This is a genomic window from Segetibacter sp. 3557_3 (assembly GCF_004354985.1).
Taxonomy (GTDB): domain Bacteria; phylum Bacteroidota; class Bacteroidia; order Chitinophagales; family Chitinophagaceae; genus Segetibacter.
On the sequence record NZ_SMSK01000005.1, the window covers coordinates 1 to 115,343 of the forward strand.

Genomic DNA, 115,343 nt, shown 5'->3' on the forward strand with positions numbered 1-115,343 from the left:
TGTGCTTTTTAACTTATCAACTTAGCACTAAAATGCTTAATATATAGAGGCGAAAACAACCAAAATATCATTTTCCTTTCAGTGGTGCAGCGTAATCTCATCATTGAAGAGTGCGACGCAACGGCTGCCACATTAAAATCCATCCGCCCGGCTCCAAAAAAAGCGCTTTACCCGGGGCACAAAAGCCTTCTGTAGCAATTAGAATAAATGATTGCTCACCTTCACCCTGGTAAGTTGACGTACCAATTATCACAGCATTTTAAAACACTTGCTACAAAGCAAATGAACTTGTTGTTTTTGTCCTGCTTTTAGTCGTTATTGTACTACTGATCTTGCCACTTACTCCTTATATGATATGAAATTCTACCAGCTCTGCCTGTTCGCACTTGCCACTCTTTTTTTCAATTCCATTCCACAACAAACCCACGCACTTGGTGGAAATGTAAATTCACATGATCCTTCAACCCTGATCAAAGAGGGTAACACCTATTGGCAATTCACTACCGGGGATGGGATCTATGCTGCCTATTCAAACAACCTTTTCAGTTGGACAGCGGGTACGAAAACAGTATTCCCAAGAAACACCTGGCCAGCCTGGATCAACAATTATGTTCCGGCGTTCGCGGGTAATTTCTGGGCCCCAGATGTCATCTACATGAATGGCAAGTATTATATCTATTATTCCTGTTCCACCTTTGGTTCTTCTACTTCGGTGATAGGGGTTGCTACCTGTTCTACCCTGGACCAAAATTCGCCGAATTATGTATGGGCAGATGAAGGCATGGTTGTTTCTTCATCCGCCAGCTCGAATGTAAACGCTATTGATCCCCACATTTTTAAGGATAGTGATGGCCGGGTTTACCTGAGCTATGGCTCTTTTTCTGACGGGTTGGGGGTAGTTGAATTGGATGCAGAATCAGGAAAAGTAAAAACCGGCGCAACCCTATTCAGGGTAGCCGGCGGCAGCGGGTCTGCATGGGAAGCGCCTGCCATCATAAAGGAAGGAAACTATTACTACCTGTTTGCAAACAGGGCAAGTTGTTGCAACGGCGCAAACAGCACTTATTACCTCGTTGTGGGCCGTTCAACAAGCCCCACCGGCCCTTACTTAGATAAGAACGGGATTAACCTGCGTGGCAACAGCAGCACAGGTGGTGGCACAAGCGTACTCACCAGCAGTGGACGGTATATCGGACCGGGCCATTTCGGCCTGTTAAAAGATAATGGCCGGAACATCGTCTCCATGCATTACTACGACGGAAATCAAAATGGTAACGCCAAACTCGATCTTGCAGAACTTAAATTTACTGCTGATGGTTGGCCACTGATCACCAGGGACCTGCTACCGGCTGGCAGGTATAAAATATCGAGTAAGCTTAGCGCATTGGTTTGGGAGGCGCAAGGCTGCACCGGTACTGCCGGGCAACCACTCGTGCAAAATACATGGACCAACGATCTTTGCCAGCAATGGGACCTGACCCCGGTTGGCGATGGTTATTATAAAATCAGCAATGCCGTAGGTAACCAATCGATCGACGTTCCCTCGTGTAACTCCGCTAATGGTACCCGGCTTCAAACATGGACCTGGTTAGACAATAACTGCCAGAAGATGAAGATTGAACAAATGGCAAACGGTTCTTACGTTTTTACTAGCCTGGCAAACTTTACAGCCGCCAGGGTGGTTGAGGTTCCGAATGCTACCCATAGCCCAAATACCCAGTTGGCACTACAAAACTTCAACGCGGGATTGGGTCAGCAATGGGACCTGGAGCTTTTAAATGTTCCGCAGGCATTAACCGCAACAACACTTACCGATACAAGCTTTGTCGCACGATGGAACACCATACCTGGCGTTGGCAACTTTTTCTTAGATGTTTCAACTACCCCGGGCTTTACCAGTAATTCGCTTACCACAATTGCCGGGTGGAATTTTGAAAATGGATCAAATGTTTCGAATAGCGGTACCGCAGAAAATATTGGTAAGCCAATAACGGCCAGCGGTACTTCAACAAGTGTTTATGCTGCCCCGGGCAATGGTGGATCAACCGCACAGGCAACTGGCTGGGATGCGGGCAACGGGATTAAGTACTGGGAGGTAAACTTTAGTACGTTGAAGTATTATAATTTAAAAGTGTCGTCGAAACAGCGGAGCAACAGTACAGGTCCGCGGCACTTTAAACTGCAATACAAGATCGGCAGCAATGGCACGTATACCGATATTCCGGGTGGGTATATTTCTACATTTGATAATTACACTTTTGGAAGTTTAACATCGGTCGTATTACCAGTAGCATGCGAAAATCAACCCAATGTGTTCTTACGCTGGTTGATGAATACGAATACGAGTGTTGGTAACAGTACAGTGGCTGCAACCGGTCAGTCACACATCGACGACATCATGATAAACGGTAACGAGGGAAGCTTTGTAGACGGGTATGAGGGTTTTGCACTAACGGATACCAGTACTGTTGTAAAACCGATAACCCCAGGTATAACTTACTATTATCGCGTCCGCTCTGCTTACCAGGATTTTGTTTCCGCTTACTCCAATGTTGTTATGGTTACTCCGAATATTGCATTACCCGTAACCTTCACTTCCATTAAAGCATACAAAACGAATAACGATATACAAGTGGAGTGGAGCGTTTCTAATGAAATAAACATAGCCCATTATGAACTTGAAAAGTCGTTAGACGGGCAAAACTTTTTGGTTGCAACCACACAAAAGCCAGGAAACGGTTCGCGAACAACGAATTATAGATGGACAGATTTTAATGCGTCGAATGGTATTCATTATTACCGGGTAAGGGCAGTTGAACAATCGAACAGGCTCAAGCTAACCCCGGTGGTGAAAGTGAACATTAACGACCTAAAAAGTGGTATTGCGGTATATCCTAACCCCATAGCCGGCCGCGCACTTACCATCAGGTTTACAAATAAACCAAGGGGCGGTTATGAGGTATCGCTTGTCAATGGCTCAGGCCAGCGGATACAAACAGAAAAGCTTCAACATGATGGCCGTACTGCAATCTATAACCTGGACTTGCCAGCGACTGTACCGGCCGGAGTATATCAACTTGTAATTACCAGGGGTACTACGAGCAGCGCTGAAACCATTATTCTTAATAAGTAAAAGACCTTGGTTTTATTTTCCTTCGAGGTGTCGACGTCTTGCTGGTATAGGCGTCGACTTAGTTCCCTGAAGAACGACTGTAAATACAATCTGAACCCCGTCGGTGGCCTTATCAGCGTGTGAACAGCACAGTGGATACGCTTCGGCCTTCCTCCACCGGCCTTATGAAATTGGCCCGCGGGGTTAAGACATGTGAGCAACAGGCCCTGGACATCATCAGACTGACACGACACTACGCGTCCTGAGGTCTTTACCGCAGTTCGAGAATTTTAGCTGCCCAGTCGGTAGCTGCAGGATTTTTTCCATCGGGAAATTGGGGTGTCTTGAAAGTTCCTTTACCATCCGCCCTGGTGGTAGTCGTTTGCAACCACTGGCCGGTCCTCGGGTCATACCATTTGAAACTGTACGTGCTATTTGGTTTAAACCCGCTGATCTCGGGTAACACCGCCTTGTTCTCAAAGTAGATGAGGGCGAAATCCCGCTCCGGTGTACACATCATCAGCGACCACCCGTCCAGGCCGCGAACAGAACTGTTTTCGGCTTTTTGCGGAAGAAGGTGTTGGTGGTAGGGCTGCAGGTTTTGGTACCGGGCGCCTTCTGATAGTACAAAAGCTTTCAAATGTTGCATCTGCGCACCGGACTTGTAGCGCAACGCGTCCCATATGTGTGGACGCGCCCCGGCCGGCTCACCTGTACTGGTAATATCGTAAGCAGCCGTGCCATGTACATGGCCCGACAATCCACCAGAAAGCACAGAGCCATACATTTGCGCCCGGGCGAAATAGTTGTCGCGATCGGAGTTGGCTGGCGGGGTCTCGCCTCCCGGCTTGTTGATCTCGTGGTTCCAGCCGGTATAATACGGTTCAAAATTGATGGCCGGGTATGCTGGCTTCAGGTTGAACAACGAGTCCATCGGACCATAAAAACCATTGTCGCGGGGTTTATTGCCGACGCTGTGCATGTTTAGCCAAGGCACCGCCTCACCATGGCCAAAGGTGATGTAAGTAGAATGATCAATCAGGCTGGTGTGCATTTGTCCGAATGGCGGTGGACCATAAGTTTTCAGGTGATAAGTCAGCGCGTCATTAAACTGCTTTGCCGTCAGGCTAAACTCCTTTGGTATCCAATCGAGGTGAATGCCACTGAACACGAAGTTTTGTGCGCCATAGCGGGAGATGATGTATTGTACATAGCGCGCAAAGCTCTCGTTGAATTTAAAGTAAGCGTTCCATGATGGCCCCGCATCCCTGCGTACGGTTTCCAGCAGGGGCACAAAACCCTGTGCACTCATGTATTCCATCTTTTTGTCCAGGCTCCTGAAATAGGCCGGGTTGATCCGGTCGAAATCAGAAAGGCCCTTCCGTTTTTCGGAAAGCGCAAAAGGTAGATTTCCGGACTCATCGCGCATATTTTTGGCCGTAAAGGAGCCCCAATAACTTAGGCCGCCTGAGGCGTCGGTGCCCTGCCCTTTGCTGACGTCGTAGCCAAATTTTTCCCAGGCATTGCGCAGGAATATGCCGTTCTCATCGGGATAGGTGCTTGGATTTAAATCGGCCTCCCAGTTGGGAAAGGAGGAAATCATGCTCACCGAGTTAAACCCCTGGTTTTTGCGGTATTGGACAGCATCTTCAAACCCAATACCGGGACCGGGCACGTAACCGGCTGAGGTGGTGGCATTGCGAAACGGTAGCCGCCAGGTGCTGCCAGCCAGCCAGGTGTCGCCAACCATAAAATATGGGCTGCCATCCGCGTATTGTAATGCATGCCCGTTGGGGGTAGCATGCACAAAGCCCCGGCGGTTCGGGTTTTCCAGCTTTTCTTTGTCTGTCCAGGCAATCGCGGTAAATTCCCCGGTTTGGTTATTAAGGCCTTTATCATCACGATGGTTCGATCCGCTGCTCCAGGTCCACCTCCCGGGTTTAGTGGCTACAAGCCGCACCTTAAACGTATCGCCGCCATCCCAGAACGCGTAAATCCGTTTGCCAAATTGGGGTCCCGTAAGTTCTACCCAGCACGACACCTCTTCGTAATGATTTTTATACCTGTTGGCTGCTTTGAAGGTGAGTTCTTTCATCTCCCATACATGCAGCGGGCTAGACGGTTGCTGCGCTTTTAACTGCAGGCAACCTAAGTGTAAAAAGAGGATCCAAAAAAGAAGAGGCAGCAACCGTTTGTTGTTCATAAGAAAATTATTGCGCATGAAATGTAACGAGAATAATGATGCCTATCATCAGTCCCCATCTGAAAACGATTGCAGTTTTTCCAGGGGTTTAGGCATTGGATAGTGTTAACGGCTATTTTTACAGAATGCCTTAGTCGCTCGTCATCGCACACATCCCTTAATGGAGACCCCGGGACGACGAAGATTCGCAAAACAGAAATAAAAAGTAAATGCTGAAGCCACAGTAGTACTAAAATTTAATCAGGGAACAAAGAAAGGAATGGGCTGTTTCATTCCTTTCTTGAATTTTCTTTGCCCGCCTGTACCGAATGGTACATTCGGGCGGGGTTACTTTCTTTGCATTAAGGCAAATGCGAAGCATTGGCAACATGTCGAATAAATTTTAGCGTTGCCGAACTTCGTTTCATCGAGACCATTGAAAAACCTTGTTCCGAGATAAAGAAAGTGACAACGACAGCACTTAAAGGTGTTTAATATCTATATCGGTTCCATATAGCGCGAAAGACAATGGCCTTAAATTACCAATTTTGACTCCTGTCTTTGACGCAGGTTGGGTAGTAAGTAAAAGTTTCTGTCCTACTTTGCGTAACGCCTACTTTTGTTTCTCCTAATGATCCTTGCATGAATTACTTTAAATCTTGTCTACCCGTTCTCCTGTTGCTGCTTATTACACCTACCGTGGGTGATGCCCAGTTTTTAGATGAGTTTGATAAGCAGGAAGTGGATAAAGCTTGGCAGCCCTTTACTGGTGACGGAACACCTACACTGAAAGTGATCCAGAGGGACGGCTATGCCACTATGCATGTAGATGGGTCTACCGACAAGCACAATGTGTACTGGACGTTTATCAAACGAAACATTGCTACTGATGTAGACATGAAACGGCTGAAAGATCCGGATTATGAATTGCGGGTAGAGGCAAAGGTGCGTATTCATAATGCCCCACGAAGGGTGAATTTTATGGTGAACACCCAACGAACAAAGGACTACCACATCGACCTGCTGGAGTTTGATTTGCCGGACACTAACTGGCATGTCATCAGTATGACAACCAACAAGATAGATGCGGTTCCGGGTGATCAGTTGAATGTACAATTCTGTGTAACGGATTTTGGACCGCGGCAATACGAAGTTGACCTCGACTACTATAAGGCCGATATCGTTAATGTAAAAACCGCTGGCCCGGATAAAGGTCCCGCGGTACCTTATCATCCCACGATGCCTGCTACCAGCACTTTTTCGAACCATCTTGACGTTACCCATGATGCCCTGGTCAATTCCGATTTCCCGGGATTAAATTTAAACGACTGGCGGGTGAAGGAAAAAGATGGTGAAGCAAGAATATTAAGTCTTAATGCTAACCAATGGGCGGTGTTAAGGTGGGACTTCGGAAAGCTTAAAAACGCAAAGGCTGAAGGAGCCGGTGTATTTGAATTTACCACCTATTCGGCCGCGTCGGGTGGCAACTATGCGCAGGCATATGAACCGGGTTTAGCCGAGGAGTTTCCAAGGGTGCGGGTCATTGAAATCCTGGGTGGCGACCCCATCTGGGAACAAGGCAAAGTGACCTACAACACCCTGATGCAGGGCAAAGACTATCACCTGGTCTTTAATGAGCAGATGATTTTTGATACCAAAATGGAGGAGGCTCCGGGCAGCAAAAATAATATCACCATTTCGAAACACGTATTACAGCGCCTGTTGGATGGTACGACAAATGGCTTGCTCATTCGTCCCTTAGGCGCTATTGATGCCTCGTTTTATGCCTCGGAAGACAAGCGTAACCGGGGACCAAAACTGCACTTTAATGTAAAGCGGTAAATGGGTATGGGGTATTGGGGAGGAAGTTGATAGGTTGATTAGTTGATCAGTTGATAGGTTGAGTTTCGTCCTGCCGGGGTGTCCTGGTACCATGACCGATGATTTCCTGCACCACACGCCAACTCTCTGGTAAATGGTATGACTTTCTGTTACTGTACGAGAACTTGGCTCTAGGCCCCGATCTTATCCCGCTCAATAAATCCTAAACTGGCAAGGAATATGGACAGCAAACTTTTAAATCATTTTACCCGGTTTAGGCCTTTGTCAATCGAAGAAGTTGAGGCTATAGATGAAACCATGCGCTACCAGGAATATGGCAAAGGAACAATTCTACTTAAAGAAGCCTAGGTTTCCAGTGAAACCTATTTTGTTTTATCCGGCATCGTTCGACAGTACTACCTGCTCGACGGGGTGGAGAAAACCAGCGACTTTTTTTCTGACGAACAATGGGTGGTATCCTTAAATCACATCAATCTAAATTATCCCTCGCCTTATTATTTTGAATGTTGCACGGATTGTTCCTTATTAGTTGGCAACAGTCAGAAAGGAGAAGCTTTATATAAACGATTTCCAAATCTGGAAACAATCTCAAGAAAACTAATGGAAAAGGTGTTTATAGAACAGCAGGAAAAAATAGAAGCTTTTACCATTAACACCCCGACACTTCGGTATCAAAACTTATTAAAATCAAGACCTGATTTATTTCAGAGGATACCACAATATCAGATGCAAGTTACATTGGTGTTACACCGGAGTCACTTAGCAGGATCAGTAAAAGAATGTCTAAGCAACATTAAACATTGATCCTCCTGCCATTTGTCGAACTTTTTAATATTTACCCCTTTAATCAGTAGCCATAAAACCATTAGCACTTCTCCGGGCAAGGTATATTCACTCAGGATTACAGGTGTACCAGGAATTAGAAAAAACACCAGGAAGTCAACCAGGTATCCCAGGCAAGTAACAATTAACAAAATGCCGATGACCTTTGGTATATACGTTAATTTAATAACTAAATACCCCATGGGTAGTAATCAAAGTCCAAAGAATATTCCGGCAACCTGGAGACCATATTGGTGTAAATCTAAGGAGATCGAAACCATGGCAGAAATTTGACCGGATGTAAATGAAGGTGATAATTGGGGGTACTTCAATAATAGTAAAACTGCAACATTATTCAGTTTGTTGACCATAGTAATAGGCGCTACCATTAAAGTGAAAAGGACTATCCATTTTGCATGGCGCTTATCAACGGGTTTGAGTACACGGTAAATGTATACTGCGGCGGCGATGGTTACCAGCGCACAAAGCATAGCACTGACTGTACTCAAACGGAATATAAACTCATTGGCTAAAATGTTCGACACGGTTTTTTCAGCATCTCCGGCAACGACCAGCGTTTTCGGAATATAGACAATCCCAAAAACTCCGAGTGGAATTTGGAGCAGGTAAATAAATCCTGCTGTTCTTGCTGTTGTTTTAATAGAAGGTATTTTGTTCATTTAATTATCTTTTGAGAAACTGGTGATCCTGTTCGATGACGAAACTACTTCGCTCTTTTCCTGATCTCGTTGACTTCGGGTAAGAAATTATGTTATTGCGCAAACGAGGGAGCCAGCTCTCTGTATTGTTTCGGAGAAGAACCAGGGCGCCCAACAATCACCCAGACAGGTCTGGCATTTGGAAAATTTGTCCTGCTGGGAATTGCTTTTACAACCCTATCAAGCGCGAGGGAAACCACGGGTTTTATTTCTAATAAGCAAAGGAAAGCTGATAGAAAACCGGAGGAGGATACTAACTGCCAATAGTGTATCAATGCCTTTTGATTAAGCTTGTGCACAGCTCTATTATCTAGGTATAGCTATTTTATTCAAAGAGTGCGACCGTCCGATAAATGGTGGGCATTGCGCAACGATGCTAAACGGCATGTAGTTTTGCCAGGCACCCAAAAACCATTAACAAAAAGACATTGTTTAGTGTATTGGTAAAATCCGGCTCTTAAAAACCATAAACCAAGATTTATAAAAATTCCGGTTGAAACTTGCGTCTTTTTTGAACAACTACCGTTTATATAATTAAAGGGCTTAGAATGGAAGATAAAGTAAGGGAAATCTGGGAGCGTTTTGATAAGCAGCTTAAGGGATATATCTGCACAAAGATGAACAACAACAATGAATGCCTGGACGTGTTGCAGGATGTTTACTTAAAGATCATTAAGAATATTGACCGGATAAGCGCCGTTGAAGATATGCCTTCCTATCTTAACCGGCTGGCCTCTAATGCGGTTGCGGACCATTACCGTCAGATATCCAGAAAACCGGTGCTAAGTTCCGGCGACGTAAACAACCTGGTCATAATAGATGAGGTAAGGGAAGAGGAGGAAGTGGTTAAGAACTGCTGCCTGCAATGTTTAGAACCTGGCATCGATACACTTCCGGAGAAATATAAAGCAGCTTTTATGCTGAGCGAAATCGAAGGCATACCACAACGAGAGGTGGCTGAAAAACTTGGAATAACGCTTTCAGGGGCAAAATCGAGGGTGCAAAGAGCAAGAGAAAAACTGAGGGAAGAAGTGCTCAAATGCTGCTCCAAACAGTCTCCTGAAAACGATGCTCGTTTAACTTAAGCAACACTAAAAATTTAAATACAAGAAAATGGCTTTAGAATTCACGGACGCAAATTTCCAGTCCAACGTGCTGGAAAGCGACAAGTTATCAGTGGTAGATTTTTGGGCAGAATGGTGTGGTCCATGCCGGGCAATTGGACCTGTAATTGACGACCTTTCCAAACAGTACGAAGGAAAAGTGAATGTGGGTAAGTTAAACCTTGACTACAACCCGGAGGTTAGCATCAAATACGGGGTTACGTCTATCCCGGCAATCCTGTTTATAAAAAACGGACAGGTGGTCGACAAACTCATGGGCGCACAGCCAAAGGCAAATTTTGTAAAGAAGATAGAAGCACATCTATGAGTGCTGGCGGACAACCGTAGGATGGCAGGAAAAGTGGAACCGACTCATGCATCCCTTAAGCAAGTTTGAAGGACTCTGCACTCCGTCATGCCGGGGTCTTATATACAGTCTTTTGTATACCCAGCGATCCCGGCACGCCTGTCTCCCTTGTAGACCTGGAGCCCCTTTTACAGCCCTTTGTACAGCGTAGAGCCCTGGCATTCCAGCCCATAGAAATCAGCGATGCCCAACATAAAATGATGCAGATAGGGAGCCCCGGAAAGGTGGTGCGCTCCGACCAAGCGTTTACATCCCTGGTGGATCTAGTGAACCTGGTTGATATATTGATTTATTCCCCACTTTTCAGGAAACAAATAACGGATATGCGCTTTGGGCTTGTCGAACTTCTGCTTGATCCTGGTGTTTCCAACCAGTAGTTCAGGCATCTTAACCCTCAGGTATTTGTCGGTTTCACAAAAGCAATTTTGCAGGTCTATAAGTTGTGGAGGTCGCCCGAACAGGTTTCTAAAATCCGTAAACCCGTACCGTTGTTGATATCCATCAAAATTGTCCTGGGTGTATCTGATACAGTCCTCGAATGAAGAGGATCCCATATCATAAAAACACTTTTTTATACCCCGGATTGCACCAATCCCGGCTTTTACAAACGAGTTTTCGCTGAAGTTGATAACTGAAGAATAGTTAAAGTCAATCGCATATTGGTACGCCAGGAATGGGCCGATGAAAGAACACTGCAGGAGGATATGGTATACTTCTTCCAATGATTTTGACAGAACAATTCTTTCGAACCCCCTTCCGAGCAACAGTTCATGCTCTACCATTCGTAGCCATTTTTCATGCTTGCGTCGATAAATGTTGTAACTACTGTGAGAACCTGTCATCATGTAGGCAGGACTAAAAATGGCGACTTCTTTTATCCGCTCGTCTAATAAGCCGGTGATCAGGTCAACATTGAAGGTTTTGGTGCTTATTTCTCCAAGCTTGCTTTCAAGGTATTGCCAGGTATTAATGTTATTAAAGATCTTAAAGACGATAATCCTAAGCAGGTTATCCACATCAGAAAACTGCCGTTCTTTGCTGGCAATCACGTGTTGGATCAGGTATTGGCTAACCCGGTCCAATGCGCGATAAACATTGGTGAACTTATAGCTGGCAAGAATAGGATCAGTGGTCAGATTGCTTTCTGAACCCTCGTATCTTCTCCAGAAGATGTTCATTCTTTCCTGTATAAAGTAGAAGTAGTATCGATAGGTTTCATCTCTAAGTTTCATAGCGCATTGGTTCATGAATTCGACGATCTTCATTTACTACCATCTCCAATCGATCAAGCCGGGCAGACCTTCATGCAAACAAAATAAAGCCCACTCCCACTAACGCGGTCAGGTTCCTGCAGGTAATGCTCGGAACGCATTTGCAGGTTGTTTTCACCTTTCCTGATTATTTTAGAGGTGCAAGTAAGGCGTTAAACGTGATCCTCAGCGTGCCTGGCGGTAAGTTGGCACAAAGTTTCGTAATTTTCACGTTTATAAAACACCTACAACTCCTAAGGATAGAGCAAGATTTAAACAGTGTATGAACAGAACATCCCTCGCTGACATCGTACCCATTGTACAGGTTGATGATGAAGAGCAGTTAATTGAAGCAGTTAGTATATTGAAGCATTGCCAGGTGATTGCACTTGATACTGAGTTTGATAATATGCGGACAAAATATGGAATGAACCTCGAACTCATTCAAATATTTGATGGAGACAAAGTATACCTGATAAGAGTATGTTTAATCAAGCATATTACCGTACTCAAAACAATTATCGAGGATAGTAATATTATAAAATTAGTATACTCCGCGAGCGAAGATATCCAGGCTCTGAAGAGCTGCGGATTATCCCTTCAGGGTTTATATGACCTGCAAGTGGCATCGAAACTGGCGGGATTTGAGTCAGGTTCTTTTATAAAGATCATTAAAGAATTAATTGGCGTAACATTAACCAAGGATGAACAAAAATCCAATTGGCGTGCAAAAAAGTTAAGTGATAAGCAGATGGCGTACGCTGCTAATGATGTGATTTATAATTTCAAACTCTATACCATTATAAAAAAGGTAATTTATGCGGATCAAAAAGAAGAAATTTTAAATGAAAAGAATACAGCCATTGAAAAAACACCACCCAACAAATTAGCACCTAAATTAAAACCAAAGTACAGAGACCTTAATATAGCGACGAACGGTAAGTTCTTCAAGCTTTTAGAACTAAGAGATCAACTGGCAAAGAAGAGGAACGTTCCTCCATACTATATTTTTGATGAGGATCTAGTTGCAGAGCTTGCAAGGTCCGGCGACACTTTTGAATGTATTTCTTCTTTTAGGAACTGCCCTGGAACTTACAAAAGCGATTCACAGGAAAAAAGCTTCATCAATCGCGAGATAAAAAATATCTTAACGAGCTGAAATTTCAGCTCGTTTTTGCTGCCTAGAAATGTTGTTCATACTTCAAAACACCTGCAAAGTACTACTCACGAAACCTTACCCTCTGTTTGCAGGTCATCCCTATTGGCTAAGCCTTAGGTGCATCCTACAGATAAGATCTGAATAACTTGTGATGTTTAAAAGTTATAATCATCATCCACGAAAGTGCGTACATATTACTCGTAAACGACGTCTCATTGGCAACAGCACCAACAGCAGTAGATGCTGAATTTATGAACGACTTACGTCGATATCATAGATGTCCTTGAGCATCCCGGCTACTTTGCCTTCCGGGTTTAATGGCTTCACCTTATTCATTTTTACTTTACGATAGGTGATTGACCACCGTCTGTCCCGATGTTGAACATTGCCGTCGATCACGTCTTTTTTCCTGGGCGGTATGGCGTGTTTCCATTTATAGCGAACCTCATCCTGCATGACATATAAGGAACGTCGCGGAACCTCGATATCTACCACCTCCGTACCTTTAAGAAACCGCATAATACAACCACTGCCGAGGTTGATACCACAGATCTGGTTATCATAGTAATTCCTGTCTTTATGCGGCCTGATGCCTTGTCCCGGTTGATATTCATTGATGATAACCTGGTCGGGTTGAACAACCACTATCTGGCGCTCTACGATCTGCGCTGAAAGTTGTTGAATGAGTGGCGGCATCGGAACAGGATAGGCCACCAAATCGTACGGTTTTTCGAGTTCATTTCTGTAACCGTAGTATTGCAGTCTTCTGTCATAGTCAACAACCCATTTCTGACCATCTATTTCGGCCATTAATGCTGCTTCCATTTCTTCAGTTATAAAATCCCTGTGCAGTATAAATCCAGGTACTGTTGCTTCCATATGTTAATGATTGATCATTTGTAAAACGAAAGTGCCCAAGAAAGGTTCAGATAGTAAAATCATTCCAGCTTCCGGATGATGTTGGAGCCAAGATCTGCGGAGGCCTGAAATAGGTAAGGAATATTAAGCCCTGGACATTAACAGGCGAGACGGCAGCAAGGCGCATTTAGGGAGATCTTTCCGACCAGAGCCCGGATGCGCTACCCAATTAGCTATCTGCTTACCGATCAGCATCCGGGCTCCTCTAATGCCATTGTTCCTGATTTGTTCGGCCCGTGCTTTACGCCAGCAAGTTTTGTGGTTGCTGTTGTGCGTGCGCGGTCGTTCAGCAAACGAATTGCCTGTGTAAACAATATAATTTCAAATTGGTGGGCCAGGGAGGATACCGTTATTCTGGGGAGTCAGACTAATAATTTAACTGAGTCGCCAAGACGAGAAGCAGAAGAAGATACAAACGAGATTCCAGGAACGAGACGTAGAGTTACTGCTAAGGCTGAAGCACGATCAATTATTAACATAGCATGCGTCTATAGCACCAGCCCGAAACCATTGCAAATTAAATCGGCGAGGTTGTATTTGCAGGTGAATGGTCAACCATAATCAACCAAAGCAAATGGTCTTTCTTGAGCTTAGAAGTTGTTCAAAATTTGATTAAGGCGCCACGGGTTTAATATTCTGATTAAGTCGAAATAAATTGTTTGGGTCATATTTGCTCTTCAAAGCCGTTAAGCGGGAATAATTTTTACCATAGGCTTCTTTCACGCGGTCTTCACCTTCTACTCCTAAAACATTTACATACACTTTATGGCTTGAATAAGGTTGCATAGCCTCCCAGAAATTTCGCGTCCAGCTTATATGTGTTTCATCTTCTTCCCTGTTCACCCAATTAGAGCCAATTACAAGATCAAATTGCGGCAGGCGATGCGGAAAGGCAGTGCCACCTTCAGGTTCACGGCTTGAGGCCCCGCCGTAATACTCCAGTAGAACTAATGAGAATGGAGATGGCATAACAGCCGCATTAGAAATAATAAGATCAATCGACTTGTCAGATAAGTCTTCCACAAAGGTTGATTTCCAATAATAACGATTTCCATGAGGTGCAGCAGCGTCAAGGAGAGTTTGCATTTGAGTATAAGGTATAGGCCCCATCAAATCTGCGAGTGGGGATCCAAACTCACGAAGAGGCTTCAAGACAGCTTCCCCTTGCTTAAGGTCACCGGTATAGCATCCTACAAAGGCTACTACGGGTAGCCCATCAGGGGAGGTCATCAAACCGGTGTACAACGTCAGTTCTTCCGGTGCGGTTTTCATAAACTCACGATGAAACTGAATGACCTCTTTGGCATGGTCCCTTCGATGAATAATCATGCCTCCTAACACAGTATTAACCCTGTGCATTCGAAACTTCATAGATGTCACGATTCCAAAGTTTCCACCGCCGCCACGAATGCCCCAAAACAAGTCAGAATTCTCATCTACACTGGCTTTCAAAAGAACTCCTTCGGCACTTACAACCTCTGCTCCAATAAGATTGTCACAGCTTAACCCATGCTTCCGGACTAGCCAGCCAACACCGCCACCTAATGTGAGGCCAGCCACACCGGTAGCGGAAATAACTCCACCTGTAGTAGCTAAACCGTGTCTTTGCGCTGCTGCATCAAAATCGCCCCAGGTAGCTCCAGTTTCTACAACCGCAATCTGATCCTCAGAATCCACCTTGACGGATTTCATAAGTGAAAGGTCGATCATGATACCGCCCTCACACACTGCATTACCCGTAATATTATGCCCGCCCCCTCTAACTGATAACAACAAGTTATGCTCCCGGGCGAAGTTTACACTGTGGATAACATCCTGTGCATTTTTGCAACGTGCAATCAGAGCGGGGTGCCTATCAATCATGCCGTTCCAAATCTTCCGAGTCTCATGGTACCCCTGGTCAGCAGGAAGAAGCAAGTCTCCAACTAACCCTTGGCTGAAATCATGTACCAGTTGATGGTTGACTTTGCCGCCTGAAATGATGGTATTAGTTTCCATGATTTTAGCTTTTAATAATTTCGAGAATAACTTTAGAGAAGCCGAGTACTGGATTAATGTTTTAGACCTGGTGGAGGCAGGTCGACTTATTCTTCGGTTTTGTAGTCACGCTAAGCCACAGCACATGTCTTCAGCTGCAGTTCTCAATTTTCAAGCAGCACCACTTAATTTTCACGGGCTTTTCTTTTCATTACTCGCAGGTGTCATTCACTAAAATTTCGAGTGACTGTTTAAGCATTTTAACGCTGGAAACACTGTGTCCCGATCGATATATTAACAAGGTAGTTAAGGTACTCATTAGATACGGCAATGTCAAATTGCTATTAATCTACTTATCTTCTTGTATACTGTTGTTTCGTCGTCGGGTATGGATTTCCTTTCTCTATTAACCACATGGTGCATGAAGTGTTCTAAAACTTACTATTAGCTATCGGGTAATCAATGTGGTTTAGTTAAGCAATGTTTTTTGGACCAAGCCCTAGATTTCAATTGGAGATCGTTGCGCCGTGCCCCGGATTTATTGTTGGGTGGCACTCCCGTCCGAACGGCTTCAGCTGGGAGGCTTGTACTGTTTACCATTACTGGGCAAGTTGAGCCAGCAAGGGGCTTAACTAAACGACATCAATCGGGCAACGTCTCAACTTCGAGATGATTACCTGTAAGAAAATCCGCCTCAGAAATTTCCAGCAGACTGGCAAACATTTGGCGATTGAGCCGTCATTTCGACTTGTGAAAAAATCTAAGTTGAAAACTCGGACAAACCTAATAAGAACAACCAGAGATCAGGGGGTGGTATTCATAAAAGCTGACGAGCTTCAATCCTCCAAGGAACCTCTTTTGCTCAGACGAATTTAAATACGCCAGCCTTCACACAAACTGGAATACAGCAACAGCAACGAGTACTTTTAACCTTAGCATTATTTCAATACCCGAGGTAATAATAATCCATAGAACAACAGTGGCAAATAAGTACAACCGTTATCCGGGATATTTATGATTTAGTATTTCTAATCTTGTCCGCTCCATACGCTCCAATCATTATACAGGTGGCGTTCGTATTCGTGTTTACAATTTCAGGCATGATTGACGCATCTGCTATTCTTAACCCATCGACTCCGTATACCCTTAAGTCTGGCTCCACAACAGACATCTCGTCTATGCCCATTTTACACGTCCCAACCGGATGAAACATGGTACTGGCTGTGCTTCGGATACGTTCGATCATTTGCTGCTCCGATTTCAGTTCAGGCCCGCTATCGCTTCTTAACCTTAGAAAAGCTAACGTACCTGCCAATTCCGTTGTCAATTTATAACCTTCAATTAATGTCCTTAGATCTTCCTCGTTTTGAAGGTAATTGGCTCTGATAAGAGGAGGTTGCAAAGGATTGGTTGATTGTAAGGAAATAGCGCCTCTGCTTTTAGGCTTGGCTACAATCGGAATAAACATGAAAGAAGATGTGTTGTTGCTACCGGGCCACTGGTGAAACAAAAATTGGAGATCGGGTGCGAGGTGACGCGGCGCTTTACTTGTATAAACAAATAAACCGGACCACTCTGGATCAGTATTATTGACCTGCGCCAATTTAGAACGGTAAGAAATAGAACTTTGGACGTGGTCTTGTAAATTTTGCCCTACGCCCGGAAGGTCTACTTTTACCTTAATTCTCAAAGAACGTAAATGGTCCACAGGACCAATACCGGAGAGCATAAGTAACTTTGGTGTATCAACTGCACCGGTACAGATAATTACTTCTCTTTGTGTGTTCACCTCACTTAGCTTTCCATCCAGCAGGTACTCAACTCCCGTAACCCGTTTTCTGGAGAATAAAAGACGTGTGACCTGTGCAGATGTGATTATTACCAGGTTCGGCCGGGAAACAACTGGTTTTAGAAAAGCAGTGGCAGCACTTTGCCGTTTCCCATCTTTTACCGTCAGAGGGCAAAGTCCTGCTCCATTTTCCTGCTGTAGGCCGTTCAGGTCCCAATTTGGACCATTATACCCAAGTTCCATAGCTGCCTGAACAAACGGGGTGCAAGGTCCCTCCGGACAAGTTTTTCTTGAAATGTGTAATGGTCCATCTTTACCGTAAGAATTGGAGTTTGTATAGGGATAGTTTTCTAATTGAGTAAAGTATGGAAATACCTCTTTATGAGTCCAGCCTTTATTGCCTAAAGCAGCCCAACGGTCATAATCACTGAAATGCCCTCTCAGGTAAATCATCGCATTGATGGCACTGCTTCCTCCGAGCACTTTGCCACGTGGCCAATCAATCTTACGATTGTTCAGAAATGGTTCCTCTTGAGTTGCATACTGCCAGTCTACTTCCGTGCCCTTAAGTGATAGCCATTGGCCCGGTTGGTGAATTTCAGGTTTTGTATCACGTGCACCAGCTTCTAAAAGCAAAACTTTTACGGAAGGGTCTTCAGTTAATTTGTTCGCTATCACACACCCACTTGAACCTGCCCCGATAATGATGTAATCATAGTTGTTCTTTTTATTGCTGTCTGCCTCAACGCCGGCATAAGAAGAAATGGCATATCCAATGCTAAGTATCGAGCCGGTTTTAATAAAGTCGCGGCGGGTGCTAATTTTTGGATTGAAGAAGTTTGACGTAGGCATAGCACAAGTATTAGTCCAGAAGAAACTGGTTTCCGCTTTATTATCAAGAACACTGGATAAAGCAGAATTGGAGGCATTTCCCTTTCCGTTTACATAGAATTACAAACCACGCTATGAATATCCGCGTCTCTGTTGATATAACAATTTACTGCTAAACTTCACTGGTAGCTGTTTCTTTTGGCCGAAGCTTAGGTGGGCGAATATTATAGGGGTAACAGCTTTCAGTTTGTCTTTTTCACCGCCGCTGCAAAGTTGGTGCAATTGTCTTCATCTAGTTTTCCGGTAGCTTTTCCAAGACCAGTTTCATAGAACGTCCGTCATCTATTTTGGTGAGATGAAGCAGTTGTTCCTTTATATAGAACTTCATCTTTTCGATAACCTTCACACCATTCCTAACGACATTTGCAGTAATGAGACTATCCCTATCACTGACAATGTATGTTCCTACACCATCTTGCTTAGTGTCGTGCAATAATTCATAATGTCCATCTTTTCCAAATATGAATATACCGTCGCCAGCCATACCTAAAAGCAGTGCTATAAGCTCCTTTGCCTGCGCTTTATCCATAGGTGAACTAAACACCGGCGACAACGAAACAGAGTCTTTTTTAAAATTGTAGTACATCTCTTCATCGGCAATGGATACAATTTTCCACCTCCCATGTATAGAACGACCCTGTTGAGCATCAACAATTATCGAAAATAAACTCAACAGGAGAACAAAGAGTATACGCATCATTTTGTTTATGCATTTTGGTGGGACACCCGGAAGAACTAAACTACAAAAATGATTTTATAAACCAAATACCGGCTGCCAACTACTTTGGCGCAAAAAATCTAATTAAGCCATCTTGTAATCGGGGCATTGCTGGCCAAATCCTAATTTATTAAATCACCAGCGCCTTCATTTCGGTGTGATGAAATCAGGCGTGCTAAGGGCTTTCAACTTGCGATGATTTTTTAGAAGAATTGAAAAGATGTTTAGCATATATACGGTGCAAACTGGCGATATTCATACCTAATTAAAGACAATTTTTATTTTAAACAATAAAAATGAAGTAAGTCCTAATAAATTGAATCGGCGGTGAGAGGCATGTAAAATCAGTGAATTTCCAGCCATTTTCAAATCGGCTAAGCTGCTTAATAATATATTATGCCGAGATGTATAAATTGGGAAATGTTCAAAATGACTGGTCATAAAACATGTTACCTAGTTTACTGTCATAGCTGCTAACGTAACATTAAAATGAGTGAAGACTAACAATAGCATTCCACATCTGGCCCGAATTGCAATTAAAATAAGATCGCATAAATATGCTATTGTTTCATGGTTTAAATAAAGCGAAATTTACTACCTGTTTAATGCTGATCATTTATTCATACTCCGGATCATTTTGCATATATCCAGTTTCGCTAAAAAGGAGCATTCTCTCCAGAATCTAAGATTGTAGGTAGTCAATCTATAAGAAGATAATGTCCGTTGGGCAGAGATTACTCATTACCAGGCAAGCTATCCTTGCTATAGTTGTTTACAATAAAATTGCTAGCCATGAAAGTATTGATCAACAAACAACCATCAAGAGATCAGCATTTTGAAAGGTGTATCGTCATCCTTTTAAATGTTAACTCACCTCCTGCTTTTACCGTCGTTTATTAAATTATGAAGGCTTTATTAAATTTTCTTTTGAAAATGCATAATGAGCTTTTCAACCCTATTCGTAAATAACCCTTTAGAATAATTTTACTGTTTTGGATTAAACATTATTGCTATAGCAAAACGCTTGCAAGAAACATGCAAACTCCTTTGATTGCAAAAACGCTAAATCATACAGTTTGAGTAGTCATTAATATTTTACGCTAAAGCAGTTGAATAAATTATAGCGTTATAAACAACCTTAAAAAATCCCTTATGAAACAAATTATTTTTATTGGTGCAATTGCCCTCGCAGGCTTGTTCCATGTTAGCACTCCAACCGCTCAAAACATCCATTTTGTAGGCACCCCGACTATCAACGACCTCGGAACCCAACTTGAGTTTTGTGGCAAGCTTGCCGGACTCGGAAATAACGCACTGGTCACAGTGACGCTGAGTACAACGGCTGAAACAACTTCAATCTGCACAAATCCGGGCGGCAAAGTGGCACCCGGGCAAACAAAGACTGAAACTGTAGTAACTAGTGGAACATTCGAGTCTGACAAGAACGGCAGTGTTACGTTCTGCTTAACAACAGACACTCCAACCCCTGGAAAATGCCCGAATGCCAGGTGGACCGGTACTGTGACAGACGTGACGTTTAGCAATACAAGCATCTCCGTCAATGGACAGGTGATCGATTAGTTTTCATAGTCATCCCGTACATTTTTAAAGCTGGGCGATGGTTTAGGGAGTACCCTGACCCATCGCCTACTTAGTTTAATCAGGAAATCCAAATACTAAACCCTTTTGGAAGGAAAGTTTTTAATACTGGTAACTACATTGCTCAATCTTAGTTTTGCAAGAAATATCCAGGGAAATTGAGGAACCTTAACTGGTAGCACTACTGAGCTGTTTTTCATTTCTCACCTCTTAACCGCAGGTTACCTCTGTGCTCATTACCAACCCCTTATCTGTAAAGTGCCCTAAAATAAAATAAGGATTACAGCGACTGTAATCCTTATTATGTGATCCGGATTGGATTCGAACCAATGACCCACAGCTTAGAAGGCTGTTGCTCTATCCAACTGAGCTACCAGACCAGTAATATAAAGTTAATCGAAACATGCAAAAAGCTTCGCAGTACTGACCTGCCGGTACAAAACCCGCATCGGCTGATCCAACATTAACTTTCAAACGGTGGCAAAAGTAATTTTTAATTAGTTTGCATCCAAACGAAATACACCTGTATGGATGTAAGAATTGAACCCGGATGGAAGGACCTCTTAAAAAACGAGTTCTCAAAACCCTACTTCCAGCAGGCTACCACCTTTATAAAAATGGAAAAGGCCCAGGGCAAAACCATTTATCCACCTGGTGGACTCATCTTTAACGCTTTCGAAAATACCCCGGTCGACATACTTAAGGTCGTACTCCTCGGCCAGGATCCTTACCACGGTCCCGGCCAGGCACATGGACTTAGCTTTTCCGTACCGGATGGTGTTAACCCCCCACCCTCTTTGGTGAATATTTTCAAAGAATTAAATACCGACATCGGTATGCCCATACCCAAGACCGGCAACCTGACGTCCTGGGCAAAACAAGGTGTTTTGCTGCTGAACTCGGTACTTACCGTACGCGCCAACGAAGCCGGAAGCCACGCCAAAAGTGGTTGGATGGAATTTACTGATGCCGTGATCCGGAAAATTTCCGACGAAAAAGAAGGGATCGTTTTCCTGCTCTGGGGCAAATTCGCCCAGGAAAAACAGGTGCTGATCGACGAAACCAAACACCACGTGCTGAAGGCCGCACACCCATCGCCCTTTAGCGCCGACAAAGGCTTCTTTGGCTGCAAACATTTTAGCAAGACAAACGAGCTACTTATGAAGGATGGTCGCGATCCGATTAACTGGAGCCTCTCGTAACCCAGGTTGTATGCGGTTGGTCTCTTCTGTATTTGATCGGCCGCGTAAAGGTTTGCCGTACAAGTGTGCGACGCAAGAATTTTGAGCAGCGTTCTGCCGCCGGGTTCATAAAAAAATTTCACCCCTCCAACCAGCTGAGCTTAATGACAACGGGAAAAAAGATACTGGGAATACTGTTTGCCACATGGGCACTGATCGTATTTGTGATTACCCTGCTCGTAATCGTTATTCCCATTTGCCTGACTTTTTTGATTAAGGAACCGCTCGGAACGGAGATCTTCCGGCAGATTTCGAAAGGATGGATGATCGTTTGGTTGAACCTGGTGGGTTGCCCCTTACGCATTAAGGGGAAAGCACAATTCAAAAAGGGCGAAACCTATATTGTTACCTGTAACCATAACTCGTTTATGGACGTACCGGTCACGACACCCTTTATACCGGGTCCCAATAAAACGATCGCTAAAAGGTCAATCTCAAAGGTTCCGCTTTTTGGCTGGATCTATACCCGCGGCGCCGTGCTGGTTGACCGCGACAGCGATGAAAGCAGGCGTAAAAGCTACGAGGATATGAAAAAAACCCTTGCTGACGGACTTCATATGACGGTATACCCGGAAGGCACCCGTAACAAAACCGCTGATCCGCTGAAATCTTTTTACGACGGTGCCTTCAAACTCGCGCTCGACACCAACAAGGAGATCATCCCTACCCTGCTCTTTAATACCCGGACCGTAATGCCACAGGGCCATGGCTTTTACTTTTGGCCGCACCGGCTGGAGATGCACTTTCTACCAGCGGTAGATCCGGCCCAATTTGATACTGCCCGCGATTTGAAGGAGCACGTTTTCCGCATTATGTGGGACTACTACTCGGCTAATGTAAAAAGTCAAAATTAAGGAGTAAGAAGCACCACTGCATGCGTTTAGGTGACGATACGTGGGGCTCGGAGATTCGCAGGTGACAACACCTGCGGGGGCAGCGCGAGAAGCAGGTGACAACACCTGCGGGGGCAATGAAAGTCGCAGGTGACAACACCTGCGCGGGCGGAGGAGTTCTAACGTGACAAAACCTGCGGAGGCAATGAAAGTCGCAGGTGACAAAACCTGCGGGGGCAAATACCTGGGGCTCGGGAAATTCGCAGGTGACAACACCTGCGGGAGCAGCGCGAGAAGCAGGTGACAACACCTGCTGGGCAAATGGATCCCTCCAATCCCCGGCATCCGTGTGCCACAATAATCTACATCGAAGAAAAGGTTCTTGCCCTGTTGATCTTCAGGTCGCGGAGAATACCAGATTTTGGATTGATGGATACATTGAAAGAACGATAAAGACCGATCGGGGTAAGGTTGATCGACATCTGCCAGCAGTGCATTTCACGCGAAATAAACATGGTCAAAGTCTGTATCGAACTTGTGCGGAAATCATAATAGGTACTGCCACCCATCTTCCACCTTGGCGTTAAACTGAAATCACCATTGACACTGATGTTGGAATTAATTTCAGTTGTAAAGCGGCTGAAGTCGACCGACAAGAGCCGGTTGAAGTTTAAAGAATACGACAAGGATACGGACCACGGTATATTGAAATCGGTATATTCAGCAGGATTGCTGCGCACATAATCCAGTTGCCGTTGCTGCTCATCAGGAGTCATGAACTGGTCCTGTGGCAGGCGTTGCTCATCGGTACGGCCGTCTTTGCTTTTGCTCCTGAACTGGGTAGACATCGCGATACTGCCGCCAGTGATCCTTCCGGGTCTGAACCGGCCGCTGTTCCAAAGAAGTTCCTTGCTGCGGAAGCCCTGCGCCGTGGTTCCGTATGGATCCAATACCGCGTTTGCCGTGATGTTGATCTTTTCAAACAGGTTGCTTCGCAGGTATAAGCTAAACGGCGAAAGTTGAAAGCTATCGGCCATTAAGTTGTAGGCACTGCTAAAGCCAAAACCGTCGATCAACCTGACCTTACGACTGGCACCCGCCGCAGTGTCTTTAGTGTCACGCACCTTCATTTCTAGCGTATTGTCGATACCAAACGATACACCACCAAAAATACGTTCGCCCGTGCTGATGGCACCCGTGATATCAGAGAAGTACTGGTAGGTGTTCAGGGTGTCGTTTACTTTTACAAGCGAATAATTTCGCCTGTTTAAATCGGGCTTATAGTTTAAGCTCACCGTTGGACGAACCTCGTGCCGGATCGCTTGTACTTTACTGGTTTTTTTAAACTGGTAGGTTCCGAATATGCGGGTGTTGGCCGAAAGGCTAAAGTTCATATCACGCTCCATATAAAATCCACGGGTCGTGCGCAAAGCTCCTGTTTTAGCAGTATCATCATAATACCGCTGAAAAGCCTGGCCATACCAGCGTTCACTGTACGAAACACCTGGAGCCACCTGCACGGGGCCGAGTTGCGGCAGCGATAGCGTGATAGGAATATTGTGTGTTGCACTCCATTGTGCCGTATCGAGTAAACGCTTTAACAGGGGCCTGCCAAAAATGGAGTCTGAACCATAAAAAGAAAATTGGTTCTCCAGGCTACCGGTATATCCAATTCCCAGTTTCTCATACCACTTTGGGGTACCCACCTGCTCTTCTTTTTGAAAAGGGTAAAACGTTACCGCATTAAAGGCCACCGAAGGCAATCGAAGATTGATCAGTCCCGTATTACTGTTTTGATCGTGGTTTGCGCTTAGTGTCAGGTTATATTTTCCGCGCCAGTCTTTGCTATAAGTAATCGATGATGAAAGCTGGTTTTGAAAGTTCTGGTAACTGTTGTTTGGTACCAGCCGGTTAAATTTGGTACTACCTGCATTTACGTTTGCCGAAAAGCTGGATCCCGGCCGCGACTTTGCATCGCGGGTATGGTTCCAGCTGATCTGAAACCCATTCACCGTATTGAACTCTTCCTTCGAACCCAGCCCTGTATTGAGTGAACGTGTTCTTTGCAGCGCAAGATTTAATCCACCCGTGTAACGATAACGCTTCATATACCTTGGAGAAACATTAAGGTTCCACCCGCCATAGCTGTAAATATTGGAACGGACCGTAACATCAAGATTGTCGTTAACCACTTTATAATATCCAAGCCCTTCTATACCTAATCCAAAACTTTCGTTTGAAGCAAACGACGGAGGCAGTACTCCCGAATGCCTGCCCCGGCTCAGCGGGTAAATGCCAAACGGTATACCGATCGGCACAGGCACCCCTTCAAACTCGGGAAACGCAGGACCCGATACAGCAAGCTTCTTGTTTACAATTTTCATCTTCCGCGTGCGAAAGGCAAAGTGCGGGGTATCCAGGTTACACGTAGTAAAGCGACCATGCCAGGCAAACAATTCATCATTGTTGATCTTTTTCACACGCTCTGCAAAAACAAACATCTCGCCTTCCTGCAGGTAACTGCTCTTAGTGAGCCCCTTTTGTGTTTTCAGGTTGTAAACAATCGTATCGCTAAAACTCGTCATACCACCTTGCACAAGCTTTGGTTTATCCATCGGGTTGCCAAGGGTATCCTTGTCGCCATAGGCAAACACCAGTTGTTTTTCCTGTTCAAGTTTAATGGTTGCTGCGGTTAATTCAAGGTCACTATACTTCGTATTGGCTTTGCCGTATAAAATGAATTGCCTTGTGGGAATAATTAGTACACCACTGTCGCTGGCGGCATAAGTTACAGGTGCATCCAGTGTGTCTTTGGAAACCTTAAAATTAAGCGTATCAATCATCCGGATTTTACCGGTATCCCTTCGCGCAGATGTATCAGCCGTGGAGCGGACGCTGGTATCTATACGGGAGGTATCAATTAAACGTCTTGTGGTGTCAACCAAACGGGGGGAAGCAGCGTCTATTGTAGGTTGGGTATTGGTTCGGCCGGTAGTTGTTGTTCGTCGTGCAGGTAAAGTAGCAATAGCATTTTGTTCATCTGGCAATGGATATTTCCCGCGTTCATACCTGGCGTTTAATGAGAACGTTATTATGAAAACATTGAGAATTACCAACCCGGCTGAAAACCAATTTGCCCTAACTTTACAACGATTACTCATAAGTAGTAAAACAAAAATAGAGCTTTAGCGCTTTATGATTTGTGAAGATACCCTTAATAGAACTTGAATATGCCCAAAAAAAACTTAGTCGCAATACTTTGTATTTTATTTATTACTTGTTTAACATCTTTCAACAAACCCACTGATCCTGAGACACAAAAAGCATCAATAAAGCAACAAAAAGAAGCTCTTAAAACAATCATTATCGACGCCGGGCACGGTTACCCCGACGGAGGTGCTCATGGCAAATACAGCAACGAGGCCGACATTACCCTGGCCGTGGCAAACCAGCTCAACGAAAGACTTAAACAGGTACTTCCCGACTGCAAAATCATCATGACGCGTACAACGCCAAACCTGCCCGACGGCAATACCGACAGGAACAAGGCGAACCGTTACCGGGCACAAATGGCAAACGATAATCATGGCGATCTCTTTATTGCCATACACGTAAATTCTTTAAAGGAGCGTTACGAAAGAAGAATTGAAGGTTACCGCCAGGAAACCTATTATGTTTATACCGGCAAAAAAAAGAACCGGAAAAAAGTTGCAAAAACCCGTTCGGTACCAATCTATAAGTCATACAAATTGTCGTGTAATCGCAAGGGTACCGAAACATACATCTGGGCGGTAGGCAAAAACGATCAGAAGAAAAGTTCGGTTGGTTCGAAAGACGACCAGGATGATATGTTTGGCGAGCAGGCCGACTCCAGTTTTTCCTATTTCGATACGCCTGAAGCAAAGATCCTCGCTTCTCTGCGTACAAAACGGTATTTCGACAGAAGCCGTTTGATGGCTTCCTTAGTTGAAGAAGAATTTAAAAAAGAGGGACGCCCGAGTTATGGGGTAAAACAACGTGATCACGCCGGCATCTGGGTACTACAGGCAACCAACATGCCCAGCATACTGGTAGAAACTGGTTTTATTTGTGATCCCGAAGAAGAAGATTATTTAAACAGCGAGAAAGGAGTAAACGAAGTTTCCTACGCCATCATGCGCGCAGTGCTTCGGTACAAATCTGCCATGGATAATTCCCCGCTCCCTCCTGCCGACAGTTCGTTCACCCGGTAATCAATAACCGCGATAATAGAAAAATATGTCAGGTCAACCCAATACTACGAATTCGTTCAGCAGTAGCCGGAAGATTACATTTTTAGTGATCGTTCCGGCGTTATTGATGATGTGTTTCCAGTCAGCTGATCTTTATGGCTCCAAAACGCCGTCGCAGCGTCCACGCTTAAAAAAGATTATTGTCGATGCGGGTCATGGCGGACACGATGGTGGAGCATCCGGCCGGTTCTCTAAAGAAAAAGATGTTTCTCTTGCGGTTTCCCTGAAACTGGCTAAGATGCTCCAGGAGGAACTTCCGGATATAGAGGTTGTGCTCACCCGGACCAGCGATATTTTTCATAGTCCTGTTACAAAGGCCAACATCGCCAACAACAACAAAGGCGACCTATTTATCTCTATACATTGCAATGCCGCCCCACCGGTTCGTCATTCCGAGTTAACCGGCTACCGTACCGAAACCTACTATACCGGCAAAGGCCGAAAAAAGAAAAAGCATACCCGTAAGGTTCCGGTATACCGCACCTGGACGACACCCAGCCAATCTAAAGGAACAGAAACTTACATATGGGGTGCTCACAAAACGGACCTTAAGGAAAAAGCCATGCGCGAAAACGAGGCGCTTTACCTCGATAGTGCCACCGCAAACTTTGTAAAAGACTTCGACCCCAATTCACCCGAAAAGATGATCCTGTATTCGCTGAAGACCCAGCAATACTTTAACCGCAGTGCAAACCTCGCGCTAACCGTTGAAGACGAGTTTAAAAAGGTTGGTCGTATCAGCCGCCAGGCACAACAACGGCAGGTGGGCATATGGGTGTTGCAAGCGGTCGCTATGCCGAGTATCCTGGTAGAAACGGGATTTATTACCAACCCCGAAGAAGAGGCTTACCTGAACAGCGAAGATGGTCAGTTTGAAATTGTTCGTTGTATTGCCCAGGCGGTTAAACGTTATAAGTTTTCGTTGGATAATCAAAAGATCAATCCTGCAAACTCAATAACCACCAGCAGGTGATCTTTCGCCTTTAACCAAGAAAGTATGCACCCCGGTAAAAAGAACAGGCTCCTTTAACGATGTTTTTTTGGTGACGAGCTTTTTTTTCTACCCTCAACATCGTTGTGTCACTCACTTCTACGGCAGTGCTTGCCGCGGCAGGGATAGCTCCTGCTTCACGTATTTATTAGGCCACTCATAGGCCAGTTTAAACCATGAAAATTGAAAGCACATTGCCCCCGTTTCAATCAGTACAAGTGACCGCAAATTACCATGCTCAAAAGCTCGTTGCTCCAGGGGCTCTAAACCGGCACTATTTATCCGTACTTTTGTTCACACCCTGTTGGTGGCTTAGTTTTTTAAGCTACAGTCTTTTACAAAAGTTTTATTCATGAAAATCAATAATGAGACGAAAGTTGGTGCCTTAACGGCCATCGCGATCACTTTACTTATACTCGGATTTAATTTCCTCAAGGGCAAAAGCCTGTTCAAAAGCGGCAACTTCATCTACGCTAAATATAAGGACACCAAAGGATTAATGGTTTCAAACCCGGTTTTCATAAACGGACTGCAGGTTGGTGCAGTTTACGAGCTGGAGGAAGCAAACAAAAACCTCGATACCATTATTGTTGCGATCAAGATGAGTAAGGACCTGAACATACCCAATAATTCGCTTGCAAGCATTAACCAAAATCCATTAGGTGGCAGTTCGGTGGAGATCAGCCTGGGCAACAACAAAACTTACCTTAAATCAGGCGATACCGTTTATACGGTGGATAACCCAGGTTTGCTGGGCGACCTTTCACATAAAGTAACCCCGGTAATTGACCAGGTAAAGGTTACCATTCAAACGCTCGACTCGGTAATGCGTAACATCAACAGCATTTTCGATCCGTACACCAAAAACAATATGCAGAATACGGTGGCGAACTTCAATACCATCACCCGCAGTCTCGTTGCTTCAGCCAATACATTGCAAAAGATCCTGGGTACAGAAGGCGGAATGCTTGCTGCCTCACTTGGTAATGTAAATGCAGTAACTGCCAACCTCGCCAGCAACAACGAGCGAATAACGTCTACCCTTACCAACCTCGAAACTGCCAGTTCCAGTTTTTCAAAAGCCGATATCAAAGGCACACTCGACCAAATGCAAACTGCTGTTGCCACACTTCAGGCAAGCATAGCAAAGATGGATAGCAAAGAGGGAACACTTGGACTTTTGTTAAATGATAAACAAATCTATACGAACCTTGCAAACACTACCCGCAGTCTTAATACCTTGATGGATGATATCCGCATCAACCCAAAACGGTATGTAAGCATCTCTATCTTTGGAGGTAAAGCCAAGGCTCAGCCACTTACTGCTCCGGTAACGGTTATGGATACGGCCATCGTTAAAGCCAATGAAGTACCAAGTACAAATTAAGCGTCTTTTCTTCCTTTTTCTTGCGGCTCTTTCTGCTACTGCTTTGCGTGCACAGGTAACTGTAGCAAATGATAGCACCTCCAAAAAGCTGGAGATTCTCAAGGCTAACCGCTATACCTTTCAGAAACTCGACTCGGTTGGAAACTTTGTTTCCGTTGCAGGAAATGTGGAACTCAGGCAGGATAAAACCTTGTTTTATTGTGATAGCGCGGTCCTCGACCAGGTCAACAATGTTTTCGAGGCATTTGGCAACATCCACATCAACGACGCCGATAGTATACATACCTACTCCCAATATCTCAAGTACTACGGTAAGGATAAGAAAGCTATTCTCAGGCGTAAAGTAAAGCTTACTGACGGAAAGGGAGTGCTTACCACCGACGAGCTTGACTATAATACCCTGACCAAGATTGGCACTTATGTAAAGGGTGGCAAGGTCGTTAATGGCAAAACCGTACTAACCAGCCAGGAAGGCTATTATTATGGCGACACCCGTGATGTAATCTTCAAGAAAAAGGTTGTATTAATTGACCCTGAGTACCGGGTAGTTACCGACACACTCCTTTACAACACCTATACAGAGATTTCCAGGTTCGTGGTGCCAACTAAAATCACCAGCGGCCAGCGAACGGTTACTACCTCCGAAGGCTACTACGACCTAAAAAACAAGAAAGCCGTTTTCGGCAAGCGTCCAAAGATTGAAGACAAGGATTACACATTGATCGCAAATGATATTGCCTTCGACGAAGCATCAGGCTATGGCGAAGCCCAGGGCAATGCGGTATACAATAGCAAGGATACGGCGGGCGCCTATACGATCATTGCAAACAACATGAAATCGAATAATCGAACTGGCGCCATCCTCGCAACCCAGAAGCCGTTGATGATTATCAAACAAGGTACGGACAGCATCTACGTTAGTGCCGACACGCTCTATTCCGGCAAATTGACCGAGCTCCAAAAAACAAGGCAGGTTCCAAATATATTTGTCGACACCGCTACCGTTTCCGATAGCTCACCGGCCCCCGACACTACCCAGGAAATTGGTCTCGTCAAAAGGGCCAACAACATCAAAAAGGCCGACAGCACCGTCGCGCCAAAACCCGCCAGGGCAAAAGGTGACTCAAGTGGCAATCGATTTTTTGAGGCATATTTTAATGTAAAGATCTTTTCCGACAGCATGCAGGCCATCGGCGATAGCATGTTCTATTCGTTCCAGGACTCAGCCTTCAGGCTGTTTAAAAATCCTGTTGTATGGGCGCAGGGCAACCAGGTTACCGGTGATACCATATACCTGTTCACGCGCAACCGCAAGCCAGATCATTTCAGGGTTTATGAGAATGGCCTGGCAGTAAGCAAGATCGATCAGCAATTCTACAACCAGGTTAAGGGCAACTTCATCAACGGTTACTTCAACCAGGGAAACATCAACTTCATGAAAGCCAAAGGAAGCGCTGAAAACATCTACTATGGCGTAGACGACCAGGGTGCATTTTTTGGCGTCAACCGCTCCACCTCCGATGTTATCAATATATACTTCGCCGACAGGAAACCTTCCCGTGTCGTTTTCATCAATAATCTCCAGGGTACGGTAACCCCTATCAAACAATCGAATCCCGAAGAAATGAAACTTCGTGGTTTCAAGTGGCTCGAAGACAGGCGACCTAAATCAAGGTCAGATTTATTTGGAAGCTAAGGGTTAATCCGTACTATTGTAACCGGTTTTACTATTACGTCCCGGGCTTACGCCTGCCTTAAGCTAACACCAGCTTGAACATGCTGTTCTTTGATCCTGTACAAGGTAACATCCTTGCAGGCGCAACGTATTTGCTTTCGCTTTAGTCATAGTTTACAGTCCATCCAACAATTCTTCAAGCCATAAGGTGCCTGCTTTCCAAGCAGCGTAACCACAATCTTTTATGTCTCGAGGTTAACATTTTATTATAATTTTCGCTTTACAAACTTTACGCACATGAGGAAAATCTGGCTTTTGCTTTTCATTGGTGTCATGCTATTGACATCCCTTCTCACTTATGCCCAGGAAAAAACCGTAACGGGAACAATTGTCTCACAGGAAAACGGAACTCCGATGGAAGGTGTTACGGTTGTAAATACCAAAACAACCCGGAGCACGCTTTCAACCAACACCGGGGCTTTTAGCATTCGTGCATCAGCTGGCGATGTACTTCGTTTTAGCTATGTCAGCTTTCAGTCAACCGACGTTAAAGTATCCACTTCAAATGTCATCAGCGTTAAACTCGCCAAAGCCGATCGAGAGCTCGACCAGGTGGTTGTAACCTCACTGGGTATTAAAAAAGCCAGGCGTGAACTTGGCTATGGAGTAACAGAAATTAAAGGAGACGAAGTTGCAGGCACACAAAGAGACAACTTCCTGATGTCACTCGCCGGACGGGTTCCCGGTGCTAACATTACTGCAACCAGCGGTATGCCCGGTTCATCAGTGAGCATTAATTTACGGGGCGTCACATCGCTCACCAGCAACAATAATCCCCTGTTTGTAATCGATGGAGTACCCATCGATAATAAAACGCTTGGCGCAAATGCACTGATCACCCAAACCGAAAACAGGACCATCGACTTTGCTAACCGGATCAGCGACATCAACCCTGACGATATCGAATCAATTACGGTTTTAAAGGGTCCTGAAGCCTCTGCCCTTTATGGCCTCGATGCAGGAAATGGGGTCATCCTCATCACCACGAAAAAAGGTAGAGCAGGCACCGGCCGTTTAAATTACAGCTCAAACTTTACGGTTGAAAAAGTACAGAACCTTCCTCAGCTACAGCGTGTTTACGATCAGGGTTTGAACGGGGTAACAGATAACAATGTGATTACCTACTTTGGTCCGAAATACGCGCCGAATACCCAGTTCTTCGACAACCTGAACAGCTTTTTTCAAACAGGTAAGGCGCAACGCCACAACCTCAGTTTAGAAGGTGGTTCCGATAATACCACATATCGTTTCTCAGGCGCATATGCAACAAGAGACGGAGTGATTCCTACGACTAAATACGACCGTTTGAATCTTGGTCTTAGTGGCACACAAAAAGTTGGCAGGATACTAAACCTGGAAACAAACCTCCAGTACATCAATACAAAAAACAGCAAGGTGTCAAAGGGTAATAATAGCTTCCTGCTTGGATTGATGCAGTGGCCCTCCGATGTTGATGTAACAGATTACCTTACTCCTGGTGGAACCCGCAAGAAGTTTACTACCCTTGGTACAGAGATCGAAAACCCCTTCTTCGACGTAAATAAAAATAAGTTGTACGACGAGAGCAACCGCTTTACCGGGAACTTTAGTCTTACCGCATTTGTTGCTCCCTGGCTAACCTTAACCAGCCGCATCGGGCTTGACAACTATACCACCAGCTACAGCGTTTTGTACCACCCGGAGTCGGTTCGTGGTACCTCCCTTGGTGGTTCACTCGACCAGGCGGCCGACAATACACGGCTGTTTACGGCTACTTATTTTGCAACCGCAAGAAAGACCTTTCTTAAAGATAAGCTGGTAGCGACAGCAAGGATCGGTGGCTCCAATTACGACTACCGCACCAATGTACTCGCAACTCGCGGCATCGGCTTCCTCGATCCAAACTTCAACTCTTTAAACAATACCACCACAACTTCACAGCGGTCAAAAGTTTCTCTTACCAACATCCGCAGGGTTAGTGTACTTGGTGAAGCTACACTTGGTTACGACAACGCAATATTTTATACCTATTCAGCAAGAAACGACTGGTCATCCACCCTGCCGTTTAAAAACAACAGCTTTTTCTACGATGCGCATACGTTGAGTGTCGTATTTACCGAGTTCGATAAAAAGAAGGAAATATTTGGAAACACTTTGAGCTACGGAAAATTGAGGTTTGCTTATTCAGGTGTTGGTAAAGATGCACCTCCCTTTAAAGTAAGCCCGGCTTATGAAGCACAAACAACAACCGGCGGTGGATTTTCTTATGGTTTTACCGGGCCAAACCCGAACCTGATCCCTGAGCACATCACATCATTTGAAGTAGGTACTGAGTTGAGCTTTTTCAAAAGCAGGCTTACCCTCGACGTCGCTTACTATAAAAAAACCAGTATCAACCAGATCCTTCGTGATTTGAGAGGCAGCTATGCTACAGGGTTTATTCTTGCAACCGTAAATGGCGGAGAACTCTACAACAAGGGTGTTGAAGCAACATTATCTGCAATCCCTGTTTCAAACAAAAATTTCAGGTGGAACACTTCAGTGAACTTTAATAAGATCAACAGCAAACTGGTTAGACTTTCAGATCAGATTCCGGAATTTTATGACTCCGATACCTGGCTTTATCGCGACGTTAGAAATGGTGTTCGCGTAGGTGGACCATTAACTACCTTCAGCGGACAAACCTTCCAGGTAAATAATGCCGGCCAGGTGCTGATTAATCCCTCAACTGGTTTGCCTACGGGTGAGTCGCTTTGGAAAATTGTTGGCGACCGAAACCCCGACTTCTTAATGGGCTTCAACAACTCATTTACTTACAAAGACCTTTCCTTAAGCTTCCTGCTCGACCTACGTAAAGGCGGCGACGTGTATAATGCTACTGAGTCTTACATGTACCGCAATGGCTTAAGCCTTAAAACCCTTGATCGTGAAACACCAAGGATCTTTGATGGCGTACTTAGAGATGGGTTGGAAAACACAGCGACACCTACAAAAAACAACATCCAGATCATCCCATACTTCAATAGCGTAAACTTTTACCAGACCGGCGCCGCAGATGAGATGTTTATTGAGCACGACATCAACTGGCTTCGTTTGAGAGATGTTACCCTCAGCTATAATATTTCAAAGAAGCTGCTTGAGAAAACACGTTTCATCAGAACTGGCAGAATCTTCTTTACTGCTACAGACCTGTTTATGATCACCAACTACACCGGTGGCGATCCTGGAGTAAATGGAACCAGTGCAGCGCAAGGTGGAAGCGGTGGCTCTGGCTTTGACTACGGAAACCTTCCTCTTCCCCGGGTGTACAACCTTGGTCTTAACGTATCATTCTAAAAATTGCAATTCGATCATGAGAAAAATACTTTCTATTATATTGGTTTCACTGGCGATGCTGTCAGGCCTGACCAGTTGTAAAAAATACCTTGACGTAAACAACGACCCGAATAATCCTACCCAGGTTGAAGCGGCTCTGCTCCTCACCCCAATCCTCCAGAACTACTCCCAAAGTGTACAGGTTGATAATCGTTACATGGGCCGCTACGTACAGATGTGGCAATACGGATCAACCTCGGGCGACCAATGGGACCAGCATGGATATGTAAGGAATACCGACAGGGGTTCCGCAATGTTTCGGGCCGTTTATTGGAGAGGTGGCTATAACCTGATCAATATGATTAAGGATGCAATAGCAAATGAGAAATGGGACTATGCCGGAGTGGGTTATGCACTTAAGGCATATGGTTACCAAACCATCACCGACATTCATGGTGAGATTATCCTTAACGAGGCTTTTACACCAGGTAAAACTTCGTTCCGCTACGATAAGCAGGAGGATGTTTACATGGCAGTACGCAGGTTTTGCGATACGGCCTTGATGTACTTAAACAAAACTGACGGAAAAGTGTCGACCCAATCACTTGGAAGGGGCGACCAGGTCTATAAAGGCGACCGCACAAAATGGATCAAGTTTGTATACGCTGTACTTGCAAGAAACTATAATCACCTGAGCAAGAAATCTGCACTCTATAAGCCTGACTCCGTAATCTACTTTGCCGACAGGGCTTTTGCAAGTAATGCAGATGATGCAATGACGCCCTCTGAAGGTGCTTCTGGTGCAGATGCAAGTCCATTTGGACAATCACGTGCAACGATCGCCAGCGAAGAAGCTTTTTCCGCAATGGGCCAAAGCAGGTATGCCATCGCACTTATGGACAGCACCCTGTTTGGTGGTGTAAAAGTTACTGATCCGAGATTACCATTGATGTTGTATCCAAGTACCGACGGTGTTTATCGCGGACTTAACCCGGCCAGGGGTGTTACTGAAATCACCGTTGTTGCGCAACGTGTTCCGAATATGTATGGTTTGGTTATGGGAACCCTGCCAACACTTACCCAGCCTGGAAAGTACCTTTGGAGAAATGACGCCCCTGTTCCAATGATGACCTATGCAGAAATGCAGTTTATTATTGCTGAAGCTGCTTTTAGAAGCAACCAGCCTCAACTTGCATACGAAGCTTATAAGAAAGGCATATCCGCCAGCCTTGACTTTGTAGGCACAATACCCGGATACTCAAAAACGGGGTATACACCAGGAAGCGGTACTTCATTGATTACAGCAGCCCAAAAAACAGCCTACACAACAAATCCCGCAATTGTTCCCGCCTCCGCTGCTGAACTCACGTTGAGTAAGATCATGATGCAGAAATGGATCGCATTGTACGGCTGGGGAGCACATGAAGTATGGGTTGATATGAGAAGAAACGATTACGATCCTGCGATTTACAATGGCTTTAATGTACCCAACCCGCTGTTTACCGACAACAATACAAAAGTGGTACAAAGGCTGCGTCCACGATACAATTCTGAATACATCTGGAACATCGAGGCTTTAACGGAAATCGGCGGAATGAATGCCGACTTTCATACGCTCCCCGTTTGGTTCGCATTGCCTTAATCACTTAAACAATAACATAATGAGAATATTAATAGCTGCAATAATAATTACACTTGCTTTCACTGCCTGCGAAAAAGGTGATGGTTACGTGGATCCGTCGCTGCCCTCGGTAGGCGCAAAGGTTAAGTTTATCAACACTTCATTTAATGCACCGGGTGTTATCTTCTACGGCAAGGATACGACCTTTAAATTTTCGGCGGCCCTGGTTGCAACAGGTGGCATATTACAGGGAACTGCAGTAGGTTCCACCTACCCTTCTAACGATTATGCGGTTCTTCAGCCCTACGACGATGTTTTAAAAGTAAGGGTACCAACAAACGCTACGGTTTCTCCGGGAGCAACCATCGATGTTGGCAGGTTGAGTGTAACCGAAGGCAGGAACTACTCAGTTTTCCTGGTAGACTCTTTCCCGGTGCTTAGCACTGTAGTCGTAAATGACAGCCTGGTTAATTTCAACCAGATCGCCGACTCAAGTTTTAGAGCACGGTTTGTAAACCTGGTCTACGGTATTCCCGCCGGGCTTTCAGTCGACGTTTACTCGAAAAACCAAAATGCAATCATCTTCAGCAATGTTCCGTACAAAGGATCAACGGGATTCAGGGAGATGAAGGTATACTCCACCCAGGACGAAATTGAACTACGTTTAGCAGGAACCCCGATCGTTTTGGCAAAATTGCTTCAGACACCCGTTCAAAAAAGAACATATACCTGGTTTGCCCGGGGAAGGTTTGGATCAACTGTTACAACAACCGCCCCGCTGATAACCTTTTATACCAACCAGTAAGCCGCAAATTACCTGCTTAGGCCTAGAACAAGGCACGGCAACCCGGTATCACCAAAATATCTTTAAGAAAGAGCCGCCTAAAAAGGTGGCTCTTTTTTTTGTTGTACTCTGCCAAGCTGTCACATACCATCAATTTTGCTTATTTTTGCGCTCCAAAATCTGGTTTGATGGAAATAGCGGAAATAAGTTCAAAGGTGCACAATGAAGCGCGGCAGGGAGAGGTATTAGCACCTGCAATTCAGGAGGAGAAGCTTTACCGGAAGAAATTTATGATCGAGAGTTATGGCTGCGCCATGAACTTTGCTGATAGTGAAATAGTTGCTTCAATTCTCAATAAAGAAGGTTATGGCGCCACCAAAATTCTTGAAGAGGCCGATATCGTTCTGTTAAATACCTGTTCGATAAGGGAGAAGGCAGAACAAACCATTCGCAAACGCCTTACAGAATTTAAAAAAGCCAAACTTGCCAAACGGAGTATGCTGGTGGGCGTATTGGGTTGTATGGCCGAACGCCTGAAAGGCAAGTTGCTCGAAGAAGAAAAATTGGTGGATCTTGTAATTGGTCCCGACGCCTATCGAACACTACCCTTACTTATCGAAGAAGCGGAAACCGGCCAAAAAGCCGTAAACGTGCTGCTCAGCCGCGACGAAACATATGCGGATATTGCCCCGGTCAGGTTAGATAGCAATGGCATAACAGCTTTTGTAAGCATTATGCGCGGGTGTAACAACATGTGCAGTTTTTGTGTCGTTCCATTTACACGTGGCCGCGAACGAAGCAGGGATGCTGCTTCAATTGTGCACGAATGCACCGAACTATTCAACCAGGGATATCGCGAGGTTACCCTGCTCGGCCAAAACGTTGACAGCTACTTCTGGACTGCCCTGTCCAATGAACCCGCCGCAGACAAACTTTCCGAGGTCACTTTTGCAGGCCTGCTCGAAAAGGTCGCCCTGATCAGTCCCCTACTAAGGGTAAGATTTAGCACATCTCACCCGAAAGATATTACTGACGAGGTTTTGTTTACCATGGCCAGGTATGAAAACATCTGCAAGTACATTCACCTACCGGTACAAAGCGGAAGCACCCGTGTTTTACAACTCATGAACCGCACCTATACACGAGAGTGGTATATGGCTAAAGTAAACCGCATCCGCGAGATCCTTCCCGATTGCAGCATCAGCAGCGACGTAATTGCCGGCTTTTGCACGGAAACGGAAGAAGACCACCAGGATACCCTTAGCATACTGCAGTTCAGCGGTTACGATATGAGCTATATGTTCTTCTACAGCGAACGGCCCGGAACGCTTGCAGCACGCAGGTACCTCGACGACGTGCCGCTGGATGTCAAAAAAAGACGGCTTGATGAAATCGTAAAGCTGCAAAACAGGCTCTCTATGGAAAGCAATATCCGCGATATTGGGAGAACCTTTAAAGTTCTGATCGAAGGCAACTCCAGGAAAAGTGAAAGCGATTGGTCCGGGCGTAGTAGTCAAAACAAAGTGGTTGTTTTTCCCAAAAACGATCGTCCGCTTACCAAAGGCAATTACGTTACGGTAAAAGTGAAGAAAGTTACCGGCGCAACACTGATTGGCGAGATCACCAGTGTGGTAGAAGAATCAATTTAGGAATTGGAAAAAGAAGAATTGAATGGAAATACAATCAATAAAAAACAGGTTCGGGATCATTGGAAACAGCGCCGCCCTTAACCATGCACTAAATGTAGCGGTCCAGGTAGCCAACACCGACCTGAGTGTTCTTATCGTGGGTGAAAGTGGGGTTGGTAAAGAGGTTTTTTCACAGATCATTCATGCACTCTCAGCACGCAAACACAATCCTTTTATAGCCGTTAACTGCGGCGCAATTCCCGAAGGAACAATCGACTCCGAGCTTTTTGGCCACGAAAAAGGTTCCTTCACCGGTGCGGTAGATAGCCGTAAAGGTTACTTCGAAACAGTAAGTGGTGGAACAATCTTTCTGGATGAAATTGGAGAAATGCCTTTAGGCACCCAGGCCAGGCTTTTGCGCGTACTGGAAACGGGAGAGTTTATCAGGGTGGGTTCCTCCAAAGTACAAAAAACCGATGTTCGGGTAATCGCTGCAACAAACCGGGAGTTACTGGAGTTTACGCAGAACGGTAAATTCAGGGAGGACCTTTATTACCGTTTAAGCACGGTTCCAATCCGGGTGCCACCCCTTCGCGACCGTCCCGAAGATATTCCTATTCTTTTCAGGAAATTCGTAGTTGACTTCGCTGAAAGGTATAAAACCACACCTGTTCAACTGGATGAAGACTCAAGAAACCTGCTGGTATCTTACCCCTGGAAAGGAAATGTTCGCGAGCTGAAAAACATTGCCGAACAAATTTCTGTGCTCAGTACCGAAAAGCACATTGGCACCGAGCAACTCAGGCGTTTTCTGCCCGAGACCAACCAAAACCGGCTTCCTGTGCTTGCGCATGCGGGAACCCCGACAGGTGGCTCAAATGAATTCGCAAATGAACGCGAGATCCTCTACAAGCTCTTTTTCGACATGAAGAAAGACGTAACGGAACTCAAAAAAATGTTTGTCGAAATATTGCAGAACCCTTCGTCTACCACATCCGCTGCCGCTTTTGCCAGGGAAAGCCTGCTAAACGACTATGGCGCCACAAATGGCGAACACGCTGCTCCTCCCACACCCGCACTGGCGCATCCAACTGTTGTCAATAATCAACCCGTCATCTATCACCATGATGATATCCACCATCATGAAGAAGTTGAAGAGTCGCTGAACATCATGGACAAGGAGAAAGAACTCATCATTAAAGCTTTGAAAAAACATAAGGGCAAACGAAAAGACGCCTCTTCAGACCTGGGAATCAGTGAAAGAACCTTGTACCGTAAATTGAAGGAGTACGACATAGATGAATAAGCCTGGTTTTCGGGTGTACATTGCTTTTACATACAGGATACATTGCGGAAGCACGCACCGCTGAAGATTTCGCGTTGGCTCCTCTTGCGGTTGCAAACCTGCTGCTTCCTAAAAATGATATAATACTTGCAAACCGTTCGCGATTACCACGATAATGCCGCAACTTTGATCTCCATGAAGTCATACAGAAGCTTTGTTTTGGTAGCCACCTGCCTGTGTATTGTCCTCGGCTCATGCCGGGTTTATTCTTTTAAAGACGTAACGATACCCCCGGAAGTTAAGACCATCAAGATCGGCTTTATTGAAAACAAGGCGCGGTATGTTAACCCGCAGCTGAGCCCAAGGCTGACGGATCGTTTACAGCAAAAAATTGTAAACCAAACCCGGCTCACCCGAACCAACAGCGACGACGCCCACTACCAGATCAGCGGATACGTGTCAGACTATTCTGTTTCTACTGCCGGTATATCCAATCAACAATCTGCCACAAACCGGCTTACCGTTGGTGTTCACCTCGTATTTAGAAATACTCTAACCAACAAAACGGAAGAATTCGACCTTTCCCGAAACTTCGACTTCAACGCAAACCTCTCACTTACCCAGGCCGAAGCATCACTGAACGAAGAAATTATAAAGAACGTCACCGACGAAATATTCAACCGCATCTTCTCCAATTGGTAAGCGAAGTCGTATTTTCACGCCATGAACCTATCCCTTCAAAAGGCCTTACATCTTGTTACCCAACAACAGGATATTAATAAGGTAACTGCAGAGGATCTTCAACAACTCTCCCGGGAATACCCTTACTTCTCACTACCACACCTGCTGCTTTGCCGTAAACTCAAAGAAAGCTCCGAAGAGGGATTTTTACAACAGGCCCGCAAGACCGCGGTGTATATCAACGACCCTTTTTGGCTGCACTATCAACTGTATTCCGTGGAGGCTGCCGATGAGCTTAGCAGCCCGGAGTTCACTGAAGAACCAGTGCAGCATCCTGCCCAGCAAGCATCACCAGCAAATGCAGGATTGGCTGAGGAAACTGATGTCGCCACTCTAACCGAAGCACCTTCGTTTATCAGCGAACCCGCTTTAGTCCATTCCGAAGAACCATCACCAGCAAATACCGGATTGATAAATCAGCCTGGTCCCGCTTTGGAGGATGAGGATCAGCAAATTCCTGATGAACTTCATCCCGAACCAGAGGTGATACAGGAGGAAATTGCAAGTGGTGAAACAATACCCTACTCCGACCAGCCGGATACTACAGCACCAGGAGAAGAAGCTGCTGGCAGCCTGGCTGCTGCTGATGAAATCAGTGCAGAGGTCCCAAAACCCGTAAGTGTTTCAGAAGAGGAGCTTGCGGCTGATGAACAATTGCTGCTTGAAATCACCCACCACGAAGAACCCGCAACCCTTCCGGCCGAATCAGATGAGAACAGGGGAGCCAAGGCCCCCGCTGAACCCGACCTTGAACGCCAGGTTGCTGCAGGTCTCGAGGGGCATACAACGTTTTCAAAAGACATTGAAGCAAGAACAAAAGCCCTCATCAACCCACACCAGGCGGCAAACGACGGCGGTATTCCCTTTGAACCTTACCATACGATCGACTACTTTGCTTCCCAGGGAATACAGCTCGTGCTCGACGCCAACCCCGACGACAAACTGGGTAAACAATTAAAAAAGTTTACACAGTGGTTGAAACATATGAAACGGCTCGGTCCCGAAGATGCACTTGAAACCGTAAAAGACAACCACCTCGAAACAACCATTCAGAAGATTGCTGACACGTCCAATACCCCCCGCGATGTCGTAACTGAAACCATGGCACAGGTACTCGTTAAACAAGGCAAAACCGAGCAGGCGCTACAGCTCTACGACAAATTAAGTTTTTTAAATCCTGACAAAAGCGCTTACTTTGCCGCCAAAATACAAACACTTAAAGGTTCCTGAGATGACAATTCTTTTCCTGATTCTGATCGTTCTTTGTGCTGCCGTACTCGGCTTTATCATACTGGTTCAAAATCCAAAAGGTGGTGGCTTATCCGGCAACGTTGCTGGTCTCAGCAACCAGTTTATGGGTGTTAAACAAACAACGGACGTACTTGAAAAAGGGACCTGGATTTTTGCTAGTGTAATTGCTGTATTATGCCTCGTATCATCACTTTTCCTGCAAGGCGACGCTGATGATAACGCGAATCCACTTAATAAAATCAACACCAGCCAGGGAACAACAGCTCCACGTCCCGCTGCTCCGGCCTCGGGTACTCCTGCACCTGCGCCTGTACGTTAGGCTCAAAGGTTGATATAACTTAACTTACCGACCCTGTCTTTAATAGCGACAGGGTTTTTTTATTTATTTTGAGCTTTGTATATGAAAAAGATCATCCTGGTACTGTTACTCTTAATCATCATCGGGGCTGGCATTTTTGCGTGGTTCATACTTGGTAGTGGTACTGCTTTTAGCGAGAAAAACCGGTACCTGTATATCGGCACCGGGAAAGCTACCAAAGATGCGGTCATGGATAGTTTACGCACCAACAACTTGTTGAGCAGTCCCGGCATGTTCGAGTGGGTCGCCAACCGGCTCAAAGTTTGGGACAAGGTTAAGCCCGGCCGCTTCGAAATTAAGAAGGGACAAAGCGTGCTTGGCATTGCACGCATGATTCGCAACAACCAGCAATCACCCGTAAACTTTACCATTCTTAAGCTTAGGGTTAAGGAGGACCTTGCAAAACTGATTGACAGGTACTTCGAAACCGATTCTACCAGGGTGATGAGCTTCCTGAATAACCCGGATAGTCTTGCTCGCCTGGATGTAGACAGCAATACGCTTATGACCATCGTTATCCCAAACACCTATACCCTTTTGTGGACAACCCCCGTAAACAAGATACTCGGTCGGCTTAAAACCGAACAGCAAGCTTTCTGGAAGAAAAATGGACGCCGCGAGAAAGCCGAACAACAGGGTCTTACCCCATTACAGGTTTATACCATTGCCTCCATAGTAGAAGAAGAAACCAACAAAAACGACGAAAAAGGAAACATTGCCAGCGTATACATCAACCGGCTGGATAAGGGTATGCCGCTTGGCGCCGACCCAACAGTCAAATTTGCCCTGAAAGACTTCGCCCTGAAACGAATTTATCACAAGCACCTTGATGTAGCCTCACCCTATAATACTTATCGCAATACCGGCCTGCCTCCCGGCCCGATTTGCACCCCTTCGCCAAAAACAATCGACGAAGTACTCAAGGCGCCAAAAACAGACTACCTCTTTTTTGTAGCCAGAAGCGACTTCTCAGGCTATCACACCTTTGCAAGCAATTTTGCCGACCATCGTAAATATGCAGCCGAGTACCAGAGGGCACTTGATGAATATATGCAGCGGAAGCAAAAACCATAGCCTTTGTGACCAAACTGGAACGTATCATATTACGGTCAACTCCTGTTGCTTTTATCATTTTTAAAAGCAAGCAAATCATCTTACCAGGCTTCTATGGTGTTCCCTTATACGACGTATTCGTATTTTTTTTCAAGCAGGTACAACGTGTAGGGCTGTCCGACCGTGCTTCCGCCATAGCTTTCAATTTCCTGATGGCTATTCCTGCAGTACTGATTTGCTTTTGTACAATTTTGCCCTGGTTACCCATATCAAAACAATTTACCGCAGAGCTACTACGGCTTACCCGTACCATTACCCAAAACGTTGACATCTACATTTGGGTACAAAAATTCATTAGCGACTTCATACTTACGCCAAGGGTCGGACTATTGTCCTTTAGCTTCCTGCTCTTTGTTTTTTACGCCTCAAACGCTATGCTTGGGGTATTACGCACTTTCGACAAGTCCATATATCAACACGCCCGGAAAGAGAACTTCCTTGTAAAAAGATGGAAGGCGCTGAAAATGACCATGATCATGTTCGGACTAGTGATTGGGGTTATCTTGTTGCTGATCGGTCAAAGTATCCTTTTCGAGAAATTACTTAAATGGTTTCACATCAAAGGCGAAGCAGTTGGCTGGATCAAGCTGCTCCGCTGGGTCATTACCTTTAGCCTTTTCTTTTACAGCATTACATTCATTTACAAGTATGGAACCGCAGTAAAGAAGCGGTGGCATACATTTTCGCCGGGTGCAATTCTTTCAACCGCACTTACAATTCTTACCACCTACTTCTTTTCCATTTGGGTCAACCAGTTTGGAAACTACAATGAAGTTTATGGCTCTATTGGCACCCTGCTCATCCTTATGCTGTTGGTGTACCTCAACTCGCTTATCCTGCTAATCGGGTTCGAACTTAATGTCAGCATTACCTATCTCAAAGCCGAAGCCGATGAGCGGCGGCAAAAAGAATTAAGCGGTTTGATTCAGAAGGACGATAGCCGTACCTTGAATCATCTAAAAAAATAAACATGAGAACCTTATCCATTTGCCTTTTGGTTGCATTGTTTACAGCTCCTGCCATAGCGCAGCAATTCACCGCTTTGAAACCCGGTGCAAAAGTTCCGCTTGCCGACGTTAAAATGAAGGCCGTAGACGGAAAAGAATTTTCCATTAAAGATGCCATGGGCAAAAATGGTGTGCTCGTAATGTTTAGTTGCAATACCTGCCCGGTAGTGAAGAAATACCAGGGTCGTACGCTACAGGCCATCCGCACAGCGGAGGAAAATGGTATAGGGGTACTGATTGTAAATGCGAATGAAGCCAACCGGAATAGCGACGACTCGTTTGAAGCAATGAAGCAATATGCCAAAGCACAGGGCTACCAAAATGCGCCCTATGTTGTAGATACCAAATCCGCACTAGCCAATGCTTTTGGCGCTACCCGTACGCCGGAATGTTTCCTGTTTAATGCAAAGCAGGAGCTTGTTTATCATGGTGCAATCGACGACAACCAGGAGGCAGCTGATGCACAGCGTAATCATCTCGCTATTGCAATGACGGAGGTAAAATCCGGTCGCGACGTTGCTGTAAAACAAACCCGGTCCGTAGGCTGCGGCATCAAACGCGCCGAATAGCTTCCTACTTTTTCCTTTTTTGAATTTTGGATTTTGAATTTTGAATTTTTTACGGGCAGTCTTCTTCAAACCCTTGCCGGGCAGCGTCAGCGGCTATTCGTTGCTACTCCGCCACAAGCGCCAACACACAGCGGCCTCAGCGGGGTATCCACTTCTATCCGCCTGCCGTGAACTTTATCTCATTATTGGGCTTTAATCCCGCAGTTAAAGACTGACCAGTTTATTAAAAGCAAAAATCTACATCAAGACAAAGTGTCCCCTCGATTGCTAAAATGAACCCCACTATGGGCTTGTAATAGTTTTGATTACCCGGTTCAGGGGTACATTTTTTGAAGAAGAACGGTATGAAGCTTCCTCCGCCGCTTATACCGGGAACCGACCTGCTCAATGCAATCATCGAAACCCCCGCGGGCAGCCGGAACAAATATGTTTACGATCCCGAACTCGGGATCATACGTCTCAAGAAGGTGCTGCCTGTAGGCATGGTGTACCCTTTTGATTTTGGATTCGTTCCCGGAACCCGCTCAGGCGATGGAGATCCGTTAGACATACTCGTCCTGATGGATGAAGCCGTTTACCCGGGATGCCTCGTGCAGGCAAGCGTACTGGGTATGATTTGCGCAGAACAAACGTCGGCGGATGGCAGTATCGTGAACAACGACCGGGTGATTGCAGTAGCTAATGAGAGCCTGATTTACAGCAACATCACCGGGCTTGAACACCTTGCGGAAAACGTTCTGAATGAAATCATCTCCTTTTTCAAAAATGTACACCAACATGATGGTATCGACTTTCGGCCGCAGCGCTTACTGGAGCAAAATGAAGCGCTGGCTATGATCAGGAAGATGGCTGCTGGTTAACCCTGTTTAAAACTGGATCCGGCAGAACATCAAACGGTGGCCCCATAGTAAAGTTGCTTTCAACAGATTACTCATCAACACCCGAAAACACCACTACAAAATCGACAGATGATCAACCCACAATTACAAAAATTACTAAGCAAGAAATATGAGCCATCAACAATGGTGGACCTGACTTTCAAGGGAAACGATCTGTCGTTTAAAACAGACGAAGATGGCAATCCTATTTTGTTGTTTATTGGAAAAAGAACAGCTGCTGGCACTGTAAAGGGCGAACGTTATGCGCGAACGCTAAAGCGGGATCCGGAGGGCAAAGTCATCAAAGATCATTGGGAGCAAAAAGGAAAAGCAACCTGATGGCGTACTGAGGCCAGGCAAGTCAATAAACATCTACGATGCTGAATAGCGGACTACAAGAGCTTTTTGAGCTCAAGCTCAAAGCCTTTTTCTGTTAATTGTTGATTGTAAAGCTGGTAGTATTTTTTGCTGTTGTTTACAAAAATACTCGCCGGGATTGCCCCTTGCCAGTTTTTGTCGATAATCGGAATGAACTTATCTGCATTGGTTTCGTTCAGGTACAGCACCTTCGATTTGTAACCTTTCGACTTTACAAACGCCGGCAGGGTTTTCTGGTATGCGTCGGGGAAATCCAGGCTTACCAACACCAGCCTTACCGGTGCACCAGCCTTTTCAACACCGCTCTCAAAATACGGTATCTCACGTATACATGGCCCGCACCACGAGGCCCAAAAATTTACAATCATCGGACCGGTGCTTGTGTCAATCATCTTTTTAACGTCTGCCGCACTTATTTTTGGAATGCTGTTTTTCGATTGCGCAATCACCGAAAATGAACTGAGCACAAGCATTGCAATAAGAATAGAATTTTTCATAATGGTTCATTTAGATGATCCTTGTCTTTAAACCCCCATTCATTCAACAAGGACTCCCTGAAGTCCTTTGGCAACGACGGTCTCTCGTAATGCCCCGCAGCCTTCTTCTGGCGGGAAGCCTCGTAGATGGATACGGCACAAGCTACCGAAATGTTTAAACTCCTGATGATACCATATTGCGGTATGATAAAATTTCCATCTGCCACCTGCCGAACCTCTTCACTTACACCGCTATGTTCGTTCCCAAAAACCAGTGCGACCGACTTTGTAAAATCAATGTCGTATAAGCTAACTGAATTGCCTTCGAGATGTGTAGTCAGTATTTTGTCGTATTTGCTCCTGAGCGCCTCCATACACGAAGCTGTATCCGTAAACTGGTGAACGGTGAGCCATTTGTTGGCACTGCTGCTACTGCGAAAGCCCCACTTCTTATGTGGTGGAATCCGGGTATTCAAAATGTACATTTCCTGTATGCCCACTGCATCACAGCTGCGCATTACCGCCGAAACATTGTGCGGATCAAATACGTTCTCCAGCAAAACCGTAAGGTTGTTTTGCCGTTGGTTTAAAACCGTTAAAAGTTTGTTTCTGCGCTCTGGAGTCATCTTATAAATCGAGGAACAAAAATGCATTAGCCCGGTCAACTATCCCAAAAAAGTTTAAAACCAGGCTGTACTTTCCATAAAGAGATTGAATTATATTTAATGTTTACAACCCTCAAACCCGATAAGGATCCATGAAATACCCCCGCCTAAAAAATTTCATCAACGGCAATTTTATCGAATCCGCGTCGGATCGCAAACTGGAGGTGATCTCTCCTGGCGATGGCACTTTGCTTACAGAAGTTCCTCTATCAGATGCCGCAGATCTTAATGATGCCGTAAGCGGGGCAAAGGCAGCATTTCAACATTGGTCAAAGACCCCGATCAAAGAAAGGGTGCAGGTATTCTTTAAGTACAAATACCTTTTGGAACAGCACCTGCAGGAACTTGCCGCGCTGTGCTCCGAAGAAAACGGGAAAACGATTGGTGAGTCAATCGCTGAAATTGAAAAGTGCATAGAGCTCACCGAATTTGCCTGTTCGTTACCACAGCTCGTTACCGGCGAGCTCCTTGAGGTCAGCCGTGGTGTTGAATGCCGGACTGAACACGTTCCCCTTGGCGTTGTTGCTTCAATCGTGCCTTTCAACTTTCCCAGCATGGTACCTAATTGGACCATTCCGAATGCCATTGCACTGGGCAATTGCATGATCATCAAACCGTCGGAGAAAGTACCCATTAGTTGTGGCCGGCTGGCTGAACTCCTAACCGAAGCAGGGTTGCCCCCCGGCGTATTCAGCATCGTGCACGGCGACGAGGAGATTGTCGGGGGCATCTGTGATCACCCCGGTATAGAAGCCGTTTCTTTTGTCGGATCAACAAGAGTTGCCAGGTTGGTTTATCAACGTGCAACCAGTAATTACAAAAGATGCCTGGCATTAGGGGGTGCAAAGAATCACCTCATGGTTATGCCCGACGCTATCCCTGGGATGACGGCACAAAATGTGGCCGCCAGTATGAGCGGTTGTGCGGGACAGCGTTGTATGGCGGCCTCAGCAATGGTTGGGGTTGGCAACGTGGACCATATCATTGAAAAAATCTGCGAAGAGGCGCGCAAGATCATTCCCGGTGAAAACCTGGGCGCAGTAATTAATAAGGCATCCAAAGAAAGGATCGAACAATACATCACAGAAGCCGAAGAACAGGGTGCGAAAGTATTGGTAGACGGCCGCGGAACAAAGGTGGAAGGCAAAGAAAACGGAACCTATGTTGGACCAACCGTTATTGACAGGGTAACACCAGGCATGTCGGTAGCCAAAGAAGAAATTTTCGGACCGGTGATTAGCATCATGCGAACAAATACCGTGGATGAAGCACTTGCTATTGAAAACGCTAATCCATATGGCAATGCCGCGTCGGTGTTTACCCAAAACGGTGGCGTAGCCCGGTATATCATAGAGAGGGCCAGTGCCGGAATGGTTGGCGTAAATGTAGGTGTGCCGGTACCAAGAGAGCCGTTTAGCTTTGGCGGCTGGAATGAAAGCAAGTTTGGCGTTGGTGATATTACCGGTAAAAGCTCTATTGAATTCTGGACGAAGCTTAAGAAAAGTACCATTAAGTGGAACGCCGAAGCAGGGGTGAATTGGATGAGCTGAGGAAAAGAGTGAGGAGTTATGAGTTAAGAGTGATGAATTAAGAGTGATGAATTGAGCATTACCAGTGTCCCTGTCATCTCGAAGCACGATGGATCTCTGTAGCAAGTGATGAGTATGTTAAATGCTAAATGATGAAGGTTAGATGTTCCTGTCACCGCGAGGAATGAGGAATCTCTGCAATAAGTGGAAAGACATGACGCATGAGCTATGATAAAAGTTGAAGCATTGTCGTTTATCAGGGCCAGGTTTTTCATTGCTGCTTGAAAATATACCGTACAAGTGAGTGACACAACCGGAGCCGGGTAGAGATATGTCGCCGGGAACATAAAAAAAGTTGAATCCTTGGCATCTCTATTTTAGACGAGCAATATCAGCTATAATGGCAAATACCCGTTTTCACTCTCGATTTCTAACTTTTGATTTTTGACTTTCGATTTTTGACTTTTGAATTTTGACTTTACACTTTTTGCCCCGGTAATCCTTAAATCAACCAACATGAGTTTACTCGATTCAGTTATAGACCGGAAAACAGAAACCGAAGAGATCATACAGGATAATCTCGATTATACCTTGTTCTCCTGGAGTAAGCAAAAGGGTATCAATCCGATTGCCGTAAAGTACGGCGAAGGGGTTTACCTGTACGATTACGATGGTAAACGATACCTTGATTTTTCATCGGGGTTGATGAACGTGAACATCGGGCATGGCAACCAGCGCATAACCCGTGCAGTAGCCGACCAGATGCAACAGGTAGCGTATGTTACCCCTTCATGCGTTACCCGGGTTCGTGGAGAACTGGGGAAGAAACTTGCGTCAATTTGCCCGGGAGATCTGAACAAAGCATTTTTCACCTTGTGCGGTGCAACGTCCATTGAAAACGCGATTAAACTTGCACGGGTATATACGGGCAGGCATAAGATCATCAGTCGCTACCAGTCTTACCATGGATCAACTTATGGGGTAATGTCTGCCGGCGGCGATCCGCGCAAGCTGCCCGCCGATGCACAGCAGGCGCCTAATTTTGTGTACATTGATATTCCGTACTTGTATCGTTGGAACTATGGTATCGAAAATTTACTAAAGGACGCGGTCGCGCAGTTGGAAAGAACAATCGCGTACGAAGGTCCGGGCAATATTGCAGCCATCTTGCTGGAAGGCGAGTCAGGCTCTTCCGGGTGCCTGCAATACCCTGAAGGTTATCTTGCAGCGGTGCGCGTCATTTGCGACCAGCAAGGTATTCTGCTGATTATCGACGAGGTGATGAGTGGCTTTGGCAGAACCGGCAAATGGTTTGGTTTTGAAAACCATAACATCGTTCCCGATATGATTGCAATGGCAAAGGGAGTTACTTCGGGCTACCTGCCATTCGGCTGCCTGATGGTTACTGACAAGATCGCCGCAAAGTACGACGACATCATGTTGCCACTCGGTCTTACTTACAGCGCTCACCCGGTAAGTTGTGCCGCTGCCCTCGAAACACTTGCCATTTATGAAGACGAAAACCTGATTGGCAATGCGCATGCAATGGGCAAATACATTGATGTGCGACTGGAAGAGATGAAAGTTAAACATCCCAGCATAGGCGACTGCCGCAATACGGGTTTACTTGGGTGCATAGAGCTTGTAAAAAACAGGCAGACAAAAGAGCCCTTTGCTCCCTTTAACGCCAAACCGCATGAAATGGAGGTGATGAATAAGGTTGCTGCAAAAATCAGGGAACTCGGCATGTATACATTCGTGCGGTGGAGTTATGTATTTGTTGCTCCTCCCCTGTGTATTACGCGTGAACAGATTGACGAAGGGCTGGCGATTATCGGTGAGGCACTAAAGATTGCAGATGGCGAAGTGGTATAGAACACGGATTAGGAAGACTTATGTTGGACGTTGTATGCTACATCCTGAATGTATGCAAACCCTGTAAAAGCTGAGGAAAAACAGCCTTTACGCCTCGGTTCGTATCGCTTAAAATAACACCCTAACTTGTTTCAAATGTTTCCGGGGAGCCAATATAGTAATCCGATCAAAGAAGGACAACATACCCCTGAATAAAGTTCGTTTATCACACGACTTATAAATTCAAAACACTCAATGTCAACCGCGTCTCCTAAGTCGTCATTACTTTACAGCGAAGACCTTGCACCCGTGCCGGTGCATAAACGTACGTGGACGACATGGAACTATGCCGCCTTATGGATCAGTATGAGTCTTTGCATACCGACTTATATGCTGGCGAGTTCGCTTATCGGTGGCGGGATGAACTGGTGGCAGGCAATTCTTACCATCTTTCTTGGCAATACCATTGTACTTATTCCAATGATCCTGAACGGGCATGCAGGTGCCAAATACGGGATCCCATTTCCGGTGTTTGCACGGGCAAGCTTTGGTGTACGGGGCGCAAACATACCAGCTTTGCTTCGGGCGATTGTTGCCTGCGGCTGGTTTGGCATACAAGCATGGATCGGTGGATATGCTACCTACCTGATGGTGCGGCTTTGGATCCCTGCCATCGACAGTTTACCCCAGGTGTTTCCTACCTCATGGACCCTCCAGACGGGACCGGCCATTTGCTTTTTCTTATTCTGGTTGCTGAACATGTTTGTCGTTTACCTTGGTGTGGAAAGCATTAAGAAGCTGCTACTTTTCAAAGCCTTTTTTTTACCAGTGGCCGCACTTGCCCTGTTGTTCTGGGCAATCAGCGCGGGCAAGGGCCTTGGCCCGATCCTTAATCAGCCTTCGAAGTTTGCCACCCACAACGCTTTCTGGAACTTCTTCTTTCCCGCACTTACGGGTATGGTTGGCTTCTGGGCGACGCTCTCGCTGAACATTCCCGACTTTACCCGCTACGCCAAAAGCCAGAAGGCACAGATCAACGGACAGATCATTGGCCTGCCCCCATCCATGACTTTGTTTTCATTTATCGGGGTGGTAGTTACTTCGGCCACCGTCATCATTTATGGCGAAACCATCTGGGACCCGCTTGTGCTTGCAGGCAGGTTCGAAGGCAAGTTGCTGGTAAGCGTTGCCATGATTGCAGTTGCGATCTCTACCCTTGCCACGAACATCGCTGCCAACATTGTGAGCCCCGCAAACGACTTTGCAAACCTCGCACCGCAAAAGATCAACTTTAGAACAGGAGGTTATATCACCGGTATCATTGGTATACTCATCTTCCCCTGGAAGTTGATTGCTGATCCAAGCGGATATATATTCACCTGGCTGGTCGGTTACTCCAGCCTATTGGGACCGATTGGCGGGATCATGATCGCGGACTATTATTTCATCCGCAAACAACAATTGGTTGTGGATGAACTCTACCAGCTGGATGGCCTTTATACTTTCACCCGGGGGTTAAACTATAAAGCCGTAATCGCATTGCTGCTTGGTATCCTGCCCAATGTGCCCGGCTTTCTTGCAACGGTTCAACTTGTATATCCCGATTCCATCTGGTCCTGGGTACTCAACATATATCACTATGCATGGTTTGCCGGCTTTCTTGTGTCGGGCCTGGTATACTACCTGCTCATGAAGGGTACACCGGTAACACGGCCAACTGTGCACGTGAGCAAAAATTTCTCAACTGAATTGGGGTAAAAAACGATTACTTGTCCCTAGTCATTTCGGCTTACTCAGGATACTATCGAAAGTGGACACCCACCAACATAAACAAAGGCATAGCTTTCAGCACATGAAAACGATCATCAAAAACGGGAGGATCATTACAGCAGGGGCAGACTTCATCGCCGACATCCTCATCAGCGGAGAGGTCATACAGGCAATCGGGAAAGATCTTGACGATACCGTGGATCACCTGATTGATGCGTCTGGCTTGTTAGTATTCCCCGGTGGTATAGATCCGCATGTACACCTTGAGATGCCCTTCATGGGTACTTTCAGCAGTGACACTTACGAGTCGGGCACAAAGGCCGCACTATATGGCGGTACTACCACCGTTATTGACTTCATCCTGCAAAAACAGGGAAACTCACTGCGGTCGGCCTTTGATGAATGGAGCGGCCGGGCCACCGGTAATGCCGTGGGAGATTATAGCTTTCATATGGCCGTGACCGACTATAATGACAGCACCCGTCCCGAGATCAGGGAAATGATCGAAGAGGGGATCACCAGCTTTAAAACGTTTATGGCCTACAAAGGCGCATTAATGATCGACGATCGCCAGATGATTGGGCTTATGGACGAAGTAAAGCAACAGGGCGGCATGGTAACCGTACATGCAACGAACGGCGACATGATTGATTACCTGGTGCAGAAACACCGGTCTGAAGGCAAGCTATCGCCATTATACCACTACCTGTCGCAACCTGAAGTTACCGAAGCCGAAGCCTCAGAACGGTTTGCCGATATGACCAACTATACCGGCTGCCCAGGGTACATTGTTCACCTTACCTGCGAAGGGGCCTTAAACGCTGTTCGGAATGCTACCCGGCGAAACCAACGGGTATTTGTTGAAACCTGTCTTCAATACCTGCTCCTCGACGCTTCGCTGTACGAACAGGATTTCGACGGGGCCAAATGGGTAATGTCGCCCCCGCTACGCGAAAAAAAGGACCAGGCAACACTTTGGGCCGGCCTTAACCAGGGGCTGGTGCAGGTAGTTGGAACGGATCACTGCCCTTTTACCTGGGAACAGAAGCTTATGGGTAGAGACGATTTTTCTAAAATTCCAAATGGACACCCTGCTATCGAACACCGGATGGAACTCCTGTACAGCGAAGGCGTACATGCAGGAAAAATCAGCCTGAATAAATACGTGGAAGTAACAAGTACCAATGCAGCTAAGATCTTTGGTATGTTCCCGAAAAAAGGAACAATTGGTATCGGCTCCGATGCCGACCTGGTGTTGTTTGATCCAAATGAACAACATACCTTATCAGTACAGAGCCATCATATGAACACCAACTATTCTGCTTACGAAGGCTGGCAAGTTACCGGTAAAGTAAAAAGGGTATTGCTAAGGGGAAAAGAAGTGATCCGGGACAATGAATGCCTGGTACAGAAGGGCTATGGAAGATTTATAAAGCGGGAAAGGGTGAATGGAATAGTTTAAGAGAGTTATGAGTTGTGAGTTAAGAATTATGAGTCAATGTCGTTTAGTTAAGTCGTTTGTCGATGGATTTGCTCCATAGAGCTGTTGAGTACAAGCCTGCCCCGCTGGAGCCATTCGAACGGTTGTTGCACTAAAGCCCGACTTCCCAGCAGGTGGGCAATGGCTCTACAATTTAAAACTCTCAGTCAGGTCGAAAAATTACTTCAGTAATCGACAACCATAATCTGCTTATATGCAAGCCATACATGAGTTTCTCGTAAACCGTATATTCTAAAAGAAAGTGGAACTTTGACCTGTGAAAGATCAAGCTGAAATATTGTTCACAATTAAGACCCTGGTAACAGCGGAACTTCAGGATGCCAGACTATACCTTTTTGGAAGTCAGGCTACCGGGATCATAAATGACGAGAGTGATTGGGACATCCTGGTTATCACATCAGCACCGGTTACTAAGGATTTGAAATCCCGGCTTCATTCTATAGTTTACCCGGTAAGTCGCGCTATTTTCTCGTATATTGATTTAGTGGTTGTCAATGAAAAAGATTGGGCGGAAGATCCTGCTTATTATGGATTAAGCTTATCGATTAATAATAGCTCCAGGAGGATATGAACAGAAAAGCAGAAGCGATTGAGCTAAAGTTAACGAAAGCGAAATCACTGCTTTCCGAAATAGACGGGCTGATGAATATGAGGTTTTACACAACAGCTATCAGCCGCTTATATTACAGCTGCTATCACGCTACAAGAGCATTGTTGCTTACCATTGACCTCGTACCGAAAACCCATAAAGGTGTATCTAAGATGTTGCATGAACATTTTGTGAACAAAGACTTGTTTAACATTGATCATGCAGCCTTTTACAACAACTTAATGCATGAACGAATTGATGATGATTATAATGATCACATGATCTCCGATGAGAACGAAGTCATTGCTTTCATTGATCCAACAAAAGCGTACGTTGCCTATATCGAAACCCTGATTCATGCATACTTAAGTGCACCTGATACACCTGGCACATTCAATAAAGAATAAGTGTATAACTTAAAGATGTGCTTGTTAGACGGCTATTATCCGCCGTTTCAAGCAACGGACATCATACTTCCGTTTCCTCATCGTAGAAAACGCTAATCGGGGATTTATTATCTACTTAACTAACTAAAATGTCACGACACATCAAATCTGGCCTTATTCAAATGAGCCTGCCGCTTTCGGAAGGTGAAGGATCAATTGAAGAGATCAAAGAAGCAATGGTGCAAAAACACATTCCGCTTATTGAAGAAGCCGGGCAGCAAGGTGTGCAGATATTGTGTTTGCAGGAGATTTTTAATACCCCCTATTTCTGCCCGGGGCAGGACAAAGCGTGGTATGCTTCAGCCGAAACGGTACCCGGTTTTACCACAGAACGATTGGCGGAATATGCCCGAAAGTACAATATGGTGATTATCGTACCCGTGTACGAAAAAGAACAGCCCGGCGTATTGTACAATACAGCTGCAGTAATTGATGCCAACGGTTCATACCTCGGTAAATACCGGAAGAATCATATCCCGCATACCTCAGGCTTTTGGGAAAAGTTTTTCTTTAAACCCGGTAACTTAGGGTATCCGGTATTCCAAACAAGATACGCGAAGGTCGGCGTTTACATTTGTTACGACCGGCACTTTCCCGATGGTGCCAGGGTATTGGGTCTAAACGGGGCCGAAATCGTGTACAATCCATCTGCCACGGTGGCCGGTTTGAGTCAATACCTTTGGAAACTGGAACAGCCTGCACATGCAGCCGCAAATGGATACTTTATGGGATGTATTAACCGTGTTGGAGAAGAGAAACCCTGGAACCTGGGAAAATTCTATGGCAGTTCTTATTTCGTTGATCCGCGCGGTCAGATCATCGCGCAAGCTTCGGAAGACAGGGATGAACTACTGGTCACCGAATTTGATCTGGACATGATTGAAGAAGTAAGGAATACCTGGCAATTTTTCCGGGACAGGCGACCGGAAACGTATGGCAAACTGGTAGAACTGTAACCCGGCTACCAGGTGTTTAAATTGTTATGACAATGGATAGTGGACATGCGAAACTTGACAATGTAAGATTAGCGAGGAACCTGGATGTAAAAACAACTGACCTGGAAGATGGCCTCGGCGGTAAAGCTTCGATCTCTGAGGAAGGCATTCCTTACGTGATACTCGAATTCATTAACAACTCGGTGCACCCCCTGGTAAATGTCTCCCGGGTTTACCTGGCAAATGGAAATGAATGGCCCGGCCTCTCCCCCGCCGAGCTACTCAACTACCTCGGCAGGCCGGTAGCAGGGCAATTTGTGACAAAAAAGGTAAAACCATACCTGCTGGAAGATAAAAACGGAGAACTGGTTTTATCCGCTACTTATACCACCTTTGTTTTACCAGTCGAAAATGAGTTAGCACTCTTTGCCGAACTGGGCTATACGATTGTAGATAATAATGGAAGTGTACTTGTGCCGGCGAAGCGGAATCCTTTGCCGGAATGAGTAACTCATATACGAACAACCCACTCCCCGGGAGAACTTCAGTCGATATAACCGTATTCCGGAGAAAAAACTAAACCCAATGATCACAAACAACCGTCTCACCGGGGACCAATATGCGGTCAATTTTGCCGATATCCATCCACCTTTCGAAACGCATGATGCCGCCCTTGTAGAAGCCGACCGGTGCCTGTTTTGTTACGACGCACCTTGTATGAAGATGTGCCCGACAAGTATCAATATACCAAAATTCATTAAGCAGATTTCCACGGAAAATATAAAGGGTTCGGCGACGACAATCTTTTCTTCGAACATTTTTGGTGCAGGCTGCGGTAAAGTTTGCCCGGTAGAAAAACTGTGCGAAGGCGCCTGTGTGTACAACCTCATGGATGAAGAGGCGATCCCGATTGCCAAACTACAACGGTATGCTACTGAGCGGGCCATCCATGACAAATGGCCCTTATTCAAAAGAAAACCGTCAACTGGTAAAAAGGTTGCGATCATCGGTGCTGGTCCTGCGGGCCTGAGTTGTGCACACGTGCTCAGTCGTGAAGGAATAGATGTAACTATTTATGAAAAGGAAAGTAAAGGCGGCGGACTTATGACCTACGGCATTGCTGCATATAAGGTCACCCCGGAATTCTGTAACGACGAGGTGGAATATATTCTTTCTATCGGTGGCATTCGGGTGAAGTACAACCGTGAGCTTGGCAAAAACGTGTCGCTGGAAAAACTTCAATCCAAATATGATGCGGTCTACCTCGGAATGGGTGTCGGACTTACCCGCACGCTGGCGATCAAGGGAGAAGAATTGGAAGGAGTTGTTGATGCCATCGATTTTATTTACCAGTTGCGCGACAAAGGTTTCAGCAGCGTTCCCGTCGGTGATAAGGTTGCCGTCATTGGCTTGGGTATGACTGCCATTGATGCCGCCACCCAGGCGAAGCGATTGGGCGCTTCAGAAGTTAGCATTGTCTATCGCCGCACCCACGCCGAAATGCCCTGTACCCAGCACGAACTCGATATTGCACTGCTGGATGGTTGCAAAATCAACTGGCTATCTGCGCCTAAAGAGATCCTTGGCAAAAGGGGAAAGGTTACAGGCCTGGTTTGCAGCGTTATGGAGCTTGGCAAGCCGGATGCTTCGGAAAGGCGGTCACCGGTGGAAACAAATGAAACCTTTACCATCGAGGTCGACATGGTCATCAAAGCAACCGGCCAGATCCCCTTTGTTGATCTCGTAATGCAAAACGGGTTGGAAAACGATAAAGGAAAAGTGCGCATTTCCGACAACGGAAGAACGAACCTAGCCAAAGTATTTGCCGGCGGCGATTGCGTCAACGGCGGCAAAGAAGTTGTCGACGCCGTGCAGGCCGGCAAAGACGGCGCACGAGGAATTCTTGAATTTCTAGGCATTCCAGCCAGCAACGTGGAACCGACTTATAATGCGAGCACGGTCTCTCCCCAAAAGGGGAATCTGCCCGACATTAAACTCCTGCGCCTGTAACGGTTTTCATGTTAAATGTTGTATGTTAAATGTTGAATTGGAACCCCGGAACAAATGCCAACTTTCTTTTACAACAACAATTAACAATGAAGACAGAAAACAAAATTCTGGAATTGACATTTGAATTCTCTCTTCAAATTATCCAGCTGTATAAGGAGCTATTAGGTAATAAAGAATTTGTTATGTCGAAAAAACTATTAAGAAGCGGAACCAGTATTGGAGCTAATGTAGAAGAAGCGAATGCAGCACAATCGAAAAGAGAATTTATTAGTAAAATGTCCATTGCGTCAAAAGAAGCCCGGGAGACGAGGTATTGGCTCAAGCTTTTAAATGCAAGCAAGCTCGTGGACTTAAGCTATACTAATCATCTGAACCAGGTCGAACACATCATCAATATACTTACCAAAATCGTAAAAACGACACAGGACTCTATGGGTGCAGTTAAAGAGTAGTAACGTAATCTGCCAGTGACTCAGGGGCAACGTCAACCTATACTAGGCATAAACAATCATTCAACATTTAACATACAACATTCAACATAATAATATGTCACTCGCAACCAACTTTCTCGGCATCCACTCTCCCAACCCTTATTGGCTGGCGAGTGCACCGCCTACAGATAAAAAAATCAATGTGCTGCGTGCGCTTGAAGCAGGTTGGGGCGGCATAGTTTGGAAAACCCTCGGTTCACAGGTAAAAAATGTGTCGAGCCGTTACTCGGCGGTGAACTTTAACGGAACCAGGGTAATGGGCTTCAACAACATCGAGCTCATCAGCGACCGCCCGCTGGATATCAACCTCAAAGAAATACGTGAGGTGCTAAAGGAGTTCCCCGACCGCGCAATGATTGTTTCGCTTATGGCCGATAACGACCGTAAGAGCTGGCACGAACTGATCAAAAAAGTTGAAGACACGGGTGCACACGGGCTCGAGCTCAACTTCGGTTGTCCGCATGGGATGACGGAACGTGGCATGGGCGCCGCCGTGGGCCAGGACCCCGAAATTGCGCGGATGGTGGTAGAATGGGTGATGGAAGCAGCAACGATCCCGGTTATCACAAAGCTTACACCCAATGTTCACAGCGTTGTTCCTGCAGGCAAGGCGGTTGTAGAAGCAGGCACCAACGCGCTTTCGCTCATCAATACCATTCAGTCGGTCACCGGCATCGATCTCGACACCTTTGTCCCGAACCCCTATGTTGCAGGCAAAAGCGTTTTCGGGGGCTACTGTGGCCCCGCTGTAAAACCGATTGCACTAAAGTTTCTTGCAACAATCAGCCAGAACCCGGTTACCCGAAAAGTTCCTGTTTCGGGTATCGGTGGTATCAGCACGTGGAAAGATGCGGTCGAGTTTATGCTATTGGGCAGTACCAGCGTACAGGTGTGCACTGCCGCTATGAAACATGGCTTTCGCATCATCGAAGACCTTTGCGATGGCATGCGCAACTGGATGGAAGAAAAAGGTTTTGAAACCACGACGGACTTCATCGGCAAAAGCGTTCCAACCCTTACGCAATGGGAAGACCTCGACATCAACTATCACCACATCGCCAACATCAACCAGGACAAGTGTATTCACTGCGGCCTTTGCTATATCGCCTGCGAAGATGCTTCTCACCAGTCGATAGCGCTCGAGTACGGCAAGCCATATAACAAGTACACCATCAAAGAAGAGGAATGTGTAGGCTGCAACCTATGCCAGTTGATTTGCCCGGTTACCAACTGTATAACTATGGTCGAGCACAGGGTAGCACCCGAATATCTAAACTGGAAAGACTACCAACAGCTGGGTTTGCCATTGAATGATCACTAAGACCGAAGCGACAAAAGCATTTACGATGATGTTAACCCCGGAGGTTGAATATATGTGAATGCTTAACTGGGATACGCCCTTGTTAACATTTGTGTTATTGACTCTTCGTCGTGGCTTTGCTGAAAAGCGTACAATATTTGCAGGGTTCGCTGAAGAAAGTACAAGACATGAAGCGGTACAAAGGTTCTGGCAACGTGGGTGTATACGCCTACGATGTGGTGCCCAATGGCATTATCCTCCAATTTGTCGACGGCAGCAAATACCTGTACGATAGCAGCGCACCCGGAAAAACCCACATCAGGGAGATGCTGCGATTAGCAGAAAAGGGACAAGGACTAACGACCTATATCAACCAGCACGTAAGAGGCAACTATAAAACCAGGCTCAACTGATTGCCTGCCGAACGTGGTGCACATTGATAAGACAATGACAGCGACGCAGCGCCTTCTTCATGGTGTCACAAACGATACGTACAATTAATCTCCCCTCGTACAACCCGGGATTAAGTGGGCGGTTGTCCGATCCCGTAATTATCAGCAACAAGACTCCTGGCTTCCACTGCTCCACAATCTCTTTCAAACACCATAATCAGCGATTCATCTACACTGGCTTACTGTCCTTTACTGCTTCCAGATCTTCAGGCACATAGTGCTCCTTAGTACGAACGGGAGTACCTGATTTTTTTCCCATGCGCATTTGCAGCACATCTACCAGGAAGGCAAAGCCCATGGAAAAGTAGATGTATCCTTTCGGTATATGAAAGTCAAGCCCTTCTGCAATAAGCGAAACACCAATCAACAGCAGGAAACTCAGCGCAAGCATTTTAAAAGCAGGATGATTATTTACAAACCTGCTGATGGGTTCAGCAGCAAATAGCATGATACCCACAGTTACAATTACGGCGGTATACATGATCCATAATTCGTCGACCATGCCAACAGCAGTAATGATAGAGTCAATGGAAAAAACGAGGTCGAGCAAGAGGATCTGAAAAATCACACTTTTGAATGAGGTTGCTTTGATCTGTTTGGAAGTATCACCCTCCTCGCCTTCCATTTTATGGTGGATCTCGGTGGAACTTTTATAAATCAGGAATAGTCCACCACCAATTAAGATAAGGTCCTTGCCGGAGATTCCGATTGAAAACACGGTAAACAGGTTCCCTTGTAATTGTAAGATCAATGAGATTAACCCGAGCAAACCCAAGCGCAAAAACATAGCAAGGATCAACCCCATTATCCGCGCCTTTCTCTGCTGGTGAACAGGCAGCCTGTTTGCAACGATAGAAATGAAAATCACATTATCAAGACCCAATACTACTTCAAGCAGTATCAGGGTAATTAGCGGCACCAACCATTCCATAGAATTGATATTTATTGAGCAACGTAGGTAAAATAATCAAGGAAACTGTTTTGGATTAAAATTCTGTGCCACTACTCCATCGCTGGCAGGGGAAAGAATGCCTGGCAATTGGGGGACGCGCCCGTAAAAATGGTTGCAACAACCCGTTGAGCTGTCAACGGATAATATCAGGCGTTGCGGAACCAACGTAATTTGTATGCAGATCCGGGAAGATGGTTACAAGGAGAGATCATCAATGGTTAGCATAAAAAAGGCTGCTCTTTTAACAAGGGCAGCCTTTGAAGCATGCGTAGCTGATCTAATAAGGCAAATACTAACTTACCAGTTTGCTGGTTTAAAATAAGTACCCTGTGAGCTTGCTTGTTGATCGAACTTAATTACCATCCACTTTTGACCATTGCTATCTGTTTCGGTTGACCAGTAGAATGTTGTTGGTTTAAGTTCCTCTTTCTTTACCGGCCGATTGAAATTACTGCCGCTTGCACAGGAGTAAAATCCCCTGAAGTTTCCACTTTGCGGGTACATAGTAAAGGATTGGTTTGCATGGTCGAACTTGACCGTTCCCTTATAAGTGGTAAATCCCTCCGTTGAGCACGTTCCGGTAAAAGTCTTAATAACCTGAAAAAATTCCATATCGCCATTTTTTTGAAAACTAAAAGCAGTGGAGCGGGTATATGGATTGCCCAGGTATTGTTTACCATCATACGACCACCAGTTCGACATGGCAAACGTACCATTCTGCCATTTACCGGTTAATTCATTTGGCACCTCGCTTTTTGGGGTGTTTGGGATCAGCACATCTTCAGCGCCATCGGTTTTTTCGCACGCTGTAAGTAATACAACAACTAGAAAAGCAGTAAAAACTAAATTCGATTTCATGATATGATTTATTTCGATTGATTGATGGTGCAAAGCTGCACCGGGCAGCGGTGGTTTGAAATAAGTCAACGTATGAAATGATATTTGAAGCATACCAGGTGAACATATGATTTAATGGATTGAAACTATTCTCACGTATTTCTCCTGTTTACCATCCCTATAGTGCCAGATCACTTTACGACGTGTCCGCAGGCTGAACTTCAATAGGTCCCTTACCCCAATTTCTTTTTGCACGATGGCATAGATATTTACGCGCTTGTTTATTCGCCATTGTGGAGTCACTGAAATCATGAAGCCATGTTGCCAAAAACAGCCGTTCACCTTACATCGATTCTCGATAATGATTTTTACAAGTTTACCATGCAGTGTGCGGTTGCGCAATTGTTTCCTAATGCAAAAGCCAGATATGCTTTTATTAATCGTGGCAACCACGACTTTCCACCAGGGTTTGGGATTGCACTAAGGCAGGCGGTTGATGCAATTGCTACTTTGAGGCTTTGCAAAGAAGAAAAACAATTTTTACTGTCAAACTGCCCCTATTTATCTCCCGTCTATCTCGACCTTCTTGAAGGTTATCAATACGATCCAACAGAAGTTGACATCAGGCAGGAAGGAACCAATTTGCAGATACATGTGGAAGGCTACTGGTACCGCGCCATCTTGTGGGAAGTGCCGCTGCTGGCGCTTGTTTCTGAACTTTATTACGAGCTAAACGACCTGCCACGGGACCCTGACGAAGAGGTAAGCAAACGCACAGCGAATAAAATTATCAGCTATAACAAGCTTGGTGTAACCATCGCCGAGTTTGGAACACGGAGAAGGCATTCCTATAAAGTTCACCGGCTCGTAATGGAAGCGTTGAAGCAACATCGTGGTGAAAGTTTTGTGGGAACAAGCAATGTACATTTTTCCATGTTATACCAGATGAAACCGATAGGAACCCATGCACATGAATGGTTTATGTTTCATGCTGCTAAATATGGGTTTAAACTGGCCAATGCATTAGGGCTGGAAAACTGGGTTGAGGTATATCGCGGAGATCTTGGCATTGCCTTATCCGACACGTATACCACGGATGTGTTCTTTAGATCATTCGACAAAAAGTTTGGGAAGCTCTTTGATGGGGTAAGGCACGATAGCGGTGATCCACTGAGTTTTGCCACTAAAACGATTGAGCATTACAAAAGGCTTGGCATCAACCCGCTCTCTAAAACCATCATATTTTCAGATGCACTGAATTACGGGAAGGTAATCCCTATCGCGGAATTCTGTAAAGGGAAAATAGGGTTTTCATTTGGCATCGGCACCAACTTTACCAACGACGCTGGTGTTAAACCCATGAACATTGTTATGAAACTTGTTGAAGCATTTCCTGAAAAGAATACCTGGATACCAGTCGTAAAGTTATCCGACGAGACTGGAAAATATACCGGCGATCCCGCCATGATCGGTCTTGCGAAACAACTCCTTCAACTAACCTGATTAGTAATCGACAGAGTAGAAAACACTTGAGTGAACAATGGGTTTGTTAATGTGAAATTTTTCATTAATGCCGGCAATGATTTCTGCTATCCATTTCGGGGAGTATGGCGAGATGTAAATTTTATCAATCAACACGTTGAGATCGGCATTGATAAATACACCGGAATAAATACCCTGTTCTTCCCAACAAATCTCTTCATCGTCTTCATCAGAAATTACATAACAACAGCGAACCTCGTTTTCATATTCGTAAAGCGACCGTTTTCTTAGAAATGGGATAAGCGAATTGCCAAAGGGAATAGGTTCGGCCTTTTCGTCGTAGTAATTAACCTTGCCGATGTGGATGGACTTGTCAGTTGACTTAAACGCCTCAATCAGCCGCTTGCAGGTAGTTTGAATAGCCACACCATAGTTGCCTTTGGCATAGATGTTCCACATGGCATAGTTCTCGGCATTGTTGCAGTGCCAACTGTTGATCGTTACCGAGTTCCGCATAGCATTGTGTTCCGTGGCAAGCCGCTCCACCTCTTCCCGGGCAATCGCCGCAGTATGGTGGTGTACCTCCGCCAGTGTTTTTCTGCGAAGCTCCTGGTAAATCTGGTTTTTACTCTTTTTTGTGATCATGCCTTCAAAGGGATCCTCGAACCTGTCGGCACGATTGAAAAACAGTTTCTGCTTCAAAAGCAAGTCAAGGTACCTTGGAATATCCTGGTAACGCCACAGCATTGTATTTTCTTCCGGCAAGTCAAATTCAGGGTGTTGTTCAAACATAATCTCCGCTCTTTACACACCCTGTTAAGTCTAAATCACGTGCCAACCATTAAAGATAATCCTGATATTTTGATGAGGAGTATTGCAGACATGTTCCACATTAAGCGCTTACCACCAAACCGGGCAAAAAGCTTTACTAAGGCGTTGTAGCACAACCGGATTGCAAATCCTATTTGGCGCTTTAACAAAAGCTGCCAAATTCATTATTGGACCTGTTTTCAGAACCAGAGAAACAAAACCCCAAACCGCTGCAATGCTGCAAGTATTTTTTTGCTTACAATCTTACCTAAAAATGTGGTCAGGCACGTTTTACTGGACAGGGCTGTAAACTTTAGGTCCAGTACAGGATTTTAGCTTTCGGAAACCGGGTACCGATTTCCCGGTAGAAAAACGACTTTAGTTGCGCCATCATTTCATTTGTATACACGTATTTGCTTCCGCCAAACTTGTTTCGTTTTACCGAGCGGGTCTCTTCATCCATCTCGAGCTTCGTATTCGGGTACCAACCCAATAACACTTCTTTGGAACCTGGCGTAAAGCGATGTGTGATGAGTTCAAACGTAAGATCGGTATCAAAGTCGAGCTGCTGCTGCAACTGGTCGAACATTTCGGTGTAAGCCGATTGCCAACCTTCGATGGGCATTATAGGCGCGAGTACCACACCTATGGGATAGGCACCACCCCCTTGTGCACGCGGCAGCGCAAGCTTTCGCAAAGCAGTAATCCGTTGGCCAATGGTTGTTGTTCCACCTTCGAGCCGGCGAGAAATGATTGGTGCATTTAAGCTTAACCGCCAGCGCGTATGACCATTGTGCTCAAGGTGGAGCAGTGGGTCAACAGCATCGAACTTGGTTGTAAACCGGAGATGGCAGTCGCTTTGCTTTCCAAAAAAGCTGATTGCCTGGGCGAGACTTCCCGTAAGGTGTTCAATACCCAGCGGATCGGTGTAACAGCTTGCTTCAAACGAGGTCACCTTACCGGAAAGCCGGTAATTGACCGTCTGCTGTAAAATGAGCGGAAGGTTTGCAAAGACCCTGATAGCAGGTGGTCCCTGTAGACTTCCGGCGAGGTAGCAATACTGGCAATGCGCAGGGCATCCTTCGGCAACATTAAACTGGAAATCTGCAGAAGGCGGTATCGGCCGAAACTTGAAAGCTGAAGGGGGCGCCTGTACAATGGCCAGGGTATTTTTGGCAATCTTATAGGTCTCCCGTTCGGTTGCCCCACGTAATCCGGTGATACGATTTGTTTTAAGCAACTCAACAGGAAGATTCAAATTCGATACGCGTTCCAGGATGGCTTTGCCAAAAGGTTCTTCGAGGGCTCCGGGCGTAAACAAAACGCGCTCAGGGAGCCAAAGTTTACCAGGCTTTTCTACCGGGTGCGACAGGTTGGTGGTGGTTATCTGCAGGTCATCTGTTAGCATATCATAATAACAACAGGCGCTATATAATGGTTATAAAAACAGGCTGCTGAATTGCCAAAAGCACGTTAAGAGTTAAGCGTTATGAATTAAGAATTTATGAGTCCATGTCAACTAGTTAAGAAATTTCTTTTGAACCCGACTGTAGTATTTCGATTGGAAATCGTTGCGTCGCACTCTTGTGCGGCATAGCATTACTGAACGAAACAGTTAAACACATGGCTATACTAAACGACATTGATTAGGCTAACGGTTTAGAATGCACATTGAAAGTAAAATGGCCAGAATGCTGAACTACAAGTAAAGGGTGATATATGGATGAGCTGTATCAACAAATAACTATCCGTAATAACACACAACAGGCTTTAAAGACGCGAGATCAAGGTTCACCCATTTAGCGAAAACTAATATTTACTGGCCGTTTCGCGTTAACCTGCATGAACATTATTAAACGTATGCAAAGGAGACCAAAGATGCCCCTTACTTCGCCGGTGAAGTGATCCCGAACGATCGGGACGATGATGCCATTTGAAAACCACTGCTGGTACCCAAAAAAGATCGAAAAGATGTGGGTACAAGGGAGGTATATACAACGAGGAACGTAAAGCGAGAGCTGAGAGATGGGATATGGGTTATGAGACGTGAAGTGCGCAGGTCTTCCAAGTTTTGCATTGTTCCGTGAGAGGTGTAGTTATTTTGCCAGGCTGGTGAATATTGAACGGTTGTTGTCCGATGATCCTTTTTATAAGTCCATCAATCAACCACGGATCAATCTTTCAACTTCTCAACGAATCAACTCCTAAACTTGAACGAATTGAATGCAATAAACCTTGCTGCCCAACGCGTTGCGGTACAAGAGCGCGACGCAAGGATGTTGATTTCTGAGAAACTGCCGGGAGCAAAAAAAAGCCGGCACCCGAGGTATGCCGGCCTGAAATCAAACAAAACAAACTTATGCTTTCCAATCCTGGTGTGCCTGTATGGCTACACCGGTAAGGTCGATGATTGAATTGGTCATGATGGCCATTTGAACATGGTCGCCAAAGCCCATGATCACCGAACGGTAGCCGGCATTTCCGGAGTTGTAGATACCATTTTTAGAATAAAAGATCACTCCATCGTTGGTAACCGAATAGTTATCGTAACCCGCCCGTTCTTTTTTCATGACCTCGCTGATTGCATTCGGCAGGATCAATTCGGTATAATGAAGTCTCCTGAAGAAGTCGGCCATTTCGAGTGTGCTCATCACCCACCCTTGTCCGCCGGAAGTGAGCGTGAGGTCGCCTACATTGAACCCTTTATCGGCTCCTTTTGGAAACGCATAATACAAAGCCGGGTTTGCCTGGGCATTGGCACAATCTACTGTTCCGAATGCATTTTCCAGCTTGCTCAGCACCGACTTGTGACAATAATGTTTGTATGCGTTGGCAAACTCACTTGCCTGCTGCCCCTCCTTGATCAACAATGAAAAAATGCTTTCGTTGCTGCCGATTGATGTAACCGGGTAACACATCATTTTAGGGATGATCAGGCGAAGCAGCGCAAAATTATTGTTGTCGTACATTCTGCCTTTATTTGCCAACGAAATCCCGCCTGCAATTATCGATTTTAGGGACTGGTAACTGCAATTGTTTCCACCCGTACGAATGCCACTGCTGTGTGTAAGCAACTCGCGAAAACTGATGGTATCGATATTGGCTCCACGGCTCCAATGCTCAGGTAAAAATGGTGCTACCTTCATGTTGAGCGCGGTTGAAATGTCGTTGGAAAAGGTCCGCAAAGCATTCATGCAGGCTGCAGCCGTAATGGTTTTACTTACGCTTGCAATGCTGTATTTGTCAACCATGGTCATGTTACGTGCGGGTGCATCCTGCGCCTGACGGCTCTGGCCACCACTACGGCTGGCCTTGTAGCTGTTTTTGTAAGAGAGCACAAAGGAGTACCCGATCACCTTGCCTTTTAGTTTGTTTTCCAGGATGGTTGCAAGTTTTTCAAAATCAAGAACGGGGGCAAGGGTTTGTGTGGCCAGTTGCTCAGATAATTGGAACTGTTCGCGTGTTGGCATCCTGAAGCTGCTTTTTGCTTCGAGTTCGGTAGTATCCATCACTAAACTTTCGGGAGTGCCGGTTTCGGCAGTTGCAGTTAAGGTCATTGTAGTTATTTTTTAAGTTTTTAATTGATTTGGGGTGAGATTTAATCCCGGTGTAAGATGCGACCCAACAATGCGGTTTACAAGTTCGATTAGCGTTCGGTAAGTGTGCGTTTACTATCGGTACGATGTACTTGCTTCCCTATCCTCTTACCTGTTATTCGGGTGCCGTAACCCGCGTTCTTCTTGCCTGATTATAGCCAGGCGAAATGAATTATCCGTGTGCCTGGCATGACCAACAACATGCCTCTACATTGATGCTTAGTTGTATGGTATGGTTCTTTAGTTTTGCATAACATGCTGTAAGAGCATGATTCCCCTATGGCTAATAATTTACAACCAGGTAGTTGCCCCCGCATTGTAGTGGTGGGTGGTGGGTTCGGCGGACTTGAGCTTGCAAAGCATTTACGAAGCAAAAAGGTTGAAGTGATCCTGGTTGATCGCCATAATTACCACACTTTTCAGCCGCTTCTTTACCAGGTGGCCACTGGCGCCCTCGAAGCGGAAACCATTGCCTTTCCCATCCGGCGGATTTTTCAGCACCATCGCAACCTGAACTTCCGGCTCGCCGATGTACGAAAAATCAACCCCGAGAAAAATACCATCGACACGAGTATCGGGGAGATCGCATATGATTACCTGGTGTTGGCGACCGGTGCTTCCACCAACTTTTTTGGCGACAAGTTGCTGGAACATTTTACCATGGGAATGAAAACCATTCCTGAGGCGCTTAACCTTCGGAGCATGATCCTGCAAAGCCTGGAGTGTGCGGTAACGGAGAAAGACCCGGTAGAAAAAGAGGAGCTCATGACCTTTGTAATTGTTGGTGGAGGTCCGACGGGTGCTGAACTGGCGGGTGCACTGGCAGAGCTCAAAAACCATACACTCCGAAAAGACTACCCGAGCCTTGACCCAAACGATATGCGTGTGTTTATTGTTGAAAGCAAGCCGGGTGTACTAAAGGTGATGTCGGAAGAAGCTTCGCGAAAGGCGCAGGAATACCTTGAAGAACTTGGGGTAGTTATCTACAGCGGCGTCAGGGTAAAAAGTTTCGACGGCGAAAACCTTGTAATCAATAATGGCATGACCATTAAAACCAGGAATGTACTGTGGGCGGCCGGGGTTGCAGGCGATTACCCAGAGGGGATTTCTCCCGATGTTGTTGTAGGTGGAAACAGGTTGCAAACCGATGAAATCAACCGGGTAAAAGGCTACGATAACATTTTTGCGATCGGCGACGTAGCCTCAGTGGTCAGCCCGGAAACACCCGACGGTCACCCGGGGGTAGCCCAGGTAGCCATTCAACAAGGCAAGCACCTGGCAGGCAACCTGCTGGCGCTGATTGAAAACCGGCCCACGAAACCGTTCAGGTACAACGACAAGGGTTCTATGGCAACCATCGGACGCAATAAAGCTGTGGCAGATATTGGCAGGTTTAAAACCCAGGGCTTCAGGGCATGGGTACTCTGGTGTTTTGTTCACCTGTTTTCACTCATTGGCGGAAGAAACAAACTGGCTGTTTTCACGGGCTGGATCACCCGGTATTTTACCTATAACAGCTCATCACGAATTATCATCCGTCCGTTCAGCCGGGAACTGATGCGGGAGGATACTGCTGCCAAATAACAGTTGATCAACCATCCGCAAATTTTGGAACCATGTAGATTAAGCGTGAGACCGCCTGACCGAATCCGGCTTTTATATTTTTTGGCATTTACGACAGGGAAGCTGCAGCCTATACTGAATTGTGCTATCCTAACCATTTATAGCACCATTTCCCGGGTAAGCAACACCGTTGAGTAACCCTGGCAAATTATTTATTATTTACCGTAATGATCCTGACATCCCCTGTAAATGAAAGTATTACTGCTCCTGTTTACTACTTTGCTATTTGGCTGTAACCAGCAAAGCGCCCGGCAACGTGGCACACAATTAAATAGCGTACCGGATCCACATACATTGACTGATCCCTCAGCTGCTGTTGTCAGGCACCTAAACCTGGAGCTAGCTGTTGATTTTGCAACAAAAGAACTTACCGGCAAGGCCAGTTGGGTTATCGAAAACCTGTCGAACAGCAAAGAGATTGTCTTTGATACAAAAAATCTTTCCATTCAGAAAGTCACGATTGGCAAGGAAGAACATGACGTGAAGTTTGCCCTTGATAAACAGGATTCCATTTTGGGTTCGGCTTTACGCGTGCCTGTTGAAGCAACGACAACGATCATAAATATCTATTATAACACCCAGCCTAACGCAGGTGCACTGCAGTGGTTAGCACCACAACAAACAGCAGGCAAACAACACCCTTTCCTGCTTACCCAATCTCAACCAATCCTCGCCCGGTCGTGGATCCCTTGCCAGGATGGACCAGGGATAAGGTTTACTTATAACGCCACCGTTCGCGTTCCACCAGCATTGATGGCTGTAATGAGTGCAGAAAACAAACAACAAAGGTCAGATAGCGGGATTTACTATTTCAAACAAACTAAAGCAATCCCGTCTTACCTGCTTGCACTGGCAGTTGGTGATCTTGCTTTTCAGCCGATCGATAGCCGCACCGGTGTTTACGCCGAACCTGTTACGTTAAAAAAAGCAGCTTATGAATTTGCCGATATGGGCAAGATGGTAACAACGGCAGAAAAGTTATACGGACCATACCGTTGGGGCAGGTACGATGTGCTGGTATTACCGCCGAGCTTTCCTTATGGCGGAATGGAAAATCCAAATCTCACCTTCTTAACCCCCACAGTAATTGCCGGAGACCGATCCTTGGTGAGCGTTGTCGCGCATGAGCTGGCACATAGCTGGAGCGGCAACCTGGTAACCAATGCCACCTGGAACGATATGTGGTTAAATGAAGGATTTACAACCTATTTTGAACGCCGGATTGTAGAGGAAGTTTATGGTGTAGAGGAGGCGAAGATGCAGGAGGTATTGGGGCGGCAGTCGCTCTCTGCAGAGCTGGCGGACAAAGGTGCGAGCAATAAAGACACAAAACTGAAAGGGGAGCTCGCAGGGCGTGATCCCGACGCAGCCATTGGTGACATTGCCTATGAAAAAGGATATGCCTTTATCCGTACCATTGAAGAAGCCGTAGGTAGAAACAAACTGGACACCTTTCTCAGGCAATACTTCGATAAAAACGCCTTTCAGTCTCAAACCACAGAACAATTCCTGGTTAGTCTCAAAAGTGAACTTCTTGATAATAGTAAGACTCTTGCAGATTCTATACGGATCAACGATTGGGTGTACCAACCAGGGATCCCCAACAACGCACCTGCCGTGGGTTCAAACGCTTTCAGGAAAATAGATAGTCTTGTGTTCAAATTTCGTGATCAACCCTTAACTGAACTCAGGCAAAATGTTACCTCAACAAACGAAAAACTTTACCTGATCAGCCGTCTTCCCGTTGACCTGATTCCGCAAGAGCTGATTGCGCTCGACAAGGCATTTGCTTTTACCAATTCGGGTAATGCTGAAATTCAGACAGCATGGTATGTAGTTGCCATAAAACATGGATACAGGGCTGCCTACCCGGCCATCGAAAAATTTCTTACCCGGGTTGGCCGCCGGAAGTTCCTGGTGCCAATATATACGGAACTCATAAAAACAGCTGAAGGTAAAACCTGGGCTAAGGAGGTTTACAAACGCGCCAGGCCAAACTATCACCCTGTTGCTTACAACACCATTGACGCACTGTTGAGGTAAACCTTTGGTGGCATGGTTATTTGAAGGTACACCTATATCATTGTAAACCATTTAAATTACAACTATGGCAACGAACCAGCAAGACAACTTAAACAACATCAAAGAGGACCTTTCTGATGGCGCCTCTAACATAGGAAATGATCTTGATCGCACAGCAAACCGGGTTGGTGCGCATGGCAATGATGCCATCGACGATTTGAAAGATAATACCCGTGAGGTAAGAAGTGATCTTAGGAATGATGCCAATGACTTTGCTGATGATGCAAGAGACGTAAAACACGATATCGGCAATCGTACAGGCGATCTCGCAGATGATGCAAGACACGGTGCCCATGAGGTTAAAGAAGAAGGGGAAAGTTTATGGGAGCGGATTAAGGATAAAGCGGAAGACATCGGGGAAAGCATTAAGGATAAAGCGGAAGATATTACCGACAGCATCAAAAGAAAATTCGATTAAACAGGGGCCCGCACTTCGCGGGCTTTTTTGTTTTACATGAGTTTCCTTATTTTGATCTTTGATCGGCCTTATATTTACCCCATTCACCATTGTTAACCCTTTTTACATCACATGAAATACAGGTTGTTGTCAGGTAAGGAAAAACTTTCGTCCATCGGTCTTGGCTGTATGAGCATGAGCCATGGCTATGGAGTGCCCAACGATGAAGAGTCTATTGCAACATTGCACTATGCCCTTGACCTCGGCATCAACTTTTGGGATACTGCGGATTTTTACGGGAATGGTAAAAACGAAGCGCTGGTATCAGGGGTTCTTACAACCAATCGCAACAAAATATTTATTGCTACTAAATTTGGATTCAAGCAAAACCCGGATGGTACCGTTGGTTTTGATGGTTCTCCGGCATACATGAAAACCGCCGTGGAGGCAAGTTTGAAACGGCTGAAAGTAGAAGTAATCGATCTGTATTACGCGCACAGGATTGACCCAAATGTTACCGTGGAGGATATGGTTGGGGCAATGGCTGAACTTGTACAACAAGGAAAGGTTCGCTATCTCGGACTATCAGAAGCTTCGGCTAATTCAATCAAAAGAGCACATGCCGTACACCCGATCAGTGCACTCCAAAGTGAGTACTCAGTGCCTGAGATCCTACCGTTATGCAAAGAACTCGGGATTACATTCGTTCCCTTTAGTCCCCTTGCTCGTGGCCTTATGACCAACACATTGAATGTTTCGGAACTTCCCGATAATGATTTTCGTAAGGCACTTCCAAGATACCAGCAACAATACCAGGAAAACAACCAAAACCTCACACGCGCCTTTGCGCAATTGGCCGCTGAAAAAGGTTGCAGCCCGGCACAGCTTGCACTCGCCTGGCTACTTGCACAAGGTGATAACATCGTCCCTATCCCGGGCACAAAAAAACGGGACAAGCTTAAAGACAATGCCGGCTGTGTTGATGTGAACTTATCTGAAGAGGATCTCCGGGATATTGAACGTGTGATAGCTCAGTATCCAAATACCGGCGATCGCTATAATGAAGCAAATCTTAAGTGGGTAGACAAAAACTAGAAGAGGCTCCTTCTTGCACCGGTTGCAAGTGCAAACGTTCGAAAAAGCTTTCTTCATCCATTTCAACTACCTCGCCGGGTGCAAGTTTGCCAAGCACCAGGTCTTCGATTCCTACCCTGATCAGGCGTTTACACTGGTGACCTACTGCTGCAACCATCTTTCTCACCTGGTGATATTTTCCTTCAGTCAGCGTGATCAGGATCCAGGAAAAGGGCGGATACAATTTAAGGCCTGATTGCTCCTGGTAGTATTCGCCCGGGTTTACAATGATCTGTACAGCTGCTGGCGCCGTTGTATAATCGCCTCCACCTTTAACACGGATAGTAACCCCTTTTCTTAAAAGCTCGACAGACTCTTCTTCAATCACTTTTTTTACCTGGACCAGGTAAGTGCGCTTATGGGGTTGTTCACTCTCGAAAAGCAACCTGGTGATGCGCTTGTCGGTCGTAAGTAACAACAGCCCCTCGGAGTTAATATCCAGCCTGCCAACTGCATGGGTGCCCTCCGGAAATGGAAACGCCAAATCGCAGAGCAACCTCACTTTGTGGGAACTTACAAATTGCGAAACCATATTGTAAGGCTTGTTAACCACGAAATATTGGTGCATAGTACGCTGATGTTAATAGACGACCTGGTATGTGTTGCTCTGTTTAGCCCAGCTTGCTTAACCTGAATGGCTGCCATAATGGTAAGAGCAGGATTGTTCATCACCTATTGTACTTATAAATTTAAGTACGTATTAATGATCATGCCATTGTTGTACTGAAAAACGTTTTTGCCGCCTACTTCCCTGCCCAGCTGTACGGTCTGGTTCAGAAAACCTGCCTCAACCCTGAATTTTGTCCCCGCTTTATAACCGGCCAAAATACCTACCCGGTTTTGATCAAACACGTTTTCACCAATATTTTCCCCAAAGCCGATAAATATTTCGTCGTACAAAGCTGCATAGAACTTGCCTTTAATGGGTACATCGAGCCTGGGCATATACCTTAGCCTGTTTAAATAAATGTATTCGTTTGCTTTTTCGCTTGTGGGTGCATTTAACCGGCCAACCCATCGCTGTTCAAGCCGCAAACGGTGTAACAAGGATGCTTTTCCAAGAGGAGCATTTATGACAACCTGCTCATATATCCTGTGTTCGGGAAAGCGTTTGGGCACGGCAGCAATCGGGTATTCACCATAGGCGAACGTTTCAATCCAGCCATAGCCAACATGGAAAGTTACATTAGGGTTTAGCTTGTAGTTTAAGCCTACACGAAGCAGGCTTTGCTGCCAATCTTTCACCAACTTATTCCTCCGCCACTGGTATTCAATATGCCCACTAACCTTGTCGTTGATCCTGGGAGTTATGGTTGTGGTATACCAGCCGATTGTGTTATGATCACTCAACCGTCCTTGTGCGTTTGAAAGGTTCGCAACCATCAGCAACACAAAACCTAAAATAAAATTCTTCATAGTTTATCGCGTATTAGTTCGTTTAAGCTTGAACTTACAAAATGATACCAGGCTACATGATGGCTGATCTACATCAGTGAGCAATCATGTATTAATGTGGTTTAGTTAAGGCCTTGCTGGCTTAGTTGACCAGCAATGTTATACAGTAAAAGTGTGCGACCCATCAATAGTTTTGGGGCATGGCGCAACGATTTACAATTAAAAAACCTGCGGCTTGGTCCAATAAAAACCGCTTAACCAAACGACATTGAATCGTGTATTGTGAATACCTGTTTGCATTTGCACATCACGTGAAAACCACACAGAACCTTAGTTTAAACTGGGATCAATAACCGGCGCAGATTGTTCGTTAAATTCATTTGCCGAATAGTCCCGGATAACATTGTACAGTGTGTCTCGTTCCACCGGTACCCGTTTCACCTGCTTTACCAACGCTACAAGCTCAGCTGTAGTCATAGCCGGATTTTGCTCCTCACTGCCTGCAAGGGAATAGATCTTGGTGGTATCATCAATGGTACCATCAATATCATTCACACCAAATGACAGCGACAATTGTGCATTCTGGCGGCCGAGCATGGGCCAGTAAGCCTTAAGATGCGGGAAGTTGTCAAGGTATAGCCGGGCAATGGCGTACATCCGCATATCCTCTACCACGTTACTTTCCTTAACGTTACTCATCTCGTTATCGTGGTTACGAAACTTCAACGGAATAAAGGTGTTGAACCCATGCGTTTCATCCTGCAGCTTACGAAGGGTTTCCATATGATCAACCCGGTGCCAATACGATTCGATATGACCATATAGCATAGTAGCATTACTGTGCATGCCGAGGTTGTGAGCGGCCTTATGAATGGACAGCCATCCGTTTGCGTCTACCTTGTCTGCGCATATCTGCTGCCGGATCTCGGGATGAAATATTTCAGCGCCACCGCCTGGCAGCGATTGTAAACCAGCATCTTTCAGCATTTGCATGCCTTCCACCACCGACAGCTTTGCCTTACGAAACATATAGTCCAGTTCTACCGGGGTAAAACCCTTGATGTGGATATCGGGTCGGTAAGCTCGGATTTCCTTAATCAGTGAAAGGAAAAAAGACAGGTTCATTTTTGGATGAACCCCTCCTACAATGTGTACTTCAGTTACGGGCTGTCCATCATACTTTTTAACGATATCAAGCATCTGGTCGATACTTAATTCCCAGCCATCCTCTTTATGCGCGTATAATTTGGAGTAAGAACAAAATTTGCACGAAAACACGCAAACATTAGTGGGTTCGATATGAAAATTGCGGTTGAAGTAGGTTTTATTTCCATGCTTTTGTTCCCTCACCCAATTGGCTAATGCGCCTACAAAAGAAAGCGAGCCTTTTTCGAAAAGCGTAACCCCATCCTGTTCCGTCAAACGTTGTCCGGCTAATACCTTTTCACCTATCCTGGCCAATTCCGCGTCGCCAACATGCTCAATAATCCTGGCGGGCAATTCCTGTGCTGTTACCATTATAAAAACATTTGCGCAAAGCTAAGCCAGAATAGCCGCCAAATAAAACTGCCCCCGGAACCGGGGGCAGTTTTATGCAGATAAACCGAAGTGACTAGTTGATTTTAACAAGCTTCTGCGTTATTGTTCTACCCGTATACATCAGCTTAATGGTATATACACCCGATGGCATACGCCCCATGTTTACCTCTATATAGCTGTCCGCCCTACCCTCACCAAAGGATTGGCTGGTAACCAGTTGACCCACTGAATTATAAATCCCATATCCCCTCAGATCAGTTGGCGGCAAGTAATGCTGAATGGCAAACTGGTTATTGAATGGATTAGGGGTAATCATAAATCCGTTTTGCTTTAACCTCGCCGGCAGCACCTTAGGCGTAAAATTGATATTATCGAGAAAGATGTTATTCTCGAAATTGGTTGTATTCCGGAATGCAAACCGAACCTTGTTGGCTGAGCCCAGCAAGCGGGTAACATTTACTGAGTCGGTCCGCCATTGATTTTGCTGGGTAGGAAAAAACTCGTCGGTGTTCGGGTAGTTTGGATCACCAATGGTCTGCAGATCACTGCCATATTTTTTATAAATCGTGGTGAAGCTTCTTCCGCAATCTGTGGTCACCAGCACTTCAAGGGTGTCCAACGGAATAGCCGTACTTCCCGGAAAACTATAGGTGCTTGCCGCTACATCAAATTTAATAAATACGGAGTCGGCACCGGTATAAGTCAGCACCGGCGTTACAAGGTCATCTACCCGGTCGTTTGCAGCATAGTTGAAATTATTGATGTACGCTGAACCTGAGCTTGAACGGCCAGCCTGGTTGGTTCTCGTCCAGGTTATCGCATCAGCCGGCTGTTGTGTTACAGACCAACCCGGAGGCGGGAAAGTAGTGTTTTCAAATGTCTCCACCAGCGGGGCGGCAGCCGTCGCAATCACCTCAAACTGGTACTGGATGGTATCATTTGCCGGCAACTGATCGGGTAGTCCATTCGGGTTCGAGGTCCAGGCCCGAAGCACGTAGATACCTGGTTGCAGGGTTGATGCATTTAACTGCACCACTACAGATGAGTCCCTCAATAGGGTGCCGGTGAAATTAACGGGTGTTTGCAGGGAACCGTTTACCGTGTAATTAAGGGTAAACGAACGGATCGTATCAATGCCCTGGTTTTTGACCCGTACAGCGGGTCTTACATTGTTACCGTCGCAAATGGTAGTAAATGGCTCGGTAACAGCAACCGGTATCAGATCTCTTCTGAATACGGTAATCTTCGAAATGTTGATATTGTCAAGAAAAACGTTGTTACCATACCTGCTTGATCCCCTGAAAGCGATGATAATATCAGAATTGGTAAATACGCCCGTCTTTGGAAATTTAAGCGTGATGTTTCTCCAGTCAGATCCGGTAGGGTTAGTTAATGCGGTAGTGCCGGGAGCCGAGGTTGTCAGCTGCGAGCTCCACTGTTGGAACACCCGGGTAAATGTCCCCCCGCAATCTCCCGACACCCAAATTCCCAATGTATCCTGCACCGCATTATACTGGCGGTGTGCCACATCAAAACTCAGGATCATGGTATCTGCATCAGTGGTAGATAGCAATGGGGTTCTTAGGTCTATAGTGTTACCTGCTGTGATGTTGTAAAAATTTGCAAGAGCTGAACCTGGTGCACCACCATTTGTGGCATTTGAACGCTTCCACACAGCGGAACTATCTGTTCCCGCCATCCTTACCAGGGACCAGCCGGGCGGCGGGAAGGTGGGACTGCTAAAGTCTTCCACAAGCGGAAGATTTCTTCCAACCCCAACAGTCAGGTTTACAGTTATGGTATCATTCGCAGGAACCTGGTCGGTACTGCCATTTGGCAGCGATGTCCAAAACCTGAGCACCTGGTTAGCACCTGCATTAACGGTAACATTACCAAATGTCACAACGGTCGAATAATTTGTTGGAATATTTACCGGTACGGTTACCTGAACAGGTGTTCCGTTGTTGAGGCTCATCGCTACCCTAACCAGGGTTATTGTAGTTGTACCCCTGTTGGTTACGCGAACCCTTGGTGTAATCGTTCCGGGGCACGCGATGTTTGCGTACGTAATCGATGTACACGTAGCGGCATTGAAATCAAAGCCACCCGGGCTGACAATGCTAGTAGGTGCAACGTCAAGGGCCGGTACGTTTGAAGGAGGTATATGCCCCTGTGTGGTCAGGTAGCCCGGACGACAGTTTTCCAGTACCCAATGCATTCGTTCAACCTGTCCATTGGTGAACATCGAATAACACCGGTCATCCGTGTAGTCCATAAAATTCTGGTACATCTTATTAATGGGCGCGCCAGCCGGTGTCGTACAGCCGCCGGCGACAGCACCTGCAAGGCAACCGGATGTTGAGCCACTTTGTGCCGGGGTATCGTCAGCGGGGCCTAATAAGGTTTGAGGCAATTGGCAGGATGGTGTAGTAAGCTGGCCGAAGTCGTTGACTGCCGCACATCCACCCTGGAACGTATGGTACAACCCAAAGTTGTGGCCGATTTCATGCACAGAGGTACGGGCAAGATTAAAAGCAGGTATGGAAAAACAGGAATTTGCGAAAGCAGTATAGTCTACACAAACACCATCTATACCAACAGTACTCGTAGTGGTTTCTGTTTGATTGCCGGGCCCAATTGCCGGGGCAATCCCAAGTAAACCAAGTGCAGGATCGCCAACCCCCACCCAAAGATTGTAATATTGAGTCACATCCCAGGGGTCCAACCCACCTGCAGAGGTGTGCTTGATCGGCTGATAAGTAACGCCGTTTATATAAACGCTACCTACCCTCCTTTCTACACCGCCGGTGTAGTTCCCGGCCGGGTCGCGGCGTGCGCGGGTAAACCTTAACAGTGAATGACCACGAACGGGATAAAACGGTGAAGCATTCGTACTATCTGCATTAATCCCTGCAAAGTCATCATTTAACCGGTTCAAAAAGTAGTCAACGTCTGCGTCTGTAACTTGGTAAGGATTCGGTAAAACAATATGCACCACAACAGGTATTGTCACCGGTCCGGTTAGCGTGGTGTTTCGCGAGGTCTGGCCGGTACGCAATTGAAGCGATTGTTCGTAATCCCGGATGCCCTTTTCATAGTGGGCCCTGAAAGCCGGGTCTTCCATATTTTTCTCAAAAGCGGTCATCGTTGCGCACCGTAATATTTCCTGTGCGGCTTTTGTAACCTGGCTTGGTTGGGTTTGCCCTATCCCTTGTGAACACGTCATTAGCAGCAGAAGCAAAGGAAGAAAGAGCGGGGTAGTTCTCAATGATCTAGATTTTAATCGATCCATAACAAGGCTTTTCATAGAAGGTTTGGAAAATGCTGGTGCAAGGTTACTGCATCTACAATCCCGAAACCAATTTACAGATTCATTTTTTGGGCGTTCTCAATACAGGGGTGACACAATACAACAAAGCAATGGAAGCCGACGGTAAAAACCGGGTAAGCATTTAAACCCGGCGGTCAAAACCAACGCAGGAAAAACATTGCCAAAGCAAGTAACCGGCAATCCGATACAACTTGCTGACTGTTTGTTGAGGGCTGATGAACGCACTGAAACCATGGTGCGGGCAGGTTTAAACCAATAGTCTCCACCTGCAATAGCGCATGTAAAATAATAAACTTTCAAAAGATTTCAGCCTGCCGTTGAACATTAATCTGCCCGACTTCATAAGTGCGCAGGCATTTGCTCGCTTATCCGCTTTCCGTCTGGTGGTCGGGCGTTCGTTCAACGCGCAGGTTCAACAAATATCATTGTGTTGGTTGTCCACCCGACACCGGGGATCTCACTTGTAACACAGCAAAAATCTGGATGGCTTCATCATACCCCACCATTTTGCATCGGTAGGCTCCGGCTATGATACCACAGTTTCAACATAAATAGCCCTGCTGAACGGCACCGGATATTCGTCATCAGTATTCTATAAAACTGCTATCTTCCGCTTTAAATCATTTTAGATGAATATAAAGCAAAGACTTATCGTGATGAATTTCCTCGAGTTCTTTGTTTGGGGTTCATGGCTCATCTCGCTTGGCGCATATATGATCGTTACATTAGGCTTTACCGGCGGCCAGGTCGGTAGTGTTTATGCTACCATGGGACTCGCATCGCTGATCATGCCTGCTTTATTGGGTATCGTTGCCGACCGTTGGATTAATGCAGAGCGTGTGCTCGGCCTTTGTCATATCGTAGGGGCCGGCCTCCTGTTCTGGGCGTCTACAGTTACCGACTACAATACTTTATACATCCTCATGTTGCTTAACTCAATGGTGTATATGCCCACCATTGCACTTAACAACAGCGTTTCTTACGACGTTCTCGAGCAAAAGAAGTTCGACGTCGTAAAAGATTTTCCCCCTATCCGCGTTTGGGGAACCATTGGTTTTATCGTAGCCATGTGGATGGTCGATTTTCTTGGTTGGACAAAAAGTTCGTTGCAGCTTCAGATCAGCGCGCTTGCCGCCCTTACCTTAGGCATCTACGCCTTCACAATGCCGCAATGCCGGCCGGCAGCCGGTTTGCAAAAAAGAAGCCTGGCATCTTCACTCGGTCTTGATGCTTTTGTGTTGTTCAAACGCCGGAAAATGCTCATATTTTTTGTGTTCGCAATGCTGCTTGGTGCTGCCCTCCAGATCACCAACGCTTTTGGCGGCCCTTTCCTGGATGACTTCAAAGACCAGTACGCCGACTCCTTTGGCGTAAAGCACCCAAACCTCCTGATCTCGATCTCCCAGATATCTGAGACCCTGTTTATACTTACCATACCTTTTTTCCTCAGGAAGTTCGGCATCAAAAAGGTCATGCTCATGAGCATTGTGGCGTGGGTGTTCCGCTTTGGACTATTTGGTATCGGCAACCCTGGCCCGGGCCTCATCTTATTGGTGCTCTCGATGATCATTTATGGAATGGCCTTCGATTTCTTTAATATTTCAGGTTCACTGTTTGTCGAGAAAGAAGCCGACATCAAAATCAGGTCCAGCGCCCAGGGTTTATTTATGCTGATGACCAACGGCATTGGCGCATATCTTGGTGGCGAACTCAGCGGGCGTGTGGTTGATCATTTTACCGTTAATGGGGTAAAAGACTGGCAGAGCATCTGGTTTACCTTTGCCGCTTATGCCTTGTTGCTCGCCATTATTTTCCCCCTGGTTTTCCGTTATAAACACGAACCCGAAAAACTGATTGCGGTACCCCATTAACCTGCCACAAAGCATACTTCCTACGCGAACGGGCATGTGCTGATTGCAGGTATTTTTATGAACCAGGGGGCAGTAACTCCGGTTAAACAGCCGTTGCGTCGCACTCTTGTACATACAGTGGGTACCCATCGGTATAGGAACGCGGATAACACGGATTAAAATGATCTTAATCGGATTTTGGTGAAATCCATCCATCTTCTAAAACAATCCTTTTTGCTTCGGCTTTGAACAAAATGGATAAATTTTCTGCTTCGCAGAACGATAAAGCGTACCTATCCGTTTATCCCTGTCATCCGTGTTCCATTTTAAGCCGCTAAGAAGAAGTGTCCACACGGTAGCTCTTATACCGGTGAACCCACATCGCCGTGGCTTTCCATCAGAGTCTAACCCAATGCTTCGGAATAAGGTCACGGGTGTCCAGTTTAGCCTTGTCGAACCAATTAGCAGGTGCAACCACGATCTTTCGGGAATAATTGTTTAACCAGGCAGCCCACCAGCTAAAACTGCTGTTTGCAATGATATTATGCCTGCACTGGCTCATCAGCCAAAAATCTTCCAGGTGAGATTTACTCGTTGCACCGGAAACAACGGTCACCCCTGGTGCCAGGGGTAAGTTCTGCATTACCCATGATGGATCATCGGTAAAAACATAGTAGGTGGGCTGAGTTACCTTGGTACGTATATGCGCAATGCCCTTCTGGTAATATTCCAGGCCAAGTTCAGCATAATAGTTCTGTACAGTCGTAGCCGAATAATCGCCACGCCTGATGTGCAGGGCAACGCTCTCTTCCTGTTGTAGTTGCCTGGCGAAATCTTCCAGGTGCACCATCAGGCCTGCCCTAAATCCAAATCGACTACGTATTTCCTTTTCGTTGGGTTTGAAGTATTGTTCACTTTGCCGGTACCCTTTCAGGTAGATCTGCCTCCCGGCAGCGTAAAAATGGTGATCAAATGTAAAGCGGGCCTCCTTATAAATTTCACGTTTATGCGGCGGAAGAAGCTTTTGCAGAAGCTTCTTAAGTAATGACTCTTCCAGGTAAGGTTGAAGCTCCACCCTTGTTGCAATTTCGGGGGGTTCCTGTAAATAAGCCAGGTCGAAGTTGCGGATGGTACCGATCTGTTCATCCGGTTCTCCGAGCAGGCTGGTGTCAACTTTAACTGGAACCTGATGATGAAGCGCCAGGCTTAATCCTGCCGCATACTGGAACAACTGGTTGCCGAGCCCGCCTTTAAGTTGAACGATGATCATAATAAAGTTAAGTCAGGTTGAGCAGGTCAGGTCATCTTGGTTCGACACCTATTGCTAGTGACCAGTTCTGCAACACTGATAGTTGAAGAATAGCAAATTTTCTGCAATCATAATACTTTCCAACACGCTTTCCGACCATCTTCGCGAAACTTCCGTCGTTAACACATAAGTTTTCGACACCCATTATTTTTGACTTCCAAATGTCTGGTTTAGCCTATTCTTCACCGGCTTGGTTCAACGTTATTCAAATATCTTCACAAAGGTTACGTTTAACTTTTAAGCAAATCGCAGTTTAATGAATCGTGGCATATTTGGGTTTCTAATCCTCATCATCCTGCAACAATTCAACGTGTCGGCACAGGTAAATCTTTCCGCAGGACTTGTTGCTCACTATCCGTTGGATGGGAATGGTAATGATGTGAGTGGCAATAATCATCATGGTGTTCTTGTGAATGGAACAACATTTTCGGGCAACAGGATGGGTGTTGCCAATACTGCAGGATTGTTCGATGGATCGGACGACTACATAAGAGTAAGGGATAACGGAGCTTTTTCAACTCCAACTCACAGTCTGGTAATCTGGTTTCAAACAGAAACAAATAATCTGCAAAATCTTGTCGGAAAACGGGATTTCACTACAACGGCCGGCTCGGGAGGCGCACAATACCAGTTTTTCATTAACTATCCTCCTTTCCCCGGTATCGGCTCAAACCTGGTCGGCAACAATTCGAGTTGTAATAGTACCTCTTCGAGTAGCTATATAAATACAAACGACTGGATTTGTATCAATCGCTGGTATATGGCAGTAATAACATATGACGGCAGTTTACATAAAATCTATATTGACGGTGTTTTGAAACGAACTTCTAATGCTGGTTTTCCTTCGCTTCTTACAGGTTGCAATAGCGACCTGCGTTTTGGTAACTGGTGGGCGGGTGATCTACTTCCTTTTAAAGGCAAGATGGATGACATAAGATGGTACAACCGGGCTATAAACCAGGCGGAGGTGAACGCATTGTATGACAATTCACACCAACCCCTTGTTGACTTTGAGTACAAACAATTGTTATGTTCGCCACAAACGGTTGAATTCACAAACAGGAGCGGGGTCAATGGCAATGTCAGCTGGACCTTCGGCGATGGAAGATTAACCACAACTGTAAACCCTAGCCATAACTACACGAATTATGGAACATACACCGTGAAAATGGTGAGCACTTTTACAAACACTTGTAAAGACAGTGTTACCAAGACAATCCCGATCAACCGGCCGGTGGACGGCAACGTGATTGCAGCTATGGATACATCAATTTGCCTTGGGCAGGTCGTTCTGCTTTCAACCGTTTCAAATAGCCTGAGTAATTGCTGGTCGCCGGCAGGTGATCTTAACAGTTCTACTTCCTTAAACCCTCTTGCAACACCAGCGGTTAGTACAACATATTCAGTAAATTCACTTGTACAAGGAAACAATCTTGTGGCTAATGGTGGGTTTGATAACGGCGCCGTTGGATTTACATCCGATTACAGCCTCGCTTCTTCAAACACTGCTGACGGACAATTTACTGTTGCAAATACAGCCACACCCTGGAATACTAACTTTCAACTTTGTACCGGTCATAATGGCGCAGGCAACATGTTGATCGTAAATGGAAACTCAGTTGCCGGTGCAAAAGTCTGGACCCAAACCATAGCTGTTAGCGCAAATACTAATTATGCATTCTCCACATGGATACAATCGCTTTCTGCAACCAACCCTGCCAACCTGATATTTTCTGTTAATGGCATTCGCTTTGGCAATAGCATTATTGGTGCAGGAAGCACATGTCAATGGAACCGATTTTATGCAACATGGAACTCCGGAAGTGCGACCACTGCAGTTATCTCAATTATCAATCAAAACACAACGCCAACCGGAAACGATTTTGCTTTAGATGAGATCTCTTTTGCTGAGGCATTGCTGCAGCGCGACTCTATTCGGGTGAATGTATCTTCAGCTAAAATCAATGCGGGACCTGACACATCCATTTGCCCGGGCATTTCCATTCAACTAAATGCCCTCGGTGGGTCCAGCTACACCTGGCAACCATCAGCAACATTGAGTTCAACAAGTATTTCCAACCCCATCGCTTTCCCGCTTTCTACAACCGAATATATTGTTGAGTCGTCCGACGTGGGGGGATGTTTGGGACGTGATACAATCAAGATTGCTGTCTTACCCACACCCGTAATCTCTCTTACCAACGACACGTTGATTTGTACGGGCACTCAGCTGCAGTTACTGGCTGGGGGTGGAGCGACATACCAGTGGTTACCTTCGGAAACACTTTCCGCATTAAACATTCCAAATCCTACAGCCAAGCCAATAGGTACAACCAAATATACCGTAGAGGTTACTGGGCAAAACGGCTGTAAAAAACAAGACTCAGTTATGGTTGTGGTCGCTACCCGGCCGATTTTGACTGTTGGAAAAGATACTTCAATCTGCAGTGGTAGTTCTATACAGTTGTTTGCAAGCTCCGACGTGCCTGCGACCTATACCTGGCACCCGGCAAGTAGTTTGAATAATTCAACTGTGTCTAATCCGGTTGCAATACCGTTAAATAACACCAGCTACAGTGTGATCGCCAGTTCAGCGGCAGGTTGCGAATCTTATGATACCATCACTGTCGGTCTTGTAAGTGGTCCTGCGATTCAGAAAAGTAGCGACACTACGGTTTGCACCAATAGTTCGGTCCCTATATTTGCTTCGGGAGGAATTGCATATCGCTGGGAGCCTGCAGCCGGTCTGTCGAACCCGCTAATCAGTAATCCAATTGCTCAACCTGTATCGAATACTGTTTACAAGGTATTTGTCACCGGTAATAACGGTTGCACATCAACCGACTCCGTATCCATTAAGGTCAGGTCTAAATCCACATTCACAATCCAGCCCTCAAGTCCTTCTGTCTGCTCCGGCGATTCTATTTTACTTTCAGCTACCGGTGGCAACACTTATGAATGGATCCCTGCTAATCTCGCAAGATCACCATCGAGCAGTTCAACGCTTGTCTCACCGACTGCAACTACTTTGATCAGGGTTCGGATCTCCGATCGTACTTGCAATATCACAGATACGTTATCAACTTTAATTACGGTAAACCCGATCCCGAAGGTGAGCATATCGAGTTCAAATGATCTAAGTTGCAGTTCTCCTCAAACCCAACTTAACGCATCAGGGGCGCTTCGTTATACCTGGAGTCCCACCTCAGGGCTCAGTGATCCGAATATCGCCAATCCCGTTGCCAGTCCACAATCAACAACTACTTACCTGCTTACAGCTACGTCTGGCTTAGGGTGTAAAAGTTACAATAGCATAAGCATCAAAGTAGATCCAACTATAGGCACGGGCTTACTTCTATTGCCAACTGCGTTTACTCCAAACAATGATGGTAAGAATGATTGCTTCGGATTAAAAAGCTGGGGAACAGTTACAGATCTGAAGCTGACAATTTTCAACAGGTGGGGGCAAAAAGTATTTGAAACAAGCAACAGTTCAGACTGTTGGGATGGTAATTTCCGGGGAGTTCAGCAACAATCGGGAGCTTTTGTCTACATGGTTACCGGAACTACGCTGTGTTCCGGTAAAATATTTAGAAAAGGAACTATAGTTCTGTTGCGTTGAAACAGACGCAAACCAATGTCGGGATGGCTCAAGCTTCACGCACACCGTTGAGTTCTTTCGCTGTGTTTAGAACACTCTTGAATTGATCACAAATATTTGTTAGCAACACTTTTTCCAAAAACTAACTTGCTAAAGAGAAAGGAAGTATAAAAAAAGTATAATGCTTAACTACTTTTGAAATAGATGTCTCCAAATGAGGTGGAGATAAACTCCTGGCTGGCGATGTGGGCTTTAAATGTTTCGTAATTCATCCATTCCTTAAAAGCCCAGCTCATAGACTCACCAATGCTGTAGTTATAAACTCCGGTTGAGGAAATGTCGTTTAGAAGACCGACACAAGTGGAAACATGGTCATTCATTTCCGGAACACAGTACTCGAATGATAAGTACGGTATGGGCGTATGCAATCCCCTTAACACTTGCGGCTCATAGCCTTCTACATCAATCTTGCAAAATTTAGGAACACCATATTTAGCAATCTGGTTATCGAGGGTCGAAATCGGAACCTTAATTGTTCCGTTCCACTTACTAAAACGAAATCGATCACGGGTGCTTTCAATATACGTTTTACTAAATGACGAAACGGTGGTATCGGAAGCGATGTGCATTTCCAGCTCACCGCTTGCCTCGGCAAGCCCGATGTTTTCGATTGTTATTAAGTCTGCAAACTTTTCTTTTAGGGTTGCTACGCAGGCAGGTTGAGGTTCAACTGCAACAACCTTAGCACCACAGGCAAGAAAAGCTTCTACCCTGTTTCCTACGTTGGCACCCACATCAAATACCATATCTCCGGGCATAACAAATTGCCGGTAAAAAGCCGTCCGGGCAGGTAAAAGTTGCTTGTCGATTTTATTTTGTAAATCCTCGTTTTTCTTTCGTTTATAACGCTGATAACTCTCGTTAAGTGGAGTATACCTGAGCAGTTTATCAACCAAGCCCATAAATCGCAGTTTTCGTTTAACAGCAAAGGTAACAATCCTTGAACTTCATAGGCCTTTTAAGAACATTGAAGCATTGATTAAGAATGTTTGAGGTGATGTTTTCAAACGGGTTAATGCGATACAATCCTTCCGCTGACACCTTATACCCTATCGCGTATAAGCTTGAGCTAACAATAAAGACCACTAACATGCGTTTTCTTACCGCCTGTTGGCAGCATTCGTTTTTTGGCCACAGTCATCTTCAACTCATGATCACCTAACCCTTAACCACCCAGATGAAATTATTTTGTAACGTTTGTATTATTGTGTTTGCTTGTACTACCTTAAGTGTGTCATGCACTAAAAAGGAGATCATCACCAGGACAACAACGGATACTGTCCTGCTCCGGGCTATTGATACAAATTTTTTAATGAATGCCAGGAGCTGGATTGGCTTCAGTTATCAATCTCTTGGCCTTATCGACTCGGGCGCGTCCTCGTATGTGACCACACCAGAGGGTATTCGCTTTAGAGGTCAGGGGTATCGGCTTGGAACAAGAATTCAGACCAAATCGGAAATCGGCATTTACAATAAGACACTTTATTTTAAATGGAAGGGTAATGGAGGGGGGCAATTTGCGGCTTTTGTAGTTCAGTTGAAATATGATCCATTTACGAATGATGGACAGGTTCCCATTCAGGGTGTGGACCTCGCAACGTTTTCTGTAAACGGCACAGTGCCGGGTTCAACTTTAATCCAGAATGATACCTGGTACTATACCAGGGTACAGCCGGTTACTGGTACCGACAACTACCAGGTAATTACTGCTTTTGGTAACTATAACCACCTTGGAGGAAACGTGATCGCAATGAGAACAGTTCCGATTTATACCAAGTCCGGCTTTCTGGCAGTTCGAATGGGGGATTGTTATGCCGGTATTGCAGCCTTTGGTGTGTTAGGAGAATGTAGGATTGCCTCAAACTAGTTTGACCGCCCATCGTTTACAAACACACAGGCCTTTCCGAAAGGTCCTGGCTGCGCCTGCCCGCATTGCCTGTCTTAAGCTGGGCTGACATCACGTTAGCCCGGCTTAGGTTTCAGCGTTTGCGGGCATTAGTATCCTAAGGCGAATTGAGTTTCCAATGCTCCCAGACAAATTCATACATGTACATGGGGTTGTGGGTTTTCGCCAGGCCGGCTTTGATCTTTTCCATCTTCGTTTTCGCATCAGGTACAAAGTTGTGAAACTGGATTAGAAGTTGTTTAACCCGTTGTATGTGTCCGTCTGCTATCAGTTGCTCGAGCAGGTCATATTCACCTCCCTCGATGTTTATCTTCATCAAGTCTATAACACCGATGTTATGTTGCCGCACAAACGCATCAAATGCCTTCATTTGGATGGTTTCGGTAGGCTTGGCTGAAAGGCTTTCGTTATGTATTGACGAGGCAAATTGATCAATACTTATGCTCGCTTCGTAAGTTTTGCTTGCCAGGCCAAATTGAAAGACCTGCATCTTGTCATTTTGCGCGAACCTTCCTTTTATCAGGTTATAATAATCCATCACCGGCTCAAATATGAAAAGGCTGCAATTGTACCTGGCGTATACATCGCTTGACCATTGGCCCTCATAACCCCCAAGGTCAAAAACAATGGATTGTTCCGTAATTCCTTCAAAACTGCTCCGTTTCAAATTATGTAAGTCCTCGTTGTACCATCGCTGTAGCGCTCTAAACTGTGGATCGGAACTGTGTTGAATTCGCTTGATGGACTCATCAAGAATGTTTCTTGCTTTACCTAATACTTTAACGATAACTGACATGTCTGGGTCTGGTGGTAGATTTCAGGTGCAAGATACGTGGAAGACGAACTTAACGGGTGAGCAGGTTCAAGGTAAAGATAGCCTGGTCCCCGGAAACATTTAATTCCCAGCTGAGCGAGGTTACCAAAGTAGGGTGCAATCGTTCAAGAGCAAATGCATCCACTGCTCACAACTACTTAGCTTAACACGCTGATGCACAAACTTAGCTGTGTTCCTAACTCTCCCGGCCGCTAACTACGATCACCTTTACTGTTACCCAACTATAACCATTTCCAGGTAATCGGTCTTCAGGGACAAGATATCCGCCTGGCCAAAAGCGACGGTATGATAATTCTTCAATCGGGAGCTCTGCCTTTTCGATTACAAACCCGCATCCCGAGGAGCCGTAAATGGAATAAATTAAACTGGTTAGATCTTTAAAGCGACACACAATGTTATTGCTGCCACTCTCGAAATGGCTTAGCTGCTCAAGCAATTTAAACCACTGACTAGCAACGTACATGGCAATCAGCCTTTCTTAAAAGCCGAAGAAGCTTGCTGAGCCGGAGCAACCATCAGGAATGGCCAAAGCCATTCAACCAAAACACAGTGGTAGTTTACGATTCCGCTTCCCTGATGACAATCGCAGTATGCCATATTAAAATTCCCGATCAATTTAAATTGAAAGTAATGAATAAAAAATTTGCGGAACAACCAAGCATTCAACACAGAAAATATAAAGCAAAAACAGCTGAAAATATTTTTCTGGAATATAGTAGGTTTTACAAAAGAATATATATTTTGTTTAAATCTGAAAAGCCTCAATAACCAATTATTCATTACTTAAAACAACAATTATGGCCTTTAAAGCAAACCTTAAAATAGGCAGTAAAGAGTTCGACGTAATCAGCTGCAATTATTCGTTACGCAGGGATGTTGACGCAAAGGGTCGTCCCGCATCCGGACTGTATGGCGGAACCATCAACCTTGCGTTGGAGTCTTCAGATGACACTTCTGTAATCGAGTCAATGGTAAACCAATACAAACCAATCGATGGCACCGTTACGTTCAAGAAAAGTGATGAGGACTCTAAGATGAAAGAAGTATCATTTGAAAAAGGGTATATCATCAACTTCGCAGAAAGCTTTGATATTATCGGGTCACAACCAATGCTCATTAATTTCACTGTTTCTGCACAAAAAATTAAAATAGGAAATGCAGAACACAAAAATGACTGGCCCGGAAACTAAAGCAGGATGTGCAAATAGCAGGCACCTGCCAAGCGCAGATTTTAATTAAGCTTTACTCAGCAGTACCATTTTCGAATACCCTTATCCGGTCCGGCGACCTCCATTTTCACTAAGGCCTTGTTTTTACATTGCACTCCTATCTTCCGGTAATTAACATTCGAAAAGGTTATTGCCGGAAACAATTATCCTGGCTATAACAACGAAAATGCAACTTCGACCATTATCAGTGATAACCATTGTCGATATTAATACCTATACAAGCAATCCTCATGATTGCCGAAAGCAAGTATGCCAAAAGAGAGCCTTGCATCGATATACAGCACGAAAGACTCGTGTGATTGATCCGTTTTATTAAAGGGGAGCAATTAAATCTTTAATTAAATGCAAAGCCGTTATGCTTAAGCTAATACTATAGCAATTGCAACCTCGTCACTGAGCAAGGAATTAATATCAAATTGAAGCATACAAAGTCAAAGGAGGATAAACTTCATGATTAATAGGAGCAGCTTTTGCGATAGGCGCTCCAATTGATTTGCAATAGGCGCCGCAATTGACTTACGCCTTCCATGTTGAATTATTAACCATTTAGACAAATAGTTCAGGAATTTATCTCTTTGTTAAAAAGCGTGTCCTATTCAGTATTTTATATGTAGCCACAAAGCTTGCCAGATAAAATAAACATACCAGGTTATGGAGTATAATATTCTTGCAGAAATTGAAATTGAGCAAACCAGAATCGAGTATTATACCAATATTGTTCTGCGCCAAAAATTTAATGAACACCACGAATTTATTATCCGGATTAACCATGATGTTTTAGAGAATCAAAAATCTTTCTCGCTTCAAAAGGCACAACAGCTCATCGGCAAATCTGCGATCATTCGTTTCAGAAAGGTTGCAAATGATACGACCATTGCCAATGAATTCCGCGGGATCATTTTCGCGATTACTATGGAACAGTCAAACAGCTTTACCGGCGACCTCGTAATAAAAGGTTATAGCCCCACCATGGTCCTGGAAAATGGCGAGCACCTTGCATCCTTTTACAAAAAGGACCTTAAAACAATTGTACAGGAGCTGACGAAACCATTGGCGGGAGTAAACTGCGCTACGGAAATCAACCCCCGCCACAAAACGGAAATACGATACACTTGTTTGTACCGTGAAAGTTTGTTTGCATACTTGAACAGGCTATCATCATCCTACTCGGAATGGCTTTATTACGATGGCAGATCGCTTGTATTTGGGAAACCGGCAAATCTCCAATCAATCGAAGTTGTTTATGGTGCCGACATCACCAGCCTAAAATTAAACCTGCAAATGTCGGCCATGAATTTTACCGCTTATTCGTACAATTCAAAAAACGACAATCTAATTACCGCGCAGTCGCCCAAAGCTGTTGACGGCTTATATCATTATGGCAAACACGTGCTGGACACATCGGACCGGATTTTTACCCATCCGGCAAATGCCCCCATAAGCCAGCGTGCAGACAACACAATGGAACTGCAGGAGATCGTCGGACGACAAAAAGCCGTCAAGGCTGCCGGATTGCAGGTACTCTGCGGCAGCAGCAACAACCCTGAGCTAAAATTAGGGATACAAATGAACATGAAGGTTTCTAGTTTTGATCATGGCGAATTAAGTCAGGAGGAATATGGTAAATACCTGATTATCGCTATAGAACACCATGTGGGTGAAAACGGCAAATACTATAACACATTTGAAGCCCTGCCCGCGGTTACAACGGCAATCCCGGTCAGGAATGTTCGCCTGCCCGTAGGAGAACCACAGGTTGCAATCGTAAAGGAAAACGACGACCCCGACAAACTTGGTCGGGTGCGGGTCCAGATGCTGTGGCAGAAAAATGGTGAACTTACCGATTGGATCAGGGTTTTATCGCCTGATGCCGGATCGGGAAAGTCCGGGGCAAAAAACAGGGGGTTTGTATTCATTCCGGAGGTGGGCGACCAGGTGATGGTTTGCTTCAGGTACAATCATCCTGACCGCCCGTTTGTAATCGGCAGTATGTTCCAGGGTAAAACTGCCGGCGGCGGTGGAGAAAGCAATAAGCGTAAAAGCCTGGCGGCACTTTCCGGCAGTGTCATCAGTCTTGACGGTGACAGCATTACCGTGAAGGACGCAAATGAAAACAGCATCCAACTTGATGGTGCGGGCAACATTACCGTCAGCAGCTCGGAGTCAATTACCCTTAAATGCGGGGACAGTTCATTAACGCTAAAAAAAGACGGCACTATTGATCTCGCAGCGAAAAAACGGATCAACATTTCAGGTGACACTGAAGCTGTGTCCATATCTTCTGACCAGCTGGTGAAGATCGACTCCGGAGCAAAGGCCATTATAGAAGCGATGCAAAGTGTTTCAGTTGAAAGCGCAACTAAAATAAGTGTACAAGCCCCGACAACCGACATCAACGGCGAGGCGAACTTGAACCTGGAGAGTGCTGTGGTTCAACTGCACGGTAAAGCTATAGCAAACGTAAAAGGGGGTTTACTCAATCTCAATTGCAGTTGATGAGCCAGCAGCACAATCCCATAGCAAACCTGATAACAAAAATTCAACAACATTGGATAAAAGAAGTTTCTTCGGATCCCAATAGCCGGATTGTTCAATGGCTGATCGATCCGGGTGAAGTGAAACTCTACCACGCTTTCCTGCAGCTTGAGTCTACAAGGGCTGGTGAGCTGCCGGAGATGATTGTAGCCCAAATAACACCATTTCAATCGGCGGATACGTTTAGCGCGGCAATTGCCGCTACCTGGATGGACGCTTATGTACGGGATACTACCCTCGCTAAAACAGGCAATGATTGCGGTAATTTCCGGCTACCAAACAGCCCCGAATACCACCTTCAGCCTTTTAGACGGGAGCAGGACCTCCTGTACCTGCTCAAAGCTTTCCGACAAAACTTTCTCCCTGGTAGAAAACTTACCCTGGCACTGTTGCCCGACCATATCTCATCATTAAACGCCTATGAACAATGGATGCACCTGGTTAAAAAATCCTGTATCACCGATGGTATCACGTTTGTCGCGTTTGTACCCCGGAACACCAGGAATGCAGACGGTTTTCCTGATGATTCGCCGTCTGTGATTAAGACAATCTCTCTTAGCCTCGATCTCGAGGGTTCGATTAATAAGATCGCAACATCCGGTGACCCCCTGAACCCGGAAGTACACCTGAGGAACCACCTTTTTAAGATGTCGAAAGCTGTTCAAAATAACAGCTTAACCGGGTTGCGAACCGCGGGGGCATCCTGTTTAAGTTACCAGTTGCGCTTTGGAAACATGGCTTTGATTGCTACGGCGCATATCATCTTTGCCGGAATGCTCTTTAACTTCAAAACGTACCAGGATATTGAAAGCACCTTGCAGAAGGGACTGCGCTTTGCAAAACGAGGCATGCAGTTAGGCGACCAATCCTGCAAACCACTCATTGTTCAATGCTATGGCCACCTGGCAGCCTGCAACCAATTAAACAACAATCGGCAAGATGCCATCCTAAACTATCAACAACAAGCCTCGTTTGCATCAAATTGCGGGCTTCACCTGCAGGCAATTACGGCATGGCAGCAAGCGGCAACCCTGGCCAAGGACCATGACCATTTGCTACACCTGCAGCTGTTGGAAGAAGCATGGGATTTCAGCAAACAAATGCCTGTTGCAGAACTCTCGCACTCCGATTTTTATGCGATAGGTCTTGCGCTCTTTGACCGAATGCAAGAGCAGAAACAATATGCAGCTGCTGATGAAGTTGGCAATCGCATGACCGAAGTTTATGGGCCTGGTTGGGAAGCAAAAACCCGGCAGAAAGCTGAAGGGGCGAAATCGAAAAAGGCACAGGTGGTGGAATATGAACACACCGCGTTTCATCCGGTTTAAGTACAGTCAAGTAACCTGGCCGAAACTAAATTGCCAATTGCTCCTGCAAACAAAAGCACAGGGTCTGTCGACAGCCATCGTTGTCAGGCGCACTTTGCACCGATTGGATTTGAACAATCCATTTTAGTAGTGACTTTAACACACCTGCAAGGACTTGCGTTTACCAATGGAGACTCACTGGAAGTTGTTTCTAAATACGGGAGGTTTGAACCGCTGTTAATCGTTTGAACCGCTATTAATCGATTTCTGACTTTTCGTTAAGGGAGGTTTTGCGAAACGCTGTGTGTTATGGCTCGCTGAACAGGGGAACTCAAAACATTGCTGACTGGCCTGGGTTTACACAATAATGATATTCCAGAAGTCAGCACATCGATAATCCACATCAGATGGATCGTTTAATCCCAGTAGTGGAGAGCTGCAATTGCAATACGTGAATACTGTTGTCACAAGCAAGTGAGTCCACATTGGTTGTAGCATGTAGATATGCTGTTGTCACCCGCAAGCATTGAAATACAATATCTTTTCTTAGCTTCAGCCAAACGAAGTTATGAGTTCCAGGCAGTTAAGCAGGTCGCTGGGTTTGAGGTTGGTTATTGTCGTCGTGATTGGCAATATTATCGGCTCAGGTGTTTATAAGAAAGTGGCGCCAATGGCTGCAGAACTTCATTCATCCGGCTGGGTACTCATTTGCTGGATACTTGCCGGGATCATAAGCTTATTTGGATCTTTGTGCAATGCCGAGGTTGCGGGAATACTGGCCGATACCGGCGGCGAATACGCCTACTATAAAAAGATCTACAACCGCTTCTTTGCTTTTATGTTTGGCTGGTCGCTCTTTACCATCATACAAACGGCAGCAATTTCGGCACTGGCCTATGTATTTGCACAGTCATTAAACAACATTGTACACCTTCCTGCTATTTTGCCCGCCCTGGCTAGCTTCAACTTATTTGAAACGTTTTACCCGTTTGCCGATCTGAATGTAAAACTCGCGGCTATCCTCCTGATCATTCTACTAACATGGATTAATGCCCGTGGTATTAAAGCCGGGGCAGGAGTTAGTACTGCGATACTGATCCTTGTGTTTGGCGGCATTCTGACCATCATCAGCTTTGGACTTGCCAGTGAGCATTCGCAGCTTTCCCGTATTGCCATGCCCACCGATAATAATACGGCCGTTTCCGCCAGTGCGGTATTTACCGCAATGCTGGCCGCATTCTGGGGATACCAGGGATGGGCCGCAATCGGTTATATCGGGGGCGAAATCAAGAATGCAAAACGCAACATCCCACGCGGTATCACAATTGGCGTGCTCACCATTATTGCATTATACCTTCTGGTAAATACCACCTATCTGTCGTTATTATCAGTTGACCAGTTGCAGGCGATTTACAACTCGGGTAACCAAATCGCAGCTGTTGAAGCAGTGCGAAGTTTTTGGGGAAGCAACGGAGCCCTGTTTATTAGTATACTCATTATGTTAACGACACTCGGCTGTACAAATGCCACTATCCTGGCAAGTTGCCGACCGTATTATGCAATGGCAAAAGAAGGTTTGTTTTTCAGGTCGGTAGCAGAACTCAACCGTAGAAATGCGCCGGGTGTTTCGCTCGTTTACCAGGGGACCTGGGCGTGTTTGCTGGTATTGTCGGGCACGTTTGATCAACTTACCGATATGATCATATTTGCGGTATTCATTTATTATGGCGCAACAACGCTTGGGGTTTTTATACTGCGTCGCAAAATGCCGGATGCGGTTCGACCCTATAAAGTGTGGGGCTACCCTGTAGTACCCGCTATTGTTATTTTATTTTGCATAGCCCTGGTATTTAACACCGTTTTCAGCAGACCGCGTGAGGCGGCTATCGGGCTTGTGCTGATGCTCACCGGGGTGCCTTTTTACTATTTGTTTAAAAGCCGGAATAAACAGACGGACATATCCCTACAAGTACCAGGAATGCAGGACTCTTCTGCCCACAATCACTAAGGTAGCCTGGCTCCTGGTCACACGTTTAAATCCTTCAAGTACTCGTGAACCAATTGTACTGCCATTGAACCTTCACCAACTGCAGATGACACCCGCTTAACGGATTCGCTACGCACGTCGCCAACGGCAAAAACACCGGGCCTGCTGGTTTCTAATAGGAATGGGGCGCGTTCGATGTTCCATTTGGAAGACCCTGCTACGTGTGCCCCCGTTAGAATAAATCCCTTATCATCTTTATCAATCCCTTCTCCGACCCATTCGGTACGTGGAATAGCGCCAATAAAAGAAAATACGGCGGAAACTTCCAGCATGCTCTTTTCCTGTGTTTTGTTGTTGACTATTCCAATGCTTTCTAAACGATCTTCTCCATTGAGGGCAATCACTTCGGTATGTCGGAGTAGTTCGATATTGCCACACTCGTTTATCCGCTGACTCAGGTAATGGCTCATGGTTAGTGCCAACTCTTCGCCCCTGATCACCAGGTATACCTTTCCGACATTCCTGGACATAAATACGGCTGCCTGGCCGGCCGAATTACCTCCACCAACAATAGCTATGTTATCTTTACCACACATGGTAGCTTCCATCTTGGTGGCGGCATAGTACACTCCCCTACCCTCGAATTGCGCAAGGTTATCAACGTTTAATCTTCGGTACTCGGCCCCACTTGCTATGATAAGTGACTTTGCTTTTATTCTTTCCCCTGATGCCAGCTCAACAACACTCAACTGCTCCTCAAAATCCAATTTGCTTACGTGGGCCGGCACACTGAACACTGCTCCAAACTTTTCGGCCTGTACAGCCGCCCTGGCGGCAAGTTCAGAGCCTGAAATGCCGGTTGGAAACCCCAGGTAGTTTTCAATTTTGGAGCTTGTTCCCGCTTGTCCGCCCGGGGCAGTCATGTCGAGTACCACGGTATCCAGACCTTCAGACGCGCCGTAAACCGCAGCTGCTAACCCGGCAGGTCCGCCACCTACGATTACCAGGTCGTATGGCTCGTCGTTTAACACCTGCTTAAGCCCAATCTTTTGTGCAAGCAGGGTGTTGGAAGGATTTCGAAGTATCCATTCATTACCATACACCACAATGGGCGAATCACTTTCTTTTACGCCAAAATTCCGGGAGACGGTATGTACCACAGGATCAGTTTCCATGTCGACCCAGGTATAAAGCACCCTGTTTTTTGAAAGAAAGTCCCGGAGCCTGAAAGTGTCCTGCGAATCCGGAGCACCAATAACCCGTAGCCCAGTGAAATCGGTTTCCTGTAGGGCATTTCCCCTGATAATAAAAGCATTTAAAATCGTGTCGCTTAACTCCGGTTGTTCACTGATCAATTGGTGGAGCTCATCGCTACATATCTCGTAAACCTCAACCTGACCTTTTGCTATTGCGTCAACGTTGGATGCCCGGCCGGAAAAGTTGGCGATATCGCCCGTAAATTCCAGTGGCTCGTGTACAAGGATCGTTTGCGGCTTTTCACCTGAACGGTCTATAACTTCGATATTTCCCTTTCGAATAACATGAAATAAAAAGCCGGTTTCACCTGCTTTTAGTAAAACTTCACCGTCCTTATAAGTTCGGCATTGCGCAATGCTTGCAATCGAATCAATTTGTGTTGGCGAGAGCAAGGGAAATCCCCCGGGAAATCGCTCTTTATAATTTGCTACATCCATATTGCTATATTATTCGTGTTCAGGCGTATCACCTTCAAGCTGGGGTCAGATCGCATGCATTCACCCCTATCTTGACGTAACCGGCACCGGACAGCTTATGATCCTTCTGCCAGTTTCATGGATAGCGGATCCCGGAAATGGTAAAAACGCTAATCCGAAACTCGTGACCAAACACATCACAAGAAAATACCATAAAATCGCGCCGCACTGTTTGCAGGTGATTTCCCCAATAAACGGTTTTGGAGTGCCCCTCTATCATTGATAAATTCCCCTGTTGAACGCTTGCTGCGTGAGGAACTAAAAGTACAAGAGTGCGACGCAACGATGTGACATCGTGAATTGATGCCGGGTCCAAAAAAATAGCCCCTGTTGGTAGCTGTAGCTGCATTCCGGAACGCGAACCAATAAAAGCCACGGTTGGTGTGGTACAGCTGAATGCTGCCCACACTTTGCACATGCGGTGTGGTTGTTGCTAGCAGAAATTAATGCCCCATGGTGGGCAAGGAAGGGCAGAAATCCAGATTAAGCTTTCGATTAGCAGCTACTTACATGTTAGTAAGTTTAAGTAAATGAAGTGCTGCAAATCGGACAAAAAGCAAAGATCATTTGATATTAACAGGTTAGATAACACTTAATTGTTGCCCTATTTTTTAACTTCGCCAAAACCTTTGAATGAAAACTTCCAGTAGAATACTTTTGGGTGTTGCTGCAGTAACTTTAGCCGGTGTTATAATCTATTATGTCAATTCAAAACAGCATAGAAAAACTTATATGTTAGCTCAGGTTGCTGATGAAGGTTATGAGACTGCCGAGGATATTCTTTTTCCTTTGAAGTCGAGAAGAAGGCTTTGGCGCTCTTCGTATTAATGCGCGGTATGGTATCCCAATTCTACTTACAGGTTCTTAAATTTTACCTGACTCGAAATCACCCTCTTATTATTATTGTTGCTTTCAAGTTTACAAAGGTTTACATGCCCTTTCTCCGAAGTTGCAAATCAATGCGGGGTTGCCCAGAAGGGCGTAAACCTAAATATATTGCTGTAACCAGACCTTGAGCCAGTCCATCCATTTATCAGGGCTGGTGCTATTGTTGAGTCCAAAGCCATGGCCGCCTTTCTCGTATAAATGTATCTCGGCAGGCACTTTCTTTTTCTGCAAGGCATCAAAAAACGCTACGCTGTTCTGAACTTTAACCGTTTTATCGTCTTTAGCATGCACCAGGAACGTAGGCGGTGTTCGCCTGGTGACCTGCATTTCGTTTGAGTATTCAGTTATTTTCTTTTTTGATGGCGAAGGACCAAGCAGGTTGGTTCTGGAGCCCATGTGCGCAAGGCTGTCGGTCATACTCACAACAGGGTACATGAGCACCATAAAGTCTGGTCGAAGGTTTATGCCCGATGTATTCGAAATTACCGCGTTCTTATAATGGGTGCCCAATGATCCGGCCAGGTGCCCGCCGGCTGAGAAGCCCATTATGCCAACTTTATTTTTGTTGAGCTTCCACTCTGTTGCACGCTCCCGCACAAGTTGAATCGCACGTTGTGCATCCTGTAACGGACCAATTTCCTTATCCTGCATCAACGTATCATCGGGCAAGCGGTATTTAAGCACGAAGGCGGTTATCCCCCACTCACTTAGTTGTTGTGCGACATCATCGCCTTCCTTTTTGATCGCCAACCTTGCGTATCCGCCACCCGGGCACACGATTACCGCGGCGCCATTTGACTTACCGCTTGGTGGCAGGTAAACCGTTAGGGTAGGCTCCGAAACTTTGCTAATCCTTGCTCCACCATCGTCGCCGGTAACCACCCTTTCTTTGCCGGCATTTGCTTTTGCATTAGGAATTATACCCGGGTATAAAGGAATTACCTGCTGGGCCTGAACGCCAGCAACCATTAGGGTAAGCAGCAGCAGAAAAAAGATTTTCATACGATAAACTTCAGCAGCTAAAATACTAAGATTGGCCTTAACACTCCTGCCTTTGTGGATATGCAACCCTGAAAATGGCACTTAAAATCGCAATGAAGATTTACAACTACTTTTGACGCTTTCCGGCTAAATAACTGTTCATGGAGAATGGATCATTGCAAAGAAGGTTGGGTCTTCCACAAGCTACTGCTATAAACATGATCGACATGGTGGGTATAGGACCATTCATTACCCTGCCGATGGTTATCGGCATGATGAATGGCCCCTTTTTTCTGTATGCCTGGCTTGCAGGAGCAGCATTATCGTTTGTGGATGCAATGGTATGGAGTGAGTTGGGTACGGCTTTTCCACGAGCTGGCGGCAGTTACAATTTTTTGAAAGAAGCATATGGAGAAAATCGCGCGGGCAAGCTCTTTAGCTTTCTCTTTGTTTGGCAAACCATGATACAGGCCCCACTTGTAATTGCCTCAGCAGCGATCGGGTTTGCCTCTTATTTTTCTTTTCTTGTTCCGATGTCGGACCTGACTTCGAAAGCGCTGAGTGGTTCAATCGTAATCCTGATTGTATTATTGTTGTACCGGAAAATTGAAGCGATCGGGAAAATCAGCATCTTACTATGGGTTGGGGTTCTGCTTACCATGTTCTGGATCATCGGTGGTGGCATTGCACACGGCAATTTTTTACAACCCATCAGGGATATTAACAATGGACTGGAACTGAATTATGCGTTTGTATCTGCATTGGGTTTTGCCAGCGTGAAAACCGTTTATAGTTACCTGGGGTACTACAATGTTTGTCATCTTGGAGGGGAGATCATCAATCCCTCGAGGAATATTCCACGGAGTATGTTCCTATCCATTGCGGGAATTGCCGTATTGTATGGCATGATGAACATCAGCGTGGTGAGTGTGATACCGTGGCAGGAAGCAAAAAACAGCGAGTTTGTTGTGAGTGTATTTATTGAACGGATCGCAGGTTCTTTTGCTGCAAAAGTCGCAACCTGCCTGATATTGTGGGTTGCATTTGCTTCGGTGTTTTCAGCTACGCTTGGCTATACCCGTATACCTTATGCAGCAGCAAGTGATGGTGCATTTTTTAAAGTGTTTGCCAGGTTGCATCCCACCAAACACTTTCCGTATATATCGTTACTGGTACTCGGCGGAATTGCTTTTGTATTCAGCCTGTTGTTCCGGTTAGGAGATGTGATTAGCGCCATACTGTCTATGCGTATCCTCATCCAGTTTATCGGGCAGGCTGTCGGCCTGTTGCTGTTGCATAAGCAGCGCGGGAAAAAAATCTTCCCATACAAAATGCCCTTGTACCCTCTCCCTGCATTATTGGCGATAGCCATTTGGCTTTTTATTCTCCGTTCTACGGGGTTGAAGCTCGTGCTGTATGGGCTTACGGTAATTGGAGCCGGCACGGCCGTTTACCTGGTGAAAGCTTACCTTTCTTCGGAGTGGCCGTTTCATAGATCGAAGGCCCCACAAGCCGTTTCGAAATTCTAAAAATAGCGTGCAAGTACTGCCGCCAAGCTCTAGTGGTAAAAGATCTTAAGCATAGGCGTTGCAGGGGTCGGCGATATGATCAGATTAGATTACTGTACTGCAAACGACCGCAAAAAAAACAGCTATGAAACACCTGGTGCTTCATAGCTGTCTGTATTGAGAGCATATTTTTATATTGCTTCTGCCATATTGGGGATTTGCGCAGATTTATAAAGACCAGCGTCTAATTTTTTCTTTGACTCATCGAAAGCTTTCAGCGTCAGATCAACATCTTCTTCGCTGTGCGCAGCAGTAGGGATGATCCTGAATATGATATCGCCTTTGGGAATTACCGGGTAAACAACGATTGAACAGAAAATATGATAATTCTCTCTAAGGTCCATTACCATAGAGGTAGCTTCCGGTACGTCGCCTTTCATAAAGATGGGCGTTACCGGTGAATTGGTATTGCCGATATCGAAACCTCTTGCTTTGAGACCTGATTGCAACCTGTTTACATTGCTCCATAACTTCTCGCGCAGTTCAGGCATTGTTTTTACCATTTCCATCCGCTTCAGCATGCCCTCAACAATCAGCAAAGGAAGACTTTTTGCGAAAATCTGGCTGCGGGTATTGTACCGGAGATACCTTAATACCGCCCTGGGTCCGCTTATAAATGCGCCTATGCTGCCCATGCTTTTAACAAACGTAGAAAAGTATAGATCAACTCCGTCCTGGCATCCTTGTGCCTCGTCGGCACCGGCGCCGGTTGGTCCCATGTATCCAAATCCATGGGCGTCGTCGATAAGTAGCCTGAACTCATACTTTTGTTTAAGTGCAACAATTTCCTTGAGCTTGCCCTGCTCACCATCCATCCCGAATACACCTTCTGTAATCACCAGAATACCACCGCCAGACTTAGCTGCCATCTCGGTAGCCCGCTGAAGTTGTTTTTCACAATCTTCAACGTCGTTGTGTTTAAATGCATAACGTTGACCGAGATGTAACCGAACACCATCTACTATACAGGCATGTGCTTCGGCATCGTAAACGATCACGTCGCGACGGTTTACCAATGCATCAATACAACTCATAATGCCCTGGTAGCCGAAGTTTAGTAACATGGTGTCCTCACGGCTGACAAACTCGCTGATCACCCGCTCCAATTCTTCATGTTTTTGTGTATTCCCACTCATCATCCGGGCTCCCATTGGGTTGCCCATTCCGTACTTTGCGGCAGCTTCTGCGTCGATGCGGCGGACTTCCGGATCGTTAACAAGCCCGAGGTAGTTATTCAGGCTCCAAACAATCATTTCCTTTCCCCGGAATGTCATCCGGGGACCGAGCTCTCCTTCCAGTTTAGGAAAGGCAAAATAACCGTGTGCCCTATCCATATGCTGGCCAAGCGGGCCGCCATCCTTCACCAATTTTGCAAAAACGTCTGCCATATATTGTATTTAGTTATGTTGATTGCACACCTATGTTAGTAACCAGCCCCGGTAACAACGCTCTACAGGGGATACAGATTATTCATAGAGACTGCTTTACATCATCGATCGTACAATGAATAACTAAAGCAGTAAGTATTGAATCAGTTGCCTTTCAACGAGGCCGTTTAAAAGTGCGGCAAAGTTAAGGTATAGATGTTTACATCTTTATGCCGTAAAGGTGGTTTTACATTTAAACGACTTTAATCAAGCGTTTAACGGATTACTCTCTACTTAATCGGTTGGCAAGCAGGGATTACCATGGGAAATAAATTTAGAATATAATCGAGAGTTTTTGAGCAAGTTGCTGCAGATCCTGAACTACGGGATCCACAAGCGGAATGCCGCCCGCCATCCGGAAAACTTCCATCTCCCGTTCAATATCGCCGGGTATGAGTACCTTTTCTTCGCCTGGTACGGGGGTAGCAGCGCGAAAACGGTTTATCCAATTGTCCATGTGTGCTTTAAACTCCGAAGCCGGGCGGAAAGCATCTACCCGCATCGCCCCAAAAAAATGTCCGAGTCCTACTCCAGGCATGTTTTCGGGCATCGGTACATAGGCAGGAAAGGGTGGAGCCCAGGGGCCGTAACTGGCACCACTAAGCACTGCCGAAAAAATATCAACGATACTGCCTAAAGCATAGCCCTTATGACTTCCGTGTTCACGATCGCCCCCCAAGGGCAACAATGCACCCCCGCTTTTAAGCTCGTTTGCATCTGTTGAAGGCTGGCCATCCTTGTTCTGAACCCAGCCAAACGGCGCAGGCTCCTGTTTCCGCTGAAGTATCTCGAGTTTTCCATTTGCTGCCGTAGTGGTTGCAAAATCGGCAACAAATGGCGGTTGATCGCCGGCCGGTATTGCTACAGCAATAGGATTTGTGCCGAGCATACGTTCGATCGAAAAAGTGGGTGCCACGAGCGCACTTGCGTTGGTCATAGAGATGCCGATCATATCATCTTCCAGAGCAAGCATTGCATGATAACCTGCAATTCCATAGTGATTGCTGTTTTTAACGCTTACCCAACCAGTTCCTGCAATCCTCGCTTTTCCGATGGCAACCTTCATTGCAAAAGGAGCTACGACAAGACCCAGCCCTGCATCGCCATCCACAACCGCTGTTGATGGCGTTTCATAACTGACCTTAATTGCCGGAGCGGCATTTACCCGTCCCACTTCCCAAAGTCGAACATATCCCGTTAACCGTGCAACACCATGGCTGTCTACTCCCCGAAGATCGGCAGAGAGCAGCACGGAAGTGGCAAGTTTGGCGTCACCAGGATTACACCCGATATTACAAAAGACATTATAGGCAAAGTTGTACAACCGTTCGTAGCTAAAAATTTCACTCATGGTGCAAAATAAGGAAAGCGGGAGAAAGGAGGATTGCGCGAATCCAGTCAGCGGGGAATACGAAGGTTAGTCTTTCTGTTGCAGATGCCTCAGTCTCTATATTTCGTGGTTCTGCTGCGGCATGATTGATCATTACAAGGCCATGTATTAACCTTCTTACTACAACACGACCGAAGTAGTCGGGCTTTAAACGGATAGTAGCCGGCTGAAGGTATAACGTAATAAAAAGTAAGTACAAAAACCCTGGGACAGGGCCTTTGTACCTCAATAGGATGTTGACCGGGAAGATATTCGTTTAGAAAGGCAGGTCATCCATCGGCTCGTTTACATCGGAAGCCATCACCGACGTATTGTTGCCCTGTGTGTTACCGTTACCGGATTGAACCGCATAATTTGCTCCTGGCTGCTGTTCAGCTGTGCCGCCCTCTCCTTTGCTTCCAAGCAATTGGATACTCATTACCCGCAAACTCAACGAAGTTCCCTGACGACCATCGTTCGTGGTATAGGTGCGGATGTCGGGTGTACCTTCGGCATAAACCTGGGTTCCTTTTTTCAGGTAAGGTGCAATACCCACGCGATCAGTCCAGTATGCACATTCCACCCACAGGGTTTTGTCTTTTTGTTGGCCCTGTGCATCCCGGTACTTCTCTGTATGAGCAACACTGAAATTAATTACGGTCTTTCCGTTAACGTTATTCGTAACGGAATCCCGGCCGAGATTGCCAATTACTTGTAGCTTGATCATATTAAAATTGTTTTGTGGTAGGTGGACAAAGTAATAAAAATATCTTACGGAGTACCTGTGACGAAAAATTTTTCATGTCATGCCTTTTAAACACTTAAAACCAGCTGAATGGAAGAAACTTTAACGATCTCAACGAATGAATAAGGTTTTTTCACAGCCAGGGATGTATAGTTTTGCCAGAATTTACGTTTTCATCGTATTTAGCTAAGTGAACCCGCAATACACACATACCGTTTTAGTAGTGATCCTGGTCACCCTGCCTTTATGGGTCCTGGCCAGACGGTTTGTGTACCAGCGACAAAAACCTGTTTCAAAAAGCGCCCATTACAAACAGGAACTGGCTTATGCATTGCTCTATTGTTACTTCATTGGCCTGGTTTCTATAACCCTATTACCCTTTTCCAAGTACACCAACAGCTTTCCAAACCGGGCGAACATCGTTCCATTCGTTAATGCGGTAACCAATCTTGAAGACATCCTGAAAACGCATACGTTCAGGATTATGCTTCCTCATCTTGTTGAAAACATATTGGGGAACCTGGTGCTGCTGGTGCCGATAGGTTTTTTGTTTCCGATATGTTTCAGGTACTTTCAATCGTTTAAGCGGGTAATCATCGCCGGTTTCCTGGTATCTTTTGTAATCGAAACGCTCCAATACTTTCTTAAGTTCGTTGCGATATACCGTTCTGCTGATATTGACGACATCATCCTAAATACCACCGGAGTAGCGCTTGGATACCTGGCTTATCAGCTACTGGTTGTAAAAAAATCTTTTCAGCCTTCCTACGCAGAGAATAACTTAACCACCTGATTGCCTGTATATGCCGGATTGGACAATAAGGGATGCCGCATTCACCGATCTTGAAGCCATCGTTAACATCTATAATTCCACGGTTGCATCCAGGATGGTTACTGCTGACCTTGAAACCATCTCGGTAGATAGCCGGGTTGCCTGGTTTACCGAACACGACCCCGGACTGATGCCCCTCTGGGTGGCTATGGACATTAACAAAGAAATCTTTGCCTGGATAAGTTTTCAGCCATTTTATGGCAGGGCGGCTTATGCAGCCACGGCTGAAATCAGTCTTTACCTCGATGAGCGCTTCAGGGGCAAAGGACTGGGCCGGGAATTACTGGAGTATGCACTGGCCAATAGCCCGCACTTTGGCTTCAAAAATCTGCTTGGATACATCTTTGCGCATAACGACGCCAGCATAAGGCTGTTTAGAGCAGTCGGCTTCGACACCTGGGGAACATTGCCGGGCATTGCCAATCTTGATGGAGTTGAACGTACGTTACTGATTCTGGGCAAACGTTTGGCTGAATAACCCACTTTTATCTTAAATGAAACTTATAACCCATTGCGGAATGGGGTATCAAATGATATTCTAACGGGGTTGTCGTAAATTTGCTGTTCAATTTTAATTTATGAGCCGGAAAGGTAAAGTGCTCGTTGCGATGAGTGGAGGAATTGATAGTACTGTAACTGCACTGATGCTACATGAGCAGGGCTATGAAGTTGTTGGAATTACGATGAAAACCTGGGATTATGCAAGTGCGGGCAGTAGCAAAAAGGAGACGGGATGCTGTAACCTTGACAGCTTTAACGATGCCCGTGCAGCAGCGGTGCACCATGGTTTCCCGCATTTTATTCTCGATATCAGGGAAGAGTTTGGCGATTTTGTGATTGAAAACTTTGTTGACGAATATCTTGCCGGACGAACACCCAACCCATGTGTGATGTGCAACACCCACATTAAATGGCGCGCTTTGCTGAAGCGGGCGAATGCTTTGGATTGCGAATTTATAGCAACCGGGCATTATGCTAATGTACGCCAGCACGACAACGGGCGATATGTGATCAGCAAAGGCAAAGACGCAACCAAAGACCAAAGCTATGTGCTTTGGGGACTAGACCAGGAGCTTTTGAGCCGGACGATCTTACCGCTTGGTGTTTATCATAAAACCGAGATCCGGCAAATGGCCCATGATATGGGTTATCCTGAACTTGCTAAGAAAAGTGAGAGTTACGAGATATGTTTTGTGCCCGATAATGACTACCGCGGATTTCTAAAAAGGCGGGTTGATGGTTTAGAAGAAGAAGTAGCCGGTGGGAACTTCGTTGACAAAAACGGCAAGATCATTGGCAAACACAATGGATACCCTTTTTATACTATCGGGCAGCGCAAAGGGCTTGTAGCAATGGGTCGCCCGGTATTTGTTACCCAAATCATCCCGGAAAGCAATACCGTTGTTCTTGGCGACGAAGTGGATCTTCAACAAAACGAAATGGTTGTTGGCAAGATCAACATGGGAAAATACGACACCCTTACCCCCGGGATGGAAGCCATTACAAAAATCCGGTACAAAGATCAGGGTTGCCTGAGCAACCTTTATCCCGATAGCAACACGGTAAGGGCTACTTTTTATGAGCATGTGAAAGGGATTGCACCGGGACAAAGCGCAGTTTTCTACGAAAACGATGATGTAATCGGGGGCGGGATAATACAAAGAGGAAGTCTTACCAATTAGCTTTCTTCGCCAGATAAACATTGTACCGATCCTGATTGCGGAAGCAGTTAATTGCTGAATATACCTGAACGACAATTGTAGTAAACAGTTGTCGTTTTTTTTTGCTGCACTATATCTAAAATCCTCAATGCGTACATTAGTTTTGGGCAGTACCGCAACAACATGCCAATGCATTTAGTGTAAGGGATAGCATTGGTCATTGTTCCATTTTAAAAACTACTTCCGTTTTAATATTTCCTGCTGTACTATTACAAGATTTACTGATTTATGGTATACACTGGTCATTATACCACGGTTATGGGTATTAAGGCTTAAAAACCAGCGATAATTGGCATGCTTTTCTGTAATGAACAGCTTGCAACGAGTATAAATGCACTGTAACTTTAACAGCAACAGGCATCTCAAACACTCTAACTAATCCGTACCATGTATTCTCCTACACTTACTACCGCTACTGGAAGTTCCTATTTGTTACAACTAATTAGACACCTGCTGACACCGCTGCTCCTGCTGCTGAGCACACTTGCCGTAACAGCGCAGGTTAATGTTGCAAGAAGCAGCAATGGTGGTGTTGCAACCACCTCCTCAAACCACGACAACTCTTCGGCTTACCATGGCCCTCATGCAAATGATGGTGAAAGAAAAGGTACCGTGTGGTGGAACGATAATACGCAAAGTGCATTTCCCGATTGGATAGAGATAAGTTTTTCCGGGTCCAAAACCATCAATCTGATCAATGTTTTTACCATACAGGACAACTACTCCAGCCCCGCTGAACCAACAGAGGCAATAACCTTTAATAATTATGGGATAAAAGATTTTGATATACAAACGTGGAGTGGTTCTGCATGGGTTACTGTTCCCGGTGGTGCTGTTCGTGGAAGTAACAAGATCTGGACAAAGATTACCTTTCCTGATATTACAACCACAAAAATTCGAATATCGGTACTGGCAACTGCTGATGGCAAAACGCGTATTGCCGAAGTAGAAGCATTTACACCCGGCGCATCAACTCCAATTGACCCGGGTACCACCGAGCCTACTGTAAACATCGCCCGGAGCACTAACGGTGGTGTGATATCTACTTCTTCTAACCACGATAACTCAAATGCCTATTGGGGACCATACGCGAATGATGGTGACAGAAAAGGTGTTAACTGGTGGAACGATAATACCCGGGGTACGTTTCCCGATTGGTTACAGGTGAACTTCTCAGGATCCAAGACTGTTAGCCTGGTTAATGTTTTTTCGATCCAGGACAATTACTCAAGCCCTGTTGAACCTACGGAAGCAATGACGTTTACAAATTATGGCTTAAAGGACTTTGACGTTCAAACCTGGAATGGATCAAGCTGGGTGACAGTGCCGGGCGGGGCAATACGGGGGAATAATAAGGTATGGACCAAAATTACTTTTGCCCCAATCTCAACTTCGCAGTTGCGCGTCCTGGTACTTGCAACGGCTGACGGTGCAACACGGATCGCCGAACTTGAAGTGTTCAGCTCAGGCGGAACAGGTGGAACCCCTACGGACACGACCACAAAAACAAACCCTGACACTACTTCGAAAACACCAACCCCTACCGACACGACAAAACCTGCGCCTACTGAAACGATGACCAACGTAGCACTTGCAGCAAGGGGTTCCATCGCTACTGCATCAGCTTACCTGGGCAAGTATACTCCAACGAGAACCATTAATGATGAACGCACCGGGGTTAATGGCGGCATATGGGCCGTTGCAGTAGATAACAGCAACCCGCAATGGATCCAGATCGCGTTTAACGCAGCCAAGAACATCCGGCAAATTGATGTTTTTACTAACCAGGATAATAATGCTAATCCATTGGAGCCGACCGAGGCAATGACTTTTGCTTCACTTGGGATCGTTGACTTTGAAGTGCAAACCTGGAACGGTTCAGCATGGGTAACGGTTCCAAACGGTAAAGTGGTTGGCAACAACAAGGTCTGGCGCAAGTTTACCTTCCCGCCAATTTCCACAACCCGGATCCGTGTTTCAGTGACACGTACCGTTGATGGCTACGCGCGTATTACCGAGATCCAGGCGTGGGGTGATCCTGAAGCACCGCTCAAGAACCTTGGCAATACTCCATTTTATATTGTTATCGGCCAATCGAACGTAGGTTGGAACCGTATCGGTGCCTTACCGGCCGATCAAAAGGCGATTTACAATGTTCCGATGAATGCCCAGATTTATGATACCCGCCACTCAACAAACAAGTGGGCGCAAATGACACCCGGTGTAAATACAGCAATCGTCAATGGCATGTACGACGATGACTTTGGTGTACAAACGTCGTTTGTAAAGAAGTTAAATGAGGAACTTGGGCCTATTCAGCCGTACATATTCCAATATGCAGTTGCCGGAACAACCATGGCAGTAGACTGGAACCCTGCAAACGGAGGCGGGTATTCAAACAATACCTTTAAGCTTTACCTATCGCAGGCTCTGGAAGCTGCAACAGAAAAAACGGTTGGCAAACCACTGGAGTTAAAGGGTATCATCGTGGTGAACGGTGAAAGTGACGCGCTGAATAATGTACATGCAAATGCTTATGGCGCAAACCTGAAAAACTTTTTCGATGACTTTCACACCTGGATACAGTCGCAGTGGCAATTGAATAATATTAGTACCCCCCTAACGAACTATAAAAAAGTGATAGCGCGGATCAATACCCCGACCTTTCCTTATCGCAGCGCGGTAAGGGCAGCCCAGGACGCATACGCGGCCAATGCTGCGAACAATGCCATCCTGATTAACACGGACTCGTATCCATTATTGGGCGATCAAACCCATTATTCACCCGGGGCGCATATTCAATTTGGCATTGACATTTACAATGCCTTAAAAGCAGCACCACCAAACAAATAACCCGTTGATCGTATTACGGGAACTGGTAACCAGCCGGAAGCGACAGTTGCCAAAAGCACCGCCGATGAACGTATTGCGACGCAACGATGTATCATCGGCGGTATGTCGCCCGGCACCAAAAAAACCTTGTTCGCGGGCAGTAAATTGTTCATTGCACCAAACAAGTTAACTTACGCGATCCTATTTCAATTGTAATGAAAAGATTAAGTTCGGCTGGCATGTTGGGGTTGCTGCTTATGGTGCTGTTGACTGGCTGCTCCAAAGAAAATGAAGTGCTAACCCCTGCCGCGATAACCGATTACTTTCCCCTTAAACCCGGGCTTGCATATATCTACCGGATGGACTCCACCCTGCCTGCCCCGTTTGGTACCGCCCTGATTGTACACAGCTACCAGGCAAAAGACACGATCGAGTCGACTTTTACCGACGGCCAGGGCAGGCTTTCTTACCGCATCTTCCGTTTCACCAGGGATACTGCAGGTGTTCAACAATGGCGCTTTGCTGCCACTTATGTAGCAACGCCCACGGCCACGACCCTGGAATATGTAGATAACAACCTGCGCTTTATAAAATTGGCCTTACCCATCAAAGACGGATTTACTTTTCGCGCACATACCTATATTGATACGAAATCATTGAATTCTCCAGCACCTTTCCTGGATGAATGGGAATACGAGTACCAGCAGACCGGGATGCCCTACACCGTGCTCAACAAAACCTATGAATCGACGGTAACCGTAGCGCAGCATGATGAGACCACCCCACCCGGGCCGTTTAACCCCGCCAACTATCAACAAAGAAACTACGGGGTTGAAGTGTATGCAAAAGGCGTAGGGTTAATCTATAAGGAGTTCCTGCACTGGACATATCAAACCACCCCTCCACCAGCAAAATACGAGGACGCCAGTTATGGTGTCAGACTCAGATTGATCAATCACTACTAATTGCAAGTTTAAGTTAAGGTGAATATTGTGCTGAAAGGGGGCAACCAGCTGTTTAGCCTATGCCTTTAAAAGCGTACTGATCATTCCCGTAAGCCATGGGCTATTCTCCGGATGGGCCGCAGGCTCATACCGAATTGTTGTAGCTTTGGTTTAGCCAACCCATTCTGATGCAAAAACTATTACCTATCCTTTTCATCCTGTTTTTTGCTGCTGCCGTTTCGGCGCAGTATCCTAAACTGATCATTCAATTACGCGATAAAGGTGACAATACTTTCTCCATTTCCGATCCTTCTAAGTTTCTCTCCGCCAGGTCGCTTGAACGCCGGGCAAGGCAGAAAATCGGGTATGACAGCACAGATCTTCCTGTAAGTTTTAGGTATATCGACAGCATCAGGCTGGCTGGCAACGTTACTGTACTCAGCACATCAAAATGGCTCAACCAGGTTTTGGTTCTGTCGACTGATGCTGCTGCACTCGCCAAAATTCAGTCGTTTCCCTTTGTAAGAAGTGTTACCGGAGTTGGCTTCAGGGTTCGTGGCACCCAAGATCCGGTAGATGATAAGTTCACCGAAGAAATTAAGTCGATTACAAGATCAGGAACGGAACAAAAAACCCAGGGCGATCTTATCAATTATGGCAACAGTTATTCGCAGGTTCATATTCACGAGGGAGAGTTTTTGCACAACAAAGGCTTCCGCGGCGAAAACAAGCTGATTACCGTTTTAGACGCGGGCTTTGCGCAATACAAATCAGTGACTGCGTTCGACAGCCTCCGGCAGAATGGACAGATTTTGGGTGAGCGCGATTATGTAGCATTTGATAATAGCGTAAACGAAGACGATTCGCATGGCATGTATTGCTTTAGCATTATGGGCGCTAACTGGCCCGGAAGAATGGTGGGCACCGCGCCAAAAGCGAGCTACTGGCTCGTAAGAACTGAAAATGCAACGGGGGAATACCCAATTGAGGAACACAACTGGGTAGTTGGCGCTGAATTTGCCGACAGCACCGGCTCCGACATGATCTCCTCATCGCTGGGCTATTACGACTTTGACGCCCCTGCTTTCAACCATAGCTATGCTGACTTTTACCGGAATACCACTCCTGTTACAAAGGGTGCCAGCCTTGCGGCACGAAAAGGCATCATCGTTATGAACAGTGCCGGTAATGAAGGTAATAACTCGTGGAAATACCTTTCGTTTCCGGCAGACGCCGACAGTGTGTGCGCAGTTGGTGCGGTTAACAATGCCGGCCAGATTGCTAACTTCAGCAGTTATGGTTACCCGGGAAAGATTAAACCGAATATTGTTTCTGTTGGAGCAGGAACTGTTATTGCCGGTTTAAACAACCAACCGCAAACGGGTAATGGCACCTCGTATGCAAATCCCAATGTTGCCGGCCTGATAGCATGTTTGTGGCAGGCGTTTCCGAACCTGACAAACATGAAGATATTGGATGCCGTTTATAAAAGTGCAGACCGGTATACTTCGCCCACGGACCGCTATGGCTTTGGCATACCAAACTTTAGAAAGGCTTACGTGGCCCTGAAAACGGAAGAGAATGTTGCCAGGTACGGGGCGGATTGGTTATTTGCTACACCCGATCCCTTTACCACGAAGATCGATGTTAAAGTGCTGGGGCAGGTAGACGGAAGAGCCAGGGTGGAACTGGTTAACAGTGCCAACCAGGTAATTGCCACCAGGAACCTTGCAAGCGAAATACAGGAAGTCTACGACCTTTCTTTTGATAGCCTTGGCACCGTACAAGCAGGCAATTATTTGGTAAGGTATACCGACTCGCTAAGAACACGACAGGTTAACCTAAGCAAACTGCCAACTACAACCCAGGGAGATTGGCTCATCGCAGGACCCAATCCATTCAATACCGCACTTACCGTTTCGGTAACCCCAACGGAAACGGGTCCCGCCGCAATTATGCTTATTGATGCGAAGGGGAGCAAGGTGGATGAAATAAGGATTGCTGCCACAACCGGTGTTAGCCAAACGCTTACTTTCCGCAATGCGGCCCAACTTCCCCGTGGGGTATACACCCTGGTATACCGGGGTAACAAGGTGGAGCGCTCGCTGCGGATGTTGAAGTTATAACAGGAACTAATCTGATGCGGTCCGTTGTAACAGGGTGGCAAAAAGGGTATCTGCCTGCATGTGGTAGCCTGTGAGCAGGGAGGACTGAATAATGGTGAACGGCTGCTGTCCGGTAATTAATTTCACCACGTCCTCGTTCTCACGCGTAAACACCGAGCAGGTTGAATAAAGTAAAAACCCGCCCGGCCTTACAAAGCGGCTTACGTTTATCGCAATGGTTCGCTGTAGCGTACTATACCTTTCGATTTCTTCTTTTCTAAAAAAAGTGAGTTGTTCAGGCGTGCGTCCCCACGTACCCGAACCCGAGCATGGGGCATCGCATATGACCAGGTCGAATTGCCGGTTGCCAATTGTGCTGAGCGCTTTTTCGTTCGAGAGGTCTACAATTATCGACTTGTATCCACGGATCCCTGCTTGCAATAACCTGTTTTCGAGGTTGTGCAAAATGCCGGGACGAATATCGGATACGGTCATATCTACCCTTTTGAAGGTATCATATGCCAGGATGGTTTTCCCCCCGCTTGCGGCACAACAATCCCAAATGCCGGGAACTCCATTGTCAAACTTTGGCAAGAGGGTTCCTACTCGTTGAGAGTTAAAGTCCTGCACCACGTACTCCTTGTTTAGCTCAAGTATGGTGTCGAGCTTTGTTCCGTTTTTCAAGGCCAGGCAATCCGTTGCAATTACAGAAAAAGGAATATCCGCTACCTGTAATTTCTGCTTTACAATAGATGACTTACCGGGACGGGTTCTGATGAATAATTTTGGTTGGATTAGAAATGACAACGAAAATGCATCTTCTTGAATATCCTTACTTAGTTCTCCAATAAAGGGAAATATGCGCGCAGGATCGACAAATGGTACAAGCGCGAGCTTTTCAGCGAGCGGAAGCGTGATCCTATCGTTCCAGTCCGGCTTCATCAGTTGCAATATTAGCTGGGGCTCGTTGTTGCATAAAAATGCACCTCCCAATAGTTGATCTTCCGTATTTGCAGTGCAGCCAGTTCCGAGCCGGAAGTAGTTATAACAAAGTGCCGATATACTTTTCCGGTCCTTTGAGCCGTACTTTTTTTCAGCAGCAAAAAACTGGCGGAGAAAAATATCAAACGGGATTTGTCCGGTGTATAAGCCCAGGATGTTTTTAGCCGTATTTAGGTGCGAATAAAGGTGTGACATATACCTGTGTAACAAGGTGGCTGTAAAGATAGTGTTAGCAGAAATGGATTAACATGGATGCGAACCTTAAGACCATATTACCATGCTAAACAACCCTGGGCACCTGCTAGTGCGATAACAAAAAACGCCCCCAGCCGGGAGCGTTTATGATCGTACTTCAATGCGAATTATAATTCGAGTAATGTTTTCACCGGATCTTTTCCGAACAGCAAAAGCTCTGGTGTTTCCAGGAGTTCTTTAACCTTCACCAAAAAGCTAACACTTTCCCTTCCATCGATAATGCGGTGATCATAACTTAATGCCACATACATCATCGGCTTTATAACAACCTGGCCGTTTATTGCCATTGGTCTTTCCTGTATTTTGTGCATACCCAGTATAGCACTTTGGGGAATGTTAATGATCGGAGTCGATAGCAGGGATCCAAAAACGCCACCATTCGTTATCGTGAATGTGCCGCCCTGCATTTCTTCCATCGACAATTTATTGTCTCGTGCTTTTCCGGCAAGCTTAACCACCTCTTTCTCAATCTCAGCCATGCTCAAACTTTCCGCATTCCGGATTACCGGAACAACCAGGCCCTTTGGTGCAGATACCGCAATCGAAATATCGCAGTAGTCATGAAAAACGATTGACTCGCCATCGATATAAGCGTTCACCGAGGGCCACTCCTGTAGTGCAAAACAAACCGCTTTGGTAAAGAAGCTCATAAAGCCAAGGTTGGTACCGTGCGCTTCTTTAAACTTGTCTTTAAATTTTGTGCGCAGTTCCATGATCCTGCTCATATCTACTTCATTGAAAGTAGTGAGCATTGCAGTCGTATTTTTTGCTTCTACCAACCGGCGACTTACCGTTTTTCTAAGGTTGCTCATTTTTTCGCGACGTTCTTCGCGACCAAATAGCGCCTTACCAGGGGTACGGCCAGGGTTCGACAATGCACTCAGCACATCATCTTTCATGATCTTGCCTTGTGCACCGCTGGCGGTAATACTTTTTGGATCAACTTTTCTATCGGCAATGATTGCGGCAGCAACTGGTGAGGCTTTTACATCATTAGGAATGCTGGTGACCGGCGCTGCTGCAGGTGCTGGTGAAGCCGCCTTTGCAGCTGCGGGCGCAGGAGCCGCGGAGGGCGTTTCGCCTACTGCAACATCACTGTCGATTGTTGCGATGATATCTCCGATTTTCAATGTTTCGCCTTCGTTTGCTTTTAACGACAACTTGCCCGACTCTTCAGCATTTAATTCGAAGGTTGCCTTTTCGCTTTCAAATTCAGCTATCACTTCATCCCTGCTTACCAGGTCGCCTTCTTTCTTCACCCATTTGACCAAGGTTACTTCAGTGATTGACTCTCCAATGGTCGGAACTTTTAA

At 45.8% G+C, this 115,343-nt stretch carries 87 protein-coding genes, 1 tRNA gene and 1 pseudogene (1 of these 89 running past the window's edge); 58 read left to right on the forward strand and 31 right to left on the reverse strand.

Annotated features, from left to right (window positions below; all coding sequences use genetic code 11):
* The first annotated feature begins 355 nt into the window (after positions 1-355).
* Positions 356-3,133, forward strand: coding sequence for a family 43 glycosylhydrolase (locus EXU57_RS09730; RefSeq protein WP_133268014.1), 2,778 nt, complete (start codon positions 356-358; stop codon positions 3,131-3,133).
* Positions 3,134-3,383: 250 nt separating this feature from the next.
* On the opposite strand, the gene EXU57_RS09735 is transcribed toward EXU57_RS09730, so the two are convergent.
* Positions 3,384-5,315 (reverse strand): DUF5060 domain-containing protein, encoded by a 1,932-nt coding sequence (locus EXU57_RS09735; protein WP_207955448.1) that lies wholly within the window; start codon positions 5,313-5,315, stop codon positions 3,384-3,386.
* A 621-nt stretch (positions 5,316-5,936) separates the two neighbouring features.
* On the opposite strand from EXU57_RS09735, the gene EXU57_RS09740 reads away from it, so the two are divergent.
* A complete protein-coding gene (locus EXU57_RS09740; protein ID WP_133268016.1) occupies positions 5,937-7,136 on the forward strand; it encodes a hypothetical protein in 1,200 nt (399 codons plus the stop codon).
* Between the two features lie 219 nt (positions 7,137-7,355).
* Positions 7,356-7,484, forward strand: a complete 129-nt coding sequence (locus EXU57_RS25760) for a hypothetical protein (RefSeq protein ID WP_262708550.1) — start codon at positions 7,356-7,358, stop codon at positions 7,482-7,484.
* Positions 7,485-7,891: 407 nt separating this feature from the next.
* Here EXU57_RS25760 and EXU57_RS25590 read toward each other — a convergent pair.
* Positions 7,892-8,638, reverse strand: a pseudogene (locus EXU57_RS25590) (DUF4386 domain-containing protein).
* 587 nt (positions 8,639-9,225) lie between these two features.
* Here EXU57_RS25590 and EXU57_RS09755 point away from each other — a divergent pair.
* Together EXU57_RS09755 and trxA are read left to right on the forward strand one after the other, a co-directional pair.
* Positions 9,226-9,762, forward strand: a complete 537-nt coding sequence (locus EXU57_RS09755; protein WP_133268019.1) for a sigma-70 family RNA polymerase sigma factor — start codon at positions 9,226-9,228, stop codon at positions 9,760-9,762.
* Between the two features lie 28 nt (positions 9,763-9,790).
* Positions 9,791-10,108 (forward strand): thioredoxin, encoded by a 318-nt coding sequence (gene trxA / locus EXU57_RS09760; protein WP_133268020.1) that lies wholly within the window; start codon positions 9,791-9,793, stop codon positions 10,106-10,108.
* A 302-nt stretch (positions 10,109-10,410) separates the two neighbouring features.
* Here trxA and EXU57_RS09765 read toward each other — a convergent pair whose 3' ends face one another.
* The gene (locus EXU57_RS09765; protein ID WP_133268021.1) at positions 10,411-11,379 is read right to left on the reverse strand and encodes a nucleotide kinase domain-containing protein; all 969 of its coding nucleotides are present in this window, start codon (positions 11,377-11,379) and stop codon (positions 10,411-10,413) included.
* A gap of 301 nt (positions 11,380-11,680) precedes the next feature.
* Between EXU57_RS09765 and EXU57_RS09770 the strand changes: the two genes are divergently transcribed.
* Positions 11,681-12,556: an HRDC domain-containing protein gene (locus tag EXU57_RS09770; protein WP_133268022.1), complete on the forward strand. Its 876-nt coding sequence runs from the start codon at positions 11,681-11,683 to the stop codon at positions 12,554-12,556.
* Between the two features lie 249 nt (positions 12,557-12,805).
* On the opposite strand, the gene EXU57_RS09775 is transcribed toward EXU57_RS09770, so the two are convergent.
* The 4 genes from EXU57_RS09775 to EXU57_RS09790 form a co-directional block, all read right to left on the reverse strand.
* Positions 12,806-13,435: an alpha-ketoglutarate-dependent dioxygenase AlkB gene (locus EXU57_RS09775; protein WP_133268023.1), complete on the reverse strand. Its 630-nt coding sequence runs from the start codon at positions 13,433-13,435 to the stop codon at positions 12,806-12,808.
* Between the two features lie 651 nt (positions 13,436-14,086).
* Positions 14,087-15,472: an FAD-binding oxidoreductase gene (locus EXU57_RS09780; protein WP_133268024.1), complete on the reverse strand. Its 1,386-nt coding sequence runs from the start codon at positions 15,470-15,472 to the stop codon at positions 14,087-14,089.
* 991 nt (positions 15,473-16,463) lie between these two features.
* Positions 16,464-18,092 carry a GMC family oxidoreductase gene (locus EXU57_RS09785; protein ID WP_133268025.1) on the reverse strand — a complete coding sequence of 543 codons (1,629 nt, stop codon included), beginning with the start codon at positions 18,090-18,092 and terminating at the stop codon, positions 16,464-16,466.
* Between the two features lie 271 nt (positions 18,093-18,363).
* Entirely contained in the window at positions 18,364-18,831 is a 468-nt protein-coding gene (locus EXU57_RS09790) for a hypothetical protein (RefSeq protein WP_133268026.1), read from the reverse strand.
* Positions 18,832-20,001: 1,170 nt separating this feature from the next.
* Between EXU57_RS09790 and EXU57_RS09795 the strand changes: the two genes are divergently transcribed.
* Positions 20,002-20,430, forward strand: a complete 429-nt coding sequence (locus EXU57_RS09795) for a hypothetical protein (protein WP_133268027.1) — start codon at positions 20,002-20,004, stop codon at positions 20,428-20,430.
* Positions 20,431-20,754: 324 nt separating this feature from the next.
* On the opposite strand, the gene EXU57_RS09800 is transcribed toward EXU57_RS09795, so the two are convergent.
* Positions 20,755-20,828: transfer RNA gene (locus EXU57_RS09800), tRNA-Arg, on the reverse strand.
* Between the two features lie 147 nt (positions 20,829-20,975).
* Between EXU57_RS09800 and ung the strand changes: the two genes are divergently transcribed.
* Entirely contained in the window at positions 20,976-21,650 is a 675-nt protein-coding gene (ung, locus tag EXU57_RS09805; protein WP_133268028.1) for a uracil-DNA glycosylase, read from the forward strand.
* Between the two features lie 143 nt (positions 21,651-21,793).
* Positions 21,794-22,543: a lysophospholipid acyltransferase family protein gene (locus tag EXU57_RS09810; RefSeq protein ID WP_133268029.1), complete on the forward strand. Its 750-nt coding sequence runs from the start codon at positions 21,794-21,796 to the stop codon at positions 22,541-22,543.
* A 341-nt stretch (positions 22,544-22,884) separates the two neighbouring features.
* On the opposite strand, the gene EXU57_RS09815 is transcribed toward EXU57_RS09810, so the two are convergent.
* Positions 22,885-25,569, reverse strand: a complete 2,685-nt coding sequence (locus EXU57_RS09815; RefSeq protein ID WP_243745560.1) for a putative LPS assembly protein LptD — start codon at positions 25,567-25,569, stop codon at positions 22,885-22,887.
* A gap of 183 nt (positions 25,570-25,752) precedes the next feature.
* Here EXU57_RS09815 and EXU57_RS09820 point away from each other — a divergent pair, with 183 nt between their 5' ends.
* The 17 genes from EXU57_RS09820 (at position 25,753) to EXU57_RS09900 (ending at position 45,774) form a co-directional block, all read left to right on the forward strand.
* Positions 25,753-26,754, forward strand: coding sequence for an N-acetylmuramoyl-L-alanine amidase (locus EXU57_RS09820; protein ID WP_133268031.1), 1,002 nt, complete (start codon positions 25,753-25,755; stop codon positions 26,752-26,754).
* A gap of 25 nt (positions 26,755-26,779) precedes the next feature.
* Positions 26,780-27,766 carry an N-acetylmuramoyl-L-alanine amidase gene (locus tag EXU57_RS09825; protein ID WP_133268032.1) on the forward strand — a complete coding sequence of 329 codons (987 nt, stop codon included), beginning with the start codon at positions 26,780-26,782 and terminating at the stop codon, positions 27,764-27,766.
* A 370-nt stretch (positions 27,767-28,136) separates the two neighbouring features.
* Complete coding sequence (locus EXU57_RS09830) at positions 28,137-29,171, forward strand: MlaD family protein (RefSeq protein ID WP_133268033.1); 1,035 nt, start codon at positions 28,137-28,139, stop codon at positions 29,169-29,171.
* On the forward strand, positions 29,149-30,867 hold the full coding sequence (locus EXU57_RS09835; RefSeq protein ID WP_133268034.1) for an OstA-like protein: 1,719 nt from the start codon (positions 29,149-29,151) through the stop codon (positions 30,865-30,867). Before EXU57_RS09830 ends, EXU57_RS09835 begins: the two co-directional genes overlap by 23 nt.
* A 276-nt stretch (positions 30,868-31,143) precedes the next feature.
* Positions 31,144-34,221 carry a SusC/RagA family TonB-linked outer membrane protein gene (locus tag EXU57_RS09840; protein WP_133268035.1) on the forward strand — a complete coding sequence of 1,026 codons (3,078 nt, stop codon included), beginning with the start codon at positions 31,144-31,146 and terminating at the stop codon, positions 34,219-34,221.
* Positions 34,222-34,237: 16 nt separating this feature from the next.
* Entirely contained in the window at positions 34,238-35,842 is a 1,605-nt protein-coding gene (locus tag EXU57_RS09845) for a SusD/RagB family nutrient-binding outer membrane lipoprotein (protein WP_133268036.1), read from the forward strand.
* Positions 35,843-35,861: 19 nt separating this feature from the next.
* Entirely contained in the window at positions 35,862-36,626 is a 765-nt protein-coding gene (locus EXU57_RS09850) for a DUF4397 domain-containing protein (protein WP_133268037.1), read from the forward strand.
* Between the two features lie 167 nt (positions 36,627-36,793).
* The gene (gene miaB, locus EXU57_RS09855; RefSeq protein ID WP_133268038.1) at positions 36,794-38,254 is read left to right on the forward strand and encodes a tRNA (N6-isopentenyl adenosine(37)-C2)-methylthiotransferase MiaB; all 1,461 of its coding nucleotides are present in this window, start codon (positions 36,794-36,796) and stop codon (positions 38,252-38,254) included.
* A gap of 22 nt (positions 38,255-38,276) precedes the next feature.
* Positions 38,277-39,539 carry a sigma-54 interaction domain-containing protein gene (locus EXU57_RS09860; RefSeq protein WP_133268039.1) on the forward strand — a complete coding sequence of 421 codons (1,263 nt, stop codon included), beginning with the start codon at positions 38,277-38,279 and terminating at the stop codon, positions 39,537-39,539.
* Positions 39,540-39,713: 174 nt separating this feature from the next.
* On the forward strand, positions 39,714-40,220 hold the full coding sequence (gene lptE / locus EXU57_RS09865; protein WP_243745561.1) for an LPS assembly lipoprotein LptE: 507 nt from the start codon (positions 39,714-39,716) through the stop codon (positions 40,218-40,220).
* A 21-nt stretch (positions 40,221-40,241) separates the two neighbouring features.
* Positions 40,242-41,489 (forward strand): hypothetical protein, encoded by a 1,248-nt coding sequence (locus EXU57_RS09870; protein WP_133268040.1) that lies wholly within the window; start codon positions 40,242-40,244, stop codon positions 41,487-41,489.
* A 1-nt stretch (position 41,490) separates the two neighbouring features.
* Entirely contained in the window at positions 41,491-41,829 is a 339-nt protein-coding gene (secG, locus tag EXU57_RS09875; RefSeq protein ID WP_133268041.1) for a preprotein translocase subunit SecG, read from the forward strand.
* Between the two features lie 81 nt (positions 41,830-41,910).
* Positions 41,911-42,942 (forward strand): endolytic transglycosylase MltG, encoded by a 1,032-nt coding sequence (gene mltG, locus EXU57_RS09880; protein WP_133268042.1) that lies wholly within the window; start codon positions 41,911-41,913, stop codon positions 42,940-42,942.
* 5 nt (positions 42,943-42,947) lie between these two features.
* Positions 42,948-43,949, forward strand: coding sequence for a YihY/virulence factor BrkB family protein (locus tag EXU57_RS09885; RefSeq protein ID WP_133268043.1), 1,002 nt, complete (start codon positions 42,948-42,950; stop codon positions 43,947-43,949).
* 2 nt (positions 43,950-43,951) lie between these two features.
* Positions 43,952-44,557, forward strand: coding sequence for a thioredoxin family protein (locus tag EXU57_RS09890; RefSeq protein ID WP_133268044.1), 606 nt, complete (start codon positions 43,952-43,954; stop codon positions 44,555-44,557).
* A gap of 344 nt (positions 44,558-44,901) precedes the next feature.
* Positions 44,902-45,417 (forward strand): inorganic diphosphatase, encoded by a 516-nt coding sequence (locus EXU57_RS09895; RefSeq protein ID WP_133268045.1) that lies wholly within the window; start codon positions 44,902-44,904, stop codon positions 45,415-45,417.
* A gap of 108 nt (positions 45,418-45,525) precedes the next feature.
* Positions 45,526-45,774 carry a hypothetical protein gene (locus EXU57_RS09900; RefSeq protein ID WP_133268046.1) on the forward strand — a complete coding sequence of 83 codons (249 nt, stop codon included), beginning with the start codon at positions 45,526-45,528 and terminating at the stop codon, positions 45,772-45,774.
* Positions 45,775-45,827: 53 nt separating this feature from the next.
* Here the strand turns inward: EXU57_RS09900 and EXU57_RS09905 are convergent, their stop codons facing one another.
* Positions 45,828-46,310, reverse strand: a complete 483-nt coding sequence (locus tag EXU57_RS09905; RefSeq protein WP_133268047.1) for a TlpA disulfide reductase family protein — start codon at positions 46,308-46,310, stop codon at positions 45,828-45,830.
* Positions 46,307-46,915, reverse strand: a complete 609-nt coding sequence (locus EXU57_RS09910) for a TrmH family RNA methyltransferase (RefSeq protein ID WP_133268048.1) — start codon at positions 46,913-46,915, stop codon at positions 46,307-46,309. The genes EXU57_RS09905 and EXU57_RS09910 overlap by 4 nt, the downstream gene beginning before the upstream one ends.
* 131 nt (positions 46,916-47,046) lie before the next feature.
* On the opposite strand from EXU57_RS09910, the gene EXU57_RS09915 reads away from it, so the two are divergent.
* From EXU57_RS09915 to EXU57_RS09970, 12 genes are all read left to right on the forward strand, one after another.
* Positions 47,047-48,504, forward strand: coding sequence for a CoA-acylating methylmalonate-semialdehyde dehydrogenase (locus tag EXU57_RS09915; RefSeq protein WP_133268049.1), 1,458 nt, complete (start codon positions 47,047-47,049; stop codon positions 48,502-48,504).
* A gap of 495 nt (positions 48,505-48,999) precedes the next feature.
* On the forward strand, positions 49,000-50,358 hold the full coding sequence (locus EXU57_RS09920; protein WP_133268050.1) for an aminotransferase class III-fold pyridoxal phosphate-dependent enzyme: 1,359 nt from the start codon (positions 49,000-49,002) through the stop codon (positions 50,356-50,358).
* Between the two features lie 234 nt (positions 50,359-50,592).
* On the forward strand, positions 50,593-52,095 hold the full coding sequence (locus EXU57_RS09925) for an NCS1 family nucleobase:cation symporter-1 (protein WP_133268051.1): 1,503 nt from the start codon (positions 50,593-50,595) through the stop codon (positions 52,093-52,095).
* A gap of 94 nt (positions 52,096-52,189) precedes the next feature.
* A complete protein-coding gene (hydA, locus tag EXU57_RS09930) occupies positions 52,190-53,569 on the forward strand; it encodes a dihydropyrimidinase (RefSeq protein ID WP_133268052.1) in 1,380 nt (459 codons plus the stop codon).
* A 295-nt stretch (positions 53,570-53,864) separates the two neighbouring features.
* On the forward strand, positions 53,865-54,179 hold the full coding sequence (locus tag EXU57_RS09935; RefSeq protein WP_133268053.1) for a nucleotidyltransferase domain-containing protein: 315 nt from the start codon (positions 53,865-53,867) through the stop codon (positions 54,177-54,179).
* The gene (locus EXU57_RS09940; RefSeq protein WP_133268054.1) at positions 54,176-54,604 is read left to right on the forward strand and encodes a HEPN domain-containing protein; all 429 of its coding nucleotides are present in this window, start codon (positions 54,176-54,178) and stop codon (positions 54,602-54,604) included. Before EXU57_RS09935 ends, EXU57_RS09940 begins: the two co-directional genes overlap by 4 nt.
* A gap of 128 nt (positions 54,605-54,732) precedes the next feature.
* Positions 54,733-55,599: a nitrilase-related carbon-nitrogen hydrolase gene (locus EXU57_RS09945; protein ID WP_207955449.1), complete on the forward strand. Its 867-nt coding sequence runs from the start codon at positions 54,733-54,735 to the stop codon at positions 55,597-55,599.
* Positions 55,600-55,631: 32 nt separating this feature from the next.
* Positions 55,632-56,084 carry a hypothetical protein gene (locus tag EXU57_RS09950; protein ID WP_133268055.1) on the forward strand — a complete coding sequence of 151 codons (453 nt, stop codon included), beginning with the start codon at positions 55,632-55,634 and terminating at the stop codon, positions 56,082-56,084.
* 79 nt (positions 56,085-56,163) lie between these two features.
* Positions 56,164-57,588, forward strand: coding sequence for an NAD(P)-dependent oxidoreductase (locus EXU57_RS09955; RefSeq protein WP_133268056.1), 1,425 nt, complete (start codon positions 56,164-56,166; stop codon positions 57,586-57,588).
* A gap of 86 nt (positions 57,589-57,674) precedes the next feature.
* Positions 57,675-58,040 carry a four helix bundle protein gene (locus EXU57_RS09960; RefSeq protein WP_133268273.1) on the forward strand — a complete coding sequence of 122 codons (366 nt, stop codon included), beginning with the start codon at positions 57,675-57,677 and terminating at the stop codon, positions 58,038-58,040.
* A gap of 94 nt (positions 58,041-58,134) precedes the next feature.
* Positions 58,135-59,400, forward strand: a complete 1,266-nt coding sequence (gene preA / locus EXU57_RS09965; protein WP_133268057.1) for an NAD-dependent dihydropyrimidine dehydrogenase subunit PreA — start codon at positions 58,135-58,137, stop codon at positions 59,398-59,400.
* A gap of 167 nt (positions 59,401-59,567) precedes the next feature.
* The gene (locus EXU57_RS09970; RefSeq protein WP_133268058.1) at positions 59,568-59,792 is read left to right on the forward strand and encodes a hypothetical protein; all 225 of its coding nucleotides are present in this window, start codon (positions 59,568-59,570) and stop codon (positions 59,790-59,792) included.
* Between the two features lie 208 nt (positions 59,793-60,000).
* On the opposite strand, the gene EXU57_RS09975 is transcribed toward EXU57_RS09970, so the two are convergent.
* From EXU57_RS09975 to EXU57_RS09985, 3 genes are all read right to left on the reverse strand, one after another.
* On the reverse strand, positions 60,001-60,762 hold the full coding sequence (locus EXU57_RS09975; protein ID WP_133268059.1) for a TerC family protein: 762 nt from the start codon (positions 60,760-60,762) through the stop codon (positions 60,001-60,003).
* A gap of 318 nt (positions 60,763-61,080) precedes the next feature.
* Entirely contained in the window at positions 61,081-61,641 is a 561-nt protein-coding gene (locus EXU57_RS09980) for a hypothetical protein (RefSeq protein ID WP_133268060.1), read from the reverse strand.
* 111 nt (positions 61,642-61,752) lie between these two features.
* Positions 61,753-61,932: a hypothetical protein gene (locus tag EXU57_RS09985; protein ID WP_133268061.1), complete on the reverse strand. Its 180-nt coding sequence runs from the start codon at positions 61,930-61,932 to the stop codon at positions 61,753-61,755.
* Positions 61,933-61,938: 6 nt separating this feature from the next.
* Between EXU57_RS09985 and pncB the strand changes: the two genes are divergently transcribed.
* Positions 61,939-63,123: a nicotinate phosphoribosyltransferase gene (pncB, locus tag EXU57_RS09990; RefSeq protein ID WP_133268062.1), complete on the forward strand. Its 1,185-nt coding sequence runs from the start codon at positions 61,939-61,941 to the stop codon at positions 63,121-63,123.
* Here pncB and EXU57_RS09995 read toward each other — a convergent pair whose 3' ends face one another.
* From EXU57_RS09995 to EXU57_RS10005, 3 genes are all read right to left on the reverse strand, one after another.
* A complete protein-coding gene (locus tag EXU57_RS09995; RefSeq protein ID WP_133268063.1) occupies positions 63,124-63,894 on the reverse strand; it encodes a DUF2971 domain-containing protein in 771 nt (256 codons plus the stop codon).
* A gap of 331 nt (positions 63,895-64,225) precedes the next feature.
* Positions 64,226-65,320 (reverse strand): spore photoproduct lyase family protein, encoded by a 1,095-nt coding sequence (locus EXU57_RS10000; RefSeq protein ID WP_207955451.1) that lies wholly within the window; start codon positions 65,318-65,320, stop codon positions 64,226-64,228.
* 949 nt (positions 65,321-66,269) lie between these two features.
* On the reverse strand, positions 66,270-67,469 hold the full coding sequence (locus EXU57_RS10005; protein WP_133268064.1) for a serine hydrolase: 1,200 nt from the start codon (positions 67,467-67,469) through the stop codon (positions 66,270-66,272).
* A 318-nt stretch (positions 67,470-67,787) separates the two neighbouring features.
* Here EXU57_RS10005 and EXU57_RS10010 point away from each other — a divergent pair, with 318 nt between their 5' ends.
* The 4 genes from EXU57_RS10010 (at position 67,788) to EXU57_RS10025 (ending at position 72,705) form a co-directional block, all read left to right on the forward strand.
* Positions 67,788-69,092 (forward strand): NAD(P)/FAD-dependent oxidoreductase, encoded by a 1,305-nt coding sequence (locus tag EXU57_RS10010; RefSeq protein ID WP_133268065.1) that lies wholly within the window; start codon positions 67,788-67,790, stop codon positions 69,090-69,092.
* Positions 69,093-69,320: 228 nt separating this feature from the next.
* Entirely contained in the window at positions 69,321-71,174 is a 1,854-nt protein-coding gene (locus tag EXU57_RS10015) for a M1 family metallopeptidase (RefSeq protein WP_133268066.1), read from the forward strand.
* A 64-nt stretch (positions 71,175-71,238) separates the two neighbouring features.
* Complete coding sequence (locus EXU57_RS10020) at positions 71,239-71,631, forward strand: YtxH domain-containing protein (protein WP_133268067.1); 393 nt, start codon at positions 71,239-71,241, stop codon at positions 71,629-71,631.
* A 111-nt stretch (positions 71,632-71,742) separates the two neighbouring features.
* Positions 71,743-72,705 (forward strand): aldo/keto reductase, encoded by a 963-nt coding sequence (locus tag EXU57_RS10025; protein ID WP_133268068.1) that lies wholly within the window; start codon positions 71,743-71,745, stop codon positions 72,703-72,705.
* Here the strand turns inward: EXU57_RS10025 and EXU57_RS10030 are convergent.
* From EXU57_RS10030 to EXU57_RS10045, 4 genes are all read right to left on the reverse strand, one after another.
* Positions 72,683-73,312, reverse strand: coding sequence for a pseudouridine synthase (locus tag EXU57_RS10030; RefSeq protein WP_133268069.1), 630 nt, complete (start codon positions 73,310-73,312; stop codon positions 72,683-72,685). The two genes, EXU57_RS10025 and EXU57_RS10030, sit on opposite strands and share 23 nt — an antisense overlap.
* A gap of 113 nt (positions 73,313-73,425) precedes the next feature.
* Positions 73,426-74,160: a DUF2490 domain-containing protein gene (locus EXU57_RS10035; protein ID WP_207955452.1), complete on the reverse strand. Its 735-nt coding sequence runs from the start codon at positions 74,158-74,160 to the stop codon at positions 73,426-73,428.
* A gap of 309 nt (positions 74,161-74,469) precedes the next feature.
* A complete protein-coding gene (mqnE, locus tag EXU57_RS10040; RefSeq protein WP_133268070.1) occupies positions 74,470-75,657 on the reverse strand; it encodes an aminofutalosine synthase MqnE in 1,188 nt (395 codons plus the stop codon).
* Positions 75,658-75,751: 94 nt separating this feature from the next.
* A complete protein-coding gene (locus EXU57_RS10045) occupies positions 75,752-78,970 on the reverse strand; it encodes a T9SS-dependent choice-of-anchor J family protein (protein WP_165958097.1) in 3,219 nt (1,072 codons plus the stop codon).
* 668 nt (positions 78,971-79,638) lie between these two features.
* Here EXU57_RS10045 and EXU57_RS10050 point away from each other — a divergent pair.
* Positions 79,639-80,880 (forward strand): nucleoside permease, encoded by a 1,242-nt coding sequence (locus tag EXU57_RS10050; RefSeq protein WP_133268072.1) that lies wholly within the window; start codon positions 79,639-79,641, stop codon positions 80,878-80,880.
* A gap of 376 nt (positions 80,881-81,256) precedes the next feature.
* On the opposite strand, the gene EXU57_RS10055 is transcribed toward EXU57_RS10050, so the two are convergent.
* A complete protein-coding gene (locus tag EXU57_RS10055; RefSeq protein WP_133268073.1) occupies positions 81,257-82,129 on the reverse strand; it encodes an alpha-1,2-fucosyltransferase in 873 nt (290 codons plus the stop codon).
* A gap of 295 nt (positions 82,130-82,424) precedes the next feature.
* Here EXU57_RS10055 and EXU57_RS10060 point away from each other — a divergent pair, with 295 nt between their 5' ends.
* Complete coding sequence (locus EXU57_RS10060; RefSeq protein WP_133268074.1) at positions 82,425-85,790, forward strand: gliding motility-associated C-terminal domain-containing protein; 3,366 nt, start codon at positions 82,425-82,427, stop codon at positions 85,788-85,790.
* Positions 85,791-85,954: 164 nt separating this feature from the next.
* On the opposite strand, the gene EXU57_RS10065 is transcribed toward EXU57_RS10060, so the two are convergent.
* A complete protein-coding gene (locus EXU57_RS10065; protein WP_133268075.1) occupies positions 85,955-86,731 on the reverse strand; it encodes an FkbM family methyltransferase in 777 nt (258 codons plus the stop codon).
* A gap of 275 nt (positions 86,732-87,006) precedes the next feature.
* Here EXU57_RS10065 and EXU57_RS10070 point away from each other — a divergent pair, with 275 nt between their 5' ends.
* The gene (locus tag EXU57_RS10070; protein WP_133268076.1) at positions 87,007-87,696 is read left to right on the forward strand and encodes a hypothetical protein; all 690 of its coding nucleotides are present in this window, start codon (positions 87,007-87,009) and stop codon (positions 87,694-87,696) included.
* Positions 87,697-87,832: 136 nt separating this feature from the next.
* Here EXU57_RS10070 and EXU57_RS10075 read toward each other — a convergent pair whose 3' ends face one another.
* A complete protein-coding gene (locus EXU57_RS10075; protein WP_133268077.1) occupies positions 87,833-88,531 on the reverse strand; it encodes an FkbM family methyltransferase in 699 nt (232 codons plus the stop codon).
* 836 nt (positions 88,532-89,367) lie between these two features.
* Here EXU57_RS10075 and tssD point away from each other — a divergent pair.
* The 4 genes from tssD (at position 89,368) to EXU57_RS10095 (ending at position 95,649) form a co-directional block, all read left to right on the forward strand.
* Entirely contained in the window at positions 89,368-89,760 is a 393-nt protein-coding gene (gene tssD, locus EXU57_RS10080) for a type VI secretion system tube protein TssD (protein WP_133268078.1), read from the forward strand.
* A gap of 690 nt (positions 89,761-90,450) precedes the next feature.
* Positions 90,451-92,295, forward strand: a complete 1,845-nt coding sequence (locus EXU57_RS10085) for a type VI secretion system Vgr family protein (RefSeq protein WP_133268079.1) — start codon at positions 90,451-90,453, stop codon at positions 92,293-92,295.
* The gene (locus EXU57_RS10090; RefSeq protein WP_133268080.1) at positions 92,295-93,662 is read left to right on the forward strand and encodes a hypothetical protein; all 1,368 of its coding nucleotides are present in this window, start codon (positions 92,295-92,297) and stop codon (positions 93,660-93,662) included. The genes EXU57_RS10085 and EXU57_RS10090 overlap by 1 nt, the downstream gene beginning before the upstream one ends.
* A 547-nt stretch (positions 93,663-94,209) precedes the next feature.
* Complete coding sequence (locus EXU57_RS10095; RefSeq protein WP_133268081.1) at positions 94,210-95,649, forward strand: APC family permease; 1,440 nt, start codon at positions 94,210-94,212, stop codon at positions 95,647-95,649.
* A gap of 17 nt (positions 95,650-95,666) precedes the next feature.
* On the opposite strand, the gene EXU57_RS10100 is transcribed toward EXU57_RS10095, so the two are convergent.
* Positions 95,667-97,322, reverse strand: a complete 1,656-nt coding sequence (locus EXU57_RS10100) for an FAD-dependent oxidoreductase (protein WP_133268082.1) — start codon at positions 97,320-97,322, stop codon at positions 95,667-95,669.
* A gap of 672 nt (positions 97,323-97,994) precedes the next feature.
* Between EXU57_RS10100 and EXU57_RS10105 the strand changes: the two genes are divergently transcribed.
* Positions 97,995-98,189 (forward strand): hypothetical protein, encoded by a 195-nt coding sequence (locus tag EXU57_RS10105; protein WP_133268083.1) that lies wholly within the window; start codon positions 97,995-97,997, stop codon positions 98,187-98,189.
* Positions 98,190-98,348: 159 nt separating this feature from the next.
* Here the strand turns inward: EXU57_RS10105 and EXU57_RS10110 are convergent, their stop codons facing one another.
* Positions 98,349-99,251, reverse strand: coding sequence for an alpha/beta hydrolase (locus tag EXU57_RS10110; RefSeq protein ID WP_133268084.1), 903 nt, complete (start codon positions 99,249-99,251; stop codon positions 98,349-98,351).
* Positions 99,252-99,391: 140 nt separating this feature from the next.
* Here EXU57_RS10110 and EXU57_RS10115 point away from each other — a divergent pair, with 140 nt between their 5' ends.
* Entirely contained in the window at positions 99,392-100,759 is a 1,368-nt protein-coding gene (locus EXU57_RS10115; RefSeq protein WP_133268085.1) for an APC family permease, read from the forward strand.
* A gap of 170 nt (positions 100,760-100,929) precedes the next feature.
* Here the strand turns inward: EXU57_RS10115 and EXU57_RS10120 are convergent, their stop codons facing one another.
* The 3 genes from EXU57_RS10120 to EXU57_RS10130 all read right to left on the reverse strand — a co-directional run bounded on the left by EXU57_RS10120 (position 100,930) and on the right by EXU57_RS10130 (position 104,321).
* A complete protein-coding gene (locus EXU57_RS10120; RefSeq protein ID WP_133268086.1) occupies positions 100,930-102,186 on the reverse strand; it encodes an aminotransferase class I/II-fold pyridoxal phosphate-dependent enzyme in 1,257 nt (418 codons plus the stop codon).
* Between the two features lie 313 nt (positions 102,187-102,499).
* Positions 102,500-103,576, reverse strand: coding sequence for an Ldh family oxidoreductase (locus EXU57_RS10125; protein WP_133268087.1), 1,077 nt, complete (start codon positions 103,574-103,576; stop codon positions 102,500-102,502).
* 295 nt (positions 103,577-103,871) lie between these two features.
* Positions 103,872-104,321 carry a single-stranded DNA-binding protein gene (locus EXU57_RS10130; protein WP_133268088.1) on the reverse strand — a complete coding sequence of 150 codons (450 nt, stop codon included), beginning with the start codon at positions 104,319-104,321 and terminating at the stop codon, positions 103,872-103,874.
* A 208-nt stretch (positions 104,322-104,529) separates the two neighbouring features.
* Between EXU57_RS10130 and EXU57_RS10135 the strand changes: the two genes are divergently transcribed.
* From EXU57_RS10135 to EXU57_RS10160, 6 genes are all read left to right on the forward strand, one after another.
* Positions 104,530-105,132 carry a VanZ family protein gene (locus EXU57_RS10135; RefSeq protein WP_133268089.1) on the forward strand — a complete coding sequence of 201 codons (603 nt, stop codon included), beginning with the start codon at positions 104,530-104,532 and terminating at the stop codon, positions 105,130-105,132.
* 10 nt (positions 105,133-105,142) lie between these two features.
* Complete coding sequence (locus EXU57_RS10140; protein WP_133268090.1) at positions 105,143-105,649, forward strand: GNAT family N-acetyltransferase; 507 nt, start codon at positions 105,143-105,145, stop codon at positions 105,647-105,649.
* Between the two features lie 100 nt (positions 105,650-105,749).
* Positions 105,750-106,853, forward strand: a complete 1,104-nt coding sequence (mnmA, locus tag EXU57_RS10145; RefSeq protein WP_133268091.1) for a tRNA 2-thiouridine(34) synthase MnmA — start codon at positions 105,750-105,752, stop codon at positions 106,851-106,853.
* 426 nt (positions 106,854-107,279) lie between these two features.
* Positions 107,280-109,745, forward strand: coding sequence for a discoidin domain-containing protein (locus EXU57_RS10150; protein WP_133268092.1), 2,466 nt, complete (start codon positions 107,280-107,282; stop codon positions 109,743-109,745).
* A 194-nt stretch (positions 109,746-109,939) separates the two neighbouring features.
* Positions 109,940-110,689 carry a hypothetical protein gene (locus EXU57_RS10155; RefSeq protein ID WP_133268093.1) on the forward strand — a complete coding sequence of 250 codons (750 nt, stop codon included), beginning with the start codon at positions 109,940-109,942 and terminating at the stop codon, positions 110,687-110,689.
* 167 nt (positions 110,690-110,856) lie between these two features.
* A complete protein-coding gene (locus tag EXU57_RS10160) occupies positions 110,857-112,794 on the forward strand; it encodes a S8 family serine peptidase (protein WP_133268094.1) in 1,938 nt (645 codons plus the stop codon).
* A gap of 6 nt (positions 112,795-112,800) precedes the next feature.
* On the opposite strand, the gene EXU57_RS10165 is transcribed toward EXU57_RS10160, so the two are convergent.
* Positions 112,801-113,970: an Fmu (Sun) domain-containing protein gene (locus EXU57_RS10165; RefSeq protein WP_133268095.1), complete on the reverse strand. Its 1,170-nt coding sequence runs from the start codon at positions 113,968-113,970 to the stop codon at positions 112,801-112,803.
* Positions 113,971-114,137: 167 nt separating this feature from the next.
* Positions 114,138-115,343, reverse strand: the 3' portion of a protein-coding gene (gene odhB / locus EXU57_RS10170) for a 2-oxoglutarate dehydrogenase complex dihydrolipoyllysine-residue succinyltransferase (RefSeq protein WP_133268096.1). Its footprint extends 363 nt past the window's final position; 1,206 of the gene's 1,569 nt are visible here — the last part of the coding sequence; the start codon falls outside the window, past its right edge — the gene reads right to left on this strand; the stop codon is at positions 114,138-114,140.

Bases quoted from the DNA above. Each gene is read 5' to 3' on its own strand.
- EXU57_RS09730 (WP_133268014.1), top strand. From the start codon at position 356: ATGAAATTCTACCAGCTCTGCCTGTTCGCACTTGCCACTCTTTTTTTC.
- EXU57_RS09735 (WP_207955448.1), bottom strand. From the start codon at position 5,315: ATGAACAACAAACGGTTGCTGCCTCTTCTTTTTTGGATCCTCTTTTTA.
- EXU57_RS09740 (WP_133268016.1), top strand. From the start codon at position 5,937: ATGAATTACTTTAAATCTTGTCTACCCGTTCTCCTGTTGCTGCTTATT.
- EXU57_RS25760 (WP_262708550.1), top strand. From the start codon at position 7,356: ATGGACAGCAAACTTTTAAATCATTTTACCCGGTTTAGGCCTTTGTCA.
- EXU57_RS09755 (WP_133268019.1), top strand. From the start codon at position 9,226: ATGGAAGATAAAGTAAGGGAAATCTGGGAGCGTTTTGATAAGCAGCTT.
- trxA (WP_133268020.1), top strand. From the start codon at position 9,791: ATGGCTTTAGAATTCACGGACGCAAATTTCCAGTCCAACGTGCTGGAA.
- EXU57_RS09765 (WP_133268021.1), bottom strand. From the start codon at position 11,379: ATGAAACTTAGAGATGAAACCTATCGATACTACTTCTACTTTATACAG.
- EXU57_RS09770 (WP_133268022.1), top strand. From the start codon at position 11,681: ATGAACAGAACATCCCTCGCTGACATCGTACCCATTGTACAGGTTGAT.
- EXU57_RS09775 (WP_133268023.1), bottom strand. From the start codon at position 13,435: ATGGAAGCAACAGTACCTGGATTTATACTGCACAGGGATTTTATAACT.
- EXU57_RS09780 (WP_133268024.1), bottom strand. From the start codon at position 15,472: ATGGAAACTAATACCATCATTTCAGGCGGCAAAGTCAACCATCAACTG.
- EXU57_RS09785 (WP_133268025.1), bottom strand. From the start codon at position 18,092: ATGCCTACGTCAAACTTCTTCAATCCAAAAATTAGCACCCGCCGCGAC.
- EXU57_RS09790 (WP_133268026.1), bottom strand. From the start codon at position 18,831: ATGATGCGTATACTCTTTGTTCTCCTGTTGAGTTTATTTTCGATAATT.
- EXU57_RS09795 (WP_133268027.1), top strand. From the start codon at position 20,002: ATGAAACAAATTATTTTTATTGGTGCAATTGCCCTCGCAGGCTTGTTC.
- ung (WP_133268028.1), top strand. From the start codon at position 20,976: ATGGATGTAAGAATTGAACCCGGATGGAAGGACCTCTTAAAAAACGAG.
- EXU57_RS09810 (WP_133268029.1), top strand. From the start codon at position 21,794: ATGACAACGGGAAAAAAGATACTGGGAATACTGTTTGCCACATGGGCA.
- EXU57_RS09820 (WP_133268031.1), top strand. From the start codon at position 25,753: ATGCCCAAAAAAAACTTAGTCGCAATACTTTGTATTTTATTTATTACT.
- EXU57_RS09825 (WP_133268032.1), top strand. From the start codon at position 26,780: ATGTCAGGTCAACCCAATACTACGAATTCGTTCAGCAGTAGCCGGAAG.
- EXU57_RS09830 (WP_133268033.1), top strand. From the start codon at position 28,137: ATGAAAATCAATAATGAGACGAAAGTTGGTGCCTTAACGGCCATCGCG.
- EXU57_RS09835 (WP_133268034.1), top strand. From the start codon at position 29,149: ATGAAGTACCAAGTACAAATTAAGCGTCTTTTCTTCCTTTTTCTTGCG.
- EXU57_RS09840 (WP_133268035.1), top strand. From the start codon at position 31,144: ATGAGGAAAATCTGGCTTTTGCTTTTCATTGGTGTCATGCTATTGACA.
- EXU57_RS09845 (WP_133268036.1), top strand. From the start codon at position 34,238: ATGAGAAAAATACTTTCTATTATATTGGTTTCACTGGCGATGCTGTCA.
- EXU57_RS09850 (WP_133268037.1), top strand. From the start codon at position 35,862: ATGAGAATATTAATAGCTGCAATAATAATTACACTTGCTTTCACTGCC.
- miaB (WP_133268038.1), top strand. From the start codon at position 36,794: ATGGAAATAGCGGAAATAAGTTCAAAGGTGCACAATGAAGCGCGGCAG.
- EXU57_RS09860 (WP_133268039.1), top strand. From the start codon at position 38,277: ATGGAAATACAATCAATAAAAAACAGGTTCGGGATCATTGGAAACAGC.
- lptE (WP_243745561.1), top strand. From the start codon at position 39,714: ATGAAGTCATACAGAAGCTTTGTTTTGGTAGCCACCTGCCTGTGTATT.
- EXU57_RS09870 (WP_133268040.1), top strand. From the start codon at position 40,242: ATGAACCTATCCCTTCAAAAGGCCTTACATCTTGTTACCCAACAACAG.
- secG (WP_133268041.1), top strand. From the start codon at position 41,491: ATGACAATTCTTTTCCTGATTCTGATCGTTCTTTGTGCTGCCGTACTC.
- mltG (WP_133268042.1), top strand. From the start codon at position 41,911: ATGAAAAAGATCATCCTGGTACTGTTACTCTTAATCATCATCGGGGCT.
- EXU57_RS09890 (WP_133268044.1), top strand. From the start codon at position 43,952: ATGAGAACCTTATCCATTTGCCTTTTGGTTGCATTGTTTACAGCTCCT.
- EXU57_RS09895 (WP_133268045.1), top strand. From the start codon at position 44,902: ATGAAGCTTCCTCCGCCGCTTATACCGGGAACCGACCTGCTCAATGCA.
- EXU57_RS09900 (WP_133268046.1), top strand. From the start codon at position 45,526: ATGATCAACCCACAATTACAAAAATTACTAAGCAAGAAATATGAGCCA.
- EXU57_RS09905 (WP_133268047.1), bottom strand. From the start codon at position 46,310: ATGAAAAATTCTATTCTTATTGCAATGCTTGTGCTCAGTTCATTTTCG.
- EXU57_RS09910 (WP_133268048.1), bottom strand. From the start codon at position 46,915: ATGACTCCAGAGCGCAGAAACAAACTTTTAACGGTTTTAAACCAACGG.
- EXU57_RS09915 (WP_133268049.1), top strand. From the start codon at position 47,047: ATGAAATACCCCCGCCTAAAAAATTTCATCAACGGCAATTTTATCGAA.
- EXU57_RS09920 (WP_133268050.1), top strand. From the start codon at position 49,000: ATGAGTTTACTCGATTCAGTTATAGACCGGAAAACAGAAACCGAAGAG.
- EXU57_RS09925 (WP_133268051.1), top strand. From the start codon at position 50,593: ATGTCAACCGCGTCTCCTAAGTCGTCATTACTTTACAGCGAAGACCTT.
- hydA (WP_133268052.1), top strand. From the start codon at position 52,190: ATGAAAACGATCATCAAAAACGGGAGGATCATTACAGCAGGGGCAGAC.
- EXU57_RS09940 (WP_133268054.1), top strand. From the start codon at position 54,176: ATGAACAGAAAAGCAGAAGCGATTGAGCTAAAGTTAACGAAAGCGAAA.
- EXU57_RS09945 (WP_207955449.1), top strand. From the start codon at position 54,733: ATGTCACGACACATCAAATCTGGCCTTATTCAAATGAGCCTGCCGCTT.
- EXU57_RS09950 (WP_133268055.1), top strand. From the start codon at position 55,632: ATGGATAGTGGACATGCGAAACTTGACAATGTAAGATTAGCGAGGAAC.
- EXU57_RS09955 (WP_133268056.1), top strand. From the start codon at position 56,164: ATGATCACAAACAACCGTCTCACCGGGGACCAATATGCGGTCAATTTT.
- EXU57_RS09960 (WP_133268273.1), top strand. From the start codon at position 57,675: ATGAAGACAGAAAACAAAATTCTGGAATTGACATTTGAATTCTCTCTT.
- preA (WP_133268057.1), top strand. From the start codon at position 58,135: ATGTCACTCGCAACCAACTTTCTCGGCATCCACTCTCCCAACCCTTAT.
- EXU57_RS09970 (WP_133268058.1), top strand. From the start codon at position 59,568: ATGAAGCGGTACAAAGGTTCTGGCAACGTGGGTGTATACGCCTACGAT.
- EXU57_RS09975 (WP_133268059.1), bottom strand. From the start codon at position 60,762: ATGGAATGGTTGGTGCCGCTAATTACCCTGATACTGCTTGAAGTAGTA.
- EXU57_RS09980 (WP_133268060.1), bottom strand. From the start codon at position 61,641: ATGAAATCGAATTTAGTTTTTACTGCTTTTCTAGTTGTTGTATTACTT.
- EXU57_RS09985 (WP_133268061.1), bottom strand. From the start codon at position 61,932: ATGATTTCAGTGACTCCACAATGGCGAATAAACAAGCGCGTAAATATC.
- pncB (WP_133268062.1), top strand. From the start codon at position 61,939: ATGTTGCCAAAAACAGCCGTTCACCTTACATCGATTCTCGATAATGAT.
- EXU57_RS09995 (WP_133268063.1), bottom strand. From the start codon at position 63,894: ATGTTTGAACAACACCCTGAATTTGACTTGCCGGAAGAAAATACAATG.
- EXU57_RS10000 (WP_207955451.1), bottom strand. From the start codon at position 65,320: ATGCTAACAGATGACCTGCAGATAACCACCACCAACCTGTCGCACCCG.
- EXU57_RS10005 (WP_133268064.1), bottom strand. From the start codon at position 67,469: ATGACCTTAACTGCAACTGCCGAAACCGGCACTCCCGAAAGTTTAGTG.
- EXU57_RS10010 (WP_133268065.1), top strand. From the start codon at position 67,788: ATGGCTAATAATTTACAACCAGGTAGTTGCCCCCGCATTGTAGTGGTG.
- EXU57_RS10015 (WP_133268066.1), top strand. From the start codon at position 69,321: ATGAAAGTATTACTGCTCCTGTTTACTACTTTGCTATTTGGCTGTAAC.
- EXU57_RS10020 (WP_133268067.1), top strand. From the start codon at position 71,239: ATGGCAACGAACCAGCAAGACAACTTAAACAACATCAAAGAGGACCTT.
- EXU57_RS10025 (WP_133268068.1), top strand. From the start codon at position 71,743: ATGAAATACAGGTTGTTGTCAGGTAAGGAAAAACTTTCGTCCATCGGT.
- EXU57_RS10030 (WP_133268069.1), bottom strand. From the start codon at position 73,312: ATGCACCAATATTTCGTGGTTAACAAGCCTTACAATATGGTTTCGCAA.
- EXU57_RS10035 (WP_207955452.1), bottom strand. From the start codon at position 74,160: ATGAAGAATTTTATTTTAGGTTTTGTGTTGCTGATGGTTGCGAACCTT.
- mqnE (WP_133268070.1), bottom strand. From the start codon at position 75,657: ATGGTAACAGCACAGGAATTGCCCGCCAGGATTATTGAGCATGTTGGC.
- EXU57_RS10045 (WP_165958097.1), bottom strand. From the start codon at position 78,970: ATGGATCGATTAAAATCTAGATCATTGAGAACTACCCCGCTCTTTCTT.
- EXU57_RS10050 (WP_133268072.1), top strand. From the start codon at position 79,639: ATGAATATAAAGCAAAGACTTATCGTGATGAATTTCCTCGAGTTCTTT.
- EXU57_RS10055 (WP_133268073.1), bottom strand. From the start codon at position 82,129: ATGATCATCGTTCAACTTAAAGGCGGGCTCGGCAACCAGTTGTTCCAG.
- EXU57_RS10060 (WP_133268074.1), top strand. From the start codon at position 82,425: ATGAATCGTGGCATATTTGGGTTTCTAATCCTCATCATCCTGCAACAA.
- EXU57_RS10065 (WP_133268075.1), bottom strand. From the start codon at position 86,731: ATGGGCTTGGTTGATAAACTGCTCAGGTATACTCCACTTAACGAGAGT.
- EXU57_RS10070 (WP_133268076.1), top strand. From the start codon at position 87,007: ATGAAATTATTTTGTAACGTTTGTATTATTGTGTTTGCTTGTACTACC.
- EXU57_RS10075 (WP_133268077.1), bottom strand. From the start codon at position 88,531: ATGTCAGTTATCGTTAAAGTATTAGGTAAAGCAAGAAACATTCTTGAT.
- tssD (WP_133268078.1), top strand. From the start codon at position 89,368: ATGGCCTTTAAAGCAAACCTTAAAATAGGCAGTAAAGAGTTCGACGTA.
- EXU57_RS10085 (WP_133268079.1), top strand. From the start codon at position 90,451: ATGGAGTATAATATTCTTGCAGAAATTGAAATTGAGCAAACCAGAATC.
- EXU57_RS10090 (WP_133268080.1), top strand. From the start codon at position 92,295: ATGAGCCAGCAGCACAATCCCATAGCAAACCTGATAACAAAAATTCAA.
- EXU57_RS10095 (WP_133268081.1), top strand. From the start codon at position 94,210: ATGAGTTCCAGGCAGTTAAGCAGGTCGCTGGGTTTGAGGTTGGTTATT.
- EXU57_RS10100 (WP_133268082.1), bottom strand. From the start codon at position 97,322: ATGGATGTAGCAAATTATAAAGAGCGATTTCCCGGGGGATTTCCCTTG.
- EXU57_RS10105 (WP_133268083.1), top strand. From the start codon at position 97,995: ATGAAAACTTCCAGTAGAATACTTTTGGGTGTTGCTGCAGTAACTTTA.
- EXU57_RS10110 (WP_133268084.1), bottom strand. From the start codon at position 99,251: ATGAAAATCTTTTTTCTGCTGCTGCTTACCCTAATGGTTGCTGGCGTT.
- EXU57_RS10115 (WP_133268085.1), top strand. From the start codon at position 99,392: ATGGAGAATGGATCATTGCAAAGAAGGTTGGGTCTTCCACAAGCTACT.
- EXU57_RS10120 (WP_133268086.1), bottom strand. From the start codon at position 102,186: ATGGCAGACGTTTTTGCAAAATTGGTGAAGGATGGCGGCCCGCTTGGC.
- EXU57_RS10125 (WP_133268087.1), bottom strand. From the start codon at position 103,576: ATGAGTGAAATTTTTAGCTACGAACGGTTGTACAACTTTGCCTATAAT.
- EXU57_RS10130 (WP_133268088.1), bottom strand. From the start codon at position 104,321: ATGATCAAGCTACAAGTAATTGGCAATCTCGGCCGGGATTCCGTTACG.
- EXU57_RS10140 (WP_133268090.1), top strand. From the start codon at position 105,143: ATGCCGGATTGGACAATAAGGGATGCCGCATTCACCGATCTTGAAGCC.
- mnmA (WP_133268091.1), top strand. From the start codon at position 105,750: ATGAGCCGGAAAGGTAAAGTGCTCGTTGCGATGAGTGGAGGAATTGAT.
- EXU57_RS10150 (WP_133268092.1), top strand. From the start codon at position 107,280: ATGTATTCTCCTACACTTACTACCGCTACTGGAAGTTCCTATTTGTTA.
- EXU57_RS10155 (WP_133268093.1), top strand. From the start codon at position 109,940: ATGAAAAGATTAAGTTCGGCTGGCATGTTGGGGTTGCTGCTTATGGTG.
- EXU57_RS10160 (WP_133268094.1), top strand. From the start codon at position 110,857: ATGCAAAAACTATTACCTATCCTTTTCATCCTGTTTTTTGCTGCTGCC.
- EXU57_RS10165 (WP_133268095.1), bottom strand. From the start codon at position 113,970: ATGTCACACCTTTATTCGCACCTAAATACGGCTAAAAACATCCTGGGC.